Here is a 115343-nt window from a genome sequence, read left to right as displayed (position 1 = left end):
TAGAGCAGCGACGACGGGCCGCTCTCGTCGTTGATCGCGACCATGCGGTCGAAGGAGAACTTCACGTCCGAGGCGGTGAGCTCGTTGCCGTTGGCGAACGTCAGCCCGTCCTTCAGCGTCACCGTGTACTCGGTGGGCGAGGTGAACTCGGCCGACTCGGCGATGTCCGGCTCGACGTCGGGGCTGCCCAGCGGGGTGTTCATCAGGAACGGGTAGACCTGGTTCATCACGGCGAAGGAGCCGTTGTCGTACGAACCGGCCGGGTCGATCGTGGTGATCTTGTCGGTGGTGCCGATGATCAGCGAGTCGCCGCCACCGGAGCCGCCGCCGTCCCCGTCGTCGCCGCCGCACGCCGACAGCGCCAGAGCCGTCGCCGTGATGCCCGCTGTGGCGACCAGCGCACGCCGGCCACTCCTGGACACGGAGTTCATCCGCTACCTCGTTCTCATGGGCGGCGGCCCGCGGCGCACCAAGGCACACCGCAGCCGCCGGTGGCCGTTGGGAGATGCATGACTAACACACCTTTCCCACGACGTGGGATGCCGGGGGTCGGGGCGTGACCGAGTCGTGACCGGCGGACGACCCGGGACGCATGGCCAGGGTCAGAAGTCGCCGCCACCGCCGAAGTCGCCGCCACCGAAGCCCCCGCCACCGCCGAAGTCGCCGCCACCGAAGCCACCGCCGCCACCGAAGTCACCGCCACCACCGCCGCCGAACCCGCCGCCGTAGCCACCGCCCAGACCGCCCAGCAGGATGCTGCCGAGCATGCCGCCGGCCACCCCACCGGCGACGCCACCGGCGAAGCCCCCGCCCATAGAGCCCCGCCGGGGGCCCCTGCCGTAGCCGGGGCGGCCGTACCCACCGCCGTAGCCGCTGGCCATGTACTCCTCGACGTCCTGCTGGGCGGCGGTCAGCGCCTGCCGGGCCAGGCCGTCGGCGCGCTGGGCCGCCCGCAGGGCCGCGATCGGGTCCGCCGCGGCGGACCGGGACGCCTCGTCCAGGTGCCGCTCGGCCTCGGCCAGCCGGGTGCGTGCGGGGCTGCCGACGGCGCCGCGCCGGGTGGAGATGAAGTCACCGGCGACGGTGACCGACGAGTCGGCGGCGCGGATGGCCTGCTGGAGGTGGGCCGTCGCCCGCTCCTGCTGCTGCCGGACGTCGCGCGCCGGCTCCAGGGCCGCCTCCAGGGCCAGGTCCGCCTCGTCCAGCCGCCGGACCACGGCCAGCGGGTCGGGCAGCTCACCGTCGCGCGGCTGCAGCTGCGCGGTGCTGCCGGCCAGCGCGCTCTCGGCCCGGGCGAGCTGCTCCCGCAGCCCCGGGGTGTCGACGCCGCGGGACAGCATCGCCTGGGCCTCGGCGATGTCCCGCTCCGTTTCCGCCCGCACCTCGTCGAAGCGCGCGCCGCTGTCCCCCAGCTCCTCGGCCAGCCGGCCCACCGCGTCCAGCAGCGTGCGGCTCTGCGCGAGTGCGTCCTCGGCCGCCCGGATCGCCGGGACCGCCCCGGCGGGCCGACCCTGGTCGAGCTCGGCCTGCCCGGAGGCGACCGCCTGCTCGGCGAAGTCGGTGCGGGTGCGCGCCTCGGTCACGTTGTCGGCGACCGGCGCCCAGGCCGAGCGGGCGTACCGCCGCTGCAGGTCCTCCAGGGTCGCCTCGGTCGCCGGGATCCGCTCCCGCACCCCCTGGATCACCGGGGTCAGCGCGGCCAGTGTCTCGGGTGCGGACTCCTGCAGGTGGCGCAGCTTCGCGTACGCCTCGGCCTGCTCGGCCAGCCGAGCGTCGGCGGCCGCGGTGAGCTGCAACAGCTGGGTGAGCATGCGGCGCTGGGTGGGCTCGTCCTCGGGGAACTCGTCGTCCAGCTCCTGCCGCAGGGCGAACGCCTGGGAGAGCTCGGCCTTGGACCGGTTCAGCGCGTCCTGGAAGCCGGCGACCGACTGCTCGCCGTACTGGGAGCGGGCGTAGGCCAGGTCGAGCTCGGAGGTCTTGACCGCCTCGTCGAGGTCGAGCAGCTCCTGGCTGGCCCGGAAGGTCAGCTGCTCGGTGGAGGTGCCGTGGTGCGGGTCGCGGGCCGCGGCCTCGGCGGCAGCGCGCTCCTCCGCAGCCCGGGCGGCGACGGCCTGCTGCTTCTTGCGCCGCCGGCTCTTCATCAACGCGTACCCACCACCGCCGACGACGGCGATCCCGACCAGCACGGCGAGGGCTCCCCCGCCGCCGTCACCGCCGGCATCGGCCCCGGCCACCGAACCGGCCTCGTCGACCTGCAACGCCTCGGCCATCGCCACGGCCGCACCCGCCCAGTCGCCCTCCTGCAGCTCCGGCCGGGCCGAGGCGTCGACCAGTTGGTCCAGCTCCGCCCGGTCGGCGATGCCGGTGCCCGGCCCGGTCTGGTACCCGACCTGCTCCTCGCTCGGGGACACGGCCAGCAACACGTCGTTCGCGCCCAGGCCCTGGTCGAAGGCCTGGTCGACCCAGGTGCCGGGCTCCAGCCCGTCGAAGGAGTCGACGTAGACGACGTAGAGCTGGGTGCCGTCCTCGGCCTCCAGCTCCTGCAGCGCGGACTCGACCTCGGCCTCCTCACCGGCGTCGAGGACGTCGGCCTGGTCGACGAGCTGCTCGGTCGGCAGGAACGGCTCGACGGCGAGGGCCGGACCCGCGGTCAGGAGGACGGCGGGCACACCGACGGCCAGCGGGACGAGCAGCCGGGAGAGGAGACGCATGGGTCCATCGTCCCCCACCGCCCTGCAGGTGGGCTGCGTGACGGCCGGGCACGGGCCCACCCTGGTCACGCGCCCTGGGCCAGCGGTTCTGCGGGCACCCCGGCGAGCCGGTGCTTGGCGACGGCGATCGGCACCTGCCCGATCAGCGCCGGCAGCAGCCAGAACACCGGGTTGCCGGTCTCGGCGATCAGCACGCCGGTGACCAGCGCGATGTAGGAGCCGCCCAGCAGGTGTGGCTGCCAACTGCGCCACCCGGACCACCGGCGGCGCCGGGCCAGCGCCCCGGTGACCGCCAGCACCCCGGTGCCGACGGCCACCGGCAGCAGCCACACCAGGCTCGGGTCGGTGACCGCCAGCAGGCCGGCCGTCACCGCCACCACGCCGACCGCGACCTGGTAGCCGACCGCCGGCCCCCGGCCCGACCGCCCGCGCTGCCGGGCCAGCAGCCAGGCCGGCCCGAGCAGCAGACCGGCGGCGCCGGCCACGACGTGCAGGTACAGGACGACGTCGCGCACGCCGACCACTCCCCTCGGTCGGGTCGGTGAGCCGGCCCGGCGCTGTCCCGTCGTCCGCTCGGCGGGGCAGGACCCAGCCTCTGCCCTGCCAGCCGCCGGGCACAGGTGCCAGATGTCAGGTCCTGTCCGGGCTCAGCCGGCCGGCTCCTGCATGACCGAGAACGCTGCTCTCCACGGGTCGGTGACGACGGCGACCCGGCCGTACGGGGTGTCCTCGGCCGGCATCAGCACCGCGCCGCCGCCGGTCTCGACCGCCCGGACCGCCGCGTCGGTGTCGGCGACCGAGAACGCGTTGCTCCAGCCGCGGGGCAGCCCTTCGACCACGCCCCCCAGCCCGCCCAGTGGGCGGTCACCGGTGGCGAAGGTGCTGTAGCCGCCGGCGTCCGGGATCTCCTCCCAGGCGAAGCCGAACACGGCGGTGTAGAACTCCTGCGCCGCCGCCGGGTCGTCGACGGCGGCCTCGTTCCAGGCCAGCGCGCCGGGTTCGTTGAAGACCTGCACGCCGGTGGTGGTGCCGGCCTGCCAGAGCCCGAACGGGCTGCCCTGCGGGTCGGCGACGATCGCCATCCGGCCGGCCGGGCCGACGTCCATCGGCGGGGCGAGCACCGTGCCGCCGGCCTCCGTCACCCGGGCGGCCGTCGCATCGGCGTCGTCGGTGGCGAAGTACGTCGTCCAGCGGGGTGGGTCGGCGGGGTCCTGCTGCGGGCCGAGCCCGGCCGCCTCGTGCCCGTCCTTCAGGCAGAACAGGTACCCGCCGGAGTCGGGACCGGTGTCGCGGTAGGTCCAGTCGAGGACCGCTGCGTAGAAGGACCGGGCGGCGTCCGGGTCGGGGGTGCCGAGGTCGATCCAGCACGGTGTGCCGGCGGGCCAGGATGTCGTGCGAGTGGGCATCGCTCCTCCTCGTGTCGGGAGGCCGACCGTCCCACCGCGCACCGACAGTTCGACCGGCGCGGCGCGCCACGTCTGCCCGCCGCTGCACGGGGTAGGGGGCTGACCACCGCCCGAGACCAGACCGCCCCAGACCAGGAGGCCCTGTGCCCGACCGCGTCCCCGCCGCCGACCTGCCCCCGGGCGCCGTGCGCCCCGCCGGACGGTGGGCGGTGGCCAACACCGGCGACCGGCTGGCCGCGGTCTCCCGCCGGTGCCGGCACCAGCTCGCCGACCTCGCCGACGGCCACGTCGATGCCGAGGGCTGCCTCGTCTGCCCGTGGCACCAGGCCCGCTACGACCTCTCCACCGGCGAGATGGTCTCCGGCCCGCGCGGGTTCCTCGGCTACCACGGGCCCACCCCGGGCTACTCCGGGCTGGTCAAGCGGTTCGGCCAGGTGCTGCGGCTGCGGGTGCGCCGGGCGGTCCGGCGGGGCCCGGACGTCGTCGTCGAGCCCTGACCCCGCCGGTCCTGCTCCGGTCGGTACGGCTCAGAAGGCGGGGATGACCGCGCCCCCGTAGTTCTCCTCGATGAAGGTCCGCACCTCGTCGGAGTGCAGCAGCTCCTCCAGCTGGCCGATCCGCTCGTCGTCCTCGGTGCCGGCGCGCACGACGACCAGGTTGGCGTTGGGGTTGCCCTCGGCCTCCTCCAGCGCGAGGGCGTCCTCGGCCGGCGAGAGGTCGGCGTCGATGGCGTAGTTGCCGTTGATCACCGCGGCGTCGACGTCGACGAGCGACCGGGGCAGCTGGGCCGCCTCGATCTCCTGGATCTGCAGGTTCTTGGGGTTGCCCTCGACGTCGAGCGCGGTGGGCGCCGCGTCACCGGTGTCGGCCAGCGTGATCAGGTCGTTGGCGGCCAGCAGCCGCAGCGCCCGACCGGCGTTGGTCGGGTCGTTGGGGATCGCCACCGTCGCGCCGTCGGGCAGCGCGGCGAGGTCGGTCAGCGAGTCGGAGTAGATGCCCAGCGGCTCGATGTGCACCGGCTCCAGCGCGGTGAAGTCGTAGCCGGCGTTGGCCTCCTGCTCCTCCAGGTAGGGGACCGTCTGGAAGTAGTTGGCGTCGATCGAGCCGTCGTCCAGGGCGACGTTGGGCTGGACGTAGTCGGTGAACTCGACGATCTCCAGGTCCAGACCGGCCTCGTCGGCGAGTTCGTCGTCGACGAAACGGAGGATCTCCGCGTGCGGGACCGGCGACGCCCCGACCTGCAGGGGCTCGTCCTCGGCCGACAGCTCGGCGGTGCCCCCACCGCAGGCGCTCAGCGCCAGGGCGGTCGCGACGGCGGCCGCAGCGGCCAGGGGGTTCTTCGTGCGCATGATCGGTTCTCTCCTCGGTGGAACGGGACGGACGGTCAGGAGGTGGCGAGCCGGCGGGCCCAGCGGTCGCCGGCCCACTGGAGGAGCTGCACCACCACGAGCAGCAGGACGACGGTCGCCAACGTGATGTCGGTGCGGAACTGCTGGTAGCCGTAGCGGATGGCGAAGTCGCCGAGCCCGCCGCCACCGATCGCGCCGGCCATGGCCGAGTAGCTGATCAGCGCCACGACCGTGACGGTGACCCCGGCGACCAGCGACGGCAGCGCCTCGGGCAGCAGCACGGTGCGGACGACATCGCGGCGCCGCGCGCCCATGGCCAGCGTCGCCTCGACCTTGCCGTGCGCCACCTCGCGCAGGCTGGTCTCGACCAACCGGGCCAGGAACGGGACGGCGCCGATGGTCAGCGGCACGATCGTCGCCGTCGAGCCGATGGTCGTGCCGACGATGCCGCGGGTGACCGGGGCGACCAGGACCAGCAGGATGATGAAGGGCAGCGAGCGGCCGAGGTTGACGACCAGGCCGAGCACCCGGTTCAGCAGCGGGTGCGGGGCGAGCGCCCCGGGCGCGGTGATGGTGAGCAGTACGCCCAGCGGCACGCCGAGCAGCACGGTCAGCGCAGTGGCGACGCCGACCATGTAGAGCGTCTCGCCAGTGGCGTCCAGCAGCTGCGGGGCGATCCGGGACCAGTCGTTCATCGCTGCACGTCCGGGGCGTCGGCGAGCCGCTGCACGTCGGGCTCGCGGGGTGGCCGGGGTGCGTCGTCGGCGTCCGGCTGGGGGCGGGGGTCACCGGCGGCGGCCCGCTCCACCAGGGCACCGGCTGACCGCAGCCGCGCCAGCGCCGGGTCCAGCCGGCCGTCGTCGCCCTCGACCCGCAGCAGCAGCCGGCCGAAGCGCCGGCCGGCGACGGTCTCCACCGAGCCGCCGACCACCTCGACCGACAGGCCGAGCTCGGCGGTCAGGGTCTGCAGGACGGCGCCGTGCGGGGTCGCGTCGGTGACCGTGACCAGCACCAGCGCACCTGCGGCCTCCCCCGCGGCGGGCGTCGCCGGGGCCGGGACCAGCTGGGCGGCCAGCGCAGAGCCCGGGCGGGCGAGCACCTCGGCCAGCGGACCGCCGTCGACCACCCGGCCGTCGCTCATCAACACCGCGCTGTCGCAGACCGCACGGACGACCGACATCTCGTGGGTGATGAGCAGCACGGTCAGCCCCAGCTCAGCGCGCACCTGGCGCAGCAGCTCCAGCACGCCGGTGGTGCTGGCGGGGTCCAGTGCCGAGGTGGCCTCGTCGCAGAGCAGCACGGAGGGGCGGGCGGCCAGGGCGCGGGCGATCGCGACCCGCTGCTTCTGCCCACCGGAGAGCTGCGCCGGCCGGGAGGCGTGCCGGTCGGCGAGGCCGACCAGGTCCAGCAGGTCCGCGACCCGGCGGCGGCGTTCGGTGCGGCCGACCCCGGCCAGCTCCAGCGGGTGCTCCACGTTGCCGGCCGCGGTGCGGGAGTCGAGCAGGTTGAAGTGCTGGAAGATCATGCCGATGCTGCGGCGGGCCTCCCGGACCCCGGCGGCGTCGAGGTCGGTGAGCACCCGGCCGTCCACGGTGACCGTCCCCGAGGTCGGCCGCTCGAGCAGGTTCACCAGCCGGGCCAGGGTGCTCTTCCCCGAGCCGCTGGGGCCCACCACACCCGCGAACTCACCGCGGGCGACGGACAGGCTCACGCCGTCGAGGGCGACCACCTCGCCGGCGGTGCGGCGGGCGGGGAAGACCTTGCGGACGTCGGACAGCTCGATCACGGGGGTCCTCGCAGGTGGAGCGGACGGCGGGCACAGCTCTCCACTGCCGGGGTCCAGCTGGCTCGGCGCCGAACGGCGCGGCGCGGACCTCCGGTCAGGGGTGTCGGCTCACCGACAGAGCGTGCCGGCCAGGCGCATGAGGTCGATGGCGCGACGACGCGTCAACGAACCGGGCCCGACCACCCGTCCAGAGTGCCCGGTGACTCCTGCACCCCGCCAGTTCCCAGGCGTCGCTGTGATCGAACGCTCAACCAGTACGGCCCCCTTGCAGGGGCCCGCGCCGAGCTCGCGAGGCGTGGGGGGCAAGAGGGTCCTTCCTCAGGCGTCGATGCGGCGGCGGCCCTCGAACGCCCGGCCCAGGGTGACCTCGTCGGCGTACTCCAGGTCACCGCCCACCGGCAGCCCACTGGCCAGCCGGGACACCGCCAGCCCCAGCGGGCCGACCAGCCGGGCCAGGTACGCGGCGGTCGCCTCGCCCTCCAGGTTCGGGTCGGTGGCGATGATCAGCTCGGTGACCTGGCCGTCCATCAGCCGGGTCATCAGCTCCTTGACCTTCAGGTCGTCGGGGCCGATCCCCTCGATCGGGCTGATCGCCCCGCCGAGCACGTGGTAGCGGCCCTTGAACTCCCGGGTCCGCTCGATCGCCACGACGTCCTTGGGCTCCTCGACGACGCAGATGACGTCGAGCGTGCGCCGCGGGTCACGGCAGATCCGGCACTGCTCGGCCTCGGCGACGTTGTGGCAGGTCACGCAGAAGCGGACCTCGGCCTGCACCCGCTGCAGCGCGGCGACGAGCCGGCCGACGTCGGTCGACTCGGCGGCCAGCAGGTGGAAGGCGATGCGCTGCGCGCTCTTGGGACCGACGCCGGGCAGCCGCCCGAGCTCGTCGATGAGGTCCTGGACAGCGCCCTCGTACACGGTTCTCCTTCGATGCGGGTGGCGGTGTGCGCACCCGGGTGGATCAGAGGCCGGGGAGACCCAGCCCGCCACCGAGACCGCCGGTCAGCGGGCCCATCGTGGAGGCGGTGAGCTCGCCGACGGCGCGCTGGGCGTCACGGACGGCCGCGACCACCAGGTCCTGCAGGCTCTCGACGTCGTCAGGGTCGACGGCGGCCGGGGCGATCGTGACGGCGGTGACCTCACCGCTGCCGGTCATGGTCACGGTGACCAGCTCGCCACCGGCCGAACCGGTCACCTCGGCGCGGGCCAGCTCCTCCTGCGCAGCAGCCAACTGCTGCTGCATCTGCTGTGCCTGCTTCATGATCTGCTGCATGTCGGGCTGGCCACCGGGTCGCATGGTCCGAGCGTAGGTGCTGGCACCGACAGCCCGCCGCACGCGCTCCCGCGCCGGGCCGACGTGAGGTGCGGCCGGGGTCGGTGGCAGGGTCGTCCCGTGGCCAACGACGGCGTACCGGTCCGCAGCCCCGTGGGCGGGGCACGTACCGGGCCGTGGTCGCAGCTGGCGCTCATCGCGCTGACCCAGGTGCTGGCGCTGGCGGTGTGGTTCTCCGCGTCCGCGGTGCTCCCGGTGCTGCGCCGCGACTGGGAGCTGGGCACGGCCGGTGGGGTCGGCCTCACCGTCGCCGTGCAGCTGGGCTTCGTGGTGGGCGCGCTGGCCTCGGCGACGACCGGGCTGGCCGACCGGGTGCGCCCCGAGCGGCTGCTGGCGACCGGGGCCGGCGCCGCCGCCGCGTGCACCCTCGGCGTCGCCGTCCTGGCCGACGGGCCGCTGGTCGGAATCGCGCTGCGCTTCCTCACCGGGACGGGCCTGGCGCTGGTCTACCCGATCGGCATGAAGCTGATGGCCTCCTGGTTCGGCGCCCGCGGCCGGGGGCTGGCGCTCGGCGTGCTGATCGGTGCGCTCACCCTGGGCTCGCTGCTGCCGCAGCTGCTGGTCGGCGTCCTCGGCGACTCGTGGCGGACCGTGCTGGTCGCCGCCGCGGCCAGCGGCGCGGTCGCTGCCCTGCTGGCGCTGGGGCTGCTGCGCGCCGGACCGCACCTGGCGGTCGGCGCCCGCCCCCGCGCCGCGCAGGCCTTCGACGGCTTCCGGTCGGCCCGCCCGCGGCTGGTGAACCTCGCCTACCTCGGGCACATGTGGGAGCTCTACGCCCTCTGGACCTGGGCCGCGGTGTGGATGACCGCCTCGCGGGACGTGTACGACCCCGCCCTGCCGGCCGCCCGGATCGCCCTGCTGACCCTGACCGCGTTCGGGATCTGCGGCGCCGCGGGCTGCGTGCTGGCCGGCTGGCTCGCCGGCCGGTGGGGCCGGGCGCCGGTCGCCACCGTCGCGGTGGCCACCAGCGGCGTGTGCTGTCTGCTCTCGCCGTGGGCCTGGTCGTGGCCGACGGGGGTGTTCGCCGTCTTCGTCTGCGTCTGGGGAGCCAGCGTCATCGCCGACTCGGCGATGTTCTCCACCCTGCTCAGCGAGGTGTCCGACCGGCGCTGGGTCGGCACCGCCCTGACCGTGCAGACCGCGACGGGCTTCCTGCTCACCACCGTGACGATCAGCGCGCTGCCCTACCTGGCCGACGCGGTCTCCTGGCGGTGGACGCTGGTGCTGCTCGCCGCCGGCCCGGTGCTGTCGGTCGCCGCGCTGACCCGCTTCCGGGCCCTGGACCGGACGCCGGGGGTCGCTGCCCACTGAGCACCGGCGCCCGGCACGATGGGCGGGCCGGCGCCCTGGCCACCACGAGGTACCGAGCACGAGGCACGAGGAGGGGACGGCGATGGACGTCGAGGAGACGCGGCTGCCGGGCATCGGTCTGCGGCACGACCTGGTGACCGCGCAGGGACGGCGGGTGGGGGTCATCTCCCAGCGCAACGGGGCCCGGCACGTCGTCCTCTACGACGAGCAGGACCCGGACGCCACCGCGGCCACGATCGAGCTGACCGCCGAGGAGAGCGAGGTCGTCGCCGAGCTGCTGGGCGCGCCCCGGATCACCGAGCGGTTGTCCCGGCTGCGCGAGCAGGTGGAGAGCCTGGCCACCGAGGGCGTGCCGATCGAGCCCGGCTCCCCCTACGTCGCCGCCACCCTGGGCGATGCGGCCATCCGGACCCGCACCGGCGCCTCCGTGGTCGCGGTGGTCCGCGGCGAGGAGATGATCGCCTCCCCCACCCCGGACTTCCGGTTCCAGGTCGAGGACCGGCTGGTCGTGGTCGGGACGTCGGACGGTGTCGCAGCGGTCGGTGACCTGCTCAACCCCCGCTGATGGAGGTCGGGCACACCGCGGTCCTGCTGCTCGAGCTCGGCGCCGTCGTCTTCGGGCTGGGGCTGCTCGGCTCGCTGGCCGGCCGGATCGGCCTGTCCCCCATCCCGCTGTACCTGCTGGCCGGGCTGGCGTTCGGCACCGGCGGACTGCTGCCGCTGGACGCGCCGGAGGGCTTCTTCTCCACCGGCGCTGAGGTCGGCGTCGTGCTGCTGCTGCTCGTCCTCGGGCTGGAGTACACCGCCGGCGACCTGGTCGATAACCTGCGCCGCCAAGCGCCGGTCGGCGTCGCCGACCTGCTGCTCAACGGCCTGCCCGGCGCCGCGCTGGCGTTGTTCCTGGGCTGGGGCCCGACGGCCGCGCTGGCCCTGTTCGGCGTCACCGCGATCAGCTCCTCGGGGATCATCTCGAAGCTCCTCACCGACCTCGGCCGCCTCGGCAACCGGGAGACCCCGGCCGTGCTCGGCGTGCTGGTCATCGAGGACCTGGCGATGGCCGCCTACCTCCCGATCCTCACCGGCGTCGTGGCGGCCAGCAGCACCGGTGACGCGGTGCTGTCGGTCACCGTCGCGCTGACCACCCTCGCGGTCGTGCTGGCCGTCGCGGTGCGCCACGGCCACTCCGTGACCCGGTTCGTGGGGGCGCGGTCCAACGAGATCCTGCTGCTCCGGGTGCTCGGGCTGGCGCTGCTCGTCGCCGGCGCCGCCGAGGCGGTGCACGTGTCGGCCGCGGTCGGCGCGTTCCTGCTCGGCATCGCCCTCTCCGGCGAGGTCGCCGAGCGGATCGGGGACGTGCTCTCGCCGCTGCGGGACCTGTTCGCCGCCGTCTTCTTCGTCTTCTTCGGGCTCTCGACGGACCCGACCCAGCTGCCGGCCGCCCTGCTGCCCGCGGCCGCGCTCGCCGCCGTCGGCATCGTCACCAAGTTCGGCACCGGCTGGATCGCCGGGCGCCGGGCCGGGGTCGGGCCACCCGCACGGGTGCGCGCCGGTGCCGCGCTGGTGGCCCGCGGCGAGTTCTCGATCATCATCGCCGGGCTGGTGCTCGGCAGCGTCCCGGCGGCCTTCGGCTCGACGGTCGCCGCCTACGTGCTGATCCTGGCCGTGCTGGGGCCGCTGACCCCGCGGCTGGTCGACCCGTGGGTGCGCCGGCTCGCCCAGCGTTCCGCGCCGCCCCGGTCCGCGCCGTAGGGGGCGGCGCGCCGGTCAGCTGTCGATCGGCCGCGCGCCGAGCTGGGTGCGCAGCAGCTGCAGCGCGGCGGCCTCGGGGTCCAGCGCCGGCGCGTTGTCCGCGGCGCCGCCGGAGTCCGCGTCGGCGGCCCGTTCGGCCATCAGCTCGTCGGCCTCGGCGGACTCCGCGGCCTGCACGGCGGCCCGCGCGGCCTCCGGTGACACCGGTGCCCCGCCCGGACGGCCTCCTGCGCCGCCGGGCTGACCCGGGCCACCCTCGACGACGGCCTGCACCTTCCAGCGGACGCCCAGCAGCTCCTCCAGCGACTGCCGGATGACGTCCTTGTTCAGGTCGTCGCCCAGCATCTTTGCCAGCGCCGGCGAGGTGGCCGCCAGGGTGAGCACCCCGTTGGTCAGGTCGTGCACCTGGGCGCTCTTGAGCAGCGCCTCGGTGGTGCGCTTGTGCCCGCGCACCACCTTGAGCAGCTCCGGCCAGATCCGCCGGACGTCGGCCGTGGTCAGCGCACCGTCGTCACCGGCGGGCTCCTCCGGGGTGGCCGACACCAGCGGCGTCGGCTCGCCGCCGCGTGGCGCAGGCGCCGACTCCGCTGCGGCGCCGGGCGCGGGAGCGGGAGCGGCGTCGGCGTCCGGCGTGGTGGCCCGGCGCGGTTCCGGAGCGGCGGGGCGGGACGGCTGCGGCCAGTCCTCGTCGTCGGTGGGCTCGGGCGGCAGCGGGACCTCGGACGCCGAGGACCCCTCCGACCGGGGCCGCGGCGGCTCGGCGGCCGGCGGCCGGGAGGACGACGGCGCCGGGGCCGGGGCGCCCGGGCGGGCGGTCACCGGCCAGCCGTCGTCCCCCTCCGGGGCCGGCGGGGACGCCGGGGCGGGCGTCGGGGTGGCCGGCGCGGAGCGGGCCTGCGAGGGACGCACGTAGGCCGGCCGGCTGGGCTGCGCGGCGGCGGGGGGCGCTGCCGGCTCGGCGGCCGGGGGCTGGGCCGGAGCCTGCGTCGGAGTGGCCTGAGCCGGGGCCGGCGGGGCCTGCGCCGGAGCCGGCGGGGCCTGCGCCGGAGCCGGCCGGGCGGGCTCGCGCACCGGCGCCGGCACGGCCGCCGCCTCCGGGCGGCCCGCGTGCTCGCCGGCGATCGACATCCGCCGCTCCAGCCGCTCCAGGCGCTGCAGGGTGGCCGTGGCCGAGCCGTCGACCCCGGGCAGCAGCATCCGGGCGCAGACCAGCTCCAGCAGCAGCCGGGGGGCCGTCGTCCCGCGCATCTCGGTGAGGCCCTCGTGCACGGTGTCGGCCAGCCGGGACAACGTGGCGGAACCCAGCGCCTGGGCCTGCCGGCTCATCACGTCGAGCCGGTCGGGCGGGCTGTCGAGCAGGCCGTTGCCGCCGGCCTCGGGCACGGCGTCCAGCACGATGAGATCGCGCAGCCGGTCCAGCAGGTCGGTGGCGAAGCGGCGGGGGTCGTGCCCGGCCTCGACCACCCGGTCGACGGCCTGGAAGACGCCCGGCGCGTCGGAGGCGGCCAGGGCGTCGACGGCCTCGTCGAGCAGCGCCTCGTCGGTGACACCGAGCAGGCCCACGGCCGACCGGTAGGTGACCCCCTCGGGGCCGGCGCCGGCCAGCAGCTGGTCGAGGATCGACAGCGAGTCGCGCACCGAGCCGCCGCCGGCCCGGACCACCAGCGGGAACACCGTCGGCTCCACGGTGACGCCCTCGGCCTCGCACGTCCGCTCCAGCAGGCCGCGCAGCGTGCTGGGCGGCACCAGCCGGAACGGGTAGTGGTGGGTGCGCGAGCGGATGGTCGGGAGGACCTTCTCCGGCTCGGTGGTGGCGAAGACGAAGACCAGGAACTCCGGCGGCTCCTCGACCACCTTGAGCAGGGCGTTGAAGCCCTGCGAGCTCACCATGTGCGCCTCGTCGACGATGTAGACCTTGTAGCGGCTGTGGACCGGGGCGAAGAACGCCTTCTCGCGCAGGTCGCGGGCGTCGTCGACACCACCGTGGCTGGCCGCGTCGATCTCCATGACGTCGATCGAGCCGGGGCCGTCGGGGGCCAGCGCGATGCACGAGCCGCACACGCCGCAGGGGGTGGAGGTGGGCCCCTGCTCGCAGTTGAGCGAGCGCGCCAGGATCCGCGCCGACGAGGTCTTCCCGCAGCCCCGCGGCCCGCTGAACAGGTAGGCGTGGTTGATCCGCCCGCCGTCCACGGCGTTCATCAGGGGTGCGGTGACGTGCTCCTGCCCGACCACCTCGGCGAAGGTCGCCGGACGGTACTTGCGGTAGAGCGCCAGAGCCACGCCGCGAGGCTACGTGGCCGCACCGACTCCCTGGTGCAGCGCGGCCCGCTCAGAGGGTGAGGTGCAGGAGGAACTCGACGGAACCGGAGTCCTCGACCCGCACGAAGCCCAGGTTCGGTGGGTCGATCCCGTAGTCGTCGAAGGTCACCGGCACGGAGCCGGAGACGTCGATGCCCCCGGCGGTGCGGACCACGGAGATCTCGGTCTGCACCTGCTGGGTCACGCCGCCCAGGGTCAGCTCGCCGGTGACCGGCACGGTGACCGGGGTGCCGGTGACCTCCGGGAGGTCGGCCACCTCGACGACGGAGAACGTCGCGGTGGGGTTCGCGTCGACGTCCATCACGTTGTCCCGGAAGTAGGAGTCGCGGCGGCCGCTGTCGGTGGTGATCGAGGCGACGTCCACGATCACGTCGGCGTCGGCGAGGTCCCCGTCGGAGACGACGACGGAGCCGGTGACCTGGTCGGTCACGCCGGCCACGGTGACGTCGGCGCCGTTGAGCACCTCGTCCACGCGGTAGCCCGCGGTGGAGCTCGGGGCGATCGTCCAGGTGCCGTCGGTGTCCGGCGTGAGGGCGACCTCCTCCGGCTGCGCCTGGACGGTTGGCGCCGGGGGTGCGTCCTCCTCGAGGGCGGCGTAGACCAGCGGCCCACCGATCGCGCCTGCGGCGACGACCGCCACGGCCCCGCCGGTGATCCACCAGGTGCGACGACTGGGCACGGCCACTCCCCCGCTCGAAGGTGGGTGCATTGCAGCGCACCAACCTGGGAAGAGGCTGGGAACCGTCGGGAAAGAGAAAGGACCCCCCGCACACCCGCCAGAGCCCGCTTATCCTTGCTGCCTTCCGGCCCTGGGGAGGTTCACAGGGTGACGCCGCACGAGGGGTCGACGTCCACTGTAGAGGACGCGACCGCGACGGACGCCGCACCCGCCGCCGGCACCCCCCGTACGCTCCCGCCGCATGACCGGGCGCACCCCTCAGCCCGGCCCGACCTCCCCGTCCGCCCGGGGCTTCGTGCTCGTCGTCCTCGCCGCGCTGTGCTGGGGGACCGCGGGCATCAGCGGTGACCTGGTCGCCGACCGCACCGACCTCGACCCGCTGGACGTCGCGTGGCACCGGATGGCCGTCGGCGCCGTCGCCCTGCTCGCCGTCCACCTGCTCGGACGGCGCCGCGCGGCGCGGTCCGCCGTCCAGCCCGTCGCCTGGTCGCGGTCGCTGCGCTGGCGGCTGGCCGGCGTCGGCGCGGGACTGGCGGCCTACCAGGCCGCCTACTTCGCCGCCGTGGCCACGGCGGGGGTGAGCATCGCGACACTGGTCGCGCTGGGCCTGGCGCCGCTGCTGGTCGCCGTGGGCGCCGCCGCGCTCGGGCACGGCCGCCCCGACCGGGCGACGGGGGGCGCCCTGGTCGTCGCGCTGGCCGGGCTCGTGCTGCTCGTGGGGGTCTCCGCGGGCGGCGACGGCGGGGACGCGGTCGTGCTGGGCGCGCTGGCCGCGGTCGGCTGCGCGGTCGCCTACGCCGCCGTCGTGCTGCTGTCGGCCGGCGCCCCGGCCGGGGTGCCGACGACGACGGTGGGCTTCACGGTGGGCGCCGTGCTGCTGACGCCGGTGGCGCTGGCCGCGGGGCTCGACCTCACCACCGACCCGCTGGGGCTGGCGCTGCTGGTCTACCTCGGGCTGGTGCCGACCGCGCTGGCGTACGGGCTGTTCTTCACCGGGGTGCGGGCCGTGCCGGCCGCGGTCGCCTCGATCGTGACGCTGCTGGAGCCGCTGACCGCGACCGCGCTGGCGGCCGTGGTGCTCGGGGAGCGGCTCGCCCCGACCGCACTGGTCGGGGGTGTGCTCATGCTCGGCGCCGTGACGGCGCTCTACCTGCGGAGGATGGGAGATTCGAACTCCCGAGGGCTTGCACCCAACCCGCTTTCCAAGCGAGCGCCATAGGCCACTAGGCGAATCCTCCAGTGCGCGGGCCACTGTACCGGTCGGGTCCGCGGCGGTCAGCCGCTCCCCTCCACCCGAGCGGCCAGCGGGGCCGGAGAGTGGTTGAGTGATCTACGGGACGGCGACCGCCGCACGGACCGGACACCGGGAGGACCGACATGAGCAACGCTGAGCAGGTACGCCCCGACGTGGTCGCGGCGATCGTCACCGCACTGGAGGAGACCGACCCCAGCAACCTCCCGCCCGACGCCACCCGCGCCGAGAAGGACGCCGCCAAGGACCAGTACCTCTCCGGCCTGGTCGCCGGGCGCGCGCAGCGCGAACGGCAGACCCGGGCGTGGGAGCTGCTGCTGACCCGCAGCCACGACGAGCCGCCGAGCTGGCAGCAGCTGTTCGACGAGCTGCCGCAGAGCTCGGTCGACCAGCTCGCCGACCTCTACGACGCGCTGCCCGAGGGCGCCCAGACCGAGTACGCCCGCCGGTACGGGGCCCCGGTCTCCGCCTGACGCCGGCGGGCCGGGTGCGAGCAGAGCTGAGGTGACGGCGCCGGGCGCCCGGGTGGCCGGGCGCTACCTGCTGCGCTCCCGGCTCGGTGGCGGGGCGATGGGTGCGGTCTGGCTGGCCCGTGACGAGCTGCTGGGCCGTGACGTCGCGGTCAAGCAGGTGCTCATCCCGCTCGGCAGCGACCCGGAGACGACCGCCGGGCACCGCGACGCGGCGATGCGCGAGGGCCGGATCGCCGCCCGGCTGACCCATCCGCACGCCGTCGCGGTCTACGACATGGTCGACGACGGCGGGACGCCGTGGCTGATCATGGAGTACCTGCCCTCCCAGAGCCTGGCGAGCGTGCTGGCCCAGCGGGGCACGCTGCCGGTGCAGCAGGTGGCCCAGATCGGCGCCCAGGTCGCCGATGCGCTGGTGGCCACGCACGCCGTCGGCGTGGTCCACCGGGACGTGAAGCCGGGCAACATCCTGATCGGCGAGGGGCAGCGCAGCGCCGGCCTGGTGAAGATCACCGACTTCGGCATCTCCCGGGCCCGTGGCGACGTCTCGCTCACCCAGACCGGCGTGGTCAAGGGGACGCCGGCCTACCTGGCCCCCGAGGTCGCCCGCGGGCAGGAGCCCGGGGAGGCCAGTGACGTCTTCTCCCTGGGTGCGACGCTGCACGCCTGCCTGGAGGGGACCCCGCCGTTCGGGATGACGGAGAACCCGCTGGAGATGCTCCACCGGGTCGCCGGCGGGAACGTGAACCGCCCGCGGAACGCCGGGGCGCTCACCCGGCCGCTCCGGCGGATGCTGGACAACGACCCGGCGAAGCGGCCGACGATGTCGCAGGTGCGCGACCAGCTGGCGAAGCTGGCCGCCGGCCGGGACGGCGACGTCACCGAGGTGCTCACCGCGCGCACGCCGCTGCTGCCGACGCTCGCCGACCTGCGCCCGGTGTCCGACGCGGAGCCGACCGGCCCGACGGACGGGCCGGCCGCCACCGACTCCCCCACCACCGGGCCCACCGGGTCCCCCGGCCCCGACTCCCCCACCACCGGGTCCGCCGACTCCGACTCCCTCGCCACCGGGCACGCCGACGCCGACTCCGCATCCGCCGCGTCCGCCGCAGGGGCGCCCGCCGCCGGGTCGGCGGTGCCGGCCGACCCGGCGCCGTCCCCGGAGACCGGCGGTCAGCCCGAGGCCACCGCCGGCCCGGGGACCGGCAGTGCCACACCGGTGGCCGGTGCGGTGCCTGCGGCCGACCGGACTGCCTCATCCGCCCCCGCGCCGCGCCGCGGTCGCCGCCGGTCCCGCCTGTTCGCCGCCGTCGCGGTGGTGCTCCTCGCCCTGTCCGGCACGCTCGGCGCGGTCTGGCTCAACACCCGGCCGGACGACGGCGGGGCGCCGTCGGCAGCGGCCAGCACCCCACCGCCGGCACCGTCGTCCTCCGAGCCCGCGCCGGCGACCGAGGAGGAGCCGGTGACCCCGTCGGTCCCCCCGGAGACCCCGACCGCCGCAGCGACCTCGGCCCCGACGGCGACCTCGAGCCCCACGCCCACGACATCACCGCCGTCCCCGGCCCCGAGCTCGACCCCGCCGCCCGCGGGCCCGGCCCCGGGCTCCGCCGCCGAAGTGAGCCAGGCGATCACCAGCTACTACGCACTGCTGCCCGGCGACCCCGAGTCGGCCTGGGAGCGTACCGGGCCCCGGCTGCGCGCGGAGATCGGCAGCAGGTCGGCCTACCTCACCTTCTGGAACCGCTTCCAGAGCGTCACCCGAGGGCCGGTGTCGGCGCAGGACGGGTCGCTCGTCGCCTCGATGCCGGTGACCTTCACCGAGCGCGACGGCACCGTCAGACCCGAGCAGCACCAGATCACCCTGGTCCGCGGCGACGACGGCCAACTGCTCATCGACTACGACGTCCCGGTCTGACGGGCCCCGGGACGCCAGAACGGCGGCGCCCCCAGGAGGGCGCCGCCGTTCTCGACTGGCGGTGGCGGTGGGATTTGAACCCACGGAGGCTTGCACCTCACACGCTTTCGAGGCGTGCTCCTTCGGCCGCTCGGACACGCCACCGCCGGAGAGACTACAGGCCCCGCTTCGCGCGGAAGAACGCACGTAGCAACGCGCCGGACTCCTCGGCTCGGACACCGCCGATGACCTCGGGCCGGTGGTTCAGCCGCCGGTCCCGGACGACGTCCCACAGCGAACCTGCTGCCCCGGCCTTCGGGTCGTCGGCGGCGTAGACCACCCGCGCCACCCGGGCCAGCACGCTCGCGCCGGCGCACATCGTGCAGGGCTCGAGCGTGACCACCAGGCTCGCCCCGGTCAGCCGCCAGCCGTCACCGTGCGCCGCCGCGGCCGCCCGCAGGGCAAGGACCTCGGCGTGCGCCGTCGGGTCGCCCCGCTTCTCCCGCTCGTTGGCCGCCTCGGCCAGCACCGTCCCGTCGCGTCCGAGGACGACGGCGCCGATCGGCGTGTCACCCCACTCCTGCGCGGCGGCCGCGAGCTCCAGCGCCCGCAGCATCGCCTCGTCGTCGGTCACCACCGGCCCGCCCACGGACGGGCAGACGGGTGTGCCTCGCCGTGAGTTGTGCTCTGGTGCACTGGTGCAGCCAGAGCACAACTGCGCCACGAGGTCACGTCAGGTCCAGGCCGGTGAGCGCGGACAGCTCGGCGAGCGCGGTGCCGGGGTCGACGACCTTGATCGTCTGCATGCCCAGTGCGCGGGCCGGCTTCAGGTTGATGCCCAGGTCGTCCAGGTAGGCGCAGTCCGACGGCGCGATCTCCCGCCCGACCGCCTCCCCCAGGCGCTGCAGCGCGAGCGGGTAGATCGCCGGTTCGGGCTTGCGCACGCCCTCGACCGAGGACTCGACGACGACGTCGAACAGCGCCAGCAGCTCGCCCAGCCGGCCGGTGCGCTGCATCGGGGCCACGTTGTTCGACAACAGCGCCAGCGGCAGCCCCGCCGTCCGCAGCCGCTGCACCGCCGCCACCATCGCCGGGCGCAGCTCCCCCGCCAGCGCGGCGAGCACCCGCGCGGCGTCCAGCGGGTGCCCGGCGGCGGCGGCCTCGGCCTCGAAGGCGCGCCGGAACCCCGGCTCGTCGAGTTCCCGGCGCTCGTAGCGGGCCCAGGCGTTCGTGTCCGGGTCCGTGCTGTTCAGCCCCACGATGAACCCGGCGGGCAGCGCCGCCTCCTCCTCGTAGGCGGCGAAGGCGGTCAGCGGGCTCTCGGTGAGCACGCCGCCCAGGTCGAAGACGACGGCGCTGACGTGGCCGGGGACGCTCACGGGGTCGCCACCGCCGTCAGCTCGTCGGCGAAGCCCAGCCGTTCGGCGATGGCCAGCACCATCTCGTCGGCCCACAGCTCGTCGGAGTCCAGCAGCCGGGCCAGCTCCTCGGCCGGCAGCCCGGCGTCGGCGAAGACGTCGAGGTCACCGCCGGGCCAGCCCTGGCCGTCCTCGTCGAAGGCGTCGTCGATCGTGGCGCCGGTCTCGACCGGGATGCCGTAGCGCTCCACCGCCTCGGCCGCGAGCAGGTGCTCCTGGAACGTGGCGTCGGACACCAGCGCCCGGACCATGCCGCCCGGTCCGTGTCGCAGCACGACGAAGTAGAGGCGGCTGTCGACGACGACCACGAACGGGCCCGGCCAGCCGGCGGTGCCCGGCTCGCCGAGCGCGCGTTCCAGGGCCGGGAGCTCGTCGTCGGCGCCGGCGGCGAGCAGCTCGCACTGCCAGCGACCGGCGGCCGAGCTGACCCGGACGGCGAAGCTCTGCCGCAGCGTGGTGCCGGAGTCGGAGGAGGGGGCCATAGCCTGTAGATCATGGCCGACGCCCTCCCCGACGACAGCGCGCCGGTCGACGTCCCCGCCGTCGCCCCGGCACTGTTCGCCGCCCTCGCCGCCGATCCGCTCGCCGCTCACCTGGGCATCGAGCTGGAGGAGGTCCGGCCCGGCTACGCCCGCGCGTCGATGACCGTCGGGCCGACCCTGCTCAACGCGGTCGGCACGGCGCACGGCGGCGCCACGATGGCGCTGCTGGACGTGGTGCACGCCGCGGTGAGCAACAGCCACGGCACGGTCGCCGTCGCCCAGGACGTGCACACCGAGTTCCTCTCCGCCGGCCGGCCCGGCGACCACCTGGTCGCGGAGGGCGTCGAGCTGCACCGCACCGGCCGCACCGCCGTCTACCGGATCGAGGCGGCCACCGCGGACGGCCGGCCGGTCGCCACCGCCCTGGCCCGGGTCTTCCGGCTGGGGACCCCCTGGGAGACCGGCGAGGCGACGCCGTGACCGGCTCCTTCCCCGTCCCGACGATGCCGGCACCGCCGGTGTCCGTCGTCGGCCTCGGACAGCTGGGCGGGTCGCTGGCGGCCGCGCTGGCCGCGGCCGGGCGCCCGGTCTCCGGCTGGGACGTCGACCCGGCCGCCCGCGACGCAGCGGAGGACGCCGGCGTGGCGATCCGCCGGGAGCTGACCGGGGTGGTCGTGCTCGCCGTCCCGCTCCCCGCGATGGCCACGGCGCTGGACGGGCTGCGGATCGACCCCGGCGCCACGGTCACCGACCTGGGTTCGGTGAAGGCGCCGGTGCTCGCCGAGCTGGGGGCCGCCCACGGGGACCGGTACGTCGGCGGGCACCCGATGTGCGGCACCGAACGCTCCGGGCACGCCGCCGTCGACCCCACCCTGTTCGCCGGTGCCCGCTGGGCGCTGTGCCTGGAGGCCGACACCGACCTGCGGCGCTGGCTGCGGGTCGCCGAGATCGCACTCGCCGTCGGCGCCGAGGTGGTGCCGGTGACCGCCGCCGAGCACGACGACGCGGTGGCGGCGATCAGCGCCGTCCCGCACCTGCTGGCCGCCGCGGTGGCGGCCGCCGCCGGGCAGGCCGGCCCGCTCGCGCTCTCCCTCGCCGCCGGCAGCTTCCGGGACGCCACCCGGGTGATCGGCAGCGACCCGGCGTTCGTCACCGCGCTGGTCACCGGCAACGCCGGCCCGGCGGCCGCGGCGCTGGACCGGGTCCGCGCCCAGCTGGACCGCCCCTGGCCGGAGCTGGTCGCCGACGGGCACGCGGTGCGGGTGGCCGATGCCGGACGGCGGACGGTCCGGGTCCCGCTGGACCGGGCGGCCCTGCTCGCGCTGGGCCGGGCCGGCGGCGCGGTCACCCGGCGGCTGGCTGCCTTCGTCGAGGGCTGGGTGCCGGATCGGCCGTGACCGGCAGGCGTGGGAGGCGCCCGGACCGGGCAAGGTGACCGCCATGGACGACAAGGAGATCCGCAGCAAGATCGACGCGCTGGTCGAGGAGGAGCACGCGCTCCGCGACTCCAGCGAGCACACCGACGAGCAGCGCGCCCGGCTCCGGCAGATCGAGGAGGAGCGCGACCAGCTGTGGGACCTGATCCGCCAGCGGGACGCCAAGCGGCAGTACGGCGAGGACCCCGACGAGGCCCAGCCGCGCCCGGAGCCGCAGGTCGAGAACTACCTGCAGTGATGGGAGGACCCCCTTGCCCTCCTGCAAGGGGGTCGAACCGCGCCTCGGAGACCCGGGTCAGCGGTGGTGGTCGGCCCCCAGCAGGGCGAGCTGCCAGAGCAGCCGGGACCGGGGGTCGGCCACCGAGCGGCCGGTGACCTGTTCGATCCGGCGCAGCCGGTGCATGACCGTGTTGCGGTGGCAGTAGAGCTGGTCGGCGGCCCGCGTCGGTGACCCGTCCGCGGCCAGCACGGCGGTCAGCGTGTCCAGCAGCACGTCCCGCTCGTCGGCGGGCAGGTCGAGCAGCCGGCCCAGCGACTGCTCCACGAGCCGGCGGGTGATCTCCGGGGAGCTGCTCAGCAGCGCCTCGGGCAACCGGTCGTCGATCGTGACCACCCGGGGCTGGCCGGGGGGCAGGGTGCGGGCCGCGGTGTCGGCCAGCCGCCAGGCGGAGGCGACCGCCGCGGCGCCGTCCACCACGGCCGAGACGCCCACCGGGCCCCCGGCCAGCTCGGCCAGCCAGGTGAGCACGTCGCCGACCTGGCGGGTGCCCAGCGCCACCACCCCGACCTGCGCACCGGAGCGCCAGCCCCACACCGAGCGCACGCCCCGCTTCAGCAGCCGGGCGCCGGGGTCGTCGAGGTTCGGCCCCCCGGACTCGTCCGGGGGCGCGACGGCACAGACCAACCGCCCGTCCAGTGGCAGCGCCAGCAGCTCCGACGCCGTCCGGACGAACACCGGGTCACCCCCGCGGCCACCCAGCAGCCCGTCCAGCACCTGCTGGCGCGCCTGGTCGTCGATGCCGGCCAGCCGCCGCTCCTCGGTCCGGTAGGCCTCGGCCAGGGCCGCGCACTGCACGTCGTTGACGTGCCACACCGAGCCCGCCACCTCGAGCAGGACGTCGCTGTCGCCCGGCGCCTCGGCGGCCCGCGCCGTCGCGCGCAGCGCCTCCCAGGTGACCTGCCCGCCCAGCCGGTAGGCGCGCAATACCGTCTCCAGCGGCACCCCCTGGATCGCCCGGCGGCTCCCGACCTCCCGGGCCGCGGCGAGCGCCGCGCGGCCACCGTCGTCGGAGTCGCCCATCAGGGTGCGCACCGCCCGCTCGAGGTTGGCCCGGCTGGACTCGAACAACTCGGCCCGGACGACGGGGCCCTGCTCGGTGTAGGCGCCCTCGGTGCGCTCCAGGATGCTGATCATCCGGGAGGTCATCTCGTCGAGCTGGCTCAGCAGCGGCGGAGCGAGCTGGGCCAGGCGCGCGGAGACCTCGGGTCGGAACGGTTGCACCTCGCCCCCCATCTGTGACACACGGCACACTGCACAAGCAATCGGAGCGATCGCTGTGCTCCGCGCCCATTGTGACGGCACTCACCGCACCGCACCCTCGGGGAGTCGGATCATCCGGCACTCGTCCGCCGCGCCATGCCCGGCGGACGGGGTACCCGAGGCAAAGGAGCCGTGGGCCCGTTGGCGCAGCCGACCCCGACTGCAGGCAGCACTGCGGTCCACCGCACAGCTGCCCCGGACACCGACCGCGCCCCGTCTGCCAGCCTGGAGATGACCGGGATCACCGTCGCCTTCGGCGGCGTGATCGCCCTCTCCGAGGTCTCGCTGGTGGTCGAGCCCGGCCAGGTGCACGGGCTGATCGGCCCGAACGGCGCGGGCAAGACGACGCTGTTCAACGTCGCCTGCGGGATCGTGCGCCCCACGGCCGGTGAGATGACCTGGCGTGGCCAGCCGCTCCGCCGGCTGAAGCCGCACCAGCTGGCCGGCCTGGGCATCTCCCGCACCCTGCAGGGCGTGGGCCTCTTCCCCGGCATGACCGTGCTGGAGAACGTCATGATCGGCGCCCACCGGCACGCCCGGGCCGGCTTCGGTTCCGCACTGTTCGCCCTGCCGCGCTCCGACCGCGACGAGCGGGAGCTGCGCGCCCGGGCCCTCGCCGCGCTGAGCGACCTGGGCGCCCAGAAGTACGCCGGCCGTTACCCCGGCGGCCTCCCCTACCCGGTGCAGAAGCGGGTCGCGCTGGCCCGGGCACTGGTCTCCGCCCCCGACCTGCTGCTGCTCGACGAGCCCGCCAGCGGTCTCGCCGAGGACGAGATGCACGAGCTCGGCGAGCTCATCCGCACCCTGTCCGGCCGGATGAGCGTGCTGCTGGTCGAGCACCACATGGACCTGGTCATGCGGGTCTGCGACCGGATCACCGTCCTGGACTCCGGGCGGCAGATCGCCGCCGGCACCCCGGCCGAGGTCCAGGCCGACCCCGCCGTCACCGAGGCCTACCTCGGCGACGAGGTCACCGCCGAGGAGGACGCGGCCGGCACGACCCGCACCGACGGAGGGCGCCACCATGGCTGACACCCGCGCACACGGCAGCACGGCGGTCGCGACCGACGGGGGCACCGCCGCCGGCCCGGCGCTGCTGGAGGTCGAGGACCTCACCTCCTCCTACGGCGCGGTCCGGGCGCTGGACGGGGTCTCGCTGCGCGCGGACACCGGCCGGATCACCGCCGTCCTCGGGGCCAACGGCGCCGGCAAGACCACCCTGCTGCGCACCATCAGCGGGCTGGTCCGGAGCTCCTCGGGCCGGGTCGTCCTGGACGGGGAGGACATCACCTCCGCCTCCGTCGAGTCGATGGTCGGCCGGGGCATGGCCCACGTGCCCGAGGGACGCGGCGTCATCGCCGAGCTCACCGTGCACGAGAACCTGCGGGTCGGGGCGCTGTTCCGGGGCAAGGTCGAGAAGAGCGAGTACGACCGCATCTACGACCTGTTCCCCCGGATCGCCGAGCGCCGCGACCAGCCGGCACACGTCCTCTCCGGCGGCGAGCGGCAGATGCTCGTGATCGGGCGGGCACTGCTGGCCCAGCCGCGGATCCTGCTGCTCGACGAGCCGTCGCTGGGCCTGGCCCCGCGGATCGTGGCGCAGATCTTCGGTCTGCTCCGCCGCCTGGTCGACAGCGAGGGGCTGTCGGTCCTGCTGGTCGAGCAGAACGCGCGGAGCGCCCTGTCGGTGGCCGACGTCGGCGTCGTCCTCAACCTCGGCCGGGTGGTCGTCACCGACTCCGCCCGCACGTTGATGGCCGACGAGGACCTCCGGCACGCCTACCTGGGCTTCTGACCCACTTCCCGAGTCCCCTCCGCACCGCCAGGAAGGCACCTCCTCCGTGCAGTACTTCGTGAACGTCACCCTCACCGGGTTGACCGAGGGCATGGTCTACTCGGCCTTCGCCCTCGCCCTGGTGCTGATCTGGCGGTCCACCCGGATCGTGAACTTCGCCCAGGGCTCGATGGCGGCGGCGACGACCTTCATCGCCCTCGCGCTCATCCAGGCCGGGCAGTCCTACTGGGTGGCCCTGGTGGTCGCCCTGCTCTCCGGGCTGGTGCTGGGCGCCCTCGTGGAACGGGTCGTCATCCGGCCCGTCGAGGGCGGCCCGGAGCTCAACGCGGTCATCGTGACCCTCGGCCTCTTCGTCGCCATCCAGGCCGCGATCGCGATCGTCTTCGGCTCGGCGTTCCAGTCGTTCCCGACGCCGTTCGGGCTGGAGGGCTTCCAGGTCGGCGACAACCGGATCGCGCTCACCCCGAACAGCGTCTGGGTGATCGCCGCGGTGCTGGTCACCATGGCGCTGCTGGTGGTGCTGTTCCGGTTCACCCGGATCGGCCTGGCGATGCGCGCCTCGGCGTTCGGCCAGGAGGTCGCCCGGCTGCTCGGCGTGCGGGTCGGCCGGATGCTCACCCTCGGCTGGGCGCTCGCCGCCGTCGTCGGCTCACTGGCCGGCCTGCTCATCGCCGGCGGGGAGTTCGTCTACCCCGCCTACATGGACAGCCTGATCGTCTTCGGCTTCGTCGCCGCCGTGCTCGGCGGCCTGGACTCCCCCATCGGCGCCATCGTCGGCGGGCTGATCCTGGGCCTGGCCCTCAGCTACGTCAGCGGCTACGTGGAGCGGGGCAGTGCCCTGGTCAACGTCGCCGCCCTGGTCATCCTGATGGTCGTGCTGCTCGTGCGCCCCGGTGGCCTGTTCGCCAGCAGCACGGCTCGGAGGGCATGACATGAGCGACCTGCAGAGCCCCACCACGGGCAAGAACGGCGCAGGCACGGCCACCGCCGGCAAGGCCTCCGAGGAGGCCCCCACGGAGGCGACCGCCGGCGCCGACGAGCCCACCGCCACCCGGCGCCGCAGCCTGCTCCCCCAGTCGACGCTGCTGCGGCACCTGGTGGTGCTGCTGATCGCGGCCGTCGGCGCCGTGGTGCTGCTGGAGATCACCGACCCGTTCACCAACTCCCAGCTGGCCACGCTGACCTACTACGCCATCGCGGCCGGCGGCCTCACCGTGCTGACCGGGATGAACGGCCAGATCTCGCTGGGCCACGGCGCACTGATGGCGGTGGGCGCCTACACCACCGCGCTGTTCCTCTCCGCCGAGGAGCCACTGCCGCTGCCGCTCATCCTGCTGGCCGCGATCGTCACCGCCACCGCCGTCGGCGCCCTGGTCGGGGTGGCCGCCGCCCGGCTGCACGGCCCCTACCTCGCCGGCGCCACGCTGGCCCTCGCCGTCGGCCTGCCCGGACTGGCGATCTACTTCCACGACGTCCTCGGCGGCGAACAGGGCATGCGGGTGCGGGCCCCCCGGGCCCCGGAGGCCTTCGAGTCCTTCATCAGCGCCGTCTCGGGCAACTCGGCGACCAACACGAAGTGGCTCGCCTACCTCGGCGCCATCTGCCTGCTGATCACCTACTTCCTGCTCGCCAACCTGATCCGCAGCCGGATCGGCCGCACCTGGCGCGCGGTGCGCGACCAGGAGGTCGCCGCCGAGCTGGCCGGGATCAACCTCGGCGCGTGGCGGGTGCTCGCCTTCGTGGTGAGCGCCGCGGCGGCCGGGCTGGCCGGCGGGGTGCTGGCCCTCGTCGTCCGGCTGGCCGCCCCCAGCGGGTTCACGCTGGTGCTCTCGCTGGCCCTGCTCACCGCGATCGTGATCGGCGGGCTGGGCAGCCTGCTCGGCGCCCTGCTCGGCTCGGCGCTGCTGGTCTTCCTGCCGCCGTTCGTCACCGACCTGGGTGCCGGGTGGGGCCTGAACAACACCGAGGCCGCCCAGCTGGCCCCCTTCGTCTACGGCGTGGTCCTCATCCTCGCGATGATCTTCGCCCCCGCCGGCTTCGTCGGCACCCTCCGCATGCGCTGGCTCACCCGCCAGGCGAAGCGGTCGGCCGCCCAGCCGAGCAGGGGGTGAGGGCGACCAGACCGAACCGCCGCTCCCGGCCCCACGACCCCCCACACACCCCCGGGCAACGAAGCCCGGACCGCACCAGAGGAGAACCGTTGTCCAGATCCTCTCGACGTCTCATGACCGCCATCGCCGCAGCCACCGCCGCCTCCACCCTCGCCGCCTGTGGCGGGAGCGATGACGGCGGCGGGGACGGCGGCGGTGGCGGTGGCGACGCCAGCGCCAACGAGGCCTCCGACATCGGCATCACCGAGGACTCGATCAAGCTCGGCGCCCACTTCCCCCTCACCGGCGTGGCCGCCCCCGGCTACAGCGAGATCCCGACCGGCTCGCAGGCGTACTACGAGTGCCTCAACAACGAGGGCGGGGTGAACGGCCGGACGATCGACTACATCTACCGGGACGACGCCTACAACCCGACGAACACCAGCCAGGTGGTCAACCAGCTGGTGCTCGAGGACGAGGTCTTCGCCATCGTCGGCGGCCTCGGAACCCCGACCCACAGCGCCGTCCTGGACTTCCTGAACAGCGAGGGCGTGCCCGACCTGTTCGTCTCGTCCGGCTCGCTGCTGTGGGGCGAGGACCCGGAGACCAACCCGTACACGTTCGGCTGGCAGACCGACTACGAGAGCGAGGGGAAGATCATCGGCCAGTACATCGCCGACAACTTCCCGGACGCGAAGGTCGGGCTCTTCCTCCAGGACGACGACTTCGGCGAGGACGGCGAGGCCGGCATCCGCGAGTACATCGACGACCAGATCGTGGCCGCCGAGCGCTACACGCCGGGCAACACCAACGTCGGGCCGCAGATCGCCGCCCTGCAGGCCGCCGGGGCCGACTTCGTCGTCGGCTTCAACGTGCCCAGCTACACGGCGCTGTCCCAGCTGACCGCGCTGCAGCTGGGCTACGACCCGCAGTGGTTCTACTCCAACGTGGGGTCGGACCCGACGCTGGTCGGCAGCCTGCTGAACAACTTCTCGCAGGGCCAGGTGAGCGACGCCAGCCTGCTCGACGGCGCGCTGACCACCGACTACCTGCCGACGGTCGACGAGCCGGACAACCCGTGGGTGCAGGAGTTCCAGCGCATCTGGGACGAGTGCGGCGGCGAGGGCGAGCTGACCAACTACCGGATCTACGGCATGGCGCAGGCCTACACCACCGTGCAGGCCCTGCAGGCGGCCGGTCAGAACCCGACGCGCGACGGCCTGGTCGAGGCCATCGAGACCGCGGGCGGCGACTGGGAGGGTCCGGTGCTCGCACCGTTCCGCTACTCCGAGGACAGCCACATGGGCACCGCCGGCATGTCGATCAGCCGGGTCACCGGTGACACCACCGAGGAGGTCGAGCCCGTGCAGCTGACCGACATCGGCGGCGCGGAGATCGAGCCCTTCGACGGTGAGATGGCCGAGGTCCCGGAGAACGGCATCCCGAACGAGGAGTCGGTCATCGACTGAGGAAGGCCCCCGCTGCCCCCCACGCCTCGCCAGGTCGGCGCGGGCCCCTGCAGCGGGGCCGTACGGGCCGTCGGTCTCCCTCAGGGGAGGCCGGCGGCCCGTCGGTCGTCGTGCGCCTCAGCAGAGTCCAGCGAGGCGCTGACCGGAGCCGGCCCGTGCTCGCCGCCAGGCCGCTGAGCCGCCCACCATGTTCGTCACAGAGGGTGATCGACCGCACGCAGCGGGCATGATCGCCGACCGTCGGCCGCCCAGAACTGGGTAGAGTGCCGAACCGACGCGACAGCACGTGTCGCCCCGCGACGTCCGCTCGACACCTGCACGGACCAGACACGACGGAGAACCAGATGGGGCGGCACGCCCGTACTCCCGCCCGGCCCGGGACGGCCAGCCGACCGGCGCTGCTCGCCGGGCTCGCCGTCGTGGTCGCCGCGGCGCTCGTCGCCGGCGTCGCCTGGTTCGTCTCCGGCCCGGAGGACGGGACGGCGGAGGCCGCCGGTTGCGAGGAGACCGAGACGGTCCGCGTGACGGTGGCCCCCGAGCTCGGCACGCTGGTGCGGGAGCTGCTGGCCGATCCGCTGCCGCTCGGTGGCGACGCGTGCGCCGTGGCGGACGTCGAGGCGACCGAGCCGCTGCAGACGCTGGCCGCGCTGGGCTCCCTCGGCGCCGACTCGCTGCCCCAGGTCTGGGTGCCCGACTCCTCCCTGTGGGCCGCTCGTGCCGGCAGCGCCGACCTCGAGGCGGCCGGGTCGCTGGCCACCTCGCCGCTGGTGCTCGCCACCAGCCGGACCGCCGCCGACGAGCTGGGCTGGACCACCGACCCGCCCACCTGGGGCGAGGCCCTGACCACCGGCCGGCCGCTGGCCGTGCCCGACCTGGCCGCCAGCGCCGAGGGCCTGTCGGTGCTGGCCGCCGTCCGGCAGTCGCTCGGTGGCGGGGACGACGCGGACAACGCCGTCGTCGAGGCGGTGCTGGCCGCCGGGCGCGGTGACGTCCCCAGCGTCGCCGATGCGCTGGCCACCGGGACCGAGGGCGGAGCCGACGCACCGCTGGTGCCGGTCAGCGAGCAGGAGGTGCTGGCCGCCAACCGCGCCGCCGGCTCCGACTCCCTGGTCGCGATCTACCCCACCGAGGGCTCGCCGTCCCTGGACTACCCGGTGCTGCGGCTGCCCACCGCCGAGGAGGACTCCGCGGCCGTGGACGCGGTGGTCGACGCACTGACCACGGCCTCGGCCGGTGAGCAGGCGCGGACGGCCGGCTTCCGCGACGCCAGCGGGGCCGCCCCCGAGGGTGCCGGCGCCGGCACCGGCGTGCAGGAGCAGGCACCGGAGGCACTGGAGCTGGACGGCGCCGCGGTGCAGGCCCTGCTCGGCCGGCTGTCGAGTCTGGCCACCCCGTCGCGGTTGCTCACCGTCATCGACGTCTCCACCTCGATGGCCGCCCCGGTCGGCGACGGCACCCGCGCCACTCTCGCCCGGGACGCGACCAAGAGCGCGCTCACGCTGCTGCCGGACTCCTACTCCGGCGGGGTCTGGGCCTTCGCCTACCAGCTCGACGGCGAGCGCGACCACGTCGAGCTGGCCCCGCTGCGCACCTTCGGCACCGACGTCGGCGGCCAGACCCACCGTGAGCTGATCGACCAGCAGTTCGACACCCTGCCGAACCTGCTCGCGCCCGGCGGCACGGGGCTGTACGACACGACGCTCGCCGCCGTGCGTGCCGCCCAGGAGGCCTACGACCCGAACTCGGTGAACAGCGTCGTGCTGATCACCGACGGGACCGACGACGACGACGCGGCGGGCATCGACCTGCCCGACCTGCTGGACACCCTCCGCGCCGAGGCCGACCCGGATCGACCGGTCAAGGTCATCGGGATCGCGCTCGGCCCGGATGCCGACCTCGACTCGCTGGAGCAGATCGGCGAGGCGACCGGCGGTGCGGCCTACCAGGCGCTGGACCCCGAGGACCTGCAGGGCGTGCTGTTCGACGCCATCCGCCGTCGCGGCTGAGGCAGGACCCCGTCCTCCTCGCCGCTGGACGGGGCCCGCGGGTCAGGTGCGGGCGAGGAGGTCGTCGAGGGCTCCGGTGACCTCGGCGACGGTGACCCGGGCGAGGGCTGGGTCGAGCGTCGTCCCCCAGGGGTCGCCGGCGCCGTCCCCGTGCCAGCAGACGACGTGCTGTGGCCGTGCCGGCGGCCCCCACAGCGCGGGTGACACCGGGCCGAAGAGCACCACGGACGGCCGGCGGTAGGCGCTCGCCAGGTGGGCCACCCCGGTGTCTCCGCAGACCACCACCCGGGCGGCGGCGACCACGGCGGCCAGCTCGAGGGACGTCGTCCGGCCGGCCAGCACCGCCTCCGGGCCCAGCCCGGCCTGCTCGGCGACCGCCAGGGCGAGGTCGCGCTCGGCCGGGCCACCGGTGACCACGACCCGGAGCCCGGCCGCGACGAGGTGCCGGGCTACCGCGGCGAACCGCTCGGCCGGCCAGCGCCGGCCGGGGAACGCGGCGCCGGGGTGCACGACCGCGACGTCGCGCACCGGCGGCTCGACGTCCGGCACGGCGAGGTCGAGGGCGTCCGGGTCGCAGTCGACGCCCAGCCCCTCGGAGACCAGCCGGCACCAGCGGCGCACCTCGTGCTCGTCCGGGTACCAGGTCGGTCCGGGGTAGCCGGGGCTGTCGAAGGTGAGCAGCCGCTGCGGGCCCAGGTCGGCGACGACGACGTGCGAGGCCGGGCCCTTGCCGTGCAGGTCCACGGCGAGCTCCGGCGGTGGTCCGGCCCAGTCCAGCGGCTCCAGCTCGACGGCGGGCAGCACCTCGTCGACGGCGTCGATCAGCGCGGCCAGCGGCTCCAGCGCCCGGGTGGTGGCCAGCACCAGCCGGTGCTCGGGCACGGCGGCCCGGATCCCCCGGATCGCCGGCACCCCGGTGAGCAGGTCCCCCAGCCCCAACGGCCGCAACACCACCGCCACCGGCCGCCCGTCGACAGAAATGGCCATTTCTGTCGTCGTGGGGTCGGTCACCAGACGCGGGAGCGTTCGACCAGGGCGGTGGTCGAGTGGCCGTCCAGGTAGGGCAGGACGACGGCCTGACCGCCCCAGCGCTGCAGCACCGCGGCCTCCGGGAGGTCCGCGCCGGCGTAGTCGCCGCCCTTGGCCCAGACGTCCGGTCGTACCTGCTCGAGCACCTCCGCCGGGGTGTCCTCGTCGAAGACGACGACGGCGTCCACGAACTCCAGGGCCTCCAGCACCCGGGCCCGGTCCGCCGCGGTGACCAGCGGGCGCGTCGGGCCCTTGAGCCGGCGCACCGAGTCGTCGGAGTTGATGCAGACGACCAGGCAGTCCCCCAGCCCGCGCGCGGCCTGCAGCGTGGCGACGTGCCCGGCGTGCAGCAGGTCGAAGCAGCCGCCGGTGGCCACGACGGTGCCCCCGGCCGCGCGCACCCGGTCCAGCAGTGCCGCGAGCCGGGGCGCCGGGCCCTGCGCGTCGACGCCGGCTGCGGGGGCTGGACCCACGGCCGGCTCCGTGTCCCAGGCGGTGGCCCCGCCGCGGGCGACGAACGCGCCGGCCGCGGCGACCGCGGAGGTCACCGCCTCGCCGGTGACCGCACCACCGGCGAGCGCCACGGTGACCGCGGCGGCGAAGGAGTCACCGGCACCGCACGGGTCGCCGCCGGTGACCGGGGTGGCGGGCACGACCATCGGTGCGCCCTCGCCGTAGGAGAGCAGGGCACCACGGGCACCGAGGGTGATGGCGACGGCCCCCACCCCCCAGTGCGCGATGAGCGCCTGCGCCCGGGCGCCGACCGCGGCGAGCCCGTCGCCGGTCACGTCCAGCCCGGCGACCCGGGCGGCCTCCGACCCGTTGGGGGTCACCAGCCGGGCCGAGGGCACCGGGTCCGCACCGCGGGGGTGCGGGTCCCAGACCACCGGCCCGGAGGCGGCGGAGAGCGCGGCGCGCACGTCGGGGGCTGACGTCGTCCCGCGGCCGTAGTCGGCGACCAGCACGGCGGCTGCGTCCCGGATCGCCTCGGCCGCGGCGGCCGGGAGCGCGCCGAAGGTCGAGACCGCTCCCCCGCTGTCCAGCCGGGCGACGGAGTGGTCGCCGACCCGGATCCGCTGCTTGACCGGGGTGGCGCTGCTGGCCGGGATCTCGACCAGCCGGACCCGGCCGTCGAGCAGGGCGCGCAGCCGGGCGGCGCCCTCGTCGTCGCTGAGCGGGGTGACCAGCACGACCTCCCGGCCGCCGGCGTTCCGCGCGGCCAGCACGGCGGCCAGCGCGGCCCCGCCCGGACGCTCGCGGGTCTCGACGTCCTCGACCACCGGCACCGGGGCGTCGGGGGTCAGCCGGGACGCCGTCCCGACCAGGTCGACGTCCAGCAGGGCGTCACCGACCACGACGATCGGCCGGGAGGCCGCGCGGGTCACGGGACCACCTCGACGTGGTTGCTGGTGGAGATCCGGGGCGAGTCGGCGAGCACGGCGGCGTCGAAGGCGGCGCACAGCAGGTGCAGCGCGACGAGGTGGCACTCCTGCACCGTCGCGGTCCACGGCGAGTCGATGGCGACCGTCTCGTCGGCCACGGCGGCCAGCGGGTTGGGCGCCGGCCCGGTCATCGCCAGCACGGTGATGCCGCACTCGCGGGCCCGACGGGCGGCGGCGACCGCGTTGGGGCTGCGGCCGCTGGTGGACAGCAGGACCAGCACGTCGCCGTCCCGGCCGTGCGCCTCGACCTGCCGGGCGAACAGCTCGTCGGCCGGGTAGTCGTTGGCGATGGCCGTGAGCGAGGAGGTCTCGGCGGTCAGGCAGATCGCGGAGAACGGCGGGCGGTCGGCGCGGTAGCGGCCCACCAGCTCGGCGGTGAGGTGCTGCGCCTGGGCCGCGCTGCCACCGTTGCCCGCGGCGAGCAGCCGGCCGCGGGAGGGCCCGGTCAGCACGTCGGCGAGCAGCCGGCCCCAGCGGTCCAGCGTCTCGACCTGCTCGGTCAGCCCGCGGAGCGCGGCGCTCAGCGACGCCACGTGGTCGTGCCCGGTGAGGTGCGTGCAGGTGTCGGGCGAGACGACCTCGAGGTGCGAGGACGGGGCGGTGCTCATGACGGTCCTTCCAGCGAGGGGGTTCATCGGGCGGCCTCCACCGGGCTCCGGGCGGCGAGCACCTGGCGGTAGACGGCGTCGGTGTCGGCGACGACCCGGGACCAGCGGTAGCGGGTCCGGGCGCGGGTGACGCCGGCGGCGCCGTAGGCGGTCCGCCGCTCGTCGTCGGCGAGCAGGGCGGCCAGTGCCTGCCCGAGGGCAGCGGGGTCGCGTGGCGGGACGAGGTCCCCGGTCACGCCGTCGGCGACGGTGTCGACCAGCCCGCCGACGGCGGTGGCCACGACCGGGCGGCCGCAGGCCATCGCCTCCAGCGGGGTGATCCCGAACGGCTCGTACCAGGGCACGGCCAGGACGACGTCGGCCGAGCGGATCCAGCCCGGCACGTCGGCCCGGGACACCGCGCCGGTGAAGACCAGCCGGTCGGCGACCCCCAGCTCCGCGGCGACGGCCCGCAGCCGGCAGACCTCCGGGTCGGTGTCCAGCTCGTCGGTCGGCGGGCCGCCGACGACGACCAGCTCGGCGTCGGGGACGGCGGCCAGCGCCCGGACGGCGTCCTCCTGGCCCTTCCGCTCGACCAGCCGGCCCAGCACCAGCAGCCGGGGACGGCCGGAGTGCGGCGCGGCCGGCCCGTCCGGGGTGAACTCGTCGGTGTCCACGCCGCACGGCACGATCGACACCCGGTCGCTGGGGAGCCCGAGCCGACGCAGCTCGAACACCTCGTCGCTGCAGGTGGCGACCACGTGGTCGACGTCGCCGCACAGGTCGCGTTCCAGGTCGATCCGCTGCTCGGGCGAGGTGTCGGCGTCGCCCTGGTGCCGGCGCTTGACCGAGCCGAGGGCGTGGAAGGTCTGCAGCACCGGGATGCCCAGCCGGGAGGCGGCCTGCACCGAGGCCAGGCCGCTCATCCAGAAGTGCGCGTGCACGACGTCCGGCCGGGTCGCCGACCACTCGGCGCGCAGCACGTCGGCGAAGGTGCCCATGTGCTGGAGCAGCTCGTCCTTGGGCACCACCCGGGCCGGCCCGGCGGCGACGTGCGCGACGTCGTAGCCGTCGGCCGTGGTCACCCGGTCCGGCAGCGCGGCGTCGTCCCGGCGGGTGTGCACCGTGACCTGGTGGCCGCGCTGGGCCAGGCCGGCGGCGAGCGCGGCCACGTGCACGTTCTGCCCACCGGCGTCGACGCCGCCGATGGCGGCCAGCGGTGAGGCGTGCTCGCTCACCAGGTCGATCCTCATCTCGTCACCTCCGCCAGGAGAGCGTCCCAGTCGGCGAGGAACCGGCCCAGGCCGTACCGCTCCAGCGCCGCGGCGCGGGCCGCCTTGCCGGCCAGCCGGGCGGCGTCCGGCTCGGCGACGAAGTGCCGCACCGCCTGGGCCAGCCGCTCGGGCCGGGTGGAGAGCACCCCGGCCTCGGCCGGCACCGCCTCGACCGCCTCGGTGGTGGCCAGCCCGACGACCGGCATGCCCAGGTGCATCGCCTCCAGCAGCGACAGTCCCAGCGACGTCCAGCGCACGGGGTGCACGTAGACCCGGCGGCGGGCGAGCTCGTCGTGCATCGCGGCCTGCGGGGGGTCGTCGTGCAGGCCCACCCGGTCCGGGTCGAGCCCGTAGCGCTCGTGCAGCCCGGCCAGGCCCATCCCGAACACGTCGAGCGGCGCGGCGGTGGACAGCAGCGGCAGCAGGTCGCCGCCGGTGTACCGGCCCCGGCGCACGGGCTCGTTGACCACCACGCCGGCCCGGGCCAGCTCGCCGGTGTAGCGCTCGCCCGGGTCGACGATGCCGTGCTCGATGACGGTCGTCGGCGCGCTGCCGTTGTCGTAGAAGAGCTGGTTGAAGTACGTGACGTGCGCGATCGGGATCACCGACTGCTCGGCCAGCGGGTGCTGGGTGTTCGGCACCGACCCGTCCGGGGCGTTGTGCTCCAGGAAGACGGCCGGGAGGTCGCGGCCGGGCTCGCGGCCGAGCCACTCGCGCACCAGCTCGAGGTCGCGGGTGCGCTGCAGCACCACGACGTCGACGTCCTCGGTGCGGAGCTGGTCGGGGGTGACCTCGCGGGCCGACGCCGGCCACTCCCAGGTGCGGGCGCGGCCCAGGCCGTCGGGCCCGCGATCGGGGGTCACCGGGAGCAGGTAGTCGTGCGCGCCCTGGACGAAGGACGTCGTCCAGGAGCCGTGCACGTGCCAGAGCAGGACCTTCATGGTGCGACCACCTTGTCGACGGCGGCGAGGACGTCGGCTGGGCTCACCGACGTCAGACAGGGATGACCGGGCACCGGGCACTCGCGGGCCCGGGTGTCGCGGCAGGGGGCGGACTGGTCGCCGAGGAGCACAGTGGGCACGCCGTAGGGCGCCCACCGCACGGCCGGCACGACCGGGGAGAAGAGGGAGACGACGGGGGTCCCGACCGCGGCAGCCAGGTGCGCCGGGCCGGTGTTGCCGACGACGACGGCGGCCGCACCGTCGAGCAGCGCGGCCATCTCGGCCAGCGTGGTGGCCCCACCGAGGTCGGTGCCGCGGCGGCCGGCGACCGCCGCGGTCAGCGCCCGCTCCCCCGGCCCGCCGGTGACCAGCACCCGCCAGCCCGCGTCGGTCAGCGCCTCGACCGCCTCCGCGCAGCGCTCGGCCGGCCAGGCCCGCGCCGGCACGGAGGCGCCCGGGTGCAGGACGACGTAGCCCGGTTCGTGCGCGGTGGCCGGGAGCGGACGGCGCACGGCGAGCAGCCCGTCGTCCCCGGCGGGCAGCTCGAAGCCGGCGGCGCGGGCCAGCGAGAGCGCCCGCTCCGGCTCGGGCAGGTCGTCGTCCACCCGGTGCCGGACGTCGAGCAGCGAGCCGGGGTAGTCGACGCTGATCGCCGAGATCCGCGCCACCCCGGCGGTGCGCAGCAGCAGCGCCAGCGGCAGCGGCGACTGGTGGAAGCTCGTGCTGACCACCGCCTCGTCGACGCCCAGCGCCCGCACCCGGTCGACGAGTGCGGCGAGGTCGCCGGCGTCCACCGGCTGCGGCGAGCCGTCGATCCACGGGCAGTGCCAGGTCAGCACCTCGTCGACGCCGGGCAGCAGCTCGGCGGCCGCCGTGCCCTGCGGGCTGGCCAGGAGGACGACCCGGTCGGCGGCGGCGGCCACCGCCCGCACGAGCGGGCCCTGCAGCAGCACGTCGCCGGCGTTGTCCAGCCGGGCGACGAGGACGGTGCGGGTCACCAGGCCCCTGCCAGCACGTCCTCGACCGCGTCGACCAGGGTGGGCGCCCGGTGTGCCGCGGCGGTGACCTCGGCGGGGCGGGTGACCATCGTGGGCACCAGGATCGCTGCGGCGCCGGCCGCGGTGGCGGCCCCGACGTCGGCACCGATGTCACCGATGACGACGACGCGGGACGGGTCGACGTCGAGCTCGGCGCAGGCGGCCTTCACCATGCCGGGTGCCGGCTTGCGGCAGTCGCAGCCGTCCTCGGGGGCATGCGGGCAGACCTGCACGGTGTCGAAGGGGCCCAGCAGCTCGGCGACGCGCGCGTTGACCGCGTCGGCCTGCGCCCGGGTGATCAGGCCGCGGCCCACCCCGGACTGGTTGGTCACCAGGCCGATCCGCACCCCGCGCGCGCGGAGGGAGTCCAGCGCCGCGCGGGCGCCGTCGACCGGCCGGACCTGCGCCGGGTCGCCGTTGTAGGGAACGTCGTGCACCAGCGTGCCGTCGCGGTCGAAGAGGACCAGGTCGGGCAGGCCGCGCCACGGCGTCACGGTGCGGTGCTGCACGGCACCGCGCAGGAAGTGCCAGCTGGCCAGCGGCGGGATGAGCGCACTGGTGGCGAGCATGGTGGTCACCTCGGCGCGGTCCCGCGGACCGGGGGCGATCCGCGCCCAGGCGAACTCGGCCGTGCCGGCGGCCCAGCCCAGGGCGGCCAGCGCCGCAGCCCGCGGCCGGCCTGCGGCGGCCAGCCCGAGCGCGGCCAGGGCCGCGCCCGTGACGGCGAGGTGCCGGGGACGGCGGCCGACGGCGGCGTCGGCGCGCTCGCGCCAGGTCGGCCCGTGCAGCCGGCGCATGAGGACGTCGTCGGCGTTGCCGGCCTGCACCCGGGCGGACACCCAGCGGTCGGCCGGCCGGACCGGGTGGGTGATCCACCGCTCGCCGCGGGTCAGCGTCGAGCCGGTGTCCATGACCCGCAGGGCGAGGTCGGAGTCCTCGCGGAAGGCCCGGGGGAAGCGCTCGTCGAAGCCGCCGACCGCGGCCAGCGCCGACCGGCGGTAGGCCAGGTCGGCGGTGATCCAGCTGCTCGTGGCCAGCCCCGCGGTGCCGCGCTCCCAGTCGGTGGGCCGGCGATCGGCCGGCAGCGGCACCCGGACCCGGCCCTGGGTGCCGGCCGCGTCCGCGGGCAGGGCCGCGAGGTCCTCGGCGAGCCGGGCGTACCAGTCGGGGTCGGGGACGACGTCGTCGTCCAGGAAGGCGATCCACTCCGTGCCCGCGGTGCGCCAGCCGAGGTTGCGGGCCACCGCCGGCCCTCCGCCGCCGGTGCGCACCACCCGGACCGGGGGCAGGCCGGGGCGCTCCGGGCGCAGCGGCTCACCGGTGGGCCGGTCGTCGACCAGCACGATCTCCGCCGGCCGCGGACCGGCGGCGTCGGCCAGGGCATCGAGGAGCACGTCCAGCGACGGCCGTCCGATCGTCGGCACGACGACCGTGCAGTTGCGCAAGACACCCGTCATGCCCCGAATCGTGCCCGGAAGATCGTTCCCGAAACACTACGGGCTTTAAGTTTCCCCGCCGTTGGCCGTCCGTCACCCGATCGGGGGCACGCGCCGGTCCGGCTCGGCCGCCCGGTGTCGGGCCGCCGGCGTCAGCGGGGACGGCGGGTGGCGGAGGACACCCGGGCGAGCGCGTCGGTGACCACGGCGGCGTCGTCCCCGAGCATCGTGAGCAGGTGCGCCACCAGGTCGTCGTGGGTGGACATCGCCGCGCGGACCCGGTCCCGGCCGGTGTCGGTCAGCCGGGCGTGCAGCAGCCGCCGGTCGCCGTCCAGTCGCTCACGGGTGACCAGTCCGTCGTCGACGAGCCGGTTGACCGTGCTGGTGATCCCCGGCCGGGAGAGGCCGACCGCATCGGCGAGGTCGCCCATGGAGGCGTGCTCCTGCGGGGACTCGGCCACCCGGCGCAGCACCTCGAAGCCGGTGAGCGACAACCCGTGCTGCCGGTGCAGCGCCGAGTCGACCCGCCGGGTGATCCGGTCGTGGACCTGGACGATGCGCAGCCAGGTCTCCGGTGCGCTCGGCCCCGCGGCCGCCAGACCCCGTACGTCCCGGGGGACGCCTCGGGGTGGTGCGCCGTCGTGCAGCCGGTCCCTGGGCTGGTCCATCGGTGGGTCCACGTCTCCTTCGCAGTGCTCGTGCCGGTGTCGTCCGCCGTGCTGCTCGCTCAGCGTCGTCCCCCGGGGTGCCCGTTCCGCGACCGGCGCACGCCCACCAGCCCGAGTGAACCGGCTGCGGTGAGCAGGACCAGCCCGGCGGCGAGCACCGCCGGCGAACCGGTCCGCTCGGTCACCGGTGCGGCGCGGGCGGCGACCTGGAGGCCGATCTCGGCGGTCGCCGCGGACTCGCTGCCGACGAGCTCCAGCGTGGCCGCACCCAGCGCCACACCGCGCGGGATCTGGACGACGGCCTCCACGCTGCCGTCGGCCGCCGCGGTGACGGTGTTGAGCAGCTCGGTGCCGCCGGCCATCCGGACGTCGACCGGCTCACCGGGTTCGAAGCCGCTGGCCCGCACGGTCACCACCCCGCCCGGCGACACGGTGACCGCCGGGGTCGAGGCCGTGGCGTCGCTCGGGCTGGACGGGGCGCCGGCTCCGACGTCGGTCTCCGTGGCGGTGGCGGACGGCGCACCGGCCGCTGCGCCGCTGGGGCCGCTGGACCGCGGCCCGGACGTGCTCGACGGCGTGCCGGTGGTCGTCGTGGGGGGCGGCGTGACGGGCGGGGGCGTCGCGCTGGACGGCGCAGGTGTCGGCGTCGGGCTCGACGGCACAGGGGTCGACGGGGGTGGTGCGACCGGCGGCGGGACGGCAGGCGGCGTCGTCGGCGTCGGGTCCGGTACGGGGGTCGACGGGTCCGGGGGCGGCTCGGGAGTCGGGGTCGGCTCGGGAGTCGGGGTCGGCTCGGGAGTCGGCGTCGGCGTGGGAGTCGGGGTCGGGCTCGGCCGGACCGCCTCGCAGTCCTCCTCGCTCGGCCGGGTGTAGGTCTGGAACTCCAGCGGCTGCTCCGGCGTCCCGTCCGGGTCCGTCACCGTCACCGACACGTCGACGGTGACGCCCCAGTCGACGTCCTCGCTGGTCAGCTCCACCTGCTCGCCGGGGGCGAGGTCGGCGGCGTCCTGCTCCTCGACGCCGTCGAAGACCAGGGCGACGCGGTGCGGCTCGGTGCCGTTGGTGACCTGGACGCGGACGACGCCCGGACCGCAGCTGGGGCCGTGGGTGACCGCCCCGATCGGGCGACGCCGGTCCTCGAGGGCGGCGGCGGGACCAGCCACGGCGACCCCGGTGACCAGGAGCGCACCGAGGGCGAGGCCGACGGTCAGGCGAGCGGGCAGCACCGGGCGGGCGGACGAGAACGTCAGCGGCACTGCGGTCCCCCGTTCTCCAGCGCTCGACGGACGACTGCTGCGCGGCGCACCGTCGTCCTGCCCAGGAACTCCCTCCACCATGCCCGGTGGCCTCGATCAGCGGGGACCGCCACTCCCGTCACGTCCGTCCCACAGGCGTGTCACGACTGGCGTGTCGCCCAGGTCGGTCGACCGGGCGGACGGTCGTGCCCCCCGCCGGGGCCGGTCCAGGGAGCTGTCCGCGAGACCCAGGTCACTACGGTGACCCGATGACCTCAGCGGCAGGGACCGGGCGGCGGCGGCAGGACGTGGTCTACCGGGCGGGGGTCTACGGCAGGCACCCCCGGGTGCCCACCGTGTACCGGGCGCTGGCCCGGGAGGCCAAGCGCCGGCTGGACGCCCGGGCCTACGGCTACGTCGCCGGCGGCGCCGGTGACGAGGCCACCCAGCGGGCCGACCGGACGGCGTTCGACCGCTGGTCCGTCGTGCCCCGGGTGCTGCGCGACGTCAGCCGCCGCGACACCTCGGTCGAGCTGTTCGGACGCCGGCTCCCGGCACCCGTGCTGCTCGGGCCGGTGGGTGCGCTGGAGCTGGTGCACCCCGAGGGCGACCTCGCCGTCGCCCGCGCCGCGGCGGCGGTCGGGGTGCCGATGGTCTTCTCCAACCAGGCGTCGGTGCCGATGGAGACCACCGCGGCGGCGATGGGCGACAGCCCGCGGTGGATGCAGCTGTACTGGTCGACCTCCGACGAGCTGGTGGAGAGCCTGCTGGGCCGCGCGGAGGCCACCGGTTGCGATGCCGTCGTCGTCACCCTGGACACCACGATGCTCGGCTGGCGCCCCCGGGACCTGGACCTCGGGCACCTGCCGTTCGCGCTGGGCAAGGGCATCGCGCAGTACACCTCCGACCCGGTGTTCCGCCGGCTGGTCGAGGAGCGGGCTGCCGCCGCGGGTGCGCCGCGGGACCCCCAGCCCCGGCCGAACCTCGCCGCGGTGCGGGCCCTGGTGGGGATGGCCCGCGCCTGGCCCGGCCCGCTGGTGGAGAACCTGCGCTCCCCGCTCCCCCGCGCCGCCGTCGAGACCTTCCTGTCCATCTACTCCCGCCCGTCGATCACCTGGGCCGACCTCGCCTGGCTCCGCGAGCGCACCCGGCTGCCGATCGTGCTCAAGGGCGTCCTGCACCCGGACGACGCCCGGCGGGCGGTCGACGAGGGTGTCGACGGGATGGTGGTGAGCACCCACGGCGGGCGGCAGGTCGACCGGTCGATCGCCGCCCTGGACGCGCTGCCCGACGTGGTGGACGCCGTCGCCGACCGGGTGCCGGTGTTGTTCGACAGCGGGGTGCGCAGCGGCGCCGACGTGCTGGTGGCCGTCGCCCTGGGCGCGCGAGCGGTGCTGCTGGGCCGTCCCTACGCCTGGGGCCTGGGGGTGGCCGGCGAGGACGGCGTCCGTCAGGTGGTGGAGGACGTGCTCGGCGAGTTCGACCTCACGCTCGGGCTGACCGGCCACACCGCCGTCGACCAGCTCACCCGGGAGGCCCTCCGCCGCCGCCCCTGATCCACCAAAATGGCCATTTTGGTGGCGGGTCAGGTGGGGAGGGTGCCGGCCCGGACCTGGACGTGCCCGCCGCGCAGGTCCGCCCGGTCGACGTCGGTGCACTGCTGCTCGACGGCCTGCCACGGCCGGGCGGCGGGATCGGCGCCGCCGCTCCACATCGCCACGTCCGCCAGCGCGCGCAGCGGCCGCGGCCCCCGCTGCGCCCGCTGCATGTCGACCACCGCGACCCGGGCACCCGGTCGGGCGAGGGCCACCGCGGCACGCCAGGCGGCCGGCCAGTCGTCCATCAGGGAGAGCGCGTAGGTGAACAGGACGGCGTCGGCACCGTCGTCCCCGAGCGCCTCCGCCAACCGCTGCGCCGGCGGCCGGGTCGCGTCGCCGGCCACGAGTTCCACCCCCGACCAGCCCAGCGAGGCGGCCCGTCGACCCGCCCGGGCGAGCATCGCCCGGCTGGCGTCCAGCCCGACGAAGCGCCCGTCGTCCCCGACCCGGTCGTGGACCGGCCGCAGGTCCAGACCGGTGCCGCAGCCGACGACGAGCACCCGGTCGCCCCTGCTCAGCCGCAGCCCGGACACGCCGGCCAGCCGGCCCGCCCGGTACACCGGCCACTCACCGGAGACGAGGTCGTAGACGGGTGCGATGAGCTCGTACTGCCGGGCACGGCCGACCATCCCTGCTCCCTCCGTCGCTGTGCTCCCGGTTCCCTCCCTGCCGCGGTGCACACCCTCGTCCCGCCGGGCAGACTGGCCCGCACCGCCCTCGACCACCGGAGACGCCCGTCGTGCCCGACCTCGACGTCACCCGCAGGCGGTGGGAGCTGCTGGTCGTGGGCGCCGGCACCGCCGGCCTGCTCGCCGCCCAGACCGCCGCCTCCCTGGGCGCCCGGGTGCTGCTCGTCGACCGCGGCACCTGGGGCGGTGAGTGCCTGTGGACCGGGTGCGTGCCCTCCAAGGCGCTGATCGCGGCCGGCGAGGCCGCGGCGGCCGCACGCGCCGCCGCCGGGTTCGGGGTGCAGGTGGACGGCGTCCGGATAGACGGGGCGGCGGTGCTGGCGTCGGTCCGGGCTGCGGTCCGGGAGATCGAGCCGGTCGACTCGCCCGAGGCGCAGCGGGCCGCGGGCGTCGCCGTGGCCGAGGGGCAACTGGTCTTCACCGGCCCGTCCACCGCCGTGCTGGACGGCCGCCGGGTCCGGTTCCGCCAGGCCGTCGTGGCCACCGGCTCCGCCCCGGCGCTGCCCGCCGTCCCCGGGCTGGCCGACTCCCCGCCGCTGACCACCGAGACGCTCTGGGACGAACGCGATCTGCCGGAGCGGCTGGTCGTGCTCGGTGGCGGCACCACCGGCTGCGAGCTGGGCCAGGCGATGGCCCGGCTCGGCGTCCGGGTGGACCTCGTGGAGACCGCCGACCGGCTGCTGTCGGCCGAGGACCCGGCTGCGTCGGCGCTGGTCACCGCCGCGCTGCGCGCCGACGGCGTCACCGTGCACCTCTCGACGCAGGTCCAGCGGGTGTCCGGGGCCCCAGGCGACACCCGGGTGACGCTGGCCGACGGCGGCGAGCTCCGCTGCGACCGCCTCCTGGTCACCACCGGGCGACGGGCCGCCGGTGACGGTCTCGGGCTGGACGCGGCCGGCGTTCAGCGGGACGACGACGGCTGGGTCGTCGTCGACGCGCACCTGCGCACCAGCAACCCGCGCATCTGGGCCGCCGGCGACGTCACCGGCCAACCGCAGTACACCCACCTGGCGGGTCTGCACGGCTCGACGGTCGCCGCCAACGCCGTGCTGGGGCTGCGCCGCCGGGTCGACCTGACCGCGCTGCCCCGGGTCACCTTCACCCAGCCGGAGGTCGCTGCCGTGGGTGCGCCGACCGGCACGGCCGAGCAGGCCGGCCTGCGGGTGCTGGAACAGGGACACCAGCACAGCGACCGGGCGATCACCGACCGGCGCACGGACGGGGTCACCCGCCTCGCCGTCGACGCCCGGCACCGGGTGCGCGGCGCGACGGTCGTCGGACCGCGGGCCGGGGAGACCCTCGCCGAGCTGACCCTCGCCGTCACCCAGGGGCTCACCACCAGCGACCTGACCGCCTCGACCCACCCTTACCCCACCCATGCCGACCCGGTGTGGCAGGCGGCCATCAGCGACTACCGGAGCCGTTTGGCGGCGCCGGTCCCCCGGCGGGCGATCGCCGCGCTCCGCCACCTGCACCGCCTCCGGACGGCGCTGACCCGATGACCGTCCTGCTGGGCTTGGAGGCCGCGGAGCACAGCGGTGGGGACGACGGCGCCCTCCGGCTGGCCGCTGGGCTGGCCGGTGCGGAGGGCTCCCCGGTCGTCGTGACGACGGTCGTGCCGCTCGACCCGCCGCACGCGACCACCTCCCGGCTCGACCACGAGTACCGGCAGTGGCGGGCCGCGCTGACCGCCACCCGCCACGCGGAGGCGCTCACCGCACTGCGGAGGGCCGGGGTCGAGGACGTCCGCACCGCCGTCGTCCCGGCGTCCTCGGTGCCCGCCGGCCTGGTCGAGTCGGCCCACCGGTACCGGGCGCGGGTGCTCGTGCTCGGCGCCGCGACCGAGGCGCCGGCGGGTCGGTTCGCGGCGGGCTCGGTCGCCGAACCGCTGCTGCACAGCTCGCCGGTGCCGCTGGCGCTGGCCCCGCGGGCGTGGTCGGCGCCGGCGGAGCCCACCCGGCTCACCTGCACCTGGGCGGACGCGGCCCGCTCCGCCGACGCGCTGTCCGCCACCCGCGCGCTCGCCGAGCGCTGGGGTGTGCCGGTCCGGCTGGCGACCTTCGTGCCCGAGCGCGCCGCCCTGCTGCCCTCGGAGACCGGCCTGCCGCTGGAGCACGTGGTCAACGAGGAGTGGGCCGTTCAGGTGCAGGGCTCGCTGGAGCACGCCGTGGCGGACTGGTCCGGCCCGTGGCCCGTCCCGGAGACCGTGCAGGGCCGCGGCGCCGGCTGGGCGGGGGCGGTGGCTGCCGTGCCGTGGATGCCCGGAGACGTGCTGGTGCTCGGGTCGTCACGCCTCGGACCGGAGGGGCGGGTCTTCCTCGGCTCGGCGGCGACGAAGATCCTGCGGGCCGCGACCGTCCCGGTGCTGGTCGTCCCGCGCGGCGACGACGCCGCGCCGCGGCTGGCTTGACGACGACTGTGGCCTGAGTCACAGTGAACGCGGGCGGGGGAGCCGGCTGAGAATGGCTCTCCACTGCTGGAGAGACCGACCAACGCGGCCAGACCGTCAGGACCGGCCCCCCGCCCCTCAGCCCTCTCCGCGGCGAGCCGGCTGGCTGCCGTCCGGGTGCCGACTCGGCTTCGGGAGCGGGCTCAGGAAGCCGGAACCGGCTTCGTTGCCGCATCGCGAGCGAGCTCCGGCTCTGGTGCTGACCCGATGCGGGAGCGGGCATAGGGAGCCAGAACCGGCTCAGGTGTCGCGTCGGGAGCCAGCTCCGGCTTGGGTGCTGACCCCGGTTCGGGAGCGGGTTCAGGGGGCCTGGATCCGGCTCGGGGGTGGGCTCAGGGGGCCGGTGCGGGCGCAGGGTCCGGCTCGGGAGCGGGAGGGGGAGCCGGCGCGGGAGCCGGCTCAGGAGCGGGAGCCGGCTCAGGAGCGGGAGCCGGCGCGGGTGCCGGCTCCGGCGCGGGCTCCGGAGCAGGCCCCGGCTCCGGGACGGGCTCCGGGACGGGCTCCGGTGCAGGCCCCGGCTCCGGCGCGGGCCCAGGTCCCGGCTCGGGTGCCGGCTCCGGCGCGGGAGTCGGGTCCGGTGCGGGAGTCGGCTCCGGTGCAGGAGTCGGGTCCGGCACGGGAGTCGGGTCCGGCACGGGAGTCGGCGTCGGTTCCGGGGCCGGCTCGGGCGCGGGAGTCGGCTCGGGGGCGGGCTCGGGCGCAGGGGGCGGCACCGGGCTGGGCTCCGGTGCCGGCTCCGGGCTCGGCTCGGGAGCCGGCTCGGGTCGGGGCGCGGGCGTGCGCACCGGCTTCGGGGGCGGCGGGGGCGCGTAGTCGGCCCCGTTGCTGACCAGCATCGTCACCTGGCCACCCGGCGGGACGGAACGACCGCCGGACGGGGCGAGCCCGATCACCCGGCCGGCGGGCCGGGCGCCGTCCACGACCTGCCGGGCGACCTGGAACCCGCGCTCGGCCAGCAGCCCCTGACACCAGTCCGACCAGGCGCCGACGCACCCACCCGGGACGGTGGCGCGCTCACTGCGCAGGTACTTCGGGTCCGGCGGCGCGAAACCAGCGACGGGTCGGCCGGTGAGCACCGGCGCCATCGCGTCGTGCCAGACGGTGGCCGCCTTGCCACCACCGAAGCCGCCGACGTCCTGGTTGCGGACCGGGTCGTAGACCATGACGCTCGCCGCGAACTGCGGGGTGTAGCCGACGAAGGTGACCGAGTAGTTGCCCTGGGTGGTGCCCGTCTTCCCGGCGATCTGGTGGCCGGGGACGTGCGCCCGGCGACCGGTCTGCCCGGGGGAGCCCGGCTCGACGTCCTTGCGCAGCGCGTGGTTGAGCGTGTCGGCGATGCCCGGCGCGATCACCTCGGGAGTGCACTGCGGGGCGCCGACCAGCGGCTGGCCGTCCGGGCCGGCCAGCGGCTCCCCGGACCGGTCGACGACGGCCTCGACCAGCCGTGGCTCGCAGCGCGTGCCACGGGCGGCGAGGGTGGCGTAGGCGTTGGCCAGGGCCAGCGGGCTGGTCGCCTCGGCCCCGAAGGTGAACGAGCCCCGGTTCTCCGCGACGACCTGGTCGGCGATCGGGTCGAGGCTGGTCAGCCCCAGCCGCTGGGCCACCCGGACCGGCCCCTCGACGCTGCCCAGCGCGTCCTCGAGAGCGAGGAAGTAGGTGTTGGAGGAGCGGTAGAGGGCCTGCTCCATGTCCAGCCGGCGCGGGTAGCTGCCGGCGTTCTCGACGTCGTAGGGGCCGTCCCCGTCGCGGTAGACCTCGGAGACGTAGGGGTCCGGGGTCCGCAGCTCGAAGTCCAGCCCGAAGCCCTGCTCCAGCGCGGCGGCGGCGGTGAAGACCTTGTACGTCGAGCCGGCCCCCTGCCCGGCGACGGCGGGGAGGTCGACCGTGGTCTGCGCCGGGTCGGCCTCGTCGAGCCCGTACCTGCGGTTGACCGACATGGCCAGCACCCGGCCGGTGCCGGGCTCGACGTTCACGTAGACGGCGGCGCGCGGGTCGTCCATCGCCAGGGTCTGCACCACGGCGGCGTCCCCGGCCAGCTGCACCCCCGGGTCCAGGGTCGTGCGCACGGTCAGCCCACCGGCCTGCAGCTGCTCGTGGGTCACGCCGTACTGCTCGGTGAGCACCTTCAGCAGGTGCCCGCAGAAGAAGGCGCCGATGATCGCCTCGGTGCACCCGTTGGGGGCGCTGCCCCCGTCGACGACGCCGAGCGGCTCCGCCCGGGCGGCGTCCGCGGCGGCCTGGTCGAGCAGGCCGACCTCGGCCATGCGGCGCAGGACGAGGTCGCGCCGCTGCTTCGTCGGCTCGGGTGCGGTCACCGGGTCGTAGTAGGCGGGGCTGCGGACCAGCCCGGCCAGCATCGCGGCCTGGGCGGCGGTCAGCTGGTCGGCGGTGGTCCCGAAGTAGCGCTGCGCGGCGGCGGCCACCCCGTAGGCGCCGTTCCCGAAGTAGACGGTGTTCAGGTATCGGGTGAGGATCTCCTCCTTGGTGTACTCCGCCTCCACCGCCAGGGCGATCTGCGCCTCCCGCAGCTTGCGGCCGACGGTGTCGGCCGTCGCCGCAGCCCGCCCGTCGGCGTCCTCGGCCGTCTGCAGCCGCAGCTGCTTGACCAGCTGCTGGGTGATCGTGGAACCGCCCTCGGTGACCTCGCCGGCGGCGATGTTGCGCGCCAGGGCTCGCAGCAGCCCGCGGGAGTCCACCCCCGGGTGGTCGCGGAACCGGGCGTCCTCGATCGCGATCAGCGCGTCCTTCATCACCGGGGCGATCTGCTCGCCGGTGAGCGGGTGCCGGTTGCGCGAGTAGATCTCGGTGATCAGTGAGCCGTCCGCGGCGAGGACGCGGGTGTTGCCCGGCAGCCGGGTGTCGACGGCGGCGGTCTCGAGCGGGCGGACGAGGGCGGCACCCTGCTGCGCCAGCGCGCTGGCCCCGCCGAGCCAGGGCGCGACGACCCCGGCGACCAGCCCGCCGGCGACCACGAGCGCGATGACCAGGCGGAGCAGGACGACGCCGCGGCGGGGACGCGGCGCGGCCGGTTCTGCAGCCGGCAGCAGCCAGGGCTGTCCGCCCGAGGGCCGACCTCCTCCTCCGGCGATGACCTGCACCTCTTCCGACGCTGGGCAGCCGACATCCGCCCGCCGGCCACGGTGGGTTGTCCCCCACGGTGCTCTGGGACGCCCAGCCCATGCACGCCGTCGTCACTTCTCAATGTGATCGTCATGTCCCCGGTGCCGCCGGATGGGCGCGGCGGCGCGCCCGTCCGGGCCGTACGGTCGCTCGGTGACCGCTGCGCAGGAGCTGCTGACCGAACGGGTCCAGGGCGTGCTCGACGTCCCGTTGCACGCCTGGCTCGGCCTGCGGCTCGCTGATCCGGCCGACCCCGCGGCCGGCCTGGTCCTGCCGGTCGGGCCGCCGACGCTGAACAACGGCGGGGTGCTGCACGGTGGGCTGGTGGCGGCCCTCTTGGACGTCGCCGCCTACGTCCACCTGCTCCCCCACCTCGGCCAGGGCGAGAACGCGGTGACGCACGACGCGACCAGCTCACTGCTGCGGGCAGTGCAGCCGGGCGCGGAGCTGCGGCTGACCGGCACGCTGCTGCGACTCGGCCGGTCGGTGGCGTTCCTGCGCGCCGAGGCGAGCGTCGACGGGGTGCTGGTCGCCGCCGGCCAGGTGACGAAGACCGTGCTGCGCCCCCGCTGAGCACGGACGCGCACCGCACCCACACTCGAGACGACGAACCGGAGAGCCGCACCGATGACCAGCACCCTCACGCCACCCGGGTTCGCCGCCCGGCTCAAGGAGGCGACCCAGGCCGACCACACCGCGGCGGAGGCCTCGGGGTTCGTCACCGCGCTGCTCGCCGGGGAGCTCCCCCGCACCGCCTACGCCGACCTGCTCACCCAGACGCATGCGGTCTACGCGGTGCTGGAGGAGGCGGCCGTGGCCCAGGCCGACTCCCCCGAGGTGCGCCCCTTCCTGCACCCGGGGCTGGTCCGGCTGCCCGCGCTGGAAGCCGACCTGGCCTTCCTGCTGGGGCCGGGGTGGCGGAGCGAGGGGGTGGTCCTGCCGGCCACGGAGCGGTACGTGGCCCGGTTGCGGGAGGTCGCCTTCGACTGGCCGGCCGGGTTGGTGGCCCACCACTACCTGCGCTACCTCGGCGACCTGTCGGGCGGGCAGATCATCCGCCGGCTGGTTCGCCGCACCTTCGGCCTGGAGCAGGACGGCGTGCGGTTCTACGTGTTCGACCAGATCCCCAAGCCCAAGCCGTTCAAGGACGCGTACCGGGCCGCGCTCGACGCCGCACCGTGGAGTGCGGCGGAGCAGGACCGGGTGATCGCCGAGGTGTCGCTGGCCTTCCGGCTCAACGCCGACGTCTTCGCCGACCTCGGCGCGCGGCACGGGACGGGCGGGCCGGCCCCGGCCTGAACCGCTCCGGAGAACACTGCGGCCCCGCACTCCGAGGAGTGCGGGGCCGTGGTGCTGTCTCAACCAGACGTGCGCCCGAAGGGACTCGAACCCCTAACCTTCTGATCCGTAGTCAGATGCTCTATCCGTTGAGCTACGGGCGCGTGGTGCGTGTTCAGTTGTCGCGCGGAGGCTCCGGGATTTGAACCCGGGATGGGGATTAACCCAAACCGCATTAGCAGTGCGGCGCCATAGACCGGACTAGGCGAAGCCTCCCGGGGACCGGGTTGCCCCGGAACCACCGAGGGGAAAGGTTACCAGCGCGTGCTGGCGGCTCCCAACCGGGGTCGGGAGCCGCCGTCGATCAGGCCGGGACGGCCTCCCGCCGGGGCTCGGCGGGCAGGTCGGGACGGCGCCCGGGCAGGAGCGTGACCGCCACGGCCAGCGCCGCGGCACCGGTGGCCATCACGAGGGCGCCGGCCACACCGGCCGAGGTCTCGATCAGCGCGCCACCGACCGCAGCGCCGATCGCCGAGGCACCGAAGGTCACGGTCGACAGCCAGGTGAACGCCTCGGTGACCGCCGACGCGGGGGCGATCGACCCGACGAGCGAGCTCTGCACGGTGAGGGTGGGGGCGATCGCCGTCCCGCCGAGGAAGAGCAGCGCGCCCAGCACCCACGGGTCGGAGATGGCCGCCAACGGCGCGAGGCCGATCGTCACGCCCAGCAGGCACCAGCGGTACTGGCGGGGCAGCGAGGCGCTGACCACGCGGGCGCCGAACCAGAGGCCACCCCCGGCAGAGCCCAGTGCCCACACGGCCAGCAGCAGGCCGGAGATGCCGGGCGCCCCCGCCGCGTCGGCGAACGCCGGCACCGCGACCTCGAGCCCGCCGACGCCGAACATCAGTGCGGTGCCGCTGAGCAGGACGCGCGGCATGCCCGGCGTGGTCACCGTCGACAGCAGCCGCCGCGACTCCGCGACCACCGGCCGCCAGGCACGCATCGGTGCACTCGTGGCGATCCCGAGAGCGCCGAGGACGCCCAGCACGCCGGCGAGCCCGAGGGCGATCGCCGGGCCGGCGACGAACGTCAGAGCCGCGACCAGGGTGGGTCCGGCGACGAAGACCAGCTCGGTGGCGGTCGCGTCCAGGGCGTAGGCCGTGGGGCGGACGCGGACGTCGACCCGCGACCAGAGCGCCCGCACCGTGCCGGAGACCAGCGGGGTGCTGGCGCCGACCGCGGCCGCGGCGGCGAACACCCACGGCAGCGGCGCACGGCCCAGGACGGCGGCGGCCACGAGCGCCAGCAGCAGCGGGTAGCCCACGGACTGGGCGAACAGCACCAGCCGAGGGCTGCGCCGGTCGGCCAGCCGGCCCAGCACCGGGGCCATCACCGCGGTGGCGATGCCGTACGTGGCCGAGACACCGCCGGCGATCGCGTACGACCCGGTCTGCTCCTGCACCATGAGCAGCAGCGCGAGCGGCACCATGGAGGACGGCAGTCGCCCGGCGAAGCCGGCGAGCAGGAGCACCGGGGCGGACGGCAACCGCCACACGGCGAGGTACGAACGCATGACTGGCTCACTTCGAGACGTGCGAGAAGGGAATGTGTAGGCGGTCAGATGCTGTTCACCGCCTACAGGTTCCGGAGGTTACGGACCAACGAGTAGGGAGTCAAATGGACTACGACACCTACGGGTCGAACGCTGTCGAACTGGCCATCGACCTGGCCAACGCCGACCGCGACGACCCGGACTGGGTGCGGGTGTTCCTCGACGCCCACGACGAGTGGTTCACCGACGGGACGTCGCTGGAGCTGCGCCCCGCCGAGGCCGGCGCGGTGGCGCAGACGTCGTCCCTGGCGCGTGACGTCGCGGAGGCCGACAGCGAACCGGAGGTGATGGCGCGCCTGAACGCCCTGCTGGCCCTGGCCTCCCCGAAGCCCTATGCCACCGACCACGACGGCGAGCTGCACCTGCACTACGCCCGCCCCGACGCCGGTGTGGTCGAGCAGCTGACGACGACGGTGGCGATGGGCCTGTCCCAGGTCGTGGTGCAGCACGGCTGGCAGCGCCTGGGCGCCTGCTCGGCCGAGGGGTGCGGGCACGTGTACGTCGACACCTCGCGCAACGCCAGCCGGCGGTACTGCTCGAACACCTGCGCGAGCCGCTCCACGGTGGCCGCGTACCGCGCCCGCCAGCGCACCTGAGGACGACGCCGGGTGCTCCATCCCCGTCACTGGGACGCGCTGTTGCTCGAGCGCGTGGGCCGACTGCCCGCGACCCCGGTCGACCGGTGGCTGCGCCGACTGTCGACCACCGCGGACCACGGCAAGCTATGGGCGTTGATCGGCGTCGTCCTCGCGCTGCAGCCCGGACAGCCGCGCCGCGCCGCCGTGCGCGGGCTGGGTTCGATGGCCGTGTCGAGCGCGCTGGTGAACGCCGTCGTCAAGCGGGTGTTCAGCCGGGTCCGGCCAGACCTGGCGGCCACACAGGGCGAGCGGGCGCTGCGCCGGGCTCCGCGCAGCTCGTCCTTCCCGAGCGGACACGCGGCGTCCGCGGCGGCCTTCGCGACGGGGGTCGCACTGGAGAGCCCGGCGACCGGGGCGTTGATCGCGCCGCTGGCGCTCGGCGTGGGCTACTCACGGGTGCACGTGGGCGTGCACTACCCGGGGGACGTGCTCGCCGGGATGGCGTTGGGCTGCGGCGTCGCGCTGGCCAGCCGGCACTGGCGGACGGTGCCGACCCAGCCGATCCCCCGGTGACCGACGCCACGCGTCGCCGGCCCCGCCGTCCACGCGACGTGTCGCCGGCCCGGCCGTCCACGCCGGCAGGACGGGACCGGGCCACGCTGGGCGCGGTCGCCAGCGGCTGACCCGCGGTCACCACCGGCTGACCGTGCACTGCATCCAGCGGTACTTGTGCTCTGGCTGCACTGCTGCACCAGAGCACAAGCGTCCACAGTTCGACCTTCTGGGCGACGCGGCGAGCCGCTGACCTGCGTACTCTCCTCACGACTTCAGTCGGGTGGCGCAGGGAGGACGACGCATGCGGCCGGTTCGGGCAGCTGTGACAGCGGCCGTGGCGATCGCCGTGCTCGGCGGCTGCTCACGCGGGGAAACGGCGAACGAGACCCTGCCCGAGGCCCCGCCGTCAGCGACCGAGACCAGCGAGGCACTCCCACCCCTCGGCCCACCCGACCTCCCCATGCCCCCCGAAGCCCGCGAGCAGACCGAGGCCGGTGCCGCAGCCTTCGTTCGGTACTACATGGACGTCTACAACAACGCACAGTCGTCAATGGACCCCACCTACTTAGACCAGTTCAGCCAAGACTGTGAAACCTGCAATCGAATTGCGGCTGAAATCAGCTCCGACGCATCACTGGGCTACGCATATCGTGGCGGTCAGGTCTCGGTTGATTACATTGACACGACCGAACCAGAAGACATGACCGTCGAGGCTGTGTTTTCAATGACTCAAGCGCCGCTAACCGTTGTGGACGCAACTGGACAGCCGGTTGCAGATTTGACGTTCGGCGAGCGAAGCAGTCCGGGCTCTGGCGCGATCCTCGCGTGGAGTCAGACCGACCAGACTTGGGTTCTGAACCAGTGGGACGTCGCCTAGGCAGGAGGGCGGCCAGCGTCCTCGTCGTAGCCGCCGCCACTGCCATATTTGCAACAGCCCTTGGCCAGCTGGCAATTGCGGCATGTCGGGGTGCCGAGTGCCCCGAGGTGAGACTTGATTCCGGCGCCGTGAACTTGATCGCCGAGGACGTCACCGGCCCTGACGCGGAGGGCCGGTACACGGCACACCGAACTAAGGCCGACACCCCCCCGTTGTATACCTGGCGACTCCAGTCTCTTTGCCAAGTCGACGATGCACTCTTTGGGGGCTGCCAACCCGGAGCGCAGACGTGCCCCGCCCAAGAGGGTCGGGTAATCAGCTATTACGTGGTGCAGCGCCAACGACTTGTACAGCCTGACGGACTCCCCGTGGATGGGGCAGCGCCGCCGGCCGGCGCCACTCCCGGCACGGGTTACGGCCCTTGGGGGACCGTTGCGAACGCCTGTGTCGATGTCACGGATCTGAATCCGCCGCCGTCGCCGGCGGAGATCTTCCGGTACTTCGAGACGCTGCCACTCCCCCAGCTGACCACCCGCCAGCAGCCACCGGGCGAGGCGCTGGTCGGCCTGCCGGTCATCTTCTTCACCGACAGCCCGACGACCCAGATCTTCACGGTCGACATCCGCGGGTTCGACGTCCTGATCACCGCGAACGCGGTGAGCTACACCTGGCGCACCGGCGACGGGACGACCCTGACCACCACCGACCCGGGCGCCCCCTACCCCGACCACACGATCAGCCACGAGTACTCCTCGGGCACCTACACGGCCTCCCTCACCACCACCTGGGGCGCGACCTACTCGGTCGACGGCGGGGTGAGCGCCGACGTCCCCGGCACCACGACCACCGATGGCGCACCGGCCACCTTCACCGTCCGCCAGGCCCGCTCGGTGCTCACCAGTCCCTACGACTGACAGCCCCGGCGGGACGTCGACCACCCGTCAGGTCCGCCGGGGCCGCCAGGCCGACGTCGCGGCCAGCAGCAGCAGGGCGGCCACCGCCTCCCCGCCCTCCTCCACGTAGGTCGCCACCGCCAGTGCCACCGGCGAGACCGACACCGACCTCACCGCCTCGGTCACCTGGTCCAGCCCCAGCACCGCGACCGCGCAGCCGGCCAGCGCCAGGGTGACCGGGGTCGCGCCGCGCACCGCCCAGCGTCGTCCGGCCCGCCACAGCAGCGGCAGGCCGATCACCGACAGCAGCACGCCCCCGACCAGCGTCGTGTACCTGCCGCCGCCCTGCTCCACCGTCGACGAGGCGCTGACCGCCTTCGCGGTCCCGAGCACGACGCCGACACCCACGACCGCCGCCCACCACCACCGCGCCCGCCCCGTCGACCGGACGGCGGCGAGCGCGGCCAGCAACCCGACGGCCAGGAACACCGCGGCCGTGAACAGCCGCGGCAGCGCCCCCGCCCCGTCCAACGCGACGAACCGGGACCACCCGGCGGCCGGGCACCGGCCCACCGCACAGCGCACCTCGACCAACAGAGCGACGGTGAACAGCAGTCCGCCGACCGACGCCGGGGCCAGCACCCACCGGGCCGGACGCGGGCGCTCGGCCGGCGGTGACGGCCGCGCTCCCCACACCTCGCCCGTCACAGGACCATCCTCCCGACCCACCTGTGTCACCCGCACGACCGCCGGGCGTCCTCCGTGCGCGATCCCCCAACAGCGATCACCGAGGTTGGTCAGGTTCTGCCGTGCGGAGAACGGCTGGACCACCGCCGCTGACCAGTACGAAGTACATGTGATCGTCGCTGTCGTTGCCCTGTCGTGGGCCGCCGTGTCCGGAGTCGTCGCACTCGTCATCGGCGGGTGCGTCCGCATGGCCGATGAGCGTGCCCCGTTCACCGACCACCTGGCCGGTCTGCCCGCCGACCTGACGGTCGACGACATCCTGGGCGCACGCAGCCCGCAGCCCAGCCACTGACCCCGGTCCCCCTCGCGGGGACCGAGCCCACGGGCGGCCGCAGCCGCTCGCCCGGCGGTGATCGCCACTTCTCACTACGGTTCCGATGCAGCGGTTGTCCTGGCGCTGACCAGGGCACTGCACCGCTGACGTCACCGATGGGAAGAGGTTCCAGATGTTGGTCCGCCGGATCGCCCGGCCGATGCTCGCCGCCACGTTCATCTACGGAGGGATCAACACCCTCCGGAACCCGCAGTCGCGCGTGCCCGGTGCAGCACCGATCGTCGAACAGATCACCGAGATCGCTGACAAGCAGCTCCCCGTCGAGGTCCCTCGCGACGTCGAGCAGTGGGTCAAGATCAACGCCGGGGTGCACGTGGGCGCCGGCTCGCTGCTGGCCCTCGGCCGGTTCCCCCGCTTCTCCGCCCTCGCGCTGGCCACCTCCCTGGTGCCCACCACGCTGGCCGGCCACCGCTTCTGGGAGCACGAGGACCCCAAGGAGCGCTTCGGGCAGACCAGCAACTTCGTCAAGAACGTCGGCATCATGGGCGGCCTGCTGCTCGCCGCCGTGGACACCGAGGGCAAGCCGTCGGTGGGCTGGCGCGCCAAGCGCACCGCCGGCATGGCAGCCGCCGCAGCCGAGGCCAGCTACACCAAGGCCTCGAAGCGGGCCGCCAAGGCCCAGAAGCGGGCCACCAAGCAGGCGAAGAAGCTCACGCACTGAGCTGACCGCATGAGCACGGCACTCACGCCCGCGGGCGCGCTCCGGAGGATCGCCTTCCTCCTGGAACGCGCCCGCGAGCCGTCCTACCGCGTCCAGGCCTTCCGGACGGCGGCCACCGTCGTCGCCGCCCTGGACGACGCCGAGCTCGACCGCCGGGTCGCGACCCGGACCCTCACCGACCTCAAGGGCATCGGCGACAAGACCGCCACGGTCGTCCTCGAGGCCCACCGGGGCGAGCTGCCGGCCTACCTGGCCAAGCTCGAGGAGGCGCACGCCGAACTGACCCCGCTGGCCGACGACGCCGCGGCGCTGCGGGCCGCGCTGAAGGGCGACCTGCACGCCCACTCCGACTGGTCCGACGGCGGCAGCTCCATCCGGGAGATGGCCGAGGCCGCGATCGGCATCGGCCACGAGTACCTCGCCCTGACCGACCACTCCCCCCGGCTCACCGTGGCCAACGGCCTCACCCCCGAACGGCTGGAGCAGCAGCTGGACGTGGTCGCCGCACTCAACGAGGAGCTGGCGCCCTTCCGCATCCTCACCGGCATCGAGTGCGACATCCTCGTCGACGGCTCCCTCGACCAGACCGACGAACTGCTGGGCCGGCTGGACGTCGTCGTCGCGAGCGTGCACTCCGAGCTCCGCGCACCCCGCGCCCAGATGACCGAGCGGATGCTGGCCGCGGTCGCCAACCCGCACACCGACGTCCTCGGGCACTGCACGGGCCGGCTGGTCATCGGCCGCAAGCAGCGCAACGGCACCCAGCGCCCCCGGCCGGAGAGCGAGTTCGACGCCGACGCCGTCTTCCGGGCCTGCGTCGAGCACGGGACGGCGGTGGAGATCAACTCCCGCCCGGAGCGCCTCGACCCGCCCCGGCGGCTGCTCAGCCAGGCCGTGGAGCTGGGCTGCGACTTCGCCATCGACACCGACGCCCACGCCCCCGGTCAGCTCGACTGGCAGGACGCCGGCTGCGCCCGGGCGGTGGAGTGCGGGGTCCCGGCCGACCGGGTGATCAACACCCGCTCAGCGGAGGAGCTGCTGGCCCGCACGCACGGCTGAGCGCGACGGCAACTGCCACATCGAGCCCAGCAGCACGTCCAGCGCCGGGTCGAAGCGGTCCAGTCCGCCGCCGGGGTAGGGCGTGAGCTCGCCGAACCAGACCCGGCCGGCGACGTCGTACAGGTCGACCCGGATGAAGTCGAACGCCGCTCCCAGTGCCTCGGCGACCTCGGTCAGCTGCGGCAGCGAGGCGGGCGGCGCGGTCACCGGCCCCGGGGCGACCGCCTCGTCGACGTCGACCGGTGTCCAGTCCGGGGTGTACAACCGCCGCCGGTGCGCACCGAACCGCCCGGTGTCCACCTGGACCAGCCGCAGCCGGCCGTCGAAGACGAACAGCTTGTGGTCGGCCGGCACCTCGTCGGCCGCGCCGAGGAACTCCTCGACCAGCAGCATCCGCCGCGCCTGGCGGTAGACCCACTCGCCACGGTCCCGGTACAGCGGCTCATCCAGCCACCCCGCGGTGACCCGGCGCAGCTGGTCGACGTCCGGGCGGCCGACGCCGACGTGCACCCGCATGGTGCCGTGGTTGGGCTTGAGCACCCAGCGGTCGGGCAGGTCGACCCGGGCGAGGTCGGCGACGTCCACGCCCGCCCACAGCACCCGGGGCACGTCCAGGGTGGGGAGCACCGCGGCGGCGTAGCGCTTCATCGCGAGCTTGTCGCCCAGCTGCCCGATCAGCGGCCGCCGGTCGTGCACCACCCGCCAGTTGACCTTCTCGGTGAAGGTCCGCGGCGGGCGGGCCGGCGGGCGTCCGTGGGCCTGCCGGTAGAGCACCGCGCGCTTCGCCGGCAGTGGCAGCCGGCGGACGACGGCCGGGGACACCCGCTCTGCTGCCCAGCTGCCTGCCACGACCGGAGAGTCTGGTGCAGCGGCCGCCGAGGGCGACTCCTAGGGTCGAGCAGTGACCACGCCAGGAGACCTGCACTGAGCTCGACGCCCTTCCCCGAGTTGCCCGCCGGCGTCGGTTTCGTCGCCAAGGACCCCTGGCACCCCGCCATCCGGCGCGAGCACATGATCGCCACCGAGCTGGCCCACCGCGGTGTGCCGATCCGGTTCGTCCAGGCACCCGCCGACTGGCGACGGGTGCGCAGCGACCCCGGCAACTGGTGGGCGCACCTGCCGGCCGGCCGGTTCACCGAGGTGGCACCGGGGATCACCGTCTCCGAGCGCTCGACGTTGCTGCCCGGGCTGCGGGGACCGGTGGCCGAGCGGGTCGACGCCGCCCTGCTCGGCCGCTTCCTGCGCCGCTCCTCCTGGCAGGAGTCGCTGACGGTGTTCATGCTGCCCTGGGAGTGGCGGGCGGCCCGCTCGATCGGCGGCCGGGCGGTGTTCGACTGCACCGACGACTGGGCCCGGCTGCTGCCGCAGGCCCGGGGGCTCCACGAGCAGCTCCGCCGGATCGCCGACGAGGCGGACGAGGTGATCGTGGTGAACCAGGTCCTCGCCGACCTGTTCCCCGGTCGCACCCCGGTCGTCGTCCCCAACGGCACCGACGAGGCGCTGCTGGACGCGCCCCGGTCGGTGGAACGGCGGGCGCGGCACGCGGTCTACGTCGGGAGCATCGCCGAGCGGTTCGACGTCGACCTGGTGCGTGCGGTGCTCACCCTGCTGCCGGAGTGGACGCTGACCGTCCACGGGCAGCTGGTCTTCCCACTGCGGGCGGGCGCCGCGGCCGAGCGCTTCCTGGCACTGGAGCAGGAGACCGGGGGCCGGTTCCGGTACGCCGGGCCGGTCTCCCGCGCGGAGCTGCCCGCGGTGCTCGACTCCGCGGCCGTGGCCCTGGTGCCCGACGTGGCCAGCCGGGCGCTGGGCCAGTCGTCGATGAAGACCTACGACTACTGCGCGCGGGGCGTCCCGGTGGTGGCCAGCGCCGGCCACCTGGAGCACTCCAGCGACGCACCGCCGCACAGCTACGTCGCCGACGGCGCGGCGGAGATGGCCGCGGCGATGGAGGCAACCGCGGACGAGCCGGTGGGCTGGGCCCTCGACCGGGTCCGCTGGGCCGCCGAACGCACCTGGGACCGGCGGACCGACGCCTGGCTGGACGCCGCGCTGGGTGATCGTCTGCCCGATGTGACGGGTGTGCACCCGTCATGAACTCGCAACGGACACCGACCGTGTGTCGCTGTTCACTGCGCCACAGCCGGGCCCTAGCTTCTCCGCCATGACGCGTACTGCACACGCTCCGGTCGCTGGCCCCGTCCACTCCGCCCGCTCGCTCGCCGACGCCCTGCAGTCCGGTTTCGCCGCCCAACGGGCCGCGGACGAGCGCACCCCGCGCGAGCTGGTCGCGGCTGCGACCCGCTGACCCCCGCCGCGACCGGGCGTCGCGGAGGCGCTGGCCGGCCGCACCACGGTCGGTGACCACCCGCCGACCGGCACCCGTTCGGGTCACCCCAGGCGAGTGACGGAGTTCATCGACTGTTGACGCTCCGTGCCCTTCCGCCGCGGGCCGGTGGGCTCCACACTCTGCGCGTGCGCTTCCTCGCATCGCCACCCCCCGGCTCGGCCGTCGGCCTGCAGCCGGTCAGCAGCCGACCCTCGCCGGTGCACCTGCACCGGTACCGGCGCACCGGTGACGACCCGTTCAGCGGTGCGTCGCTCTACGCCTGCCGCTGCGGGGTCGTCCGCCCCGGCATGTGACGGCGCACCCGGCCGGGTGACGTCCCGACCGGTTCGGTCCGGCCGCACGGCGCTTGCCAGACTCCCTGCATGGCACAGACGCGGGCCCGACTCACCGACACCGAGCTCGCCGCGCTCGCGCGGTACGGCTTCGACCTCGTGGCCGGCGCGCCCGCCGTCCCCCCGGCCGCCGAGCTGGAGGACGCCGAGGGCGTGCTGGTCGCCACCCGGGACGACGGCGGGCTGACCGTCCGGGAGATCCCCCGCTGGCGCGCCCCGTCCACCGTCCGCGCCGAGCTGGCGCAGCGCGGCTGGTCGGCGCCCCGCGCATGGGTGGGCAGCCCCCCGGCCGAGGGGACCGACCTGCCCGGGCAGTTGCTCGTGCTGCTCCCCGCAGCCGGCACCTCCCCCGACTCCGCGGCACTGTCGCTGGGGGCGGCGGCCTGGGCGCCGTGGGCCGGGGGCCGTGACCTGGTCGTCGTCCCCGTGCCGGTGACCGCGAGCGCACCGGAGGCCGGCTGGGCCGAGGTCGCCGCCGCCTACGGCGCCGAGCTGCTGGGCAGCCGGACGGACGAGGCGCAGCTGCACACCGGCGGCCGGGTGGTGATGTTCACCGGGCTCTCCGGCGCCGGGAAGTCGACGATCGCCGGGCGCCTGGTGGAGCTGCTGCTGGAGGCCGGCCGGACGGTCACGCTGCTGGACGGCGACGAGGTGCGCACCCACCTGTCGGCCGGGCTCGGCTTCTCCCAGGCCGACCGGGACACCAACGTGCGCCGGATCGGCTGGGTGGCCGCGCAGATCGCCAAGCACGGTGGGCTGGCCGTGTGCGCCCCGATCGCCCCCTACGCCGCGACCCGCGCCGATGCCCGCCGGCTGGTGGAGGAGCAGGCCGGGCCGGGGTCGTTCCTGCTGGTGCACGTGGCCACCCCGCTCGCCGAGTGCGAGGCCCGGGACCGCAAGGGGCTGTACGCCAAGGCGCGGCGCGGGGAGATCCCCGCCTTCACCGGGATCAGCGATCCCTACGAGGAGCCCACGGACGCCGAGCTCACCATCGACACCCGGGAGTCCAGCCCGGAGGAGAGCGCCCGGCAGGTGCTGGCGCACCTCATCGGGAGCTGACGGTCAGGAGCCGGGCCAGCCCGGCAGCCGGTCGGGCCCGGTGCGCCAGGCCGGCAGCACGCCGGGGGCGTCCACGGTCTCGGCGTCGGCGCGGCGGCGGAGCGCCCAGTCGGCCGGGAGCACCAGCCGGGGGGCGACCCCCACGAGGACGGCGGTGAGCACGGCAACCGCACCGACGACCTCACCGCTCTCCTCGACGAACGTGGCGACGGCGGCCCACGGGAACGCGCCGGACGCCGACCCGACGAGGGAGGAGATGCCGGAGAGGACGACGGCGGCTGCGGCGTAGAGCGCGAAGGCGGCCATCACCCGCCGGCGGTCACGCCGCTCGGTGCGGCTGAGCCACCAGAGCACCGCGAGGGTCAGTGCGGCCAGGACGGTGCTGAGGACGGCGGCCAGCACCGGCCGGCCGGCCAGACCGGTGGTCTCCAGCGCCTGGACGTGCACGGTCCCGCCGCCCTTCACCTGCGCGACCAGCGCGGCGACCACGCCGACACCCAGCCACCACGGCCGGCGCTCGGTGGCGCGGGCGGCGCCGACGAAGGCGGCCACGGCCGCTGCGGCGAGCAGGGCGGTGACCCACATCCGGGGCACCGACAGCGGGGCGTCCATGGACAGGTAGCGGGCGAGGCCCCGGTCGTTGCCGACGATCCGCAGGCCGAGGCCGACGGACTCCAGGGTGACGCCGACGCCGATCAGCGCGGCGGCCAGCGGCGGCACGGGGAGCCGGCGTCGGCGGGGGCGGGCCCGGGCGGGGCGGGGCGCGGTCGGCAGCAGGCCGTCCTGCGCCCGCGAGCGCTCGTCGGCGATCCGCAGCGCCATGCCCAGCGGCACGGCGACGACCACCGCGAGCGTCGTCCACCCGACGAGCACCCATCCCCACCACGGCATGTCCTCGTGATCGGCAGGTCCGCACCGGTACTTGACCGGGTCGGGGCTGCCGATTCCGGAGGGATCAGCTCCGGTCGCCTCCCGCCGCGTCGGCCAGGGCCGCGAGCAGTTGGTCGGCGAACTCGGGGCGGCAGATGAGCAGGTCGGGCAGGTAGGGGTCGGGCCGGTTGTAGCGGAGCGGGGAGCCGTCGAGCCGGCTGGTGTGCAGCCCGGCAACCCGGGCCACCGCGACGGGCGCGGCGGAGTCCCACTCGTACTGGCCGCCGCCGTGCACGTAGGCGTCGGTCGCCCCGCGGACGACGGACATCGCCTTGACCCCGGCCGAGCCCATGGCCACCGGCTCGGCCGCGAGCTGCGCGACGAGGTCGGCGACCAGGGCCGGCGGCCGGCTGCGGCTCACCGCCAGGCGCAGCGGACCGTCCGGGCGGGCCGGCGGCGGCTCGACGGCGGAGGTGCCCAGGGTCGTGCCCTCGGCCGGCAGCGCGACGGCACCGGCGACGAGCTCGCCCCGCTCCCAGAGCGCGACGTGCACCGCCCAGTCGGTGCGCTCCAGCTCGGAGAACTCCCGGGTGCCGTCGAGCGGGTCGACGATCCAGACCCGGTCGGCGGTGAGCCGGGCGGGGTCGTCGGCGGCCTCCTCGGAGAGCACGGCGTCCCCCGGTCGCAGCGCGCCCAGCTGCTCGGCCAGCCAGCGGTGGGACTCGCCGTCGCCGGCGGCCTTGCGCGCCGCGGCGTCGGCGAAGTCCCGGCTGCGCACGGTGAGCAGCAGCTCGCCGGCCCGGGTGGCCAGCGTGCGGGCGAGGTCGTGATCGGTGCCGGTCAACGTCGGTCTCCGTCCGGAGGAGGGTGGGTGCCATCCTCCGACCCCGCACCGCGGCGTCGCCGTGAGGGTCTGGTCAGTAGGCCCCGGAGCCGCGGAACACCGCACCCAGGGTCTTGCCCAGGATCATCAGGTCCAGGGCGAGCGACCAGTTCTCCACGTAGCGGACGTCGATCCGCACCGAGTCGTCCCAGGACAGGTCGGACCGGCCGCTGACCTGCCACAGGCCGGTGATCCCGGGCTTCACGAGCAGACGGCGCCGCATGTCGAAGCCGTACTGCTCGACCTCGCGGGTCACGTGCGGCCGCGGGCCGACCAGCGACATGGTGCCGCCGACGACGTTGAGCAGCTGCGGGAGCTCGTCCAGCGACCAGCGCCGCATGACGGCGCCCACCCGGGTGACCCGCGGATCGCGCCTCATCTTGAACTGGACGACGTTGCCCTCGTTCTGCGCCATCAGCGCCTCGATGTGCCGGTCGGCGTCGTCCACCATGCTGCGGAACTTCAGGACGCGGAACGGCTCGCCGGCGCGGCCGATCCGCTCGTGCCGGAAGAACACCGGGCCCCGGCTCGTGGTCTTGACCGCCAGGCCCAGCAGCAGCAGCACCGGGAGCAGCACCACGACGGCGGCCAGCGCGACCGACCGGTCGAAGACGTCCTTGGTGACCCGCCGCAGACCGCGGAACTCCGGCCGCTCCAGGTGCAGCAGCGGCAGGCCGTTGACCGGCCGGATGCCCACCCGCGGGCCGGCGAACTCGGTCACCGCCGGGGCGAGCAGCAGCTCGGCCTCCGTCGTCTCCAGGTCCCACCCGAGGCGGCGCAGCGCGGCGCCGTCCAGCTCGGGCGAGGGCAGCACGGCGACGGTGTCGACCTCGTACTTGCGGACGACGTCGGCGATGTCGGCGAAGCCGCCCAGCACCGGCAGCCCGTCGAAGACGGTCCCGGCGGGCGGGGCCGTCGGCAGGCAGACGCCGATCACCCGGAGGCCGTGCTGGGCCTGGCGGACCAGCTGGGCGTGCAGCTCCGCGGCGCCGTTGCGGTGGCCGACCAGGATCGCGGTCTGCTGGTACCGGCCGTGCGCACGTTGCCGGTGCAGCCAGGCGCGCTGGGCGTAGCGCTGCAGCAGGGTCAGCACGGTGGCCAGCGGCAGCGCGACCACGACGAAGCTGCGGGCGACCTCGAGCTTGAACGCCCAGGAGACGGTGCCGACGGAGGCCAGCAGCAGGGCCGCGGCGAAGAAGACCCGGCGGAACTCCTCGGGGCCGACCCAGAGGAAGCGCTCCTCGTAGCTGCGGCCGACCACCATCGCGGCCACCCAGACCAGCGGCAGGACGATGACCGGCCAGGGGGCGTGGTGCGCGGCGAGCGGCCCCTGCTCGGGCAGCAGCCGGCCGACCAGGGCGGCGAGCACGGCGACGAGGGCGTCGCCCAGCAGGATCCGGCGCACGTAGGTCTTCCGCCAGGCCCGGCGAGCCGCGGTGCCCTCGCCGCGGAGGCGCGCCGCGGACCAGAAGCGCCGGCGGGCGACGACGTCCGTCCGCGGCAGGACCTTCTCTTCGGGGGCTTCCAGCAGCGACAAGGTCCGGCTCCCGTACGTCGGTCGATCGGTGGTCACGTGCGACGCCTGGTCGCCGCCGGTCCGCCGGGGAACAGCTCGCCCCGACCGACCCGGGCGAACCTATGGTCGGCCCGCTCCGGTCGCCTAGCCCCGCTCCGGGACCACGAGCGGACCACGATCGGCCGCCGTGGAGTCGACCACACCGATGAGGACCGGACGTCGCTCCCCCGGTGCGGAGGGTGACGGCGCGCAGGAGGGTCCATACCGCCGTCAGCTGCCGTCCACCTGGTGTCATCCTCGTGAGATCGGTCACCATCTGGACGCTCGTGGTGTCCCTCGTCGAGGCCGCTGCCGGTGCCGCATGCTCGACCCGTGGGCGGACCCGAGAACCCGACGCTGCGCGTCCTGCACGTCAGCCAGCCGGTCGAGGCGGGGGTGGCCCGGGTCGTGGCCGGGCTGGTCGCCGACCAGCGCCGCCGCGGCTGGGAGGTCCTGGTGGCCTGCCCGGGCGAGGGCTGGCTGGCCGACACGGTCCGCGCGGCCGGTGCCCGGCTGCTGCCGTGGCGGGCGACCCGCTCGCCCGGCCCGTCGGTGCCCGGCGAGGCGGCGGCGCTGCGCCGGGTCGTGGCGGCCGCGGAGCCCCAGGTGGTGCACCTGCACAGCGCCAAGGCGGGGCTGGCCGGGCGACTGGCGGTCCGGGGCCGGCGGCCCACGGTGTTCCAGCCGCACGCCTGGTCGTTCGAGGCGGTCACCGGGCCGGTGCAGACCGCCTCCCGGGGGTGGGAGCGGTTCGCCCAGCGCTGGACCCACCTGACCCTCTGCGTCAGCGCGGCCGAGCTGGCGACCGGGCGGGCCGCGGGCCTGACCGGGCCGGCGGTGGTGGCGCCCAACGGCGTCGAGCCCGAGGTGTGGGCCCCGCAGGACCGGGAGACCGCCCGCGCCGCCCTCGGGCTCACGGCGGCGCCCACCGTGGTCTGCGTCGGGCGGCTGGCCCGGCAGAAGGGCCAGGACATGCTGCTCGCGGCCTGGCCGGGCGTGCGACGGGCCGTGCCGGACGCCCGGCTGGTGCTCGTCGGCACCGGCCCGGACGAGACCGCGCTGCGCGCCCGGGCCGACGACTCGGTCCGCTTCGCCCCCGGGGAGCGGCTGCCCGAGTGGTACGCCGCCGCCGACGTCGTCGCCGTCCCCTCCCGCTGGGAGGCCGGGCTGCCGCTGGTGGCGATGGAGGCGATGGCCGGTCAGCGCAGCGTGGTCGCCTTCGACGTCGCCGGCATCGGGGAGTCCCTCGGCGACGCGGGTGCGGCGGTCCCGGCGTTCGACGTCGAGGCGTTCGCCGCCGCGCTGACCGCCCGGCTGCTCGACCCGGCCGCGGCCGCCCAGGAGGCCGAGGTGGGCCGGGCGGTCGCGACCACCCGGTTCGCGGCGGCCACCTCGCAGGCCGCCGTCGCCGAGCACCTGCTCCGCCTGGCCGGGGCCCGATGAGCACGCGCGTGGGCCCGGCCCCCAGCGGGCGCGCACGGCGCCTGGTGTCCCGGGCGGTGCTGGCGAGCGCGCTGCTGGCGCTGTGTGCCGTCGGGCTCCCGGGGTCGACGGTGCCGCCCGGGACCACGCCCACGGCAGCCGCCACCGGTCCCGGCGCCGCGGAGGCCGTCGTGCCGGCCGGTGCTGCGCGGCAGGTGGTCGCGGTCGAGCGGTTCGGCGCCGTGGGCGACGGCGTCCGCGACGACACCGCCGCGCTGCAGAGAGCGCTGGACAGCGTGCCCACCGGGAGCACCTTGCGGCTGCGGGCGGGCGCGACCTACCTGCACTCCGACGTCCTCCGGGTGCGCACCCCCGGTCTCACGGTCACCGGCAAGGGCGCCACCGTCACCGCCACCCAGGAGACCCGGTCGGCCTTCCACGTCGACGCCGACCGGGTGGTGGTCGAGGGGGTCACCTTCGCCCTCCGGACCTCCACTCAGCGCTTCCACGCCTACGAGCAGATGAAGGTCCGGGTCTCCGCCGACGGCGTGGTGCTGCGCGACGTGCACGTCCGCGGTGCGGCGGCGGCCGGCTTCTACGTCGGCAACGGCTCCGGCGGGTTCCTGCTGGACCGGGTGACGGTCGACGGCAGCCGCGCCGACGGCGTGCACGTCACCGGCGGCGCGCACGACGGCCGGGTCGTCTCCCCCGTCACCACCGGCACCGGGGACGACGGGGTCGCCGTCGTCTCCTACCGGGCCGACGGGGTGCCGTGCGCGCGGGTGCAGATCACCTCGCCGACGGTGAACGGGACGACGTGGGGCCGGGGCATCTCCGTCGTCGGCGGGGACGACATCACGTACACCGACGTGGCGATCCGGGACACCGACGCCGCCGCGGTCTACGTCGGCAGTGAGGGCGACCCGTACTACACGTTCCCCTCGCGCCGGGTGCGGGTCACTCGCGGCACGGTGACCGGCGCCAACACCAACCCGGCCAAGGACCACGGCGCGGTGCTGGTCTACGCCGGCAACAGCGGCACCACGACCGCGGACGTCACGATCCGCGACCTGGCGGTCAGCGGCACCCGGGCCGGCGCCAGCTGGGACCTCGGGGTGCTGGCCGACCCGGGTGCGGGCGTCCAGCGGGTCACCCTCTCCGGGATCTCGCTCACCAGTGGCCCGCCGCGGCCGTTCTACACGAACGTGCCCTCGGCGGTGCGGCTGATCGGCGTCCGGGACGACGGCTCCCCTGTCCCCGAGAAGCGCGGCTGGTGAGCGACCGGCTCAGCCGGCCGGCCGCGCGCCGAACGCGTGGGCCCGCGCCGTCCAGGCCGACAGCACGGTGACGGCGTCCGGCTCCGGCAGCCCCTCGGGGCGGTGCGCCAGCGGCACCGGCGGACCCCACCGGGTGTAGCGCTCGGCCAGGCCGGCGGGCACCAGCAGCAGGTTGGTGCGCGGCGTCCGGCGCAGCTCCCGGGCCCAGCGCAGCGGTGAGCTCAGCACGGCGCGCACGTCCCGGGCCCCGAGGACGACGACGGTCGCCCGGCGGCCGGCGACCACGTCCCGACCGGCGGCGGCGCGCCGGCCCCAGAGCACCACCACGTCGACGTCGTCCAGCGCCGCCTCCGGCAGCGCGGCGGGTTCGAGCACGCCGGTGCGCCAGCCGGCGGCGGTCTGCGCGGCGGCGGTCGCCCGGGCCGTGGCCAGCTCGGCGGGGCCGGCGACGTGCAGCACGCCCAGCACCTCGCCGAACACCGGGGTGGAGAGGACGGCGCGGACGTCAGCGGGCACGGCGGACCGCCTCCAGGGTCTCCTCGACGACGTCGTCCCACCCGCGGCGGGCTGGCCGGAGCAGCACCGGCGGCCGGGTCCGGCCCAGGTGCTCCACCAGCGCGGCGGCCCACACCTCGGGACGGCGGCCGGGCAGCCGCTGCGCCCCGACCGGGGAGGCCTCGGCCAGCGCCGGGTCCTCCGAGGTCAGCACCGGTGCGCCCAGCGCCAGCCCCTCCGCGGCGGGCAGGCCGAAGCCCTCGGCCAGGCTGGGGCACAGCACCACGCGGGCGTGCTCGTAGAGCCAGCGCAGCCGGCCGTCGGGGACGTGGCCCATCGCGACGACCGCGCCGTCGGCGGCCAGCTCGGCGAACGCCCGGCCGCGGTCGCTGGGCCCCCAGCTGTCCGGGCCGACCACCACCAGCACCGCGTCGGGGACGGCGGCGCGCACCTGCGCCCAGGCGTCGACGACCAGGCCGACGTTCTTCCGCGGTGAGGGGTCGCCCACGACCAGCGCGAACGGCCGGCCGACCAGTTCGGGCACGAGCTCCGGGACGACGTCGGTGAGCGAGGAGCCGTCGGGGTGGTGCACCACCGAGGTCCGCGGGGCCGTGGACGGCAGGTAGCTGACCAGCCGCTCCCGGGTGGCGGCGCTGACGCACACCAGCGCGTCGGCGGCCCGCAGCGAGGCGAGGTACGGCGGGCGCACCAGCCAGCGCTTGGCCCGGCCGAAGTCGTGCGGCCGGTCCAGCGCGAGCATGTCGTGCACGGTCAGCACGCCGACGCCGGGCACCCCGCGGGGCAGCAGGTGCTTGGTGCCGTGCACGACGTCCATCGGGCCGCCGACCCGCGCGCCGGCCAGCCGCTCGACGGCGGAGACCAGCGGGCCACGGCCGGGCAGGGTGTGCACCCGGTCGGCGTCCACCAGGTGGGTGAAGGCGCTTTGCGCACCGGCGCCGGCCAGCACGTGCAGCTCGACGTCGTCGCGGGCGGCCAGCCCCCGGGCCAGCTGCACCACGTAGCGCACCATGCCGCCGCCCTGGCCCGAGGGCGGGACGTGCGTGCCGATCAGCAGGTAGCGCAGCGGTCGGGGCGTCACAGCACGGCTCCGGTACGGCGTCGTCGGGCGCGGTTGACCAGCAGCGCCACCACGACCAGGGCGACCAGCCCGGGGGTGGCCCGGCCCTGGCCGAGGTAGAAGTAGCGCGGCAGCTCGAGCATGGTCAGCACGAACAGCGGATAGAGCAGCAGGCCCCAGATCCGGCCCTCACGCAGGGCGCGATGCAGGGCGCCGGTGAGCAGCCCAGCGCCGAGGAAGAACAGCAGCCCGCCGGCGATCCCGAGGTCGACGAACGGGCTGGCCACGCCGCCGTAGTTGTTGAACTCGGGGTTGCCGAACTGGCCGAGCGCCAGCGTGTAGGCCGGCTCGGGGTCGACGCCGGTGAGCGACCGGAACAGGTTGAGGCTGCCGATGCCCGGCGCCGTCCAGAACGCCGACCACAGGTCGTAGGGCAGCCCGGCCGGCTCCTGGTGCAGCAGCCGGATGGCGCCGTTGTTGTAGGCGGTGACGTAGTAGCCGGCGAAGCGCTCCACCACGAAGACGGGGAAGGACTGGCCGCCCTGCGCCGCGTAGAACACCCAGCTGCGCGAGTACTCGAAGGCGGCGAAGACGACCACCACCACCGGCAGCAGCACCGCGGGCAGGAACGCCGCGCGCCGGGTGCCCCGGGAGGTCCGGGACATCCCGGCGACCACCAGCACCAGCAGCGGCACGAGCAGCTCGAGCAGGGCGAGGCGCTCGGTGACGAAGAAGGCCCGCAGCAGGGCGAGGAAGGCGACCACGGCCAGCCGCCGCAGGTACCGCGGCCGGCGCCCCTGCGCCAGCAGCAGCACACCGGTCAGCACGACGAAGGCGACGCCGAACTGGGTCATCGTGGTCAGCCCGGGCACGGTGCCCAGCTGCTCGCGGATGCCCAGGCCGTAGAGCTCCTGGTCGATCAGCGCGGTCACCAGCACCACCGGGTCCAGGCCCACCCGGACGGCGTTGATGCCGTAGGCGAGGTAGCCGACCATCGTCAGCCAGAACAGCACCGTGGCCGCGCGCTCCAGGAGGCGCAGGTCGCCGGCCGACAGCCCCGGCCAGCCCGGCACCCGGCGGACGCCGCGCAGCCCCGGCAGCAGCGCGCCGCCCAGGAACAGCAGCAGGCCGGCGGTGAACCACAGCGTCCACTCCAGGTCGATCGCCTTCGGGGTGCCCCACAGCGCCCGGTAGCGCTCGTCGGCGATGGCCAGGCTCAGCCAGGTGGTGGGCAGCGCGACCAGTCCGATCAGCGCCACCGGCGAGAGCCACCACACGCCGCCGGGCCGGCCGCCGAGGTCCGCCGTCCGCGGCCGGACGGCGGTGATCCGGGTGCTCATCGGGCTCCTCCGCCGTCCGGTTCGCGGCCGGCCAGCAGTCGCAGGCTGCGGCGCAGCTGCAGCCCGGGCAGCGGCGCCGTCCCGAAGGCCCGGCGGCAGGCGACCGCGTAGGAGCCGAAGAGCACCACGGTCGCCGTGGCGCTGGTGAGGGCCAGCGCGAGCGGACCGCCCAGCTGGGCGGCGAGGACGGCGGCGGGCACGACCACCAGGAGCGCCAGCCCGACGGCGCGGGCGGCGGCGCGGCCGTGGCCGGTGACGACGAGCAGCACCGCGCAGGAGCCGCAGACCGCCATGCCCAGGCCGCCGGTGGCCAGCACGGCGAGGTAGGGGGCGGCGTCGTCCAGGCCCTCCCCGTAGATGCGCAGCACCTGCGGGGCGAGCAGCCAGGTGGCGGCGACCAGCAGCACGGTGACCGCGGTCGACACGGTGGCCGCGGCCGACAGCAGGCCCAGCACCCGGTCGCGGCGCCCCTCGGCCTCCAGCCGCGCGGCCACCGGGGTGATCGCGATGTTGGCCAGCCCCTCGAGCACCGTCACCTGCATGGCCAGCACGCTGGCGGTCGAGTAGAGCAGCGCCTGGTCGCCGGGGAAGGCCCAGCCGGCCAGCCAGACATCGCCGCGGCCGACCAGGAAGGCGCCGAGCTCGACGGTGAACAGCCAGGCCCCGCCGGCGACGGCGGCGGCCATCGGCGACCACCAGCGGGCGCCCCGCACCCGGGCCCGCAGCGGCAGCCGGAGCAGCACGGCCGCCAGCAGCGCGAGGGAGGTCGCGGCGTAGACGGTCAGCAGCGTGACCAGCGTCGTCCGGCCGCCCTGGACCCAGACGACGACGCCCATGGCGAGCAGGGCGAGCACCGACCGGCTGTGGTGGGTGGCCGCGACCGACCAGCGGATCCGGCCGACCGCGGCGTAGACGTCGCTGACGGTGAGCCGGACGGTCTCCAGCACGATCAGCCCGGCGACCAGCGCGACCACCAGCGCGCGGTCGTCGCGGACGACGGCGGTGGCGACCCAGGCGACCGCCGGTGCGGTGACCACGCTGAGCAGCGCGACCGCCCGCAGGTGGGCGAGCACCTGGGCAGCCACCTCGGCCGGGGAGGAGGCCGCGGCGATCGCCCGGATGGCGTGCTGGCCGAGGCCCAGCCGGCCGACCATCGGCCCGAGCATCAGGGCACCGAGCACGGCCAGGAAGCCGGTGGCCGCGCGGTCGTCGAGGGTGCGGACCGCCAGCACCGACGTCAGGAACGTGCCGACCAGCCCGAGCACGGCCACGACCATGCGCAGGCCGAAGCTCCGGCGGACCTCCTGGGTCTGCTCCCCCGCCTGGACCGCCACGGTCAGGCCTCGCTGGCGACGGGCTCCTGCCGAGGGGACGTCGTCTCCTCCGCAGCCCGCGAGGGCGACGGCTGGGGCCGGTCGCGCCCCAGGTGCCGCCCGGTGGTGGTGACGACGACGCCGCGCAGCGCCGGGCCGGACGACGTCACGTCGCGGACGGCGGCCAGTGCGTCCTCCAGCGAGGTGACCCCCTCCCCCACGACGACGACGGCCTGCTCGGCGTGCCGGGCGGTCTCGTCGAACCGGGCGCCGGAGGTGAGCGCCGGGGCGTGCAGCAGCACGTGCCGGCCGGCGGCGGTGTGCCGGGCGACCGTCGCGGCGAGCGCCGCGTCGCCGTCGTGCGGCGGGACGGCGAGGACGGTCAGCAGCGGCGTGTGCGCCTGCTCGCCGGGGATCTCCGCCGACGCGGGCGGGCGGGCGCTGTGCGCGTGCGCCGCGGTGGTCACCAGGAGCACGGGGGCGCCGGTGGAGGAGATCGCCCAGGCCAGCTCCCAGGCGACCTCCGCGGCGCCGGCGCGCTCGTCGGCACCGACCACCACGAGGCGGCGGGCACCGGCGCTGACGTCGAGCACCTGCGGCACGAGCAGCCGGGCCGCCGAGAGGGCATCGGCCCGGGGCAGCTGGGTGGGCACCTGCGGGCTGCGGCCGCGCACCCGCCCGGCCGGCAGCCGCGGCAGCAGCACGGGCACGCCGGCCGCCACGAGCAGCCGGGCGTCGAACAGCCGGTTCGACGTCGCCCGCCACACCGCACCGGCGGCCAGCAGCAGCACGGCACCGAGCACGGCGCCCAGCACGGTGGACAGCAGCGCGGCGGGTGCGCCGGTCTGCTCGTCGACGGTCGGGGCGCGCAGCACCGGCACCAGGTCGGGCACCCGGGTGGCGGCGCCGGTCAGCTGGCTCTGCTCGGCGAGCAGCCGCTCGACCTCCTGGGCCACCGGGCTGTTCACCGCGCCCGGCTCGCCGAGGGCGTCCAGCCGCTGCTGCACCGCGTCCAGCGCAGCGGTCACCGCCGTCCCGGCGGCCTCCTGGCGGGCGGTGACGTAGCCGTCGAGCAGCGTCGTCACGGCCTGGACGGCCTGCTCGGCGGTGGGGGCGGTGGCGCTGACCCGCAGGACGTCGGAGGTGCCGACCTGTGCGACGGAGACGGTGACCGCGTCGTCCGTCTGCTCCTCCTGGCCCAGCCGGAGCGCGTCCAGCGCCTCGAGCTGGCCAGCGACCAAGGAGTCGTCGGTGCCGGTCTGGGCGGTGGTCGGCAGCGGGCCGCTGAGCGCCTGGGCGTCGGGGACGACCTCGAAGGTGGCCGAGGCGGTGACCTCCTCCTCGGCGGCGAGCCCGACCAGCAGGCCGAGCAGCCCGCCGAGCAGGGCGCCGACGAGTGCCAGCCGCGCCAGCCAGGCCAGCGGTGCGGCCGGCCCCGGCCAGGTGTCGGCCCGGGTGGCGTCCTCAGGCGCCCCGCCTCCCGGGTTGGTGCCGGCCGGCCGGCCTGTCGAGCTGCTCATGCGCGTGCGTCCTCCCTCGTGCCATCGGCGGAGTCCGCCCGCAACAGCGTCCAGATGATAGGGCTCGGCCAACTGCGCTGGTGCCACTCATCCCTCCGGGTGAACGCCGGGTGGACAGCAGGGAACGGGCCGCTGACCTGCGAAGACGCCTTCACACCCCAGGTGGACACGGGAAGATCGACACCTAGGCTCTGCCGCGTGACCGAGGTCCCCACGCGCCCGCAGCGGGTGGCGGCGATCGACGTCGCGCGGGCCGTGGCGATCATCGGCGTCGCGGCCAACCACTCCATCGACGGCATGCTGAACGCGGGCCTGATCCCGGCCGACCACCCTCTCGAGGCGGTCAACTCGGCGCTGTACCTGTTCCGGATGCCGGCCCTGGCTTTCCTGCTCGGGCTGTTCGTCCCGCGCGCGGTGACCAGCCGCGGGGCGGCCGGCTACGTCCGCGAGCGGGCCACGCTGATGCTCTACCTGTACCTGCTCTGGTTCCTGGTGCAGAGCCTCGCCGAGCTGGCGACCAACGAGGTCAAGAACGTGCCGCGGGACGCCGGGGCGATCTGGCGGGTGTGGGAGCCGTTCGCCCACCTGTGGTTCCTGCCGTTCCTGATCGTGACGGCGGTGGTGCTGGCGGTGCTGCAACCGTGGCAGGGCCCGGCCCGCCGGCTGCTGGGCGGCGGCGGGCTGGTGCTGGCGAGCCTGCTCACCTGGGGCTGGAACCCGACCCTGTTCGGGCTCACCGGGCTCTCGCTGCTGGCGTTCGCCGCGGCCGGGTCCATGGTCGGGCTGACCCGGCTGGGCACGTGGATGCAGGGCCCGGTCTGGGCCTGGACGGCGGTCGGGCTGCTCGGCGCCGCCTCGCTGGGGCTGCTGCTGCAGGCCGACGTCGTGCCGTCGACGCTGCCGGCCGAGGTCGGCCTGGCCGAGCGGGCGCTGAGCCTCGGCGCCGCGGTCGCCGGCACGGTCGCGCTGCTCGCCGTCTCGGTACTGCTGACCCGGGTGCCACCGCTCCGCGACCTGCTGGCCGCGATCGGCCGCCGCACCCTGCCGATCTACCTGGCGCACGTGCTGGTGGTGGCCGGGGTCCGGATCGTGCTCGTGCGGCTCGGGATCGACCAGCCCTACGTCATCGCCACGCTGGCGGTCCTGGCCGGCGTCGGCATCCCGTTCGCCGTGGCCACGTTCACGGCCGACCGGCCCTGGGCGAACTGGCTGTTCGACCTGCCCCGGCCACTGAGGAACTGGTCGAGGCGCACAACACCTTTCACTGGCCTGGCATGCGCCCGCATCGCCGGCACATCACCGGGGGCCACCTCGTCCCTCCCGCCCGACGGATGCCATTCAGACCTAGGGTGCGTTGCCCGCCCCCGGGCAGCACGGCAGACGCGGCCTTGATCTCATTAGTGAAAACCGACCTTACGGCGACTCGCCGGACCGCTCTTGACAACGAACTCGTGGAGGAGAGTCGACTGTGCGGCAGCAGGCGCACACCATCCAAACCGATAACGATGAGAACGACCTCGGCCTGCCCGGCCGAGCCAACAGTTGGTGGCAGTCCGCGGCACGGGCAGATTGCGGCTGACCCGACTTTGGTAGCCAGCGGTTATACATTGGACGACGCCTCGGCCTTCCCGGCCGTGAATCACAGACCACTCATCGCGGGGCCCTGAGCCGCCGGTTCAGTGGCTCCTCCACAAATTCGCGCAACATGGCGGCCAGCACCAGGGACGCCATGATCACCGCGCCTCCCAGGCCGACTGACAGATAGCCGTCCACGTCGCGGCCAGCCGCTGCGGCTGCTACTCGAATCACCAGTGGGTGCACCAGGTAGAGGGCGTAAGACCACAACCCCAACCGGATGAACCACGGCTGCACCCACCGTGGCGATCGCCCGCCACCGTCTTCAACCGCGATAGCCCACCAGAGCAGTGCAACGATTCCCGGGATCGCAGCAAGGGCGACCACCGACCGGTCAACACCTCCCTGAACGAGGTCCCAAACAACGGGCACGCACAGCGAGGCGAACGAACTCCACCCGAGGACAGGTGGCGACAGACGAGGTCGCCACCCCGACTGCCAGAGGAGAGCGAGGCAAATTCCGATGGCAAACTCGAAGATCCTGTACGGCGGGAAAGTGTAAGTCAACCAGTAGGCGTAGGCCGGCAGGAGGGACTGTGCGCCGATGGCCACCGTGATGCCGAGCAGCCAGAGACCACCCATCGCAGCCATCACAGCCCACGGTTGCCGGAGCCATCTTCGAGCCAGCAAGACAAGCAGAGGGAAGCAAAGGTAGAAGAACACTTCCGCGGAGAGTGACCACGAGGCGCTGTGCACTCCATAACGGAGGTCGCCCGCTGGGAACCATGCCTGGGAGAGCGTCACGGCCGCCGTAGCGGAAACTGGCGACACTTCGCGCGCTAGCGGCAGGATCATCCCAGCCAGCACGCACACGTAGTAGACGGGCAAGATGCGCGCCGCCCGATTCCTCCAGAACGAGGCCGCGGACTGGCTAGGGCGGTACGACCACGCCAAGACCAGACCTGAGAGGACGAAAAAGAAGGACACCCCTGTATACCCAAGCCGTACGACCGGGATGTCATCCGGCCCGAAGGTGTGGTGCACGACCACGATGAGCGCTGCGGCTGCTCGCAGGCACGTCAACGTATGCAGGCGCAGCGAAGGTCGAACCTCGAGTTCGAGACCTTCAGTGCTGGTCATCGTCACCGCCGCGAGTCGCACGGAGGCTATCGGTCCTGAACGAACGCCCTGGTTTCGACTGACTCGCAGGGGGCAACCGGCGCCAGCCGATGGCCCCGGTTCTCAGCAGCCCTTTAGCTGACCAAGCGATCTGCCACCCAACGCGTCTGCGATCAGGTTCGACTCGCTCGCTCGCCCTGCCTGCCGCCGTCCGAATCTCGGCACCCCATCGATCTGCATCATCTGGCGAAGCGGTCAGCCGGCACGCCGGCCTAGGGCCCGGTAGGTCCACCCTGCGGCGACCCAGCGGTCGCGGTCCAGGGCGTTGCGCCCGTCCAGCATCCGCTTCTGCCCCACGATCTGCCCGAAGGACACCGGGTCCAAGTCCCGGTACTGCTGCCACTCGGTGAGAACCAGGACGGCGTCGGCGCGGTCGGCGGCCTCCTCGGGGGTGTCCACGGCATCAAGCTGCGGCCAGCTGCGGCGGATGTTGTCCCCGGCCGCCGGGTCGGTGACCCGAACCGCAGCGCCCTGCAGCTGCAACTGCGCGGCGACGTTCAGCGCGGGGGAGTCACGGATGTCGTCGCTGTTGGGCTTGAACGCCGCGCCCAGCACCGCCACGCGCTTGCCGACCAGCGACCCGTCGCAGACCTCGCGGGCCAGCTCGACCATCCGGATCCGGCGACGCATGTTGATGTTGTCGACCTCGCGCAGGAACGTCAGCGCCTGATCGGCACCCAGCTCCCCGGCGCGGGCCATGAACGCCCGGATGTCCTTGGGCAGGCAGCCGCCACCGAAGCCGAGACCGGCGTTGAGGAACTTGCGGCCGATCCGGTCGTCGTGACCGATCGCGTCGGCCAGCTGCTTCACGTCGGCGCCGGTGGCCTCGCAGAGCTCGGCCATGGCGTTGATGAAGGAGATCTTCGTGGCCAGGAAGGAGTTGGCCGCGGTCTTCACCATCTCCGCGGTCGCGTAGTCGGTGACCACCTGCGGGGTGCCCACCTCGACGATCGAGGCATAGACCTCGTCCAGCATCGCGCGCGCCGTCTCGCCGTCGGGGCCGGCCGGGAGGCCGTAGACCAGTCGGTCGGGGTGCAGCGTGTCCTGGACCGCGAAGCCCTCGCGGAGGAACTCCGGGTTCCAGGCGAGCATCGCCCCGGGCACCTTGTCAGCCACCAGTTCCGCCAGCCGGGCCGCCGTGCCCACCGGGACCGTCGACTTGCCGGCGACCAGGTCACCGGGCTTGAGCGCCGCCAGCAGTCCCTCGACGGCCGACTCGACGAACCGCAGGTCCGCGGCGTACTCCCCGCGCTTCTGCGGGGTGCCCACGCAGACGAAGTGGACGACGGCGTCGCCGGCATCGGCCATGTCAGTGCTGAACCGGAGGCGCCCCGAGGCCAGGGAGGTGCCCAGCAGCTCCTCGAAACCCGGCTCGTAGAACGGGGCCTTGGCCCGCTGCAGCGCGTCGATCTTCGGCTGGTCGACGTCGATGCCGACGACGTCGTGCCCGAGCTCGGCCATCGACGCGGCGTGTACCGCGCCGAGGTAGCCGCAACCGATGACCGAGATCTTCATGCGTGTGCCACTCCCCTACTGGCGGACACCGAACGCGCCCAGCCCCCGGCGAACCGTAGACAACGGACACGACCGGGCGCCAGCCGTGGTCACTCAAGAGCAGTCGACTGTTCACTCGTTGGAACCAAGACCATCGAGGTCACAAGCGTGCCGAGAGGGCGATCCCTCGGCGGAGTGACGTTACCCACCAGAACCCGACTCCCATGATCCCGTCGAGGTTACGGTCCCGGCCGGTGATCTAAAGGAGGCGGACATGAGCGACCGGGCACCCGGCGACGAGCCCTCCGCATCAGAACCAGCCCAGCCGGACGGCGCGATCGGCCACGTGCCGGAGCCCGCTCCCCGACGACGATGGGTGCGGCGCACGCTGACCAGCCTGGGCGTGCTGGCGCTGGTGCTCGCCGTGGTCATCGGCACCGGGCTGTGGTTCCTGAGCAACCGGTACGGCAGCAACATCGATCGGGTCGGCGACGTCTTCGCCGACCTCCAGGAGGGCTCGCGGCCCGCCGCGCCGTCGCCGACCGGCGAGGTGCGGGCCACCGAGGACCCGATCACCTTCCTGCTTGTGGGGTCGGACACCCGCGCCGAGCTAACGCCCGGCGAACTGCCCGACGCCCGATCCGACGCGATCATGCTGGCCCGCTTCGCTGGCGACCGAGAGCACGCGCAAGTCGTCTCCATCCCCCGCGACTCCTGGGTCGACATCCCCGGCTATGGCAAGAACAAGATCAATGCTGCCTACGCTCTGGGTGGCCCGACGCTGCTCATCCAGACGATCGAGCAGCTGACCGGCGTCCGGATCGACCACTACGCGGCGATCGACTTCGACGGCCTCATCCAGGTGACCGACGACCTCGGTGGCGTCGACGTCGTCGTCTCGAAGACGACGAGCAACGGGCCGTACACATTCACCGAAGGGCTCAACCACCTCGACGGCGACCAGGCCCGCTGGTACGTCGGCCAGCGCTATGACCTGCCCGGCGGCGACTTCGACCGAGTAAAGCGGCAACAGAACTACTTGCGGGCGATGTTCACCAAGCTGTTCAGCCAGGACGTCTTCACCTCACCGGGCAAGCTCGACTCGACGCTGCTGTCGGTCACGAACGCGGTGGCCGTCGACGACGCCCTCGGCAACGGTGACCTGCTGTCGCTGGCCTACTCGCTGCGCGACCTCACCCCGGGCGACGTCAAGTTCTTCACCGCACCGGTGTTGGGGCTCGGCACCGAGGGCGCGGCAAGCGTGGTCTACCTGGACCAGGTCGCCGGCGAGCGCATGTGGGGGTTTCTGCAGACGGACTCACTGGGACACAACGCCGAGGAGTTCAGCGATGAGGCGCTGCCCGAAGCCGTCCGCTGACATCTGACGGCGGTGAGCATCAGCATCCGGCTTCCAGTGGAGGCAGCCACCCGGGGACGGTGAGACACGCGCATCAACCGCAGAGGACCAGACGACACAAGCCCAGGATCCTGGGGCTCTTGCCAACCAGGGCCATCTTGAGTCCGCCTTCCTCATCGAGAAGCGCGGTCAGGCAGTGACACTGGCGAGTTTCGCCCTGGCCAGTACCACTGCCCGGACTCCGAGGCCCCGAAGCGGCGGGCGTTCCGGCGAGCCACCCTCTTGAAGCCGGAGGCGGCAGCGCAGCGCAGCGCAGCGCACCAGTGAGCGACTCAACGCCTGCGAACCGAACGACAGGATGCGCCACCCACCCGACAGGACCGTCACGCACCGCGCGGTTCGGCGGGCGGTCCCGTGACGACACGCCTTTGCGATGCCGTTCTTCACTGAGGTCCACATAGATGTGGTAAGCAACATGCCATCCACCGCCGTCTTCACGGGTGTCCCCACCCATGGACAGGGACAGAATCCCACTCCCCTCCCGGCCAACCGGAGTGCACGACAAGGACGACGTGCGATTCTCCCGGCGCAGTAGCCGAGCCTCCGGAAGCCCTTGACAGCCGACTCAGTCAGGCGAGGCACGAGTCGAACCGGTAAGGAGATCGCTGCATGCTTTCAAGACACCAGCATCTCGCCTCGTCCGGGCAGATGCCGTCAAACGCAGAAAGACCCGCCAAGGTGACAGTCGTGGTATACCTCCCCGCCTCCTACACGGGCAGCGGATTCGCGGAGTCCTGCCTCCAGATAATCACCCAATTCAGACACAGTGATATTCGTGTGATTCTAGTGGTCGCCCGCTTACGCAAGCCTGTCGATCCGAACATCGAGGTAGTGCAGGCCCTACCATTCGTATTCCGCCACACTCCGTGGAAGTTCACCTTCGGTCGGCAGAGATACATGGGGCGCGCGTTGCGCAGAACCCTCAAGAAGCAAGACCCCGTCAAGACGATCGTCTACTTCTGGCCCAGCCCTGAGATCACGCTCGTGGAGGACGTCAGGCGCAGTGGGTTTATCGCCGTCCGCGAGATGATCAACAGCCCGATGGAAACTGCCCGGCTCATTCTAGAGCGGGCCTACCACGCTCAAGGGCTCACACCGACACGGATCATCGACGAGGAGCGCGCCGCACAGGAAACTGCGGAGCTGAAGTCCTACGACCGCATCTTCGCTTCTAATCCGGAGGTTGAGGCGACACTGAGCCAGCTCGGGATTCAACGGGACCGCATCATGCCGACCACTTTCGGATGGTCGCCGCAGCGCCTTCGCCCGCCCCAAGCGGAGGCTCCGCCGACGACCACCGGCGAGGAGCCCACCACTCGACCGCTGAGGGTGCTGTTTCTAGGACTACTAACGGTCCGAAAGGGACTGCCGCAACTTCTAGCCGCCTGGGAGGCGGCAGGAATTGACGGTGAGCTGATTCTTGCTGGCGCGGCTGAACCAGCCCTCGCGAATGCGCTTGCCAAGGCATCGCGAACAGGCAGCATCAAGTGCGTCGGCCCCGTTAGCAACCCATCGAAGTTGTACGAGTCGAGCGACGTCTTCGTCCTACCCACACTGGAGGAAGGAGGCCCTCAGGTAACATACGAAGCAGCGGCCTTCGGCCTTCCTATCGTCACGACACCGATGGGAGCTGCGCGCCTTGTAGTTGACGGTCGGTCGGGTCTCATTGTTCCGCCATTCGACGTCGAACGACTGACTACCGCTCTGCAACTCGTGGCCTCAGAACCCAGCCTACGCCAGGCCATGGGAGTGGAGGCACAGAGGATGTCTGCCGACTTCACCTACGAATCCGTGGGGGCTGGGCGCGCCGGACTTCTCTTGAGCGCATTAGACCGGGGCCATTTTTAGATCGCTCGGCCCATCGCCCCCAGAGTCCTGAGGGTCCACTGCCACCAGTCTGGTCATCTCCCCACGTCGGCCGAGCCTTCTCACCACCCGAACCGACCTTGTGACTCCCGAAGTACAAGGATGCCCTGGCAGACAAGGCCCACGATCGGGGGCGAGCCATTCTTTCAAGGGGGCGCTTTCTAGGATGAGTCGCTGGCGGAATCAGCCATGCGTTCGACCGGAGGTACCACAGTGCCCGCCGCGGCTCGACGTAGCTAGACTCACGCGACCTGACAAAGCGGGAAGGAGCGTCTGTCACGAGTCGAACATCCAGGTTCCTGCCCAGCCTCCTCACGCTCACCGCCTGTTCTGTCATAACCGCATGCTCTGTCGCATCGACTACCCCAACCCAACCGTCGATGACTCGAGTCGTCGCAGGCGACACACCGCCTTCAGCCACCCATGGTTTTCCAGGGCCTGGGACAACTGGTGTTCCAGAGGGCGTGGAGCTGGAGCCAGCCGGCGACCTTGTCGTTAATCAAGCAGGCCGAGTCATAGAGGGGCTAGACGTAGACGGGTGCATCGTCGTCAACGCGTCCGACGTGGTCATAAGGAACACCCGGATCAAATGTACAGATCCCAGAGTGGACCGCGTCGTAACCGGGCGGGGAGACAGTAGCGGCCTGACGATTGTGGACTCCGAGATCGACGGAGGTGGAGTTGTTCCGATCGGAATCGATCTCAGTGGCGTGACCATCACGCGCGTCGAAGTGCGCGGCGTTAATGACGGCGTGCGATTGAGTGACGACGTCGTGCTGCAGGACAGTTGGGTACACGCCTTGGTCAGGCAAGGCGACGGGCATCCGGACGCCGTACAAGGAATCTCAGCACACAATGTTCTCATCCGAAACAACAACCTCGACCCGAGGAGCCGAGATGGCGACGACCTCGGGAATGCGGCGATTCAACTCGGCAGCGAAGCGCGAACGAACAGTTCGAGCGACATCATGATTCAAGGCAATCTCCTCGATGGGGGCAATTACTCCGTCAATATTCGGGGGGACATTGAGGCGGACGATATTGCACTGGACAACAACATCTTCGGAGTAGCGAGCCGCTACGGCCCCATAATCGCACCCGAATCAATTGCGGTATACGAGAACAACGTGCACGTCCATTCTGGACAGACCGTTATGGTGGATCGACCATGAGGAGTAGTGATGGCGCCACAACGTGGGAGCGACATTCTTTTGATCACGCATGCCCGAGCTTCTTATACACGCCTTTCCCTGCCGCGGCTCCTTGAGACCTGCCCTGAGGACAGCCGGGTATGGGTGTGGCACAACGGCCAGGATCGAGACGTTCTCGATGTGATCGACGATCATCGTAGTCACCCCCGCTTTTACCGCTTTCACCACGCACTGGAGAACGTCGGACTCCGGCCGGCGATCAATTGGTTGTGGACGGAAGCAGAAGGAACGTTCGTATCGAAGGTCGACGACGACTCTCTCATGCAGCACGGTTGGATAGAGGCCCTTTCGGAGGCGCTCCTGAAGTCCGATAGTTTCGGCGTACTGGGCGCCTGGCGGTTCGAACCCGAGGACTGGAACGAGGAACTGGCCTCCCGAAAGATTGTCACGCATCACGGTGTGACGCTCCTGCGGAATCACTGGGTTCAAGGAAGTGGGCACCTTTTTCGTCGACGACTAGTTGACGAGTTCGGCACTCTCAAGTCCAAGCAGAGCTTCCCAGGCTGGTGTCTAGAGGTTGCTCGGCATGGCTATGTCAACGGCTGGCCACTGCCCGTCATGCGGGAAGAGCACCTCGACGATCCGCGCCACCCCCTCACTGCCTTTAAGAACGAGGCGGCGTACCAAGCCGCTAGGCCATTGTCAGCACTTCAGTCCGGGGCAGCGACGCTAGACGACTGGCTCAACCGAACACGCGAGGATGCCGTCGAAGTACAATCCGCTTCACTCGACCTTCGTCAGTACTTCGGGTGGCGCCCCCGGCTCCGACATGCCCGTCGCAGGGTTCGGCGGGTCGTCTCGCGGCGAAATTACGGCCACTGAGCCAGCGACCTGCGGTTCTCAACGCAGGCGCGCGTATGCCACACTGACCATCGCTTTGCTGCAGGAAGGCCAACGTAGATCCGCGGTTTCTCCGTCGCTGATACGGTCTTCCTCCACGTTCTCATCGCGCAGGACAAGCAGGTAGCCGGTTCACCGTCCAGCCACTGCTCAGCGTTGCGTCGCACGGGCCACGTCCGCCTCTTCGCAAGCCGCTCCGCCCCCTTGCTCGATCTTGGCGACCGTGTCGGCGGCCACCGGCGCCAGGCGGCGGCAGCCACTTCCATCCTCGGTAATGCTCGGCCCAGAATCCACGACTCGGCGCGGCACACAGAGCAACCTGGACGGTCGCCGCCCTGCCTCTCACGCATCGCCGGCGCTGGCGATCCCGTCAGGTCGGGAGTTTGCTGGGACCCCTCAGAAGTCCCTGGCCTTGTCTGAGGTCGCAACCTCACGAACCAGAGGCCGCGCGTGTCCGGGCGCCCTCAGATAGCTCACCGCATCGTGGGCCACCGCCCGCGAAGCACAAGGCGACCAGTCCCTGTCCGATTGAGCAGGAAGCGCCCATCACGGCAACACCCTAACCGCCGATTGCGCGCTCAGTCAGGAGCGTCAGGGGGACTACGAGGGTCTCCGGATCGATTGCGCACGCTCGTCCGCACCCGAGCTTCGTCCCGCAACTATCCCGCAGCTGTACCAGCCTCCAACAGGGGCGGTGAGTCCACCCGTCCGGGAGGGAGAGCTAGGCCTGCGGCTTCCATGACTGGCAAGCTGACACGGTAGAACAGACTTAGACCGTTGCAGTAACGGCCCTGAGGACGCCTCGTCCACTGATTCAGCGTGCGCGACCACCTACCGTCCGGAGGCGATGGAGTGCTGGCAACGAGCCATCCGACCTGCAGACGTGCGGTTTGTTGCAGCGACAAGCGCATCGAAGGACTGCCATCATGACGCCAGACCGAGGAGCGCATGTAGTTCGCGCGGGCAGTATTCAACGCGAACAACCACACGGCTGGGATCTTCTCCGCATCCTCGCTGCGTCCATCGTGGTTCTCAGTCACAGCTACTTGCTGCAGACCGGGAGTGAACCTTCACCTCTCGTCTATGCCGACCGACCCTTCAACTGGGGTCGCCTAGGCGTCTTCATCTTCTTCGTGATCAGCGGCTACCTGATCTGCGGGAGTTGGCTCAGCAGGCCCAACCTGAGCCTGTTCGCGAGGAAGCGCTTCCGTCGCATCTACCCTGCCCTCGCCCTGATGGTTCTCCTCACCGCCTTTCTTGTAGGACCCCTCGTCACCACCTCTTCCAACTACTTCGGCGAGAGCGGCACGTGGGTCTTCACCGTACGGAACTTGCTCCTCTTTCCATATGAGTACACGTTGCCCGGCGTCTTTGACGGACAGGTTGTCAACGGCGTCTTATGGACGTTGGGCGTCGAAGTTGCAGCCTATGCTTTGATTGCGCTGCTGGGCTTCACTGGGGCCCTCCGGCCTGCAGTCTTGCTCGCATTGACTCTCCTATTCTCCCTTGCAGGTTGGTTCTGGATCTACGACCACGCACCCGACTGGTACGACCCCCTGGGCATCAGACTGGGACTCGTCGCGTTCTTCACCGCTGGCGCATGGGCTCGCATCGCTGACTTTGGTGTCAGTTGGCGCGCCGCTGCCGCCGGCGCTGTTCTACTGGCCGTGCCAATGCTCGCCGACCTGCCCTTGTCTATCGTGGCAGTGCCTGCGATAACGGTCATCGTCCTCTACCTGGGCACTCGACCCGCACGGTGGGCAAGCAAGTTCGTGCGGCTCGGTGACCCTTCCTACGGCATCTACGTATATGGCTATGTGATACAGCAGCTGCTGACCCATGCCTTCATCGATCAAGGGCATCCCCTCATGCTGTTTGGGCTCTCACTGATCCTCTCGATGGCAGCGGGCTACGCCTCATGGCATCTCTGGGAGAGGCGCTTTGTGAAGACCTCTCGAGCCGTCCCCCGAGACAGCGTGCCGTGAATCGACGACGTCCATGAGCCAGGATCGCACTGACCCGGCCTAGGCCCTGCCCGGTACGCGACGAAGTCGTGGTTCAACCACCTCGGCAACAGACCAGACGGCCGCAGGCTGCGCCAGTTCAAGAGGGTTCCCCGGCCAAGTCCCTCGTCAGGAGACATATCATGCAACGCTTCATCAAGTCCCTAGCGGACCCACGTACCTGGTTAAAGATCCTCCGGGTCCTACACTTCTACTACTACAGCAACGTCTCCCAGGTTCCGAAGATGGATCTGGGCAGACGTGTGTCGATGGCGCCGAATGTATCAATCAGGAACGGCGAACGCATTAGTATCGGAGAAGGTAGCCACATAGGCGAGAGGAGCCTGCTGTGGGCGGGTGATTATCGGGGGCAGATCACCATCGGAGCCAAGGCTCTATTTGGGCCTGGCGTGATGGTTACCGCATCCAACTACGAGATCCCCGCTGGGCAACCTGTCATGAACCAACCCAAGGTGGAGGGATCGATCACTATAGGCGCCAATGTCTGGCTTGGCGCCTACGTTGTCGTGACAGCGGGAGTAACCATCGGGGACGGTGCAGTTGTGGCGGCCGGAGCAGTCGTGACGAAGGACCTACCGGTTGACTGTATTGCAGCCGGAGTACCGGCCAAGGTCATCGGGTGGCGAGAGAAGGCTGCCGGTTGAGTCTCTGAACGGACCCAACCACGCTCAATCCAGCAAGAACGGCGGCGGCTCCGGCTGTTCCTTGATCGACCAGCCGACAGCCTGGTCGACAAGTTGGCTTGAGAGCCCGCTGATCGGGGTGACGACGGCTAAGTTTCGACGACTCAGCTCTGCTGCGATCTGCTCCTGGTGATCATCGACGTGTTCACCGAAGGACGGATCCCGCGGTACCAAGATCGGCCGCTTCCCACACTCCAGCGCTGTGACGGCCGATCCGGTGCCAGCGTGACTTATGACGACATCAGCGGAGCGGATTTCACTTCGGAGTTGGCCAGCGGTCACGGAAGATGCGGCGAGGATTGACAGATCTTCCACGTCGGTTGATCCCGTCTGCCAGAATACCGTCCAGTCCGGCCGCGAGACGGCCAGGACCGCATCGACAAGTCGGCGGAAGCCATACTCCCGCGAAGTACCAACCGTCACGACCACACGCGCCACCCGCCGATCCTGCTGTGCTGGCGCAACGGGGGTGAACTGGTCGAAGACCGAACCTCGGTAGTTCCACCTCCGATTGGCGAGCGCCGGGTATTGCGTGTATGTGCGCACCCGGCGCACATGAGCTAGGAGCCGACCTGAAAGGCTAGGCGCGCTGACCCGCGTCGCACTCTCGATGTAGTGGCAAGGAATGCCACGTCTCGCGGCCACGGGCAAGACCGCCAAGGCGAGACTTGAGCCAGTGCTGATGACATAGTCCGGCCGAACCTCGTCCAGCACCTGCCGAGCGTCTAGCGCGTTCCGCGCCATCCCTTTCACGTCTTTCGGCGGTGAGTGAGGAAACCAATAGACTTGCTCCTCCTCAAGGAGGGAGCGCGATTGAGAGCTGTCGTTGGTGATCCACACGTTGTCATGGCCGACAGTGAACCGCGGCAGGAGTGTCTTCATCTGTTGCAGGTGACCACCATCGTTGGCCACGAGGAGACGCTTCACTTAGCAGCACCAGCGATCATGTCCTCGACCAGCGCTCTGATTTGCTGCCGGAAGACGTCAGGCGACCACTTTGCCGCATGAGAGATGATCGCTTCCTTGTCCCACCGACTTGCTTCCAGGCGTTCGATGCCCTGACTCAATGCGGACGCGGAGGCTTGCGGCACTAGAACCGTAGAGACGTCGTGGCTCGTCTCGAGATAGCCGCCCGCGGCGAGGACTACAGCGGGCGTCCCGAAGGCATATGCCTCAACGGGCGTCAGCCCGAAGTCCTCGTCTCCGACGGCAACTAGCGCACGACTGTTTGCGTACAGCCACCGCAACTCCGCGTCCGTGACTCCACTGAGATGCACGACATTGGGCGTCTCCGGCCGCTCGCCGCCCACTTGGACGAGAACCCTGGTGGTCCCCTTGAAGGCTTCGGATATGACCTTCGAACGCTTATAGCCCCGAGTGCGGCTGATGGTCAAGTAGAAGCCGGGGGCAAGTCCCGGAAGAGGGTCCCTTTCCGCGGTCGGGTCGAGACCGCGGGGAGGATGGATGACTGTCGCGTCTCTCCCATAGGTAGCTGACATTCGTTCAGCGACGTTACGAGAGTTTGCAACAAACCGATCACCTGACCCCATAGCCGCACGATCCCATCTCTTCAACGGACCGAGGGATCTGCGCATGATGAGCTTCTGCAGGCGTGGGGCGGTGGAGAAGTAGGCGTCCGGCTGGTACAGCCATCGAGCCGGGTTGTGACAGTAGACGATCTTCGAGCCCGTTGTCCGAATGGCGTGGCTCCAGCCCGACGTCGAGCAGATGACGATGTCAGCGTCAAGCACGCCGAGCGAGCGCCACGCGTACGGGAGCAGGGGGAAAGCCAGGCGTGGGTCCGCTCGGACGGCTGGTACGTGATTCATGATCGAAGTCACAACGGTGCGGTCACGAAAGTCGTCGTACGTACGATCCGGGCTATAGAGAGCTGTATATATCTTCGCCTCAGGGAAAGCCTTGCTCAGCTCCACGGTCACACGTTCGGCGCCGCCTCGTTGCGTTAAGTAGTCATGGGCTATGGCGACCCTCATGTGGCCCCTATCGGCTGACTCGCGTAGCGCCACCGATCCATCGCCGACGGCACAGGCTATCCTCACAGTTCGCCACGTCGCATTCAAGCCCGGAGGCTCAGATCTTGCGTCCAAGCGCGCACTTCGTCCCGTCGAGTCGCTACAGTCGTCGGAGCAGCGATGAGGTTGAGCTATCGCGGACCGAAGGCGACGCTTCGTCAGGATCTGAACGACGAATCTCCGCGTCTCGTCATCGCACGCCTGCCGACGTCAGCAAGAAGACTGGCGGATTCGCGATCACACTTGCGATCTACTGCACGCTGTTGGTACTCCCATCAGAACTGGTGATCGTCGGACCACTGCGCTCGAACGGTTCTCCGGTTCGACTGCTCGGGCTTGCCGGCGCGATCATGCTACTTCTAGCCTTTATGCGCTGGGGAGCTCGAGTCGCTTTCCGGCAGGTTTCCTACCTCATAGTCGGATATCTGGCTCTGGCCTTCTTGATATGGGGTATAGCGAACCGGCACGGTCTAGGTCCCGACGAGGTTGCCGATCTAGATCGGCAACTGTTGTTGACAGTATCTGCTACCGGCGCTGCGTTGTTGGCGTCAGCGACTGCCCTCTCTCTCAGACGGGTCCACCTTCTAGCCGGTGCGCTCGTTGCAGGCGGGGTGGTGACCAGCGTGGTCGGGCTACTCCAGGCGATCGGTGCCATAGAGGCTTGGGCGGACGTCGTCTCACTCCCCTTCACGACTACTGTGGTCTCCTCTGGAGGAATTGGCTCGAGGGGTGATCTTCCGAGGGTTTCAGGAACTGCGGCTCATCCAATTGAATTCGCCGTCTCCATCGCGCTTCTCATCCCGTTGGCGATCCACCTGGCCACCCAAGCCACCACAAGACTGGGTCGACGTGCAGCTTGGACTGCCCTCTTGATCCTGCTGGTGGCCTTCCCATTCGGCGTGTCACGAGCGGGCATGGTCGCATTGGTGGTGGGACTGCTTGTGTACGCAGTATTCCTCACCGCGCAGCAACGATTCAGGCTCCTGATCGCAGGTATCGCTGCGATGGCGAGCGCCTACGTATTTGCGCCCGCAGTGGTTGGCACGCTCATTGACACCGTGACCGGATCCACTGAGGACGGGAGCGTCCAAGCACGACTGAATGACTATCCGGTGGCGGTGGCACGAGTTGCCCTCTCGCCGTGGCTGGGTGGTGCACCCGTCAATGAGAATCTCAGACTCAATGTGTTGGACAATCAGTGGCTGCTGACCTTGGTGACGTCGGGGATACTCGGAGTCGTCTCTCTGGTCATACTGTGGGGCGGAGGTGCTACCTGGGCCGCCAGGACGGCACTATCCGCGCAGAGTGGTTCGATGAACAGGAGCTTTAACGGTGCGCTGGCGGCAACCTTGGTGGCAGCAGCCGTTTCCGCCGGCACGTTCGACTATTTGGCCTTTCAGCAGGTTACGTTTCTGACGTTTCTACTGCTCGGCCTGGTGGGGTCCTATCGGCGGCAAGAGTTCGCGCGTATCGGACTGCGATCCGCAGCTAGCCGCTGAACTCACGCTGATGGGACTGCGGATGAGCCCCGCCTCGTCGAGGCCTCAGACGCCCCCATCTGCAGGGCGGCCCGTTGGCACAGTCCGGCGCGCTGGCTGACGCACGCGAACGCTCGTACGCACATTCGCATCCGGCGCGGTCGTATGCGGTAGCTCATCGCGACGGCATGTGCCTCGGCGGGCAGGGCAGGGCACAGACGGCCTGCCGCGCGCACGGCTGAGACGGCGAATCGCCTGGAGTTCGCGAACTATTACGCCCTGCAGCCTGCATCATCGGGGAAACTGCAACGCACGACGGGTCTCGGTACCCAGTCACCGAAGACGGTTGGGAATCCGCCCGATACGGTCGGCGCCGGGCCTGGATTGCGTTCGGGTCACAAGTCGCGAAGCCGTTGGTGACTGCGGGAGTGACGCACGGACAGCTGCCGACAACCGCCGCGGCGAGGTGGCCACAGTGGAGTTGCTAGCCTCGCCCGTCATCCTGGCCAGTATCAGTGTGCGCAGGCTTCGCGCACGCGAAGTGATTTCCCTACCGGATACATACTTAACCCAACAGGAGATCAAGACCCTGCCGGTCGACCGGCTACCTGCACTGCCGATCCATGTGATCCGGTGTCGCCTTCCTGCGCTTCGGCAGCGGGTACATCGTCGGTGATCGCGAAGTCACGATGGCGGCCGCGAGCCCGGCGAGCCTCTATGAGGCTGTCCACCAGAACGCTGAGCAGTGCTGCGCTCAGGATGCCGGCAAGCACAACGCCAAGGACCATGCGCAAGCGGTCGGGGTAGTCGATCACCACGGGCGTCTGCTGTCGGGTCTGCACGGCCGTGTAGATCTGATTCGCAGGTGCCCCAGCCGAACGTTGCATCTCCGCGAGTATGACGGGGCCCTGCTCGATTGCGGCCACAAGTGCTGCAGTCGTGCCCTCGGGAGAGTCTCCTGTCGCGACGACCGTGAAGTAGGGCTCAGGCCTCACGTCATTCGCCTGTACCGCGAGGGTGGCTTCGGCCGCGTCGCCCGCGAGTGCGATACCGCCAGTGTTGATCTGATCTGCCAACAAGCTGGCAAGGACGGTGGTGGCTTGAGTGCCGAAGGGGTTTCCCAGGCTGGATTCGCCAGAGTCAGCGGCGGCTCGCTCTGCAAGCAGAGTGGGGCTAGGCAGCACGACCAGCGTCGTGGACGCGGTGTAGGACGGCTCTGCGGCCTTCCACAGTCCGGTCGCCGCTACCGCAGTCAGCGCCAAGACCACGAGGGAGACGTACCAGCGCCGGACGACGGCTCGGAGTACGGCAGAGATATCCATACCGCTCATCTTCACCCATCATCTTCCTGGCGACCGCCGCCTTGAGCCATGGCGACCAACCTGTGTCTCAGGACACAGCCTGACGTCAGTCGTCATGGCAAGCTGACCGCGTGAGCCTCGCAGCAAGCCGCCCTACCGCGTCCGTGATCATCCCGGCTCACAACGAAGCCCTCGTCATCTCGAGTTGCCTTGGCACACTCCTGGCGCACAGCCACGCGGACGAGTTCGAGGTGATCGTGGTGGCGAACGGCTGCGATGACGGCACTGCGGACGTCGTACGATCTCTACACCCCAGCGTCATCTGTTTGGAAATAGCCGAGCGAAGCAAGGTCGCCGCAATAAATCGGGGACATGCGGCGGCTACCACACACCCAACGATCTTCTTGGACGCAGACGTACAGCTTTCGGCGGAGGCCGCCAGGTCGTTGGTATTGCTCCTCGACAGCGTGCAGCCGCGTGTGGGGGCCCCGCGCTTAGCGCTCGATCTGTCGCAATGCTCATGGGTGGTGCGGACCTATTACGAGTTTTGGCGGGGCTTACCGGCAGTGAATCACTCATACGTCGGATCGGGGGTGTATGCGTTGAACTCGGCTGCTGCCAAGCGAGTCCTGCCCATGCCGTCCGTCGTCAATGACGATGAGTTTGTCCGCCGATCGTTCACGCCCGACGAGACACTGATGACGGCCCACTCCTTCACCATCCACCCTGCCCGGAATCTGCCCGCGTTGATTCGGCGAGGCGTCAGGACGCAGCGCGGAAGTCGGCAGCTCGAGCGGGTCGCGCCCAGAACAGCATCCCGACTGTCGTCGAACCGGACCAGACAATACTTGACGGCTTCTGCCAAGAACCCGAAGCAATGGCCCGGGATTGTGTCTTTCCTCTTCGTTGGATTACTTGTTCGAATCCTCTCTGCACGACAGCCTGACCAGTCGTGGGAGTGGGGTCGAGACGCCACCTCGAGAGAAGGACGCGTCCGTTGACCCAGCCTGATGTGAGCATCTTAATCGTGGCCTATAATGCTGCGGAATCATTGTCGGACTGCCTGGAGTCCCTGGCAGGGAGCGGCAAGCCGGTCTCCTCCTCCGAGATCATCGTTGTAGACAACGCCTCTGAGCCGTCTCTGGTCGGATTGATTGAGAGGTACGTAGGCCGCAGTCAGGTGATCCGACTCGACGAGAACATCGGTTTCGGCCGAGCATGCAATCTCGCAGCCTCTCGGTCGACCGGTCGGAACATCCTCCTCTTGAACCCCGACACGATCGCGCATTCCGGCGCCATTGACACTTTGCTGACCGCTGTGAGGGAAGTCGAGAACGCCGGGATGGTGGGTGGACGAACGGTGACCCCCTCAGGTGACCATGACCCGCGCTCCTGTTGGGGCGAGCCCACAATGTGGAGCCAACTGTGCTTTGCGACCGGCCTCAGCCGGCTCCTCAAGGGGAATTCTGTCTTCGACCCCGAGTCGCTGGGTGACTGGAAGCGGGACACCGTTCGAGACGTCCCAGTGGTGACCGGCTGCTTGGCGCTCGTTCCACGAAACGCCTGGAGCGCCGTTGGCGGCTTCGATATGGACTACTTCATGTACGGGGAGGACGCGGATCTCTCAAAGCGGCTGCGGCGCTCAGGTCTTCGTGTCTGGATTGAGCCGGGCTCAGTGGTGACTCACGTCGTGGGCGCCAGTTCCCCCAACTCTGGGGCCAAGACAACACTTCTCCTCGCCGGTCGCGTCACCTACCTTCGCAAGAACTTTTCCGTGAAGGAGTTCCACGTCGCACGAATGCTCCTAACAGTCGGCGTAGCGTGGCGTGCACTGGGCGCTGGGCTGTTACGCCGACGAGATGCCGGGTGGCTGGTCGCCTGGCGACAGAGGCGCCAATGGCTCAACGGATACCCACCTTATAACGGAGTCGATCAATCTGTGCCGCATTTCTGACTGCGTCCCCTCACTACAGTGCGGCCAGCAGCAGCGCAGTGCTCCCCGAACTGGTGGATTCACGGCTTCCGAAGCGCGCTTGCACAGCTGGTCACCGGGACGTCGAGGGACCCGTCCAGCCAGTCATGTAGACGGCCTCGCTAGACGGCATTACGCCGACAAGATTGACATACACCAACGCCACGCGAATGGCCCAGGCATCTTCCCTGGCTTGGTCGGACGCACCTAGCCGCAGCCGTCCGACCAGCCGCGGATGTTTGACATCGCCTGCTGTGGGAGAGCGTCCCGATTGGGTCCGCACCGCCTCAGCCTCCGACGCGCAAGGACCGCCGGGTGACCAGCTGGCGCTCCGATCGTCCCGCCGGCTTGTCGGGCATGAGCCCCACGGACGGTTGCTGCAGGCGCGCCAACACCCACCAGGCGGGCTCACCTCAATTAGTCGTCACTCGTCAGTGGCGGGGTTGCAGAAGATCGTCACGAGGCCAGTGGGCCGGCGTACAACATCCGGAGTCTAGTTTGTCCTGTCCCCGGCGTCCGGGTGACCAGCTGTGCATCGGTGCGGGCGCGCTTCGGGTGGAGTGTTCATTCGTACCGGCGGCACATCTGACCGGGCCGACCCGGGTGCATCACTGCTAACAGTCAGACCTCTAGCCCCAACCGTCGCATCATGCGCACGCGCAGTCGCCCAGCATGCGACACTCGGGACAAAGCTTCTGCTGCTCGCCAGCCAATCGCCAGAGGGACGACTGAGACCCATCGGCCTCATGAATAGCGCGCTGATCCATACGCGTCTGGGCAGATCCCGTCGGTGCATGGTCAATTGAGCAGCTCATGATCTTCAACAGGGGCACCACCAAGCACTCGGTCGAGACCCTTGGAGTCCATCGTCCGCACTGGTAGGGAGTAATTGTGAGAAGGCACGCGAGTCGCATGTTGGCTGCCGTCGTTCTTGCACTTTTGGTCACCACTGTCTCAACCGCCCCATCGGCAGACGGAACCACGACAGGGTACAGAGTTGAGCATTTGGGGCGGGAAGTAAACAATCAACTGCTTCCCGCTGGACCCATTGAGCTTCGCGTTTCGTCGGAAGATCCATTCGACGCAGTTGCCTTGAGCATCAAGGGCAAGCTCATCGGTAGTGCTAGCGCAGCCAGCGCAACGTCGTCCGATGTGCAAGCAGACCTCTCCGGCTATGCCGGCGGCCAACGACTGATAGTCACGTTCAGTGACGATCACAGCTCATGGGCCGTTCGCCGGTGGATCCGCCTCACTCCGCCACCTATACCGTCGCAAGAAGCGGCTCCCGTCACGACAGCACCCTCTTCGTCGCCCGACACCCTGGTGAATCCCCCGCAATCGAGTGAAACCACCGATGCTGGCGGGCCTCAAGAGACGTCCGCTTCGGCTCCTGCACCTACCGATGCCCCAGATGAGCCAGCGAATGCCGAAAGCACCACCTCACCGGCCGGCGACGCGAACGAGTCGCCTTCGCTTTCCAGCCCTTCATCGACCCCACCGAGTGGGAACAACACCGGTCCGCGCTCGGGCGCCGTACTGCATCCGAGCGGCCCCCTCGTGTTGAGCACTCCCGGCCAAGTGGTCAGCAACCTCGATGTGGATGGGTGCGTCACTGTCCTGGCAAGTGATGTCACCATTCGGGACGTACGCATCAGATGTGCCGATGCGGCAAGTAATCGTGCGGTCTTCGTGGCTAATGACGTCCGGAATCTCCTTATCGAGGACACAGAGATCGACGGGCTGGGATCCACGCACATAGGCATCGGCTGGAGCAACTACACCCTGCGCCGGGTAAACATTCACGGCACGTGTGATGGAGCTCGCATATCAACGAACATCCAGATCAGCAACAGCTGGATCCACGACCTCGTCCGAATGGACGGTCTGCACTGCGATGCACTCCAGACCACTGAGGGCTCCGAGATCTCCGTCCACAACAATCTGCTGGATCCCCGCAACACGCTGGGCACAGACCTAAATAACTCAGCAGTGATGCTCGGAACCGAGACGGGCACTCGTAGGCTGGAAAACGCCGTCTTCTCCGACAATTGGCTGAGCGGCGGGAACTTCTCCGTGAATGTTCGCAAGGACGCGAATCTTACTAACGTCGCGTTTCGCCGGAACATTTACATGGGTTCCGCACGCTATGGCCCGGCGATCGCTCCCGCGGCCGTGACCTTCGAGGACAACGTGATGCTGGACGGCGCACTCTGGAAGATCGTTCCGCCCTGGTGAGAGTCACACGGCGATGTGGTTTCGGTCCGGCACTGCCCCGGCGTGACGTTCACCGCACCTGACGCCCGAAGCAGTCCACAGAGCTAGGCTGAACGCCCTGCCCGCACCGGAGCCGTCCACGCGTGCTCACGGAAGTACTGGGGGTCTCCTGGTGACTCGCTGTGTTGTCTTCACCTTGTCCACCGAGACTTTCGATGACCTGGTCCGCCGTGAGTTCTGTCGCCCTCCCGATCAGGGACTTCTCGCCTTGGCCAGAAGTCCTGACGTTGACGTCCTTTACGTAGTCGATCCATGGCGCTCCGTGATCTCTGAACTGGCCCGCCGCCGCTGGCCGCGCCGAAGAAGCCGGGTTGACCTCAGCGGGCGTCAGATCGTGCGCATTCGACCGCTGCGCCTGCGGTTCTCGGATCCCACGAATCTGCGAGCTTCCGAGCGTTGTTATCGCCGCCTCGACCGACTGCTGCGCCGGCTTGCCAGCGAAAGCAAGACCGAGATGACGTCCCTGGTCTCCTACCACCCGCTGGTGGGGGGCCACTGCGGTCACAGCTGGGCAGATGCACGGGTGTTCGTTGCTAGAGACGACTGGGCAGCGGCGCCTCGCAAGCGCCCCTACTGGCCATTATATCGAGACGCGTATGGACGCATAGCGCGCCAATGCACCGCGGTGTTCGCGGTGAGCGCTGAGCTGGCTGAGCGGGTCGCTCCGGGAGCTGGGCAGACCCTTCCGAACGGCGTCGACGATCTCCTGTGGAGCAACGACCTGAGCGACACCAACCCGATGAGTGTCGAACGGTATGCCGTCTACTCGGGATCGATCGAAGCCCGCCTGGACCTCGACCTCGTTGATCGCATCCTGACTGTCATCCCGGACCTGGTCCTTGCTGGACCCGTCATGACAGCGGAACTGCGCGCCGAGCTCCTCCGGCGCCCCGGCGTACACCTAACCGGCCACCTGGACCAACGGACACTGGCTGCAGTCACTCGTGGAGCCGCCGTTGGCGTCGTACCTCACCGGGTGACATCGATGACTGCGGCCATGTCACCCCTGAAGATGTTCGAGTACTTGGCAGCCGGGATTCCGGTTGTCGCCACTGACTTGCCCGGCATACGCGAAGCCCGGCATCTCAGCGACCGAGTATGGCTGTGCCAAGAGGCCGGTCAATGGGACGAGGCCTTGCGGTCCGCCCTCCTAGCCGGATCAGCCAGTGTCGCGGAACGGCGCCGAGTACTTGACGAGGTCTCATGGCGGCGCCGACTGAGCCCGCTAGTAGAAGCAGCCACGAATGGCCCGGCCTAGTGACGAACGAGTTCCCCCCTTTGCAGGCCCGCCAGGGGCCCAGGGACGCTGCCGTTGACGTTCCCGTCGGGATGGCAGCGGAGGCAGGACTGGACTCCGCTCCGGAATTCATGGAAGTTCCCCCTAGTCCATCCATCGGGCTGAGCCAGAAGATGCGCCGTGGCGTCATGTGGACCGCGGCCAGCCGTCTGGGCACGCAAGTCATCCAGTTCGCGTCTTTGCTGGCGCTCGCCCGGATCCTGGCGCCGGAGGACTTCGGAGTCGCCACTGTCACTGCGACGGTCACCGGCTTCGCGGCGATTTTTGTAGAACTCGGCTTCGGCACTGCGCTTGTGCAACGCAGAGAACTGAACGAGCGGGTTCTGGCTACCGCCTTTTGGTTAAACCTAGCGCTTGGCGTCTCCATTGCCGCCTTGCTCTCGCTGCTTGCACCGCTCTTCGCGACTTTCTTTGGTCAGCCGTCGCTTGCCTACCTGGTCCCGATCGCCAGTTTGTCGTTCGTCCTTTCCTTCAACGTGGTCCAGACAAGTATTCTTCGACGGGAGATGGACTTCCGACGACTGGGTTTCATCAGCGTCGTCAATGTTGTCGTAACCGCCGTCGTCGGCATCAGTGGCGCGCTCGCTGGCTGGGGCGCCCTTGCCCTCGTCGTGGCCGGCGTGGCCGCAACAGCTGCGAACACAGCACAGAGCTGGATGTACGTAAGGTGGCGACCGCGAACGCTTCCCAAGATGCAAGAAGCGCGTTCGCTTTGGCTGTACTCCAGAGGCCTGTTGGGCTACAGCACTGTCAACTACTGGTCCCGCAACGCGGACAGCCTGCTGATCGGCAAGGTGCTGGGGGCAGCTGCTCTCGGGTACTACGCACGTGCGTACAACCTGATGCTCCTCCCCGTTGGGCAGATGCGGACTGTGTTGACAACGGTTCTCTTCCCCGCCCTCAGCCGGGCCCAGGAGGACGGTCGACGGTTTAGCAAGAGCTGGCTCATGGCTACAAAGGCCGCCTGGCTTGCCGGCACTCCCATGGCTGCAGGAATGGCCGTGACCGCTCCCGCCCTTGTTGAAGTCCTCCTAGGAGAACGCTGGCTCACCATTGTTCCAGTGCTCGTACTGTTGTCCTGTTCGATTCCTGCCCAGCTTCTGGGGGTCAACACGGGCCCGGTCTTCCAGGCTCGAGCCAAGACTGGACTGCAGTTCCGCCTGGGACTTGCCAGCAGCGGGATCACGGTAGCGTGCATGGCCGCTGGTCTTCCTTTTGGCATCGTAGGCGTCGCCACAGGGTATCTCGTCGCGAGCTGGTTCGCAGCGATCATTCCCCTTCTTCCCGCTTTGCGCCTTGCTGATGTTCGGTTGAGTGACCTGCTTCGGGCGATCTCTTACTCCACAGCATGCACGGTCGTCATGGCTGGTGTTGTCGCGATCACACCCGCAGTCATACCTAAGTCATCAGTGATGAGCGTCGTCCTGGGTGCGCAGGTAACAGTTGGCCTGATCGTCTATCTAGCGCTACTAGCGGCTGGCGAGAGGCGGTTCATTCGTGAGCTCATGGGTTGGAAGTAGCATGCACAGTCGCCACGCTTTGTACTTGTTGAGTGCATACCCGGTTCTATCTCAGACGTTCGTTCGCAACGAGATACAAGCGCTGCGGCAGACAGGTGTCCATGTGACCGTCTTAGCCTTGCGGCCCGGGGACAACGTCAGCGGCGACTCCGGATGGTCTGGCCCTCATCAGGTGGCAGGACCGACATCCGTCATCTGTTCGCTGATGGCGATCTGCTGGTGGGCGAGGAAGTACCCACTCCGACTGGTCAGGCTTTTCGGCCTAGCCATCAGGCTTCGTGGGCGGGGTCTGAAGATTGCCTTTCTGCATCTACTGGCCCCCCTCCGGCCGATAGCCGCCAGTGGTGTTGATGTGGTACACACGCACTTCGGCTGGCGCGCCTCGGGTCCGTGCCTCTATACAGCTGCTCTACTCGGAGCTCCTTCTTCGATAACCCTCCACGCCAACGACATCTACGTCCCATCGGCAGACTTGCAGCGGAAGCTCTACTTGTTCGACAGAGTCGTGACCGTCTGCAACTACAACGTTTCGGTCATCAAGAAGCTGGCGCCGGCTCTACCGTCGGTGCATGTCGTGCCGTGCGGGGTCGACGTACCGGAGGAAGATCCCCAGCCCGTCTCTGGGGCGCGAGTGTTGTCGGTGGGGCGCATGGTGCCCAAGAAGGGCTTCATGGAACTCGTAGAAGCGTTCGAGATGGCCTCGCACACCTGTCCGGGACTGAGCTTGGAGATAATCGGGGACGGTCCCGGGCGCCAGGCTTTGGAAGAGCGAGTCAAGAAGTCACCAGTGCACAGATCCATAAGATTGTCTGGGGCCCAGCCAAACTGGGCTGTGCTCGAGGCGATGTCTTCTTGCTCTGTGTTTGCACTGGCCTGTCGACGCGATGCGGACGGTGACTCGGACGCGTTGCCCGTGGTCATCCGCGAAGCCATGGCACGCGGGCGACCTGTTGTGTCCACCGATGTAGCCGGAATTCCTGAGGCGCTCGACGAGGTTGGCTGGATCGCCCCCTCCGGAGATGTCCCCGCTCTGGCCATTGCATTGCTCGCCTCGGTAGCGGGCGATGGGGAGCCACAGCGACGCGGTGCTGCGGCCCGTCAGAAGGTCGCGCGAAGCGCAACATTGGTTCACACCGCGGCAGGAATGCTCAACGTTTTCGGCTTCACTCCCGCGCCCCCCAGACACCTCCCGGATGGTGAGGACGCCGGATAGGTGGCCGGGCTGAGAGCTGGTTGTGGACGCAGCCCCGGCCAGACCCCCCCTCCCCCCCCACGAACGTTGACCGGCCTTTGCTCCTTGTATGAGCGTGATAGGGAGAGCGAGTGGAAAGAGTTCCCTGGCGCAAGATGCCCTGACTAGTCCTTCTCAATGATCACCCAACGCCAGAGGGCCAGCCCCAAGAGCACGCTGCCGCTCATTTCGAGGATCTCTTCGCAGACCATCATCGCCGCGTATCCGGACCGCTGGATGTCACCATCCCACTGCAACTGCTCGAGGATCTGGGACATCAGCCAGGCGGCTGCTCCAGATACCCACATGGCGACGAATGACCTATCACGCTGACAGAGCCACAACATGTGAATAAAGCATGCCGCAAGGGCAGCCACGACTGGAAGGTAGAGCACTTGCCAGTCAACACGGGTGAGACGTTCCAGCTCTTCATGGATCATGTAGTATTCATCAAGAGCCATGAATGCAAATAGCAAGCCCAAGAGCATTGCTGAGCGCCCCGCTTGCCGCGTGTAGCGCGCGCTGACGCCAGCTAGACTTGCCATCAGGAGAAGGGCCGCCGAGTATTTGGCAGCTCCGCGGCCTTCTGCTCCGAGGTCGACCCAGCTCAGTCCATCGACCCCTAGCTCATTAAGCGCCCCTCCTACTCCGAAGAGGATGACGCCGGCCGTCAAGGTGACTGCCGCTCCTTGCCATACGTGGAGCCACCGTTTGGTGACTGTGGCCGGTTTCGGCCGCTGGACACCGACGGGGCCTGATGCAGATGTTCGCTGAAGGTTCACGTGCACGCTCGGGTGCACGACCCGCACTTGCAGGGCACGGTCGGTGACTTCCCCTCACCGGAGCAGCAGGAAGAAGATGCATGCCCTCCCTGTCGTGTCCAGGATCTGACGCTGGGACGCCGTCGACGGGGCGGGGGCGTGTCCACGGCTTCAGAGTTCCAGGGCTGTACCCCTCAGAGCAATAGTTGAGACGTCTGACGGTCACCTGCTGTTTGCTTGGGGGGCAGGCGTGCAGGGGTCTCCGCCGGGATGAGCGAGCGGGCTGTGCATTTGGAAGGCCGCTGCTCACCGGGGCCGTTCGGCATACGCGGTGGGATGCAGCCGCCCTGGACGCCTGGGCTCGTCGCAGGGCTCCCAGGTGCAGAAGATGTCGACTGCGGACGCTTGAATGTCGCCGAGGGGAGCCCTGGACCGGGCCAGTATGGATTCCTCTCGACGGCACACTCCGGATGCACGCCTTTCTCTACGCCCTTCGCCCCAGACTCCGCTGAACTTCGACCGCTGCGGGCCAAGCAGCACCACTTCATTGGCGACCGGGTGACAACACCTCGACCCGCTCGTTTCGCTGACTCGGTCGGAAGGCCCTGCCGATCCAGGGAAACCGGACGCGACCACATCCGTTTGACTCAACCATTGGGCTGGAGACCCGCGAGCTGGTGAAATCCCAGCAGCAAAGCTGACTCATGCACGCCAAGACCCAGGAAGCCAAGACGCTGGCCGTCGATACCGTTCAGCCGCACGTCTGCCAAGGTCGGTACCTGCGGCTGTCCGCGACCAGCCGCTCACTGGACGGAGGCCAGCAATCGGCCGACCGCTCGATGGACCGCCGGCGAGTCGGACTTTTGCTGTCGCGAAATCGTGGCAAGCGCCGCGCGCGTACATCGCCGCCGAGCTCATCGGACGGGCCTGCGTGCGTCCCTAGGTGAAGCGCAGTCGCGCCGGGGCGGGGGGAAGCACCCGACTCCAACGCGACTGCTCCTGCTTGTTGCTACTGCGCCTCAGCGGTAGCCGGGGGAGGTGTACCTCTGGCCCACCGAACCGGCCGGGACGAAGTCGCCCGACGACGGGCGCCCCTGCTTCACGCTGCCGGAGATCGAGCTGTCCTTCGGCCAGGTGGCGACCCCGTTGGCGACCTTCGCCGCGCACTGCTTGTGGGTCACCGAGGGCCACACGCTCTGGCCGAAGGGCCGGCCGGGCCGAGGGTTGACGTAGACGCCGTCCAGGGCCAGCGGGTAGTCGTCGTTGCAGTCGGTCCAGAGGTAGTAGCCACCCTTGTCGACCGTGCCGTCGTTGGTCCCGACGATGTTGGTGTTCCGGATGGTGCCGCGGCCGATCGGGCCGGTGTTCTCGAAGACGTGCAGGCCCTGGAAGTTCGACGACCCGGTCAGCCGGTCGATGCGGTACTCGCGCAGCCCACCCCAGGGCTGGAAGACGTCGGAGTGGTTGCCCCTGCTCCCGCCACGCAGGCCGTCGACCCGCACGTTCTGGATCTGCAGCACGGCCTTGGGCGCGTTGGCGGCGATGCCGTCGGTCTGCGCGCCGCTCACGGCACCGTTGATGTGGACGCCCTCGATGTGCACCGTGCCGGTGCAGTTGCGCACGTAGATGGCGCGCTGGTCGTGGCCGGCGACCTTGGCCGAGGGCAGTGCCTTGATGCTGCCGCCGATGATGACGGCGTTGCGGCAGTCCGCGATCGTGATCGGGCCGACCGCGCGGTCGGTGGGCAGCTTGATCAGCACGTCGCCGCCGCGACCGCTCACCGTCGTCAGCGACGTCGTCGCCGTCACCTTGGTGACGGGGTAGTTGGCGTAGCCGGCGGGCGGCTTCCAGCTGAGCGGAGTGCGGGTGGCCGCCGCGGCGACCACCTCGACCTGTGTGGAGGCGAGGGCCAGACCAGGCGCGGACGCCTCCGGTTCGGCGGCATCGGTGACAGTGGTCGCCACCGGCACGAGGCAGCCGAAGGCGATGGCGAGCGCGAGCCAGCGGCTGCGGCCGCCCCCGATCGCGCGGCGCGTGGCCGAGGCGGACTTTCGTGAGGAGACGAAACGGGAGGGAGGCACGCGGGGCAAGGTAGCAGTGTGATTACGTCACACCGCAGTTCTTGTGCAACCACTCGGTCCGGTGCTATGAGGGCCACTCCAGGTGACCCAGCAGCCACCGGACGAAGCGGCCTGCCGCACGCGGTGGGTCAACGGCCTCGACAACGTCACAAGCTGTTCACCCGGCGAACGGGAACTCTCGGCGGCATATCCGCCCGTTCCACATCGGTCCCTCGGCGTCCCCGTGTGGCGGCGCCCTCCCCGCCGACATGGTGCTGCGTGAACGGGCCACCAACGCCGAGTGCCTCGTCCCCGGAAGTCCGGGGACGAGGCACTCGGCGCCGCCTCTCGGCGGCATCAGATCGGTCGCTGAGCGCGACTGGGGAGTCTGACCAGGGGTCAGCGGTAGCCGGGCGAGGTGTAGCTCCGGCCGACCGAGCCGGCGGGGACGAAGTCACCCGACGACGGGCGACCCTCCCGCACGCTGCCGGTGATCATGCTGTCCTTCGGCCAGGTAGCCACGCCGTTGGCGACGTTCGCCGCACAGGTCTTGTGGGTCACCGAGGGCCAGACGCTCTGCCCGAAGGGGCGCCCGGGCCGCGGGGCCACGTAGACGCCGTCCAGCATGATCGGGTAGTCGTCGTTGCAGTCGGTCCAGATGTAGTAGCCACCCTTGTCCACCGGGGCGTCGTTGTGCCCGGAGATGTTGGTGTTCCGGATGACGCCGCTACCGATCGGCCCGGTGTTCTCGAAGATGTGCAGACCCTGGAAGTTCGACGACCCGGTCAGCCGGTCGATGCGGTACTCCCGCAGCCCACCCCAGGGCTGGAAGACGTCGGCGTGGTTCCCGGTGCTCATGCCGCGCAGGCCGTCGACCCGCACGTTCTGGATCTGCAGGATCGCCTTCGGCGCGTTGGCGGCGATGCCGTCGGTCTGCGCGCCGCTCACGGCGCCGTCGATGTGCACGCCCTCGATGTGCACCGTGCCGGTGCAGTTGCGCACGTAGATGGCCCGCTGGTCGTGGCCGGCGACCTTGGCGGAGGGCAGCGCCCGGATGCTGCCGCCGATGATGACGGCGTTGCGGCAGTCCGCGATCGTGATCGGGCCGACCGCGCGATCCGTGGGCAGCTTGATCAGCACGTCACCGCCGCGGCCGCTCACCGTCGTCAGCGTGTCGGTGGCCGTCACGTTGGTGACGGGGTAGTTGGCGTAACCGGCGGGCGGTGCCCAGCTGAGCGCTGCACCGGACGTGGTGGTCGCCGGCGCGGGGGCCGGTGCGGCGACCTGCTCGACCTTCACCGGCGCGGGGGCCGCAGGCGCAGGTGCCGCCACCTGCTCGGTACGGGGCGCCACGGGAGCAGGGGCAGGGGCGGGTGCCGGGGCTGACGAGGAGGCCGCGAGGCTGTCGGCCCGCGCATCCGCCGACGCACTGGCCCGGGCGCCACCGGTCGCCTCCTTGACCGCGTCCTCGGTCGGCGCCTGCGTCTCGGCCGCGATCGGCGCAGGGGCGGCCTGACCCGGCGCGGGGGCAGCGACGTCGGCGGCGGGCACCGGCTCGGCCGCACCGGTGGCGGCTTCGGTCACGGGCACGAGGCACCCGAAGGCGATCGCGAGGGCGAGCCAGCGGCTGCGCCCACCGCCCATGATCGCGCGGCACGTGGCCGAGGCGGACTTTCGCGGGGAGACGAAACGAGAGCGAGGCACGCAGCGGAACGTAGCAGTTTGATTACGTCACGCCACTGCCTTGTGAGACTGCTGGGTCCGGTGATACGGGAATCACATTGTGTGACGGCACGTCCGTGGAAGGGCCGGCCTGCCGACGCGGCGGTGCGACGGCCTCGACAGGTTCATCGGCAGTTCATGCGACGACCGGTACCGGCTGACAGCACATCCTCGATCCTGTCCGCGGTCACTGCGCGGCGTGCACCCGAGCAGCACTCCGAGGACCAGGCGCGCGACGACGCGGGCACCCACCGCAGCACCCGATCCAGTGAATGAGCTACCCCTCCACGCGCGCACGCGGATTAAACTGGCCGCTCGCCACGCTGTGGGAACTCGACGAGTAAGGACGCGCGGCAGTCACTGTGAGCGATCACTTCCCGTCGTATGTGAGTCACGTCACTCATGCTCCGCCAGCAGCCCGGCGAGCTCGACCTCCGCGCCCCCGCCGTGACAGCGCTCACGGCCAGCACGGAGCCCTCGACGCTAGGTTCGTCACGTTGCGACCCACCCCTTACCCCGCGACGGCAAGATGATGCAGCGCAGCCGCGCAGCACTGATGAGCCGACGGCCTCGACGAGACCCGGCCCCGCTGTCCTCGAACACCAGGGCCCTCGTCCGTCGCCGCCCGACGGATTCGAGAACCCCGATGCACGTGAAGAGCCCCGCCACGTCGCGACCCGGCCTCCCCGCTGCGGCCCTGGGCGTGACCGCCCTGGTCCTGACGCTGAGCGCCTGCTCCTCGTCGTCCGAGCCGACGGCTCGGCTCGACCCCGGTCCGGACAACGTGCGGGTGGAGGAAGGCCTCACCTACTGGTCCGACGACCAGAGCGAGCTGAAGCTCGACGCCTGCCTCCCCACCGACGCCGAGGAGCCGGTCGCCGCCGTGCTGCTCGTCCACGGCGGTGGCTTCACCGAAGGCACCCGCGACAGCAGCGGACTGCGCACGCTGTGCGAATTGACAGCCGAACAGGGCGCGGCCGCCTTCTCGGTCGACTACCGGCTCGCACCGGAGTTCACCTACCCCGCCCAGGTCGACGACCTCGCCAACGCGGTGCAGTGGCTGCGCGAGCCCGCCCAGGTGGAGGCGTTCGGCATCGACCCGGCCCGGATCGGCGCCATCGGCAGCTCGGCCGGCGCGATCATCGCGCAGAGCCTGGCCACCCGCGGCGAGGGGCCGCTCGACACCGGTGCCCGGCTGGGCGCGGTCGCGTCCCTGAGCGGCGTCTCCGTGCTGTCCCCCGAGGGCCTCGAGCTCGGCCGGCCCAGTGAGCAGGCCGCCGACCTGGTGCTGAACTACCTCGGCTGCACCTCGGTGACCGACTGCCCGCAGTCGGTACCGGCCTCCCCCATCACCGGGGTCGACCCCTCCGACCCACCGATGCTGCTGGTCAACGGCACCGACGAACTCGTACCCGAAGAACAACCCGAGGCGCTGGCGACAGCGCTGGAGGACGCCGGCGTCCCAGCAGAGCTGCTGATCGTCGATGCACCCAGCCACGGGATCACGCTGCTCGACAGCGACGTGCGACGTGCGGTCCTCGGCTTCCTGGAGGAGCAGCTGTGACCAGCACGCCGGACTCCCGCACCCCAGCACCCGAGAGGACCCCCTACATGACCATCGACACCGCTGCGCCCCCGCTCCCCCGGTACCGCCACGAGGACCCGGGCTCCATGCAGCTGCGTGACGTGCTGCGCGTGATCCGCCGCAGCTGGCTGATCATCGTGGCCGCCGTCGTCGCCGGGCTCCTCGCCGGATGGCTCGTCACCGTCTTCATGCCGGAGCGCTACGAGACCGAGACCAAGGTGCTCGTCGACCCGGTCATCTCCGTCGCCGTCGACGGCACCACCCCCGCCAACAGCGTGTCCCAGGCATCGGCGCTCGTCGCCGACCGCGTGGAGACCTATGCGGCGCTGGCCCAGACCCCCGCGGTGCTCGACCCCGCCATCGACGCCATCGGGGCGGACGTCGCCTCCACCGATCTCGTGGACAACGTCACCGCGGAGGTGCTCCCCCGCACCTCCATCATCAACATCACGGTCGAGGCCAGCACCCCGACGAACGCCGCGGAGCTCGCCAACGCGATCGCCGCCAGCCTCATCACCCAGATCGAGGGCGAGGACGCCGCCGCCAGCCCGGTCAACGTGACCGGCACCGTGGTGGAGGCGCCGGAGATCCCCGACGAGCTCGCCTCGCCGCTGCTCCTGCTCAACCTGCTGGTGGGGCTCGCGGTCGGCCTGCTCGTGGCCTTCCTGGTGATCGTGTTCCGCCAGGCGCTCTCCGCGGGCACCCGGGGACGCTGATGTCGGCACCGCCGACGACCGCAGCGGCCCCCGCGCGGTCCGGCCCGGGAACGCCTCCCGGGCCCGCCTGGGTGGCTGCTGCCGCCGTCCTGGCCTTCGTCCTGGCCGCCCTGGCCTGGTTCGAGCCGGTCGTGCCGCTCGCCCTGCTCCTCGCCCTCACCGGGGTGCTGATCGCCGCGTTCCAGCCGAAGCTCTTCGCGCTGCTGGCCCTGATCGTGGTCATCCTCTCGGCACCCATCCAGAACCTGGCCGGGCAGCTGGGCACCTACGCGGACGAAGGGGTGATCGCCCTCGCCGTCGTCGCCCTGAGCACCCGCCGCCTGGTCACCGAAGGACGACTGGTCTGGCTGCCGGGGACCGGCTGGTTCGTGGGCTTCCTCGTCGCCGGGCTGCTCAGCTCCCTGCTGGCGGAGGTCCCCGCCGGGCTCGCCGTCCCCGCTGCCTTCATCGCCGTCAAGGGCGTGGTGTTCGCCTTCGCGCTCGCCCAGCTGCACTGGACCCGCGACGACCTGGCCCTGCTGGTCCGCCTCGGCATCACGGCGATCGTGGTGATGGCCTTCACCGCACTCCTGAACCTCGCGCTCCCGGCGGCGTGGGCGAACTTCACCACCGGGCGTCCGCCGATCAGCTACATCGGCCCGTTCCCGGCGATCAACGGTGCGTTCCAGCACCCAGCCGCCTTCAGCCGGTTCAGCGGGGTGCTCGCCGTCGGCGCGCTCGTCTACGGCCTGGTGGTCCGCCGTTCCCTCGCCAACACGATCCTCGTGCTGCTCTCCGGTGGCCTGGCCTTCCTGACCTTCCAGGTCAAGTCCATCGTCGGGCTGCTGGCCACGCTGGCGGCGGTCGGCACCCGCTTCCTCCGGCCGGTCGGGGTCGCGGCGCTCCTCGCCGTCGGTCCGCTCGTGGCGCTCCTCACCGTGCCGCCGCTCGCGGCGCTCATCGGTGGCGACATCGACATCTACCTCAACCAGGACTCCGCCCGCTCCATGCTCACCGCAGGTGGGGTCACCGTCGCGGCACAGTTCTTCCCGTTCGGCGCGGGGTTCGGCCGGTACGCCAGCTCGACGGCCGCCGACGACTACAGCCCGCTGTACTACGCACTGGGCTTCCCCGGCCGCTACGGCCTGGGCCCGGGGCCGGACTCCGGTCAGTTCCTCAACGACTCCCAGTGGCCGGCGATCTACGGCGAGACCGGCTGGTTCGGCGCGTTCTGCTTCGCGGCTGGGCTCGCCTGCATGCTCGTCGCCCTGCTCCGGCGCGTCTCCGCCCGCGAGGACGTCCTGGTCCGCTGGATCCGGATCACCGGGGTCGGGTGGCTGGTCCTGCTGCTCGTGGAGTCCGCGGTGGCCCCGGTGTTCGTCTCGTCGCCGTCCTTCCCGTTCGTGTTCGCGGCCGCCGGCGTCATCGCCTCCCTCCGCGTCGACGCGCGGCAGGCCGCCGCCCTGGGCCGCCCTCCGGTCACGGGGCACCGGGAACCGACCGTTTCTTGATCGTCTTCGGGCACAATGCCGTGGCCGGCCGCCACCCCGGCGACCTCGAGAGCCCAGCGGTAGGAGGAGGAACGTGGCCCTGAGCAGGCTGCAGCGCACCAAGTTGGTCTGGCTGTGGGGTTATCGGCCCGCGGACATCGCCGCCTACGGCTTCGCCGACGGGCGCCCGGCCACCGACGCCGGCCGGTACCTGGGCAGCGACTGGAACCGCAGGTTCGTCCAGGACGTCGTCAACGACCCGCGCAACCACGTCCTCACCGAGCACAAGTGGGTCTTCTACCGCTTCGCCGACGGGTTCGGGTTGCCCGTGCCCCCGACCATCGGCTTCTTCGACAGCGTCCAGGGCACCACCTGGGACGGCGAACGCCCGCTGCGGACCGTGCCCGAGGTCCTCGCCGAACTGGACCGCCAGCGTCCGTCCGGGCTGGTGGTGAAGCCGGCCGGCGGGGGGCAGGGCGCGCAGATCGTCATCCTCGACCGGATCGATCACGCGACCGGCACGGCCACGACCCGCACCGGCGAGGAGACCACCCTCGAGCGTGTCTTCGCCGCACTCGACCCGGGCGGTGAGCGCGGGGTCAGCGGCTACGTCCTGCAGCACGCCGTCCGCAACCACCCGGAGCTGGCACCGCTGGCCCCCACGACGACCAACACCTGCCGCGTCCTGACCACCGTCGCCGCCGACGGGACGGCGCACGTGCACGCCGCGAGCATCCGGCTCGGCCGACGCGGCGGCATGATCGACAACTGGGGGTCCGGCGGGGTCAGCATCCCGATCGACGTGGCCACCGGCGTGATGGGCCCCGGCATCCTCAAGGGGGTGCCGGGTGACCTGACCGAGCACCCCGACACCGGCGAGCGGTTCGCCGGCCGGGAGCTGCCCCTGTGGCAGGAGACCGTCGAGCTGTGCCGCCGCGCCGCCGTCCTCTTCCCCGGGCTGCGCTTCCTCGGCTGGGACGTGGTGATCGGCCCGGACGGGCCGGTGCTGCTGGAGGGCAACGTGCACTGGAGCCTGCGCGGCTCCCAGATGCTGGCCGCCGACGGCTGGCTCGCCGACCCGGACACCCGGGAGCGGGTCGAGTGCCTCGGGGTGCCGCTGCCCACCGGCCGGGTGTCCCGGCAGGTCGCCGCCGGCATGCTCCTCCGCGGTCGGGACCGCGCCCGTCGGGTGGTCCGGCGGGCCGGGCGCACCCTCACCTCCCGATGAACCCCGGTACCGGACTGGGCCACCCGTCCGGTACCGCACCCGGCCCGTGACCCCTGGAACGAACGAGAGGACGGCGATGAGTGCCGCCGAGGACCACGCCCCCATCCGACTGCTGTGGACCGGAGGCTGGGACTCCTCCTTCCGGCTGATGCAGGCGCTGCTCGTCGAGCACCGGCCGGTGCAGCCGATCTACGTGGTCAACCCCGAGCGGCGCAGCACCCTGCTGGAGCTCAGCACGATGGCCCGGATGCGCGAGCAGCTGCTCCAGCGGCTCGACGACCCGGCGATGCTCGCGCCGGTCGAGATGCACCTGCGCTGGGACTTCCCGCCGTCGGAGGAGCTCCAGGCCCTCAACGCGTCGATCCTGCGCAACGGCACCTGGATCGGCAGCCAGTACGTCTACCTGGCCGGAGTCGCCGAGCGGCTCGGCTGGTCGGGCGTGGAGGTCTGCATGCAGGCCCACGACGACGGCCCCACCGCGCTGCACCGCCTCGTCTTCACCGACGACCGCGGGACGCTCAGCTCCGCGCCCGAGGCGCAGATGTTCCGGTTCTGGTCCTTCCCCGTCCTCCGGACGACGAAGGGCGAGATGGCCCAGATCGCCCGGGAGCACGGCTTCCTGGACCTGCTGTCCCAGCGCTGGTTCTGCCACGACCCGCTGGGCGACCTGCCCTGCGGTCAGTGCCGGCCCTGCCAGCTGACCAACCGGGACGGCGTGACCTTCGCCCCCCCGGCGCTCGTCCTCGGTCGCAAGCTCGTGCGGACGCAGCGCCGGGTCACCCGGGCTGCCAGGCGCCGGGTGCGGCGCACCGCATGACCAGCCGCGCCACGCTGCTGCGCACCATGGCGCGGTTGGAGCGGCGCCAGTACGCCGGCCGCCTGCACCCGTCGATGTGGCGGCGCGGCTTCCTCTCCAACCGCTGGTACGCCTACCCCGGCATCCACGACCCCGCCGTCCCGTTCATCAGCGACGCCGCGGTCGAGGCCCGGCTGCGCCGGCTGAACCACCCGGCCGGCGCACGGCTGCTGGAGGACAAGAACGTCTTCGCCGACGTCGTGGTCGCCCGCGGCCTCGCGGCGGCCGCCCCCGAGGTCTACGGCGTCGGGCTCCGCGGCACGCTGCACGGCCGGTCGGCCGCGGCGCTGGACCGGATGCGGGCGGCGCCGGACGTCGTCCTCAAGCCCCTCGACGGCGCCGGCGGACGCGGGGTCCGCATCGTGGCGGGCGAGCAGGTCGAGGGCCTGGTCGCCGGCGAGTCGGGAGCCGCCGTGCTCGTGCAGGAGCGGCTGGAGCAGCACCCGCAGCTCCGGGCCGTCCACCCGGGCTCCCTCAACACCCTCCGCGCGCTGGCCATCCGGCTGCCGGACGGCGACCCGGTGGTCGCCGCCGCGGTGCACCGGTGGGGCACCGCGGCCAGCGGCGCCGTCGACAACGTCAGCTCGGGGGGTCTGTGCAGCGCCGTCGACCTCGCGACCGGGCGCCTCGGCCCGGCGGTGGGACGCCCGCGGGAGCGGGGGCGACCGACGTACGACCGGCACCCCGACACCGGGGTGCCGATCGCCGGGGAGACCGTGCCGCACTGGGGCGAGGTGCTCGACCTGGTCGGGCGGCTGATGGCGGCCTTCCCGGAGGTGACGCACGTCGGCTGGGACGTCTGCGTCACTGACCGCGGCCCACTGGTCCTCGAGGGGAACGCCGGCGTCCCGAACCTCAACGTGTTCCAGTTCCACGGGTCCTTCCTGGCCGACCCGCGCGTGCGGCGCTTCTACATCGACCACGGCCTGCTCGACCGCCGGCACGCCTGAGGCCGCGCACGGGGGTGGCGGCCTTGCCGTCCCCTCGCGTACAGGCCGGCCCCTCTCCGTGCCCGGCCCCCCTGCGCCGAGGAGCGCTCGCGCGGCCGCCGTGCGGAGCTCAGCGGAGGCGGAGCAGCCGCCTCGTCCCGGAGACGGGGAGCTGCCACCAGCTGCCCAGCAGCCGGTCCAGCTCCGGCTCGTACCGGGCCAGGCCCGCCGCGGGGTAGGGGGTCAGCTCGCCGAACCACAGCACCCCGTCGTGCTCGTAGAAGTCCACGCGCATCATGTCGAAGTCCGCCGCCAGCTGGGACGCCGCCTTCAGCATGTCCTCCAGCCGCTCCGGCCGGGCGGTGTCCGGCCCGGGGGCGTACCCGCCGTTCCAGGGCAGCGGCTCCCAGTCGGGGGTGTAGTACCGCGCCCGGTGCACGTTCCCGTCCCGGCTGTGGACGGCGATCGCACGGGGCCGGCCGTCGAAGACGAACAGCTTGAGGTCGGCGGGCACCTCACCCGGCGTGCCGATGAACTCCTCGACCAGCAGACCGGGGCGCGCCGTGCGGTAGGCCCACTCGCCACTGCGCCGCCAGTACGGCTCGCTCACCCACCCCTCGACCTCCGCGGCGAGCGCCTCCACGTCGGCCGGGCCGCCGCTGATGACGACGCGCTGGCTCGCGTGGTTCGGCTTCAGCACCCAGTTCGCGGGGAGGTCGACGTCCCGCAGCTCGGCGACGTCCGTGCCGAACCAGTAGGTCTCCGGCGTGCGGGTCAGGCCCGGCGCGAGCCGGGCGGCGTGCTCCTTCATCGCCAGCTTGTCGCAGGTGAGCCGGAGCAGCTCGCGGCGGTCACGGGTCACCCGCCACTGGACCTTGTCGTTGAAGGTCTCGAAGTCCACCAGCGGAGGCAGCCGACCGTGCCGGAGGTAGAACTTCCTCGCCCGGCGCAGCTGGACAGGGACCAGCCGCTGCGGGTCGAGACGGGGGAACGGCGCACGGGCCACGGCGCACACTCCAACAGACGAGCGCCGACGCCGCAACGTCGACCCCCCCTCGCCGCCGTTCCCCAGTGTGGGCGACAACGCTCCTGACGGCCAGCGGGCGACGGTAGGGTCCTCCGTGACCTGACCCCGGCCGGGGTCGTGCACTCGAGTCCGGGAGAGCAGTTGTCACTGCCGAAGCAGTGGCCGACACCCACCAGGGTCGTCCGGCGCTACAGGACCGCGTGGCAACAGTTCGGCCCCTTCCTCGGCTCGTCGAAGTCGCGCATCGCACTGATGGCCGGCGGCTCCGTGATCGCCGGCCTCGTCGAGGCCGCACTGCTGGCCCTGGTCGCCTCCCTCGCCACGGCGCTGTCCCAGGGGCAGACGCAGGTGGACGCCATCCCGGGCCCGATCGACGTCACCGCCCCGCTGGTCGTCCTCTGCGCGGTCGGGATGGGGCTGGCCGTCTTCCGCGGCGCACTCCAGGTGTGGCTCGCCTACGTGCCCGCCTCGATGAGCGCGTCGGTGATGGCCGCCCTCCGGCGTGACCTGTTCGAGCGGTTCACCTCGGCGTCCTGGAAGATCCAGTCGGCGGAGCGCGACGGGCACTTCCAGTCCCTGATGACCACCCAGGCGATCCAGGCCTCGGCGGCGGTCACCACCCTCTCCGAGGGCATCAGCGCGGTCCTCATGTTCTTCACGCTGCTCGCCTCCGCCTTCCTGCTCAGCGCCCCGACGGCGCTCATCCTCATCGGGGCCTCGGCGGTCCTCTTCCTGATGCTCGCCCCGCTGGCCCGCCGCCAGCGCGGCCACGCCCGGGCGTTGAGCGCGGAGAACGTCGAGTACGCCAAGGGCGTGCAGGAGATGGTCCAGCTGGCCGAGGAGACCCAGGTCTTCGGGGCCAACCGGGCCTACCGCCAGGCGGTCGAGGAGATGATCCAGGAGGTGCGTCGTCCGCTCCTGCAGACCCGCTTCCTCAACCGCGCGGTGCCGGCGCTCTACCAGAGCGTCGCCTTCTTCCTGCTGCTCCTCGCCCTCACGATCGTCCACCTGTCCGGGGCGACGGCGATCGGCGAGCTCGGCGCGGTCGTCCTCATCCTCATCCGGTCGCTCACCTTCGGGCAGCGGATCCAGGCCTCCTCCACCCGGATGAACGAGCTGATCCCCTACATGGGCCGGCTGCGCCGCGCGCTCGACCACTACGCCGACCACACCCGGCAGGACGGCGAGCACCCGCTGAACCGCATCGAGCGGCTCGGCATGTCCCACGTGGACTTCGCCTACGACTCCGGGGCGCCCGTCCTCCACGACCTCTCCTTCGAGGCCCGCCGCGGCGAGGTCATCGGCATCGTCGGCCCGTCCGGGGCCGGGAAGTCCTCCATCGTGCAGCTGCTGCTGCGCCTCCGGCTGCCCACCACCGGCACCGTCACGGTCAACGGACGGGACGGCCGCGACTTCCGGCTCGGCGACTGGCGGCAGCGCGTCTCCTACGTGCCGCAGAGCCCCCAGCTGCTCTGGGGCACCGTCGCCGACAACATCCGCTTCTACCGCGATGACATCTCCGACGCGGAGGTCGAGGAGGCCGCCCGCAAGGCCTCGCTGCACGAGGAGATCCTCAGCTGGCCGAAGGGCTACCAGACGGTCATCGGGCAGCGGGCCGCGGCGATCTCCGGGGGCCAGCGCCAGCGACTGTGCCTGGCGCGCGCCCTGGCCGGGCGCCCCGACGTGCTGATCCTCGACGAGCCCACCAGTGCGCTGGACGTCAAGAGCGAGCAGGCGGTCCAGGAGTCCCTGGCGCGGATGAAGGGCGAGGTCCTGCTCTTCCTCGTCGCGCACCGGGTGTCCACGCTGTCGATCTGCGACCGGGTCATGGTGATGGGCGCCGGCCGGCTCCAGGGCATCGACGAGCCCGAGGTCCTGCTGCGCGACAACGACTTCTTCCGGGAGATCACGGCCATCTCCCAGGCCGGGCACAGCGTCACCTGACCCCGCCCGCGACCGGCGCCGTCGACGGTCGCGCCGGCTGGGTCACACGGCCGGACGGGCGCCCCCTGCGCCGTCCGGCCCCCTGACCGCCGCGCGGCGCGGCAGCGGTCAGGGTCGGGAGAGCGACGTGCCGGACTCGCCGGTCGTGCCGGCGTCGGTCTCGACCCGGACGCGCGCCGCAGCCGCGACGACCTCCGGGCAGAGCTCGTCGACCTCGACGGCGAAGCCGATCCCGCTGCTCTTCATCAGGTCCGCCAGCTGCTGCTGGTGGTTGTCGACGTGCTCGCCACGGGAGCGGCGGCGCACGACGGCGATCGGCGCGATGCCCATCTCCAGCAGCCCGAGGACGCTGCCCACGCCGGCGTGGGTGATCACCACGTCCGCCTCGCGCGCGTGCCGCTCGAAGTCCCGGGCGGGCAGCTCGTGGTGGACCTGACCCGGCAGCTCGACGGCCGGCTCGGTCTCCCCCAGCTGCCAGACCGTGTGCTCGTCGGCCAGGCCCAGCTCCAGGACGCGGTCGACGATCGAGTGGAACGGGTAGCCGCGGAGCGTGCCGAGCGTGATGAACAGCCGGGCCTGCCCCTGGCGCTGCACCGGCCGAGGCGCCATCCGGAACGCCGAGAACACGCTCGGGTGGGTGCCCCAGCGACCCCCCGCCCAGCCCGGGTGCTGTGTCCGCAGCTGGGCGAAGCGCATCGCGGCCAGGACCCGGCCGCTGACGGAGGGGCCGTTCACCCGCGAGACGCTCTCGATGTAGAGCGTCGGGATCCCGGCCAGGTGCGCGGCGGGCAGCGCGGCCAGCGCCAGCGCCGACCCCGTGCTCACCGCGGCGTCGAACTCCTCGGCCCGCAGCCGGGGCAGGATCGACCGGAACGCACGCGCGATCTCCAACCCCTCCCGCGGACGGATGTAGGGGACGTGCAGGACGTTCCGGCCCGCCAGCAGCGACTCGCTCTGCGCGGTGGGGAAGGTGATCCAGAGCGAGTCGGCGGAGGCCCCGAGCCCCGGCGCCAGCCGGACCAGTTGGGCGAGATGACCACCGGTGGACGCGGCCAGCACGAGCCGCCGCTCGGCGCCCGGCCGGAGCTCGGGCAGTTCCCGGGGCATCGTCATTCCCTCTTCTCGGTGGGCCGGGGCGTCAGGTCGCGCTGAGGGCTGACCGCCGCCTCCGGGTCGTTGGGGGTGGGGTCCTGCCGCACCCCGCGGGGACGGGGACCGCGGAGGAAGGCCGGTGGCGCGTACAGCCAGCGGACCCGGCTGGTGAGCCGGGCGAGACCGAACGACGCCAGGACGGTGAGGACCACCAGCGCGATCTGCACGCCGACGTCGACCCACCGAGGCCACGCGGGGTCCAGCAGCCCGATCAGCGCGGTCGCCACCACGATGACGTAGAGGTGCAGCAGGTACAGCTTCAGGCTGGCGGTGCCCATCGAGGTGAAGATGCCGAAACCCGGCAGCCGGACCAGGTACCGGGTGATCAGGATGCCGACGGCCACGGCCGCGAGCTGCCCGACGAGCACCACGAGCGGCACCCAGCGGAAGCCCAGGACGATCAGCGCGGTGGAGACGACGAGGGCGGCGAAGGCGATCGCGAGGTGCACCGGCCGCGCCCGCTCGACGAGGTCTCGGATCTCCCGGGAGAACACCGCGCCCAGCACGAAGAAGAAGAACAGTGCGCCGACCCGGTTCCAGCCGATGTTGTGCGCGTCGACCAGGCCGCTGGTGAAGAGGGTGGAGACCAGACCCGAACCGGCCAGCTGCGCCCAGACCGGTGCCCGGGCGATCAGCCAGCGGCCGAGCGTGAACAGGAAGAGGGCGTAGAGGAACCAGTAGCTGCTGCTCGGCCAGAACAGGATGAGCGGCAGGGCCAGCGGGTCGGTCGCCGGGATCTCACCGAGCTCGCCGTTGAGCCCGGGGACGACGAAGTAGAAGACGGTCCGGATGACCGACCACAGCACGTAGAGGTACAGCAGCGGCAGCAGCCGCCGCTTCCACAGCGCGCGGAACTTGGTGGCCCCGTGCCGGCCGGCGAAGATCCCGGCGATCAGGAAGAACGCCGGCATCGGGAAGAGCTCGAAGACGGCCTTGGCCCGGCCGAGCACCGCGTCGACGTCGGCGGTCTTCAGGTACAGGGTCACGTGGTAGGCGATGACCATGAAGATGGCCAGGCCCTTGACGGGCTCGAGCCACGCGAACCGCCCCGTCGTCGGGGCAGTGCTCTGGGCGCTCATCGAGGATCCGTTCTTCCTACGGCCTGGTCCGTCGCCCGACCGTGTCCGGTCACCTGGACCCGCGGGAACCCGAGAGTCCGCGCGGACCCTAACAGCCGGTACACCGACGGTACGGGGATCGGGACGACCGGACGGCTCATCGGGGGCAGGTTCACTCCACCGTGGAGGTGGTCGGCTCCGCGGGGGCGGGGGCGGGCCCGGGTCCCGAAGGGTCCAGCCGGCGGATCAGCCGCGCCGGCACGCCGCCGTAGACGCCGTCCGGCTGGGTGTCACCGCTGACCAGGGCGCCGGCGGCGATGACCGAGCCCGCACCGATGGTCACCCCGCCCAGGACGGTGACCCCGGCGCCGAGCCAGGCACCGGCCCCGATCGTGATGGGTGCGCTGACCGGCGCCCCGGCGCGCTGCTCACGCGGCCCCACCTCGTGGGAGGTGGGCAGCAGGCTGACCCCGGGGCCGAGGTGGACCCGGTCGCCGATGACGATGCGGGCGTTGGCACCGATCGTCGCGTTGACGTTGACGAACGCACCCCGACCGATCTCCAGGTGGTCGACGCCGCCCACGAAGCGGATCCACGGGTAGACCCGGGCACTGCCGTGCACCCGGACGCCCAGCGCCCGGAGCAGCCGCGCCCGGGTGCGGGGAGCCCAGACCGGGCTGCCGGCCACCGCGCTGGCCAGCGCGCCACGCATCCTGCCGGCCATCTAGGCCTGCCCGGTGGGGACGGAGGCCAGGTCGGCGGTGTTGCGCTGCGCCATCGCCACGACGCCCGGGAGCGCCTGCCGGATGGCCTGCCGGGCTGCCGAGTCCGCGGCGAGGACCTGGTCGACCACGTCGACCACGACCGCCGAGAAGCCGGGGACCGCGTCGATGCGCAGCTCCGGCGTCCCGAACAGCTGCATGAGGCCCTCGACCTTGCCCTGGGACGCCAGGGTGAGCGCCGGGACGCCGTGCAGCAGCGACATCACCGCCAGGTGCATGCGACCGGTCACCGTGATGCTGGCCCGGGCGGTCAGCCCGCGGACCTGCGCCGGGGACAGGATCGAGGGCACGCTGCTCACGTCGGGGAGTTCGCCCACCCGCGCCAGCAGCGCGGCACAGGCCTCCATGTCACCGCTCTGCTCCCGGTCGACGTGCGGGATGACCAGCACGTGCAGGCCACGGCTCCGCAGTCCCTCCACGATCCGGACGTACTCCTCGGTCTGGTCCAGCCGGCCGGCGAGCAGCCCGCTGACGTTGACCAGCGCGACCGGCCGGGTGATGCGCTGCAGCAGCTCGTCGGCCGCCGACGCGTCCACGCTCCGGGCGGCGAAGACGACGTCCGCGACCTCCT

Annotated in this window: 103 protein-coding genes, 4 tRNA genes, 1 other RNA gene and 1 pseudogene (2 of these 109 running past the window's edge); 54 read left to right on the top strand and 55 right to left on the bottom strand. The window is 72.2% G+C overall.

Going from position 1 to position 115343, the window contains the following annotated elements; genetic code table 11:
• From O2W15_RS18895 to O2W15_RS18880, 4 genes are all read right to left on the bottom strand, one after another.
• Positions 1-431: the start of an ABC transporter substrate-binding protein gene (locus O2W15_RS18895; RefSeq protein WP_269180504.1), read on the bottom strand. 1207 nt of this gene lie to the left of the window's left edge; 431 of the gene's 1638 nt are visible here — the first part of the coding sequence; the start codon lies at positions 429-431; its stop codon lies off the left edge, out of view.
• Between the two features lie 171 nt (positions 432-602).
• Positions 603-2711, bottom strand: a complete 2109-nt coding sequence (locus tag O2W15_RS18890) for a TPM domain-containing protein (RefSeq protein ID WP_269180503.1) — start codon at positions 2709-2711, stop codon at positions 603-605.
• Positions 2712-2776: 65 nt separating this feature from the next.
• Entirely contained in the window at positions 2777-3226 is a 450-nt protein-coding gene (locus tag O2W15_RS18885) for a hypothetical protein (protein WP_269180502.1), read from the bottom strand.
• A gap of 132 nt (positions 3227-3358) precedes the next feature.
• Positions 3359-4117 (bottom strand): VOC family protein, encoded by a 759-nt coding sequence (locus O2W15_RS18880; RefSeq protein ID WP_269180501.1) that lies wholly within the window; start codon positions 4115-4117, stop codon positions 3359-3361.
• Positions 4118-4260: 143 nt separating this feature from the next.
• Between O2W15_RS18880 and O2W15_RS18875 the strand changes: the two genes are divergently transcribed.
• A complete protein-coding gene (locus O2W15_RS18875) occupies positions 4261-4614 on the top strand; it encodes a Rieske (2Fe-2S) protein (RefSeq protein ID WP_269161282.1) in 354 nt (117 codons plus the stop codon).
• Between the two features lie 30 nt (positions 4615-4644).
• Here the strand turns inward: O2W15_RS18875 and O2W15_RS18870 are convergent, their stop codons facing one another.
• The 5 genes from O2W15_RS18870 to O2W15_RS18850 form a co-directional block, all read right to left on the bottom strand.
• A complete protein-coding gene (locus tag O2W15_RS18870) occupies positions 4645-5466 on the bottom strand; it encodes a MetQ/NlpA family ABC transporter substrate-binding protein (RefSeq protein ID WP_269161281.1) in 822 nt (273 codons plus the stop codon).
• A 35-nt stretch (positions 5467-5501) separates the two neighbouring features.
• Complete coding sequence (locus tag O2W15_RS18865; RefSeq protein WP_269161280.1) at positions 5502-6161, bottom strand: methionine ABC transporter permease; 660 nt, start codon at positions 6159-6161, stop codon at positions 5502-5504.
• On the bottom strand, positions 6158-7252 hold the full coding sequence (locus O2W15_RS18860) for a methionine ABC transporter ATP-binding protein (RefSeq protein WP_269180500.1): 1095 nt from the start codon (positions 7250-7252) through the stop codon (positions 6158-6160). The genes O2W15_RS18865 and O2W15_RS18860 overlap by 4 nt, the downstream gene beginning before the upstream one ends.
• Positions 7253-7570: 318 nt before the next feature.
• Complete coding sequence (gene recR / locus O2W15_RS18855; protein WP_269159620.1) at positions 7571-8170, bottom strand: recombination mediator RecR; 600 nt, start codon at positions 8168-8170, stop codon at positions 7571-7573.
• A gap of 43 nt (positions 8171-8213) precedes the next feature.
• Positions 8214-8549 carry a YbaB/EbfC family nucleoid-associated protein gene (locus O2W15_RS18850; protein WP_269161278.1) on the bottom strand — a complete coding sequence of 112 codons (336 nt, stop codon included), beginning with the start codon at positions 8547-8549 and terminating at the stop codon, positions 8214-8216.
• Positions 8550-8645: 96 nt separating this feature from the next.
• Here O2W15_RS18850 and O2W15_RS18845 point away from each other — a divergent pair, with 96 nt between their 5' ends.
• From O2W15_RS18845 to O2W15_RS18835, 3 genes are all read left to right on the top strand, one after another.
• On the top strand, positions 8646-9896 hold the full coding sequence (locus O2W15_RS18845; RefSeq protein WP_269180499.1) for an MFS transporter: 1251 nt from the start codon (positions 8646-8648) through the stop codon (positions 9894-9896).
• Positions 9897-9978: 82 nt separating this feature from the next.
• Positions 9979-10461 carry a cation:proton antiporter regulatory subunit gene (locus O2W15_RS18840; protein ID WP_269180498.1) on the top strand — a complete coding sequence of 161 codons (483 nt, stop codon included), beginning with the start codon at positions 9979-9981 and terminating at the stop codon, positions 10459-10461.
• Positions 10461-11645, top strand: a complete 1185-nt coding sequence (locus O2W15_RS18835) for a cation:proton antiporter (protein ID WP_269180497.1) — start codon at positions 10461-10463, stop codon at positions 11643-11645. Before O2W15_RS18840 ends, O2W15_RS18835 begins: the two co-directional genes overlap by 1 nt.
• Before the next feature lie 15 nt (positions 11646-11660).
• Here O2W15_RS18835 and O2W15_RS18830 read toward each other — a convergent pair whose 3' ends face one another.
• From O2W15_RS18830 to ffs, 3 genes are all read right to left on the bottom strand, one after another.
• Positions 11661-13925, bottom strand: a complete 2265-nt coding sequence (locus tag O2W15_RS18830; protein WP_269180496.1) for a DNA polymerase III subunit gamma and tau — start codon at positions 13923-13925, stop codon at positions 11661-11663.
• Positions 13926-13974: 49 nt separating this feature from the next.
• Positions 13975-14643: a YceI family protein gene (locus tag O2W15_RS18825; protein ID WP_269180495.1), complete on the bottom strand. Its 669-nt coding sequence runs from the start codon at positions 14641-14643 to the stop codon at positions 13975-13977.
• Between the two features lie 74 nt (positions 14644-14717).
• Positions 14718-14813, bottom strand: an RNA gene (ffs, locus tag O2W15_RS18820) — signal recognition particle sRNA small type.
• Between the two features lie 71 nt (positions 14814-14884).
• On the opposite strand from ffs, the pseudogene O2W15_RS18815 reads away from it, so the two are divergent.
• Positions 14885-15730 (top strand): annotated as a pseudogene (locus O2W15_RS18815) (DMT family transporter); the annotation flags it as partial.
• 66 nt (positions 15731-15796) lie between these two features.
• Here the strand turns inward: O2W15_RS18815 and O2W15_RS18810 are convergent.
• Positions 15797-15881, bottom strand: a tRNA-Ser gene (locus O2W15_RS18810).
• Between the two features lie 139 nt (positions 15882-16020).
• Between O2W15_RS18810 and O2W15_RS18805 the strand changes: the two genes are divergently transcribed.
• Together O2W15_RS18805 and O2W15_RS18800 are read left to right on the top strand one after the other, a co-directional pair.
• Positions 16021-16368: a hypothetical protein gene (locus O2W15_RS18805; RefSeq protein WP_269161271.1), complete on the top strand. Its 348-nt coding sequence runs from the start codon at positions 16021-16023 to the stop codon at positions 16366-16368.
• 31 nt (positions 16369-16399) lie between these two features.
• Complete coding sequence (locus O2W15_RS18800) at positions 16400-18280, top strand: serine/threonine-protein kinase (RefSeq protein WP_269180494.1); 1881 nt, start codon at positions 16400-16402, stop codon at positions 18278-18280.
• Positions 18281-18336: 56 nt separating this feature from the next.
• On the opposite strand, the gene O2W15_RS18795 is transcribed toward O2W15_RS18800, so the two are convergent.
• From O2W15_RS18795 to O2W15_RS18780, 4 genes are all read right to left on the bottom strand, one after another.
• Positions 18337-18424 (bottom strand) — tRNA-Ser (locus O2W15_RS18795).
• Positions 18425-18434: 10 nt separating this feature from the next.
• Positions 18435-18893 (bottom strand): nucleoside deaminase, encoded by a 459-nt coding sequence (locus tag O2W15_RS18790; RefSeq protein WP_269180493.1) that lies wholly within the window; start codon positions 18891-18893, stop codon positions 18435-18437.
• A gap of 94 nt (positions 18894-18987) precedes the next feature.
• Positions 18988-19638, bottom strand: coding sequence for an HAD-IA family hydrolase (locus O2W15_RS18785; protein WP_269180492.1), 651 nt, complete (start codon positions 19636-19638; stop codon positions 18988-18990).
• Positions 19635-20159 (bottom strand): tRNA adenosine deaminase-associated protein, encoded by a 525-nt coding sequence (locus O2W15_RS18780; protein WP_269161267.1) that lies wholly within the window; start codon positions 20157-20159, stop codon positions 19635-19637. The genes O2W15_RS18785 and O2W15_RS18780 overlap by 4 nt, the downstream gene beginning before the upstream one ends.
• 12 nt (positions 20160-20171) lie before the next feature.
• On the opposite strand from O2W15_RS18780, the gene O2W15_RS18775 reads away from it, so the two are divergent.
• Genes O2W15_RS18775 through O2W15_RS18765 form a run of 3 tightly spaced genes read left to right on the top strand, consistent with a single transcriptional unit; the run spans position 20172 to position 21833 of the window.
• Entirely contained in the window at positions 20172-20639 is a 468-nt protein-coding gene (locus tag O2W15_RS18775) for a PaaI family thioesterase (protein ID WP_269180491.1), read from the top strand.
• Positions 20636-21556: a prephenate dehydrogenase gene (locus O2W15_RS18770; protein WP_269180490.1), complete on the top strand. Its 921-nt coding sequence runs from the start codon at positions 20636-20638 to the stop codon at positions 21554-21556. The genes O2W15_RS18775 and O2W15_RS18770 overlap by 4 nt, the downstream gene beginning before the upstream one ends.
• A 43-nt stretch (positions 21557-21599) precedes the next feature.
• Positions 21600-21833 carry a DUF2630 family protein gene (locus O2W15_RS18765; protein ID WP_269161264.1) on the top strand — a complete coding sequence of 78 codons (234 nt, stop codon included), beginning with the start codon at positions 21600-21602 and terminating at the stop codon, positions 21831-21833.
• 57 nt (positions 21834-21890) lie between these two features.
• Here the strand turns inward: O2W15_RS18765 and O2W15_RS18760 are convergent, their stop codons facing one another.
• The gene (locus O2W15_RS18760) at positions 21891-23096 is read right to left on the bottom strand and encodes a helix-turn-helix domain-containing protein (RefSeq protein ID WP_269165578.1); all 1206 of its coding nucleotides are present in this window, start codon (positions 23094-23096) and stop codon (positions 21891-21893) included.
• A gap of 270 nt (positions 23097-23366) precedes the next feature.
• Here O2W15_RS18760 and O2W15_RS18755 point away from each other — a divergent pair, with 270 nt between their 5' ends.
• From O2W15_RS18755 to O2W15_RS18730, 6 genes are all read left to right on the top strand, one after another.
• On the top strand, positions 23367-24167 hold the full coding sequence (locus tag O2W15_RS18755; RefSeq protein ID WP_269180489.1) for an ABC transporter ATP-binding protein: 801 nt from the start codon (positions 23367-23369) through the stop codon (positions 24165-24167).
• Positions 24160-24930 carry an ABC transporter ATP-binding protein gene (locus tag O2W15_RS18750; protein ID WP_269161260.1) on the top strand — a complete coding sequence of 257 codons (771 nt, stop codon included), beginning with the start codon at positions 24160-24162 and terminating at the stop codon, positions 24928-24930. Before O2W15_RS18755 ends, O2W15_RS18750 begins: the two co-directional genes overlap by 8 nt.
• 46 nt (positions 24931-24976) lie before the next feature.
• Positions 24977-25861 (top strand): branched-chain amino acid ABC transporter permease, encoded by an 885-nt coding sequence (locus O2W15_RS18745; RefSeq protein ID WP_269161259.1) that lies wholly within the window; start codon positions 24977-24979, stop codon positions 25859-25861.
• Position 25862: 1 nt separating this feature from the next.
• Positions 25863-27041 (top strand): branched-chain amino acid ABC transporter permease, encoded by a 1179-nt coding sequence (locus O2W15_RS18740; protein WP_269180488.1) that lies wholly within the window; start codon positions 25863-25865, stop codon positions 27039-27041.
• Between the two features lie 113 nt (positions 27042-27154).
• Positions 27155-28489: an ABC transporter substrate-binding protein gene (locus tag O2W15_RS18735; protein ID WP_269161257.1), complete on the top strand. Its 1335-nt coding sequence runs from the start codon at positions 27155-27157 to the stop codon at positions 28487-28489.
• A gap of 344 nt (positions 28490-28833) precedes the next feature.
• The gene (locus O2W15_RS18730; protein WP_269180487.1) at positions 28834-30495 is read left to right on the top strand and encodes a VWA domain-containing protein; all 1662 of its coding nucleotides are present in this window, start codon (positions 28834-28836) and stop codon (positions 30493-30495) included.
• A gap of 42 nt (positions 30496-30537) precedes the next feature.
• On the opposite strand, the gene O2W15_RS18725 is transcribed toward O2W15_RS18730, so the two are convergent.
• From O2W15_RS18725 to O2W15_RS18685, 9 genes are all read right to left on the bottom strand, one after another.
• Positions 30538-31482, bottom strand: a complete 945-nt coding sequence (locus tag O2W15_RS18725) for a glycosyltransferase family 9 protein (protein WP_269180486.1) — start codon at positions 31480-31482, stop codon at positions 30538-30540.
• Positions 31483-31502: 20 nt separating this feature from the next.
• Positions 31503-32909, bottom strand: a complete 1407-nt coding sequence (rfaE2, locus tag O2W15_RS18720) for a D-glycero-beta-D-manno-heptose 1-phosphate adenylyltransferase (protein WP_269180485.1) — start codon at positions 32907-32909, stop codon at positions 31503-31505.
• Positions 32906-33574: a D-sedoheptulose-7-phosphate isomerase gene (locus O2W15_RS18715; protein WP_269180484.1), complete on the bottom strand. Its 669-nt coding sequence runs from the start codon at positions 33572-33574 to the stop codon at positions 32906-32908. Before O2W15_RS18715 ends, rfaE2 begins: the two co-directional genes overlap by 4 nt.
• Before the next feature lie 23 nt (positions 33575-33597).
• Positions 33598-34806, bottom strand: coding sequence for a glycosyltransferase (locus O2W15_RS18710; protein ID WP_269180483.1), 1209 nt, complete (start codon positions 34804-34806; stop codon positions 33598-33600).
• On the bottom strand, positions 34803-35768 hold the full coding sequence (locus O2W15_RS18705; RefSeq protein ID WP_269180482.1) for a glycosyltransferase: 966 nt from the start codon (positions 35766-35768) through the stop codon (positions 34803-34805). Before O2W15_RS18705 ends, O2W15_RS18710 begins: the two co-directional genes overlap by 4 nt.
• Positions 35765-36766, bottom strand: a complete 1002-nt coding sequence (locus O2W15_RS18700; RefSeq protein ID WP_269180481.1) for a glycosyltransferase family 9 protein — start codon at positions 36764-36766, stop codon at positions 35765-35767. Before O2W15_RS18700 ends, O2W15_RS18705 begins: the two co-directional genes overlap by 4 nt.
• Positions 36763-38262: an HAD-IIIA family hydrolase gene (locus tag O2W15_RS18695; RefSeq protein ID WP_269180480.1), complete on the bottom strand. Its 1500-nt coding sequence runs from the start codon at positions 38260-38262 to the stop codon at positions 36763-36765. Before O2W15_RS18695 ends, O2W15_RS18700 begins: the two co-directional genes overlap by 4 nt.
• Before the next feature lie 131 nt (positions 38263-38393).
• Complete coding sequence (locus O2W15_RS18690) at positions 38394-38909, bottom strand: MarR family winged helix-turn-helix transcriptional regulator (RefSeq protein WP_036341295.1); 516 nt, start codon at positions 38907-38909, stop codon at positions 38394-38396.
• A 59-nt stretch (positions 38910-38968) separates the two neighbouring features.
• On the bottom strand, positions 38969-40165 hold the full coding sequence (locus O2W15_RS18685; protein ID WP_269180479.1) for a hypothetical protein: 1197 nt from the start codon (positions 40163-40165) through the stop codon (positions 38969-38971).
• Positions 40166-40413: 248 nt separating this feature from the next.
• Between O2W15_RS18685 and O2W15_RS18680 the strand changes: the two genes are divergently transcribed.
• On the top strand, positions 40414-41700 hold the full coding sequence (locus O2W15_RS18680; RefSeq protein ID WP_269161246.1) for an alpha-hydroxy-acid oxidizing protein: 1287 nt from the start codon (positions 40414-40416) through the stop codon (positions 41698-41700).
• A gap of 29 nt (positions 41701-41729) precedes the next feature.
• Here O2W15_RS18680 and O2W15_RS18675 read toward each other — a convergent pair whose 3' ends face one another.
• Entirely contained in the window at positions 41730-42371 is a 642-nt protein-coding gene (locus O2W15_RS18675; protein WP_269180478.1) for a class I SAM-dependent methyltransferase, read from the bottom strand.
• A gap of 110 nt (positions 42372-42481) precedes the next feature.
• On the opposite strand from O2W15_RS18675, the gene O2W15_RS18670 reads away from it, so the two are divergent.
• Both O2W15_RS18670 and O2W15_RS18665 read left to right on the top strand, forming a co-directional pair.
• The gene (locus tag O2W15_RS18670) at positions 42482-43933 is read left to right on the top strand and encodes a dihydrolipoyl dehydrogenase family protein (protein WP_269180477.1); all 1452 of its coding nucleotides are present in this window, start codon (positions 42482-42484) and stop codon (positions 43931-43933) included.
• Positions 43930-44841, top strand: a complete 912-nt coding sequence (locus O2W15_RS18665) for a universal stress protein (protein WP_269180476.1) — start codon at positions 43930-43932, stop codon at positions 44839-44841. Before O2W15_RS18670 ends, O2W15_RS18665 begins: the two co-directional genes overlap by 4 nt.
• Before the next feature lie 371 nt (positions 44842-45212).
• Here the strand turns inward: O2W15_RS18665 and O2W15_RS18660 are convergent, their stop codons facing one another.
• On the bottom strand, positions 45213-47978 hold the full coding sequence (locus O2W15_RS18660) for a penicillin-binding protein (RefSeq protein WP_269180475.1): 2766 nt from the start codon (positions 47976-47978) through the stop codon (positions 45213-45215).
• A gap of 175 nt (positions 47979-48153) precedes the next feature.
• On the opposite strand from O2W15_RS18660, the gene O2W15_RS18655 reads away from it, so the two are divergent.
• Both O2W15_RS18655 and O2W15_RS18650 read left to right on the top strand, forming a co-directional pair.
• Positions 48154-48573, top strand: coding sequence for a PaaI family thioesterase (locus O2W15_RS18655; protein ID WP_269180474.1), 420 nt, complete (start codon positions 48154-48156; stop codon positions 48571-48573).
• Positions 48574-48627: 54 nt separating this feature from the next.
• A complete protein-coding gene (locus O2W15_RS18650) occupies positions 48628-49299 on the top strand; it encodes a biliverdin-producing heme oxygenase (RefSeq protein ID WP_269161240.1) in 672 nt (223 codons plus the stop codon).
• A gap of 70 nt (positions 49300-49369) precedes the next feature.
• Here O2W15_RS18650 and O2W15_RS18645 read toward each other — a convergent pair.
• The 3 genes from O2W15_RS18645 to O2W15_RS18635 form a co-directional block, all read right to left on the bottom strand.
• Positions 49370-49442: transfer RNA gene (locus tag O2W15_RS18645), tRNA-Arg, on the bottom strand.
• A gap of 23 nt (positions 49443-49465) precedes the next feature.
• Positions 49466-49554 (bottom strand) — tRNA-Ser (locus O2W15_RS18640).
• An 88-nt stretch (positions 49555-49642) separates the two neighbouring features.
• Entirely contained in the window at positions 49643-50851 is a 1209-nt protein-coding gene (locus O2W15_RS18635) for an MFS transporter (protein ID WP_269180473.1), read from the bottom strand.
• A gap of 104 nt (positions 50852-50955) precedes the next feature.
• On the opposite strand from O2W15_RS18635, the gene O2W15_RS18630 reads away from it, so the two are divergent.
• The 4 genes from O2W15_RS18630 to O2W15_RS18615 all read left to right on the top strand — a co-directional run bounded on the left by O2W15_RS18630 (position 50956) and on the right by O2W15_RS18615 (position 53814).
• Positions 50956-51486, top strand: coding sequence for a CGNR zinc finger domain-containing protein (locus O2W15_RS18630; protein WP_269180472.1), 531 nt, complete (start codon positions 50956-50958; stop codon positions 51484-51486).
• Positions 51487-51498: 12 nt separating this feature from the next.
• Complete coding sequence (locus tag O2W15_RS18625; RefSeq protein ID WP_269180471.1) at positions 51499-52041, top strand: phosphatase PAP2 family protein; 543 nt, start codon at positions 51499-51501, stop codon at positions 52039-52041.
• A gap of 316 nt (positions 52042-52357) precedes the next feature.
• The gene (locus O2W15_RS18620) at positions 52358-52900 is read left to right on the top strand and encodes a DUF6318 family protein (protein WP_269180470.1); all 543 of its coding nucleotides are present in this window, start codon (positions 52358-52360) and stop codon (positions 52898-52900) included.
• A gap of 368 nt (positions 52901-53268) precedes the next feature.
• Positions 53269-53814, top strand: a complete 546-nt coding sequence (locus O2W15_RS18615) for a hypothetical protein (protein ID WP_269180469.1) — start codon at positions 53269-53271, stop codon at positions 53812-53814.
• Between the two features lie 27 nt (positions 53815-53841).
• Here the strand turns inward: O2W15_RS18615 and O2W15_RS18610 are convergent, their stop codons facing one another.
• Complete coding sequence (locus O2W15_RS18610; protein WP_269180468.1) at positions 53842-54501, bottom strand: hypothetical protein; 660 nt, start codon at positions 54499-54501, stop codon at positions 53842-53844.
• 485 nt (positions 54502-54986) lie between these two features.
• Here O2W15_RS18610 and O2W15_RS18605 point away from each other — a divergent pair, with 485 nt between their 5' ends.
• The gene (locus O2W15_RS18605; protein WP_036341328.1) at positions 54987-55535 is read left to right on the top strand and encodes a DoxX family protein; all 549 of its coding nucleotides are present in this window, start codon (positions 54987-54989) and stop codon (positions 55533-55535) included.
• A gap of 9 nt (positions 55536-55544) precedes the next feature.
• A complete protein-coding gene (locus tag O2W15_RS18600; RefSeq protein ID WP_269180467.1) occupies positions 55545-56594 on the top strand; it encodes a PHP domain-containing protein in 1050 nt (349 codons plus the stop codon).
• Here O2W15_RS18600 and O2W15_RS18595 read toward each other — a convergent pair.
• Positions 56559-57443 (bottom strand): ATP-grasp fold amidoligase family protein, encoded by an 885-nt coding sequence (locus tag O2W15_RS18595; protein ID WP_269180466.1) that lies wholly within the window; start codon positions 57441-57443, stop codon positions 56559-56561. The genes O2W15_RS18600 and O2W15_RS18595 overlap by 36 nt on opposite strands.
• Positions 57444-57542: 99 nt before the next feature.
• Here O2W15_RS18595 and O2W15_RS18590 point away from each other — a divergent pair, with 99 nt between their 5' ends.
• The 4 genes from O2W15_RS18590 (at position 57543) to cysC (ending at position 60335) form a co-directional block, all read left to right on the top strand.
• Positions 57543-58691, top strand: coding sequence for a glycosyltransferase (locus O2W15_RS18590; protein WP_269180465.1), 1149 nt, complete (start codon positions 57543-57545; stop codon positions 58689-58691).
• Positions 58692-58758: 67 nt separating this feature from the next.
• A complete protein-coding gene (locus O2W15_RS18585) occupies positions 58759-58902 on the top strand; it encodes a hypothetical protein (protein ID WP_269180464.1) in 144 nt (47 codons plus the stop codon).
• A gap of 167 nt (positions 58903-59069) precedes the next feature.
• Positions 59070-59237 carry a hypothetical protein gene (locus O2W15_RS18580; RefSeq protein WP_269180463.1) on the top strand — a complete coding sequence of 56 codons (168 nt, stop codon included), beginning with the start codon at positions 59070-59072 and terminating at the stop codon, positions 59235-59237.
• 69 nt (positions 59238-59306) lie between these two features.
• On the top strand, positions 59307-60335 hold the full coding sequence (gene cysC, locus O2W15_RS18575) for an adenylyl-sulfate kinase (protein WP_269180462.1): 1029 nt from the start codon (positions 59307-59309) through the stop codon (positions 60333-60335).
• 3 nt (positions 60336-60338) lie between these two features.
• Here cysC and O2W15_RS18570 read toward each other — a convergent pair whose 3' ends face one another.
• The 3 genes from O2W15_RS18570 to O2W15_RS18560 form a co-directional block, all read right to left on the bottom strand.
• Positions 60339-61226 (bottom strand): hypothetical protein, encoded by an 888-nt coding sequence (locus O2W15_RS18570; protein ID WP_269180461.1) that lies wholly within the window; start codon positions 61224-61226, stop codon positions 60339-60341.
• Between the two features lie 64 nt (positions 61227-61290).
• Positions 61291-62049: a 3'(2'),5'-bisphosphate nucleotidase CysQ gene (locus O2W15_RS18565; RefSeq protein WP_269180460.1), complete on the bottom strand. Its 759-nt coding sequence runs from the start codon at positions 62047-62049 to the stop codon at positions 61291-61293.
• A gap of 73 nt (positions 62050-62122) precedes the next feature.
• Positions 62123-63625: a sugar transferase gene (locus tag O2W15_RS18560; RefSeq protein WP_269180459.1), complete on the bottom strand. Its 1503-nt coding sequence runs from the start codon at positions 63623-63625 to the stop codon at positions 62123-62125.
• A 351-nt stretch (positions 63626-63976) separates the two neighbouring features.
• On the opposite strand from O2W15_RS18560, the gene O2W15_RS18555 reads away from it, so the two are divergent.
• On the top strand, positions 63977-65086 hold the full coding sequence (locus tag O2W15_RS18555) for a glycosyltransferase (RefSeq protein ID WP_269180458.1): 1110 nt from the start codon (positions 63977-63979) through the stop codon (positions 65084-65086).
• Positions 65083-66342, top strand: a complete 1260-nt coding sequence (locus tag O2W15_RS18550; RefSeq protein WP_269180457.1) for a glycosyl hydrolase family 28-related protein — start codon at positions 65083-65085, stop codon at positions 66340-66342. Before O2W15_RS18555 ends, O2W15_RS18550 begins: the two co-directional genes overlap by 4 nt.
• 9 nt (positions 66343-66351) lie before the next feature.
• Here the strand turns inward: O2W15_RS18550 and O2W15_RS18545 are convergent, their stop codons facing one another.
• From O2W15_RS18545 to O2W15_RS18525, 5 genes are read right to left on the bottom strand one after another with little or no spacing between them, the layout of a single operon-like run.
• The gene (locus O2W15_RS18545; protein ID WP_269180456.1) at positions 66352-66858 is read right to left on the bottom strand and encodes a hypothetical protein; all 507 of its coding nucleotides are present in this window, start codon (positions 66856-66858) and stop codon (positions 66352-66354) included.
• Positions 66848-67936: a glycosyltransferase family 4 protein gene (locus O2W15_RS18540; protein WP_269180455.1), complete on the bottom strand. Its 1089-nt coding sequence runs from the start codon at positions 67934-67936 to the stop codon at positions 66848-66850. The genes O2W15_RS18545 and O2W15_RS18540 overlap by 11 nt, the downstream gene beginning before the upstream one ends.
• Entirely contained in the window at positions 67933-69255 is a 1323-nt protein-coding gene (locus tag O2W15_RS18535; RefSeq protein WP_269180454.1) for an oligosaccharide repeat unit polymerase, read from the bottom strand. Before O2W15_RS18535 ends, O2W15_RS18540 begins: the two co-directional genes overlap by 4 nt.
• Positions 69252-70589, bottom strand: a complete 1338-nt coding sequence (locus tag O2W15_RS18530; protein ID WP_269180453.1) for a hypothetical protein — start codon at positions 70587-70589, stop codon at positions 69252-69254. Before O2W15_RS18530 ends, O2W15_RS18535 begins: the two co-directional genes overlap by 4 nt.
• 2 nt (positions 70590-70591) lie before the next feature.
• The gene (locus O2W15_RS18525) at positions 70592-72088 is read right to left on the bottom strand and encodes a hypothetical protein (protein WP_269180452.1); all 1497 of its coding nucleotides are present in this window, start codon (positions 72086-72088) and stop codon (positions 70592-70594) included.
• Positions 72089-72286: 198 nt separating this feature from the next.
• Here O2W15_RS18525 and O2W15_RS18520 point away from each other — a divergent pair, with 198 nt between their 5' ends.
• The gene (locus tag O2W15_RS18520; RefSeq protein ID WP_269180451.1) at positions 72287-73480 is read left to right on the top strand and encodes an acyltransferase family protein; all 1194 of its coding nucleotides are present in this window, start codon (positions 72287-72289) and stop codon (positions 73478-73480) included.
• Positions 73481-73738: 258 nt separating this feature from the next.
• Here the strand turns inward: O2W15_RS18520 and O2W15_RS18515 are convergent, their stop codons facing one another.
• Both O2W15_RS18515 and O2W15_RS18510 read right to left on the bottom strand, forming a co-directional pair.
• Positions 73739-74803 (bottom strand): acyltransferase family protein, encoded by a 1065-nt coding sequence (locus O2W15_RS18515; RefSeq protein WP_269180450.1) that lies wholly within the window; start codon positions 74801-74803, stop codon positions 73739-73741.
• A 234-nt stretch (positions 74804-75037) separates the two neighbouring features.
• Complete coding sequence (locus tag O2W15_RS18510) at positions 75038-76357, bottom strand: UDP-glucose dehydrogenase family protein (protein ID WP_269180449.1); 1320 nt, start codon at positions 76355-76357, stop codon at positions 75038-75040.
• 253 nt (positions 76358-76610) lie between these two features.
• Here O2W15_RS18510 and O2W15_RS18505 point away from each other — a divergent pair, with 253 nt between their 5' ends.
• The 6 genes from O2W15_RS18505 (at position 76611) to O2W15_RS18480 (ending at position 84338) form a co-directional block, all read left to right on the top strand.
• Positions 76611-77714, top strand: a complete 1104-nt coding sequence (locus O2W15_RS18505) for an LCP family protein (protein ID WP_269180448.1) — start codon at positions 76611-76613, stop codon at positions 77712-77714.
• Between the two features lie 726 nt (positions 77715-78440).
• Complete coding sequence (locus O2W15_RS18500; protein ID WP_269180447.1) at positions 78441-79601, top strand: glycosyltransferase; 1161 nt, start codon at positions 78441-78443, stop codon at positions 79599-79601.
• A 623-nt stretch (positions 79602-80224) separates the two neighbouring features.
• Positions 80225-80791, top strand: coding sequence for a hypothetical protein (locus O2W15_RS18495; protein ID WP_269180446.1), 567 nt, complete (start codon positions 80225-80227; stop codon positions 80789-80791).
• A gap of 9 nt (positions 80792-80800) precedes the next feature.
• On the top strand, positions 80801-81652 hold the full coding sequence (locus O2W15_RS18490; RefSeq protein ID WP_269180445.1) for a glycosyltransferase family A protein: 852 nt from the start codon (positions 80801-80803) through the stop codon (positions 81650-81652).
• A gap of 944 nt (positions 81653-82596) precedes the next feature.
• Positions 82597-83655, top strand: a complete 1059-nt coding sequence (locus O2W15_RS18485) for an acyltransferase family protein (RefSeq protein WP_269180444.1) — start codon at positions 82597-82599, stop codon at positions 83653-83655.
• A gap of 161 nt (positions 83656-83816) precedes the next feature.
• Positions 83817-84338, top strand: a complete 522-nt coding sequence (locus O2W15_RS18480; protein ID WP_269180443.1) for an acyltransferase — start codon at positions 83817-83819, stop codon at positions 84336-84338.
• Between the two features lie 24 nt (positions 84339-84362).
• On the opposite strand, the gene O2W15_RS18475 is transcribed toward O2W15_RS18480, so the two are convergent.
• The gene (locus tag O2W15_RS18475) at positions 84363-85304 is read right to left on the bottom strand and encodes a glycosyltransferase (protein ID WP_269180442.1); all 942 of its coding nucleotides are present in this window, start codon (positions 85302-85304) and stop codon (positions 84363-84365) included.
• The gene (locus tag O2W15_RS18470) at positions 85301-86371 is read right to left on the bottom strand and encodes a glycosyltransferase (RefSeq protein ID WP_269180608.1); all 1071 of its coding nucleotides are present in this window, start codon (positions 86369-86371) and stop codon (positions 85301-85303) included. The genes O2W15_RS18475 and O2W15_RS18470 overlap by 4 nt, the downstream gene beginning before the upstream one ends.
• Before the next feature lie 908 nt (positions 86372-87279).
• Here O2W15_RS18470 and O2W15_RS18465 point away from each other — a divergent pair.
• Positions 87280-87909 carry an O-antigen ligase family protein gene (locus O2W15_RS18465; protein WP_269180441.1) on the top strand — a complete coding sequence of 210 codons (630 nt, stop codon included), beginning with the start codon at positions 87280-87282 and terminating at the stop codon, positions 87907-87909.
• A gap of 560 nt (positions 87910-88469) precedes the next feature.
• On the opposite strand, the gene O2W15_RS18460 is transcribed toward O2W15_RS18465, so the two are convergent.
• Positions 88470-89225 carry a hypothetical protein gene (locus O2W15_RS18460; protein ID WP_269180440.1) on the bottom strand — a complete coding sequence of 252 codons (756 nt, stop codon included), beginning with the start codon at positions 89223-89225 and terminating at the stop codon, positions 88470-88472.
• 95 nt (positions 89226-89320) lie between these two features.
• Here O2W15_RS18460 and O2W15_RS24095 point away from each other — a divergent pair, with 95 nt between their 5' ends.
• The 6 genes from O2W15_RS24095 to O2W15_RS18435 all read left to right on the top strand — a co-directional run bounded on the left by O2W15_RS24095 (position 89321) and on the right by O2W15_RS18435 (position 97465).
• Positions 89321-90190 carry a glycosyltransferase gene (locus O2W15_RS24095; RefSeq protein ID WP_442929952.1) on the top strand — a complete coding sequence of 290 codons (870 nt, stop codon included), beginning with the start codon at positions 89321-89323 and terminating at the stop codon, positions 90188-90190.
• Positions 90187-91143: a glycosyltransferase family 2 protein gene (locus O2W15_RS18455; RefSeq protein ID WP_269180439.1), complete on the top strand. Its 957-nt coding sequence runs from the start codon at positions 90187-90189 to the stop codon at positions 91141-91143. Before O2W15_RS24095 ends, O2W15_RS18455 begins: the two co-directional genes overlap by 4 nt.
• A gap of 1110 nt (positions 91144-92253) precedes the next feature.
• The gene (locus O2W15_RS18450) at positions 92254-93396 is read left to right on the top strand and encodes a hypothetical protein (RefSeq protein WP_269180438.1); all 1143 of its coding nucleotides are present in this window, start codon (positions 92254-92256) and stop codon (positions 93394-93396) included.
• 301 nt (positions 93397-93697) lie between these two features.
• Positions 93698-94693 (top strand): glycosyltransferase, encoded by a 996-nt coding sequence (locus O2W15_RS18445; protein WP_269180437.1) that lies wholly within the window; start codon positions 93698-93700, stop codon positions 94691-94693.
• A 71-nt stretch (positions 94694-94764) separates the two neighbouring features.
• Positions 94765-96252, top strand: a complete 1488-nt coding sequence (locus tag O2W15_RS18440) for a lipopolysaccharide biosynthesis protein (RefSeq protein WP_269180436.1) — start codon at positions 94765-94767, stop codon at positions 96250-96252.
• Positions 96253-96277: 25 nt separating this feature from the next.
• Positions 96278-97465 carry a glycosyltransferase gene (locus O2W15_RS18435; protein ID WP_269180435.1) on the top strand — a complete coding sequence of 396 codons (1188 nt, stop codon included), beginning with the start codon at positions 96278-96280 and terminating at the stop codon, positions 97463-97465.
• Between the two features lie 143 nt (positions 97466-97608).
• On the opposite strand, the gene O2W15_RS18430 is transcribed toward O2W15_RS18435, so the two are convergent.
• The 3 genes from O2W15_RS18430 to O2W15_RS18420 all read right to left on the bottom strand — a co-directional run bounded on the left by O2W15_RS18430 (position 97609) and on the right by O2W15_RS18420 (position 102008).
• A complete protein-coding gene (locus O2W15_RS18430) occupies positions 97609-98157 on the bottom strand; it encodes a hypothetical protein (RefSeq protein WP_269180434.1) in 549 nt (182 codons plus the stop codon).
• Between the two features lie 1106 nt (positions 98158-99263).
• Positions 99264-100325, bottom strand: a complete 1062-nt coding sequence (locus O2W15_RS18425; protein ID WP_269180433.1) for a hypothetical protein — start codon at positions 100323-100325, stop codon at positions 99264-99266.
• A gap of 378 nt (positions 100326-100703) precedes the next feature.
• The gene (locus O2W15_RS18420) at positions 100704-102008 is read right to left on the bottom strand and encodes a hypothetical protein (protein WP_269161201.1); all 1305 of its coding nucleotides are present in this window, start codon (positions 102006-102008) and stop codon (positions 100704-100706) included.
• 670 nt (positions 102009-102678) lie between these two features.
• On the opposite strand from O2W15_RS18420, the gene O2W15_RS18415 reads away from it, so the two are divergent.
• From O2W15_RS18415 to O2W15_RS18390, 6 genes are all read left to right on the top strand, one after another.
• Positions 102679-103590, top strand: a complete 912-nt coding sequence (locus O2W15_RS18415) for an alpha/beta hydrolase (RefSeq protein WP_269180432.1) — start codon at positions 102679-102681, stop codon at positions 103588-103590.
• Positions 103587-104327 carry a YveK family protein gene (locus O2W15_RS18410; protein ID WP_269180431.1) on the top strand — a complete coding sequence of 247 codons (741 nt, stop codon included), beginning with the start codon at positions 103587-103589 and terminating at the stop codon, positions 104325-104327. Before O2W15_RS18415 ends, O2W15_RS18410 begins: the two co-directional genes overlap by 4 nt.
• Before the next feature lie 71 nt (positions 104328-104398).
• The gene (locus O2W15_RS18405; protein ID WP_269161198.1) at positions 104399-105817 is read left to right on the top strand and encodes a hypothetical protein; all 1419 of its coding nucleotides are present in this window, start codon (positions 104399-104401) and stop codon (positions 105815-105817) included.
• Between the two features lie 73 nt (positions 105818-105890).
• Positions 105891-107024, top strand: a complete 1134-nt coding sequence (locus tag O2W15_RS18400; RefSeq protein ID WP_269161197.1) for a sugar-transfer associated ATP-grasp domain-containing protein — start codon at positions 105891-105893, stop codon at positions 107022-107024.
• Between the two features lie 76 nt (positions 107025-107100).
• On the top strand, positions 107101-107841 hold the full coding sequence (locus O2W15_RS18395) for a hypothetical protein (RefSeq protein ID WP_269161196.1): 741 nt from the start codon (positions 107101-107103) through the stop codon (positions 107839-107841).
• Entirely contained in the window at positions 107838-108830 is a 993-nt protein-coding gene (locus O2W15_RS18390) for a sugar-transfer associated ATP-grasp domain-containing protein (protein ID WP_269180430.1), read from the top strand. Before O2W15_RS18395 ends, O2W15_RS18390 begins: the two co-directional genes overlap by 4 nt.
• A 109-nt stretch (positions 108831-108939) precedes the next feature.
• On the opposite strand, the gene O2W15_RS18385 is transcribed toward O2W15_RS18390, so the two are convergent.
• Positions 108940-109815, bottom strand: a complete 876-nt coding sequence (locus tag O2W15_RS18385; protein WP_269161194.1) for an ATP-grasp fold amidoligase family protein — start codon at positions 109813-109815, stop codon at positions 108940-108942.
• Between the two features lie 273 nt (positions 109816-110088).
• On the opposite strand from O2W15_RS18385, the gene O2W15_RS18380 reads away from it, so the two are divergent.
• A complete protein-coding gene (locus O2W15_RS18380) occupies positions 110089-111780 on the top strand; it encodes an ABC transporter ATP-binding protein (RefSeq protein ID WP_269180429.1) in 1692 nt (563 codons plus the stop codon).
• Positions 111781-111888: 108 nt separating this feature from the next.
• Here O2W15_RS18380 and O2W15_RS18375 read toward each other — a convergent pair whose 3' ends face one another.
• The 4 genes from O2W15_RS18375 to O2W15_RS18360 form a co-directional block, all read right to left on the bottom strand.
• Positions 111889-112893 carry a glycosyltransferase gene (locus O2W15_RS18375; RefSeq protein WP_269180428.1) on the bottom strand — a complete coding sequence of 335 codons (1005 nt, stop codon included), beginning with the start codon at positions 112891-112893 and terminating at the stop codon, positions 111889-111891.
• Entirely contained in the window at positions 112890-114011 is a 1122-nt protein-coding gene (locus O2W15_RS18370) for an acyltransferase family protein (protein WP_269180427.1), read from the bottom strand. Before O2W15_RS18370 ends, O2W15_RS18375 begins: the two co-directional genes overlap by 4 nt.
• A 151-nt stretch (positions 114012-114162) precedes the next feature.
• A complete protein-coding gene (locus tag O2W15_RS18365) occupies positions 114163-114714 on the bottom strand; it encodes an acyltransferase (RefSeq protein ID WP_269161190.1) in 552 nt (183 codons plus the stop codon).
• On the bottom strand, positions 114715-115343 hold the 3' portion of the coding sequence (locus tag O2W15_RS18360; protein ID WP_269180426.1) for a polysaccharide pyruvyl transferase family protein. 622 nt of this gene lie beyond the right edge of the window; the window shows 629 of its 1251 coding nt (coding positions 623-1251); its start codon lies off the right edge, out of view; its stop codon occupies positions 114715-114717. It lies immediately after the preceding gene.

Source organism: Modestobacter sp. VKM Ac-2979 (assembly GCF_026967995.1).
Classification (GTDB): Bacteria; Actinomycetota; Actinomycetes; order Mycobacteriales; family Geodermatophilaceae; genus Modestobacter.
The sequence above is the reverse complement of the archived record's forward strand: the minus strand, read 5'-3'. Positions and strand labels throughout refer to the sequence as shown.

Bases quoted from the DNA above. Each gene is read 5' to 3' on its own strand.
- O2W15_RS18890 (WP_269180503.1), bottom strand. From the start codon at position 2,711: ATGCGTCTCCTCTCCCGGCTGCTCGTCCCGCTGGCCGTCGGTGTGCCC.
- O2W15_RS18880 (WP_269180501.1), bottom strand. From the start codon at position 4,117: ATGCCCACTCGCACGACATCCTGGCCCGCCGGCACACCGTGCTGGATC.
- O2W15_RS18870 (WP_269161281.1), bottom strand. From the start codon at position 5,466: ATGCGCACGAAGAACCCCCTGGCCGCTGCGGCCGCCGTCGCGACCGCC.
- O2W15_RS18865 (WP_269161280.1), bottom strand. From the start codon at position 6,161: ATGAACGACTGGTCCCGGATCGCCCCGCAGCTGCTGGACGCCACTGGC.
- O2W15_RS18850 (WP_269161278.1), bottom strand. From the start codon at position 8,549: ATGCGACCCGGTGGCCAGCCCGACATGCAGCAGATCATGAAGCAGGCA.
- O2W15_RS18840 (WP_269180498.1), top strand. From the start codon at position 9,979: ATGGACGTCGAGGAGACGCGGCTGCCGGGCATCGGTCTGCGGCACGAC.
- O2W15_RS18835 (WP_269180497.1), top strand. From the start codon at position 10,461: ATGGAGGTCGGGCACACCGCGGTCCTGCTGCTCGAGCTCGGCGCCGTC.
- O2W15_RS18805 (WP_269161271.1), top strand. From the start codon at position 16,021: ATGAGCAACGCTGAGCAGGTACGCCCCGACGTGGTCGCGGCGATCGTC.
- O2W15_RS18780 (WP_269161267.1), bottom strand. From the start codon at position 20,159: ATGGCCCCCTCCTCCGACTCCGGCACCACGCTGCGGCAGAGCTTCGCC.
- O2W15_RS18775 (WP_269180491.1), top strand. From the start codon at position 20,172: ATGGCCGACGCCCTCCCCGACGACAGCGCGCCGGTCGACGTCCCCGCC.
- O2W15_RS18765 (WP_269161264.1), top strand. From the start codon at position 21,600: ATGGACGACAAGGAGATCCGCAGCAAGATCGACGCGCTGGTCGAGGAG.
- O2W15_RS18755 (WP_269180489.1), top strand. From the start codon at position 23,367: ATGACCGGGATCACCGTCGCCTTCGGCGGCGTGATCGCCCTCTCCGAG.
- O2W15_RS18750 (WP_269161260.1), top strand. From the start codon at position 24,160: ATGGCTGACACCCGCGCACACGGCAGCACGGCGGTCGCGACCGACGGG.
- O2W15_RS18740 (WP_269180488.1), top strand. From the start codon at position 25,863: ATGAGCGACCTGCAGAGCCCCACCACGGGCAAGAACGGCGCAGGCACG.
- O2W15_RS18735 (WP_269161257.1), top strand. From the start codon at position 27,155: ATGACCGCCATCGCCGCAGCCACCGCCGCCTCCACCCTCGCCGCCTGT.
- O2W15_RS18730 (WP_269180487.1), top strand. From the start codon at position 28,834: ATGGGGCGGCACGCCCGTACTCCCGCCCGGCCCGGGACGGCCAGCCGA.
- O2W15_RS18725 (WP_269180486.1), bottom strand. From the start codon at position 31,482: ATGGCCATTTCTGTCGACGGGCGGCCGGTGGCGGTGGTGTTGCGGCCG.
- O2W15_RS18715 (WP_269180484.1), bottom strand. From the start codon at position 33,574: ATGAGCACCGCCCCGTCCTCGCACCTCGAGGTCGTCTCGCCCGACACC.
- O2W15_RS18710 (WP_269180483.1), bottom strand. From the start codon at position 34,806: ATGAGGATCGACCTGGTGAGCGAGCACGCCTCACCGCTGGCCGCCATC.
- O2W15_RS18705 (WP_269180482.1), bottom strand. From the start codon at position 35,768: ATGAAGGTCCTGCTCTGGCACGTGCACGGCTCCTGGACGACGTCCTTC.
- O2W15_RS18695 (WP_269180480.1), bottom strand. From the start codon at position 38,262: ATGACGGGTGTCTTGCGCAACTGCACGGTCGTCGTGCCGACGATCGGA.
- O2W15_RS18690 (WP_036341295.1), bottom strand. From the start codon at position 38,909: ATGGACCAGCCCAGGGACCGGCTGCACGACGGCGCACCACCCCGAGGC.
- O2W15_RS18680 (WP_269161246.1), top strand. From the start codon at position 40,414: ATGACCTCAGCGGCAGGGACCGGGCGGCGGCGGCAGGACGTGGTCTAC.
- O2W15_RS18675 (WP_269180478.1), bottom strand. From the start codon at position 42,371: ATGGTCGGCCGTGCCCGGCAGTACGAGCTCATCGCACCCGTCTACGAC.
- O2W15_RS18665 (WP_269180476.1), top strand. From the start codon at position 43,930: ATGACCGTCCTGCTGGGCTTGGAGGCCGCGGAGCACAGCGGTGGGGAC.
- O2W15_RS18650 (WP_269161240.1), top strand. From the start codon at position 48,628: ATGACCAGCACCCTCACGCCACCCGGGTTCGCCGCCCGGCTCAAGGAG.
- O2W15_RS18635 (WP_269180473.1), bottom strand. From the start codon at position 50,851: ATGCGTTCGTACCTCGCCGTGTGGCGGTTGCCGTCCGCCCCGGTGCTC.
- O2W15_RS18630 (WP_269180472.1), top strand. From the start codon at position 50,956: ATGGACTACGACACCTACGGGTCGAACGCTGTCGAACTGGCCATCGAC.
- O2W15_RS18605 (WP_036341328.1), top strand. From the start codon at position 54,987: ATGTTGGTCCGCCGGATCGCCCGGCCGATGCTCGCCGCCACGTTCATC.
- O2W15_RS18600 (WP_269180467.1), top strand. From the start codon at position 55,545: ATGAGCACGGCACTCACGCCCGCGGGCGCGCTCCGGAGGATCGCCTTC.
- O2W15_RS18585 (WP_269180464.1), top strand. From the start codon at position 58,759: ATGACGCGTACTGCACACGCTCCGGTCGCTGGCCCCGTCCACTCCGCC.
- cysC (WP_269180462.1), top strand. From the start codon at position 59,307: ATGGCACAGACGCGGGCCCGACTCACCGACACCGAGCTCGCCGCGCTC.
- O2W15_RS18570 (WP_269180461.1), bottom strand. From the start codon at position 61,226: ATGCCGTGGTGGGGATGGGTGCTCGTCGGGTGGACGACGCTCGCGGTG.
- O2W15_RS18550 (WP_269180457.1), top strand. From the start codon at position 65,083: ATGAGCACGCGCGTGGGCCCGGCCCCCAGCGGGCGCGCACGGCGCCTG.
- O2W15_RS18535 (WP_269180454.1), bottom strand. From the start codon at position 69,255: ATGAGCACCCGGATCACCGCCGTCCGGCCGCGGACGGCGGACCTCGGC.
- O2W15_RS18525 (WP_269180452.1), bottom strand. From the start codon at position 72,088: ATGAGCAGCTCGACAGGCCGGCCGGCCGGCACCAACCCGGGAGGCGGG.
- O2W15_RS18515 (WP_269180450.1), bottom strand. From the start codon at position 74,803: ATGACCAGCACTGAAGGTCTCGAACTCGAGGTTCGACCTTCGCTGCGC.
- O2W15_RS18510 (WP_269180449.1), bottom strand. From the start codon at position 76,357: ATGAAGATCTCGGTCATCGGTTGCGGCTACCTCGGCGCGGTACACGCC.
- O2W15_RS18505 (WP_269180448.1), top strand. From the start codon at position 76,611: ATGAGCGACCGGGCACCCGGCGACGAGCCCTCCGCATCAGAACCAGCC.
- O2W15_RS18490 (WP_269180445.1), top strand. From the start codon at position 80,801: ATGGCGCCACAACGTGGGAGCGACATTCTTTTGATCACGCATGCCCGA.
- O2W15_RS18485 (WP_269180444.1), top strand. From the start codon at position 82,597: ATGACGCCAGACCGAGGAGCGCATGTAGTTCGCGCGGGCAGTATTCAA.
- O2W15_RS18480 (WP_269180443.1), top strand. From the start codon at position 83,817: ATGCAACGCTTCATCAAGTCCCTAGCGGACCCACGTACCTGGTTAAAG.
- O2W15_RS18470 (WP_269180608.1), bottom strand. From the start codon at position 86,371: ATGAGGGTCGCCATAGCCCATGACTACTTAACGCAACGAGGCGGCGCC.
- O2W15_RS18440 (WP_269180436.1), top strand. From the start codon at position 94,765: ATGGCAGCGGAGGCAGGACTGGACTCCGCTCCGGAATTCATGGAAGTT.
- O2W15_RS18395 (WP_269161196.1), top strand. From the start codon at position 107,101: ATGAGTGCCGCCGAGGACCACGCCCCCATCCGACTGCTGTGGACCGGA.
- O2W15_RS18390 (WP_269180430.1), top strand. From the start codon at position 107,838: ATGACCAGCCGCGCCACGCTGCTGCGCACCATGGCGCGGTTGGAGCGG.
- O2W15_RS18380 (WP_269180429.1), top strand. From the start codon at position 110,089: ATGGCCGGCGGCTCCGTGATCGCCGGCCTCGTCGAGGCCGCACTGCTG.
- O2W15_RS18375 (WP_269180428.1), bottom strand. From the start codon at position 112,893: ATGACGATGCCCCGGGAACTGCCCGAGCTCCGGCCGGGCGCCGAGCGG.
- O2W15_RS18370 (WP_269180427.1), bottom strand. From the start codon at position 114,011: ATGAGCGCCCAGAGCACTGCCCCGACGACGGGGCGGTTCGCGTGGCTC.
- O2W15_RS18365 (WP_269161190.1), bottom strand. From the start codon at position 114,714: ATGGCCGGCAGGATGCGTGGCGCGCTGGCCAGCGCGGTGGCCGGCAGC.